Here is a 112,028-nt window from a genome sequence, read left to right on the forward strand (position 1 = left end):
CACTGAAGAGCGGTGACGAGGAGGCGTACCTCGCCCCCTTTGCTGGCCAGGCCAAGGAGGAACAGCGCAAGGTCTTCCGGAACCTGCGCAAGGTGCCCTTCGCCGAATCCAAGTACATGGTCCTCAAGCAGACCGGCGGCTCGGACGAGTACGGCTCCGACGTGAAGGTCGCCCTCGACATCGCCTTCGTGCATCAGATCAAGGGGGTCGACGTACGCCCGGTGTCCGAGTGGTACCGGTGGACGGTGGAGCGGGAGTCAGCGTCCGCCGAGCCGCGCATCACCGGCGTGGGCGGTTCACCCTCCGCATACGGACTGGCATCCGCCGTCTACTACCCGGCGCCCTGGGACCTCTACGAGGACATGTTCGTCAAGCGGGACGCGCACACCGTGACCATCGCGGCGAAGAAGAACGCCGCCGCCGCCGGTCGCTACGCGCCGGTCATCGAGCAGGCGGCCAAGGCCGACGTGGACCTGTGGAAGTCGAAGGCTCCCGAGGTTCCCGACATACCCTCCGGCTTCCTCGTCGTGATCGAGCCGGACCGCAAGACGTACACCAAGCTCTACAACAACGGCGGCCGGGACGTCGGCTGGGACGCCGGGCAGAGCGTGCCGATGCCGGCCTTCAACGCGGGGTACGCGGGAGGAACGGGGAGCACGCTGGAGTACGGCGGTGCGCGCATCAAGCTGGACGCCTCCACAAGCCGCTTCACCTCCTCCGCCTGGCAGCGGGGCGTGGCCGAGATATCGCGCCACGAGATCGCGCATGCGCTCGTGCAACCCCTGGACGACGGGTCGTACGGCTACGACGAGAAGACGAGCATCCGGGCGTGGGTCGTCGAGGGGTTCGCGGAGTACGTCGCGTACCGCTTCGACCGAGGACTCGGGAAGGACCGGGTCCGCCGCGACCTGTCGGGTCAGGACTTCGACGGCAAGCTGCCGGAGCAGGACTTCGAGGGTTCCCTCAACTCCATCGGCATGAACTACGCGCTCAGCTATCTCGCGGTGCAGTTCATCGCCGACAAGGGCGGCGAAGAGGCGGCTTTCGAGTTCGTCGTGTCCCACTACAGGAAGCCCACCGAGTTCGAGCAGCAGCTGCGGAAGGCCGTGGGCATGGACGAGAGCGAATTCGAGGCCGCGTGGGCCCAGTACGTCAGGAGCAACAGCTGATGAGCACCAACGGACCCGTGCCGGGCACCGGCCCCTACGGGCAGCGGCCGCCCATGCCGCCGCAGGCTCCCGTGCCGCCTCAACAGCAGCCGCCCGCACCCCAGCAGGGCTACGGCCAGCAACAGCAGCCGCCCGCACCGCAGCAGGGCTACGGATACCCCCAGCAGGGCTACGGCCATCAGCAACAGCAGCCGATGACGCCCCAGCAGGGCTACGGCCATGGTTATCCGCAGCAGTTCCCGGGGGCTCCCGCTCCGGCGGCACCGCCGCGCAAGAAGAACACCGGGCTGATCGTGCTGCTCGTCCTCGCGCTCGTCGTCCTCGGCGGAGCGGGAGGAGCCGCCTGGTACGTGCTGGTCGGTGCGCCCACCGATCCGCTGTGGAGCGTGTCGGCGAAGTCCGAGTGGGGCGGGAACAGCGAACAGGAGGTGGACGGCACCTGGTTCACCGACAAGGCCGTGGTGCAGACCCTGGCCGGCGGTGTGAAGGCGTACGACCGGGCCACCGGGAAGAAGCTGTGGGCCACACCGCTCCCCGGCGCGGGCAACCAGGCGTGCGTGGCACCCGCCGGTTCCGACGGCGGGATCGGGATCGTCGCCTACGGCGCCTCGGGCGTCGGTGGGGCACACGGCAAGTGCGATCACGTCGCCGCGTACGACCTCGGCACGGGCAAGGAGCTCTGGCACAAGCGCTTCAAGGTGAAGGACGAGTTCGGCTCGGGCACGAAGCTCGCGGTGGCCCGGACCGGCGAGGCGGTGGTCGTCAGGACGGACCTGGAGCAGGTCGCGCTGAAGGCGTCCGACGGCTCCACGGCCTGGGACGTGAAGAAGGCCGCTCCGAAGGGCTGTTACCCCGGCACGTACACCGGTGGTAAGAACCTGATCCGCCTCAACAGGTGCGACGGCGGAGACGCGTTCTCCGGCGAGCCGTGGACCGAGGCGTCACTCATCGACCCCGCCACCGGCAAGGCCCGGTGGACGAAGCGATTCGGCGAGGCCGAGGCGGAGATCGTCCTCTCCAGCTCCCCGATCGTCATCAGCGCCGTGGGGCGGGGGGTCGATGTGTTCGCCCTCGACGAGAAGTCCGGCGAACTGCGCAGCAAGCTCCCGAAGATCACGGAGAAGTACTACGCCCTCACGGACGACAACGGAAGCCCGATGCGTCAGGCGGCGGGCTTCGGAAACATCTTCCTTCTGGGGACGAGCGAGCGAGAGGGCGAGGGCGAGGCGCGCACGCTGGTCGCCTACGACCTGGACACCGGCAAGGAGCTGTGGAAGGCGCCGTCATCGGACCCGATCCAGTACATGCCGCTGAGGGAGACCGGCGGTGAGCGGCTTCTGGTGTACGTCACCGAGGCCACGAAGGAGCCGAAGCTGGTGGAGTTCGATCGAAAGAGCGGTGCGATGACGACGGTCGCCGAGTATCCCGAAGAGGTGGACAAGAACCTGGGCGTCGGCGCGTGGCCGTTCTGGCACAAGGACACGATCTACGTCACCACGGTCGGTGCCAGCATGAGCGACACCTCCTACTCGCTCGTGGCCCTGCCCACGACCAAGTAGGAGGGGACCCGCCGACGGCGAGGCCGGCTGTGAGCCGGCCTCGCCGCACTGCGGAACGGCGTCCGTCAGTCCTCGTCCAACTGGGGCGGCAGCGGCGAGGAGTGAAGAACCGTCAGTCCCGAGACGGCACGGGTCAGCGCCACGTACAGCCGCCGCAGTCCCGTCCGCTCGTCCGGCTCGCCGTCGACCACCGCCGCCGGGTCGTCCAGGACCACGTAGTCGTACTCCAGGCCCTTCGCCAGCGAGGCCGGGACCAGCGTCAGCCGGGACTCGGCCGTCGTCTCCTCACCCGGGGAGAGATACACGAGGCCGGCGGCGGTCAGCGCCTCCGCCAGCGGCGCGATCCGCGCGTCGGCGGCGATCAGGCCGATCGACCCCTCCTGCCCCAGGGACTCCACACAGGCGGCGACGACCGCCGCGTCCAGCTCCTCCGGCCGGAAACGCCGGATCTCCAGCGAGCCCGGGTTCTCACGGACCGACTCCACCGCCGCCAGGCCCGGGGACATGTGCGGCAGCAGCCTGGACGCGTACGCGATGACCTCGCGCGGCACACGGAAACCGGCGGTCAGCTCCTCGACCACGGCCTCCGGTTTCCCCAGATGCCCCAGCGCCTGCGCCCAGCTCTCCGTCGCCCACGGCGTCGTGCCCTGCGCCAGGTCGCCCAGGATCGTCGCCGAGCCGGTCGAGCAGCGGCGCCCCACCGCCCGGTACTGCATCGGCGACAGGTCCTGCGCCTCGTCCAGGACGACGTGCCCCAGCGAGTGCGTGCGCTCCACCAGGTCCTTCGCCTCGTCGATCAGGACCGCGTCCGCCGCCGACCACTTCGCCGACCTCACCGACCGCGCGGGCTTCGCCCACAGCAGCAGCTTCTGCTCGTCCGCCGACAGCACGCCCTCCGCGTGCTCCGCCAGGAACGCGGGATCGCTCAGCAGCCGCAGGACCAGCTTCGCCGGGTCGACGGCCGGCCAGACCGCCTTCACGAACGCCTTCACCGCCGCGTTGCGGGCCACCGCGTCCTGCACGCGGTCGTCCGGCGCCTCACCCGCCTGCTCCATCCGCACCAGGACCGCGTGCGCGACGCGCCGCGGCAGCGCCTCGTGAGCGGCGCCGTAGCGGATGTCCCGGTCGAGCAGTTCCCGGACCATCTCCTCCAGTTCGTACGCCGGCACGCGCCACCGGCGGGAGCCCCGCACCACCATCAGCGGCTCGGTGGGCAGCGTGACGTGCGAGCGGACCGCGCGCCGCAGCACCTCCGCCATCCTCGCGTCGCCCTTGACGACCGCCGTCGCCGCCTCGTCCGTCCCCCGCACCTCGACGTGCGCCACGAGGTCGTCGACGGTCGCCTGCCGCACCTCCAGCTCGCCCAGCGCCGGCAGCACCTGCTCGATGTAGTGCAGGAAGGACCGGTTGGGGCCGATGACCAGCGTGCCCGTACGGGCCAGCCGCTCCCGGTGGGCGTAGAGGAGGAACGCGACCCGGTGCAGACCCACGGCCGTCTTTCCGGTGCCCGGGCCGCCCTGGACGCAGACGGTGCCCGAGAGCCCGGACCGTACGATCTCGTCCTGCTCGGGCTGGATGGTGGCGACGATGTCCCGCATCGGTCCCACGCGGGGGCGCTCGATCTCCGCCTGGAGCAGCCGGCTCGTCCGCTCCAGCTCCCGCGGGTCGGAGAGGTGTTCGTCCTCGTACGCGGTGAGGTCGCCGCCCGTGTAGCCGAAGCGGCGCCGCAGGCCCACGTCCTGCGGGTCCTTCCGCGACGCCCGGTAGAAGGGCTGCGAGACCGGCGCGCGCCAGTCGATCACCATCGGGTCGCCCTGGGCGTCGTGGACGTGGCGCCGGCCGATGTAGAAGCGCTGCCCCTCCTGCGTGGTGTGCAGGTAGTCGAGCCGGCCGAAGAACAGCGGGGTGTGGGAGAGGTCGGCCAGCGCCTTGATCCGCTCTTCGACCTGGCCCCGCAGGACGACGGCGTTGACCCAGTTCGCGGTGACGTCCTTGATGTCGAGCGCTTCGGCGTCCTCGCGCATCGCGCGCAGCGCGGCACGGGAGTCGGCGAGATGGGCGCGCTCGCGCGCGAGCGGGTCGTCCTGAGCGGACATGGCGGTGCCTCCGAGTACGCGTGCATGACGGGGGCCGCCGGTTTCCGACCGGACGGCGACTCTCCACGAAAGGGAGGCGGGGAAGTCGGAGAGTGTAGCTTCCGCCCGCGGTGGCGGGCGAATGGTTTTCGCCTCGGCGGACCGTGCAACTATCCGCGGGCCCGGGAGGTCTCCTCTTCGCACCGCCGTCTCCCCACGGAGCACAGAGGAACAGAGGAGATCATGAGAAAGCCTTCCGCCGGCCGCGTCGCGCGGCTCGGTGCGAGCGTCACCGCAGCGGGTCTGTTCACGGTGGGGCTGGCCGCCACCCCGGCCGCCGCCGACAGTGACCAGCTGTGGATCGCGGCGCCGTACGAACTCGTGCTGCCCAAGGCCGCCGACAACGGCACGCAGGTCCCGGCCACCACCGTGGCCCTGGGCCTCTCCCATGACAACGACACCTACCGCGTCACCGACGGCCGGCTCACCGTCGACGTCTCCGGCCTGGCCGGCGTGGCCGAGGTCACCTGGCCGGAGAACTGCGCGCCGGCCGGTACGACCGCCGTGTGCTCCTTCCCCGAGGTCCCGCTGACGGGCTTCCCCCAGGTCCACCTGAAGGTCCGCGCGGCAGCCGGGGCGGACGCCGGCGCCGGCGGCCGGATCTCCTACACGGCGACGGCCACGACGACAGGCGAGGGCGGCCTGCTCACGGCGTACGAGAACACCACCACGGTCAGGGTCGCCTCCGGCCCCGACCTCATCCTGACCCCGCCGGCGCCGGTCTCGGACGTCGCGCCGGGCAGCACCGTGCCCGTGCCGTTCTCCGTCGTCAACAACGGCAACGAGCGGGCCGACGGGGTCGAGGTCACCTTCTACGTCTCTCGCGGACTCGACATCGGCGCCGTCGCCCCGCAGTGCACCAGTACGCCGATCGGCGAGGGCACGATCAAGCCGATCACCAGGACGGACTGCGTCTTCGACGACGTCGTCGAGCCGGGCGGCACCTTCACCCTGCCGTCACCGCTGCTGGCGAAGGTGGCTTCGTACGCGCTCGCCGAGCGCATCGACATGGGCGTCAGGCCCGGCGGCGGCGTCGAGAACCTGTCGCCGGAGGGCCACGGCGGGATCGCCTCCATCACCGCCACCAACACGGCGGACTTCGCGGTCCGCGGCGCGAAGGTGAGCGGCGCCGCCGGCGAGACGGTGAAGGCGGAGCTGACGTTCCGCAACCGCGGCCCTGCCTGGATCGCCAACCTCGGCTCCGGCGAACCGGTCGGCGCCGTCGACGTGACCGTCCCCCGTGGCGCCACCGTCACGGCCGTCCCGGACAACTGCGAACCGCGCACCCTGGACGGCGGCTGGTACGACAGCGAGGTCCGTACCGGTGCCCCGCGCTACCTGTGCCAGTTGCCGATCTGGGTGGCCGAGAAGCAGACCGTGACCTTCCCCTTCGAGCTGCGGATCGACACCGTCGTCACCGGCGCCAAGGGAGCGGTCACGCTGAAGCCCCCGTACGGCGACGCGCCCCTGGCGTTCGACCCGAACGTCCGGAACAACCAGGCGAAGCTGGTTCTCAACCCCGCCGTCTGACCGCCGCACGCCTAGGCCGTGTCCGGAAAGTCCCGCCTGGCCCGCGACGCCTGGCACGTACCCTCGCTGCGTTGTCGGATCGCCCAAGTACACCCAGTACGAGGGCGGCCCTCCGCCTTGCGATCGCACGCACCAGACGCCGCGGACCCTGCCCTGCGGGCAGACGGCGCTACTTTCCGGACACGGCCTAGGGGCCCCGTCCGGACAGGACGGGGCCCCTTGGCGTGTGGGGAGGAGCTACGCGGGCGGTGCCTCGCCCGCCATCAGCTCGTCCGCGTCGACGATCCGGTACGCGTACCCCTGCTCGGCCAGGAACCGCTGGCGGTGCGCCGCGAAGTCCTGGTCGATCGTGTCCCGTGCGACCACCGAGTAGAAGTGCGCCTGGTGGCCGTCGGCCTTCGGCCGCAGCACCCGGCCGAGGCGCTGGGCCTCCTCCTGGCGCGAGCCGAACGTGCCCGACACCTGGATCGCGACCGTCGCCTCGGGCAGGTCGATCGAGAAGTTCGCGACCTTCGAGACGACCAGCACACTGATCTCGCCCTGCCGGAACGCCTCGAAGAGCTTCTCGCGCTGCGCGTTCGACGTCTCGCCCTTGATGACCGGCGCGTCCAGGTGCTCGCCGAGCTCGTCCAGCTGGTCGATGTACTGGCCGATGACGAGGATCTGCTGCCCGGCGAACTTCTTCACCAGGGCCTCCGTCACCTTCCGCTTCGTCGCCGTCGTCGCGCAGAAGCGGTACTTCTCCTCCGCCTCCGCCGTCGCGTACGCGAGCCGCTCGGCGTCGGTGAGATTGACCCGGACCTCGACGCAGTCGGCGGGCGCGATGTACCCCTGCGCCTCGATCTCCTTCCACGGCGCGTCGAAGCGCTTGGGCCCGATCAGCGAGAACACGTCCGACTCCCGCCCGTCCTCCCGGACGAGTGTCGCCGTCAGGCCGAGGCGCCGCCGGGCCTGGAGGTCGGCGGTGAACTTGAAGACGGGCGCCGGCAGCAGGTGCACCTCGTCGTAGACGATCAGGCCCCAGTCCCGGGAGTCGAAGAGCTCCAGGTGCGGATAGATGCCCTTCCGCTTGGTCGTCAGGACCTGGTACGTGGCGATGGTGACCGGCCGGATCTCCTTCTTCGTACCGGAGTATTCGCCGATCTCGTCCTCGGTCAGCGAGGTCCGCTTCACCAGCTCGTGCTTCCACTGGCGGGCCGAGACGGTGTTCGTCACCAGGATCAGCGTGGTGGCCTTCGCCTGCGCCATCGCACCGGCGCCGACCAGCGTCTTGCCCGCGCCGCAGGGCAGCACCACGACGCCGGATCCACCGTGCCAGAAGCCCTCGACGGCCTGCTTCTGGTACGGCCGCAGGGCCCAGCCGTCCTCGGCGAGGTCGATGCGGTGCGCCTCGCCGTCCACGTACCCGGCCAGGTCCTCGGCCGGCCAGCCCAGCTTGAGGAGCGTCTGCTTGATCTGGCCGCGCTCGGAGGGGTGCACGGCGACCGTGTCCGCGTCGATCCGGGCACCGACCAGCGGCTGCACCTTCTTCGAGCGGAGGATCTCCTCCAGGACGGGCCGGTCGGTGGTGGTGAGGACGAGACCGTGGGTGGGGTGCTTGGAGAGCGTGAGCCGGCCGTAGCGGGCCATGGTCTCGGCGACGTCCACGAGGAGGGCGTGCGGCACGGGGTAGCGGGAGAACTCGACCAGCGCGTCGACGACCTGCTCGGCGTCGTGCCCGGCCGCCCGGGCGTTCCACAGCCCGAGCGGGGTCACGCGGTAGGTGTGGATGTGCTCGGGCGCCCGCTCCAGCTCGGCGAAGGGCGCGATGGCTCGCCGGCAGGCGTCGGCCTGCTCGTGGTCGACCTCCAGGAGCAGGGTCTTGTCGCTCTGGACGATGAGTGGTCCGTTCACGCCTTCAGGGTCCTTCCCGCCGTGCCGCTCCCTGGAATCCGGTAGCGGCCAAACATCCAGTGTGCATGACGGGCGGCCGGTGCAGGGGGGAGCGGCGGGTGACCTTCGCCCCGGCGGGACCTGGGCCGTGTCCGGAAAGTCCCGCCTGGCCCGCGACGCCTGGCACGTCCTAGACGTGGTCGTCCGCCAGTTCCGCGACGCCCGTGATGCGGTGCAGGGGGTACGTGCGGACCTCGTCCGCCGTGTGGTCGTAGCCCGTCACGAAGCCGCCCTCCACCCGGACCGGGGCGATGACCCGCTGGCTGGCCGCGCCCTCCGCGTTCACGTAGCCGATCCACACGGCCGAACCCGTCATCGCGGCGGCCTGGACCGTGGCGAGCGTCTCGGCGGCGGAGGTGCGGGGCAGCTCGCCGGGGGCCGGCGGGGCGCCCTCGGGGCGCTCCTTGCGGACGGCCGTGGAGGCGAGGTCCCCGGCCCGGATCGCGCGGACCGCCGCGCCGAGCAGGGTCGTGTCGGGTACGGGCGGGCCTTCGGGGACGGGGGCGGGTGCGGTGCGGGCGCCGGTGCGGTAGGCGTCGGCGCGGGTGATCAGCACATCGCCCTCCGCGGACTCGGCGGCCGGGGCGTACCCCATCGACCGCAGCCCGTCGAGCAGCGACGCCGGGTCGGTCTGCGCGGCGAGCACGGTCGGCGCGAGGCGGCGCAGCCGGAGCGACGCGGACCGCTTGTCCGCCAGGATCTCGCCGAGGAGCGCGTCGTCGTCGCAGCGCACATAGGCGGAGGCGGCGCCGATCCGCAGGTGGCCGTGCTTCCGCGCCACGTCGTCGATGAGGTACGCGAGGGGCTGCGGGACCGGCGTGCGGGAGTGCGCCGTCAGGAAGTCGTGCAGGTCGGAAGCGCTGCGTCCGGCGTCGAGCGCGCGGCGTACGGAGCCGGGCGTGAACCGGTAGACGGTCGCGCCACCCTTCGATTCCACGTCCGCGAGGACGGCGAGCATGTCGGCGAGGGGACGGCGCAGCGGCCCGGGCGCGACCGCGGTGAGGTCGGCCTGGAGCAGCACGTGGTCGACGGCCTCGGGGAGGAGCGGGGCGAGCAGGGTCGCGGCCCGGGAGGCGGCGACGGACAGCTCGACGTCGTGGACGGCCACCGGCTCGGCCGCGGCCTCGGCGAGGGGCAGGTTGAGCAGCGCCCGGGCGGGCGAGGCGAGGGCCCCGCGGCCGGTGATCCCGAGCATCTCGGCCTCGGACAGCGTCCACAGGGCGATCCGGGAGCGGAGGTCGGAGGGGGAGGAGGTGCGGGCGCCGGGGAGCTGCCCGGCATCGGTACCCCGGCCGTACGCGGTGCCGGGGCCGGCGCTCGTGCCCCGGCCGTACGCGGTGCCCGCGCCGGTGCCGGTGCCTCGGCCGTACGGCGTGCCCGTACCCGCGCTGGTGCCCGTGCCGGTGCCTTGGTCGGGGGCGCCGGTGCCGGCGCCGAAGGCCGCTCCCGAGGGGGCGCCGCCCGGCGTGCCCGGTCCCGCCGGCCTGGCGGCCGTGCCCCGCAGGGGGCGTTCCCACCTCAGGCGGGCCAGCAGCGACTCCGGGTCCGCCGCCGAGCCCGGCGGCAGCGTGGCCTGAAGGGTGAGCACCCGCCGCCGGATCTCAGGCGCCGCGCCCCGGTCGAGGTCCGGGCCCAGCGCCGACAGCGCGCGGCCCTTCGCGTCCTGGCCGCCGACCAGACCGGCGGTACGCGTCCCCACCAGCCACGCCGTGACGAGCGCGGCCCAGCGCTCGGCCGCCGGCAGGTCGAGCCAGTCGTCGTACGCGGGCGTCGGCGCGTACCGCTCGTCCGCCTCGCCGTCCGAGGCCAGCAGCCCCGCCCCGTAACAGAGTTCCAGCCAGAACGCCGCGACCGGCTCCGTGACGTCCAGCGCCGCGGCCGTCCGCTTGAGGTCCCGTACCGACAGACCGCCCGAGCGCAGGACGGCGGGGCCGCCCTGGTCCCAGCTCTTCAGCAGCTCCTCGACCGTCGCGAGCGCCGTGTACGCCTGGCCGGCCGCCGCGTTGTCCACAGCCTGGGGAGGATAGGTGCGCAGGACGGACAGCGCCGGTGCGTGCGGCTCCGGCGTGCGGTGGGCCCGGCCGCCCCGCAGGTGCAGCGCGGCCTCGCGCGGCAGGACCACCGTGCGCGGGGAGGCGGGCAGCAGCAGGCCGCGGTCGCGCAGCCAGCGCACCGGCGGGGCCGGGTTCGGCGTCACCTCGCCGTACGGCGGCCCCCACACCAGCCGGTCGAGGACCGCCAGCGCGTCGGGCGGCGCCGTGTCGAGCAGCGCGCCCATCCGGTCCCGGTCGGTGAACAGCTCGGTCAGCGCGGCGACCGCCGAGACCGGGTCGTGCGTCGCGGGCAGTCCGGCCGCCGCGAGGATCTCCTGGATCCGGCCCGGTGACATGCCCGCCGTGGCTTCGGCGACGGTCGGGCCCAGGCCGGTCGGGGACGGGTGCTGCGGCGAGGGCGCGAGCAGTTCGCGCGCGGTCCGCACCAGCCGCAGCCGGTCGTCCTCGCCCCAGACGAGCGCCTGTTCGCGCAGCACCTCCAGCGCGCGCGGCAGCGCGGCCTCGATGTCCGGGTCGCCGTCGTCGCCGGTGAGCAGGGCGAGGAGCACGGGGTACGGGGCCGGGTCGGGGGCCACGGCCAGCGCCTCGGCGGTCTGGAGCGTGAACCGGTCGAGCCGTTCGAGCGCGCGGACGACGGAGCCGCGGGTGCCGGCGCGGGTCGCGAGCTGGGTCAGGTCGTTGGGCACGGGGGAGAGGAGGTCGGGGCGTGCGCGCAGCAGCGCGGCGAGCCCCTCGTCGCCCCGCGCGCGCAGCGCCTCCGCAAGCGTGCGTGGCGCAGCGGCGGCGCCAGTTCCTCCGGGCACGTGCGCCTCCCGATCGAGCTCACCGATCCCCATCCGCCCCACGTTAGCCCCTGCGCGGGCGCTAACGTCGGGGCGTACCGGCCGTGGAGGGGCATCGTGGGGATCGAGAGCGACCAGTTGGTCTTCGACTATCTGAGCCGGATCGGCGATCTGGCGCAGCAGCGGCAGCTGTCGTCGGCCACGCGGATGCGGCTCGTGTCGTCGCTGCGGGGCGAGATCGACCGTCGGCGCGCCACGGACGGCCGGGAGAGTCCGACGGCGGTCCGGAGCATCCTCGAGCAGCTGGGCACCCCGGACGAGGTGGTGGACCGGGCGGCGGGGATTCCGCCCGTACCGGCGCTGCCCGAGCAGCAGGGACGCCTGCGGAAGGCGCGGGCGGTGCCGAAGCCGAGTGCGGAGCCGGAAGCCGCACCGGGGCCCGGGCCGGAAGCGTGGGCGACCTCACCGCACCTGGCGGGGACGGACGAGGTCGGGGCGGCCGACACGGAACCGGACTGGTGGAGCACCGAGGCGGAGCCGCTGCCGGGGGACGACCTGGTGCCGGGGTTCCGGGGCGGGGTGGAGATCCCGGAACTCCTCAAGCCGCCGGCGGGGGAGACGGACGAGGCCGAGGAGGGGGGCGAGGCGGTCGAGGAGGACGCGCCGCGCCGGGGGTGGGAGCGCCTGCTGCGGCCTCGCCGTGCTGTCGCGCCCGCATCCGCCGCCGGCCTGGACCCGGACGCGGACCCCGCCACGGAGGGGGTGGCCACACCCGGCCGCCTCCGCCTCGGCAACCCCGTCCTCCTGCTCGCCGCGCTCCTCCTGATCGGCGGCGTCGTCTTCGGCTCCCTCCTGGCCCTCGCCGGGGGCTGGCTCCTCGCCTACGCCTCCCGCCGCCTCTCCCGCGCGGAGAGCCAGTGGGCCGTCGTCGTCCTCCCGGCCCTCGCGGCCACGGCGGGCGCCGTCTGGATCTGGGGCCGGGTCGAACGCCGCTGGGGCGCTCCGGTGGCCGAGGGGGGCGAGGCGATGGGCGCGGCGATCGCGGAGACCTGGCCGTGGGCGCTCAAGGGAGCGGCGGTGGCCTCGGCCCTCTTCCTCCTCTGGCGCGCCCGCAAGCACTGACGGGCGGCAGCTGTCCCTTCCCTCACCCCCGTCGCCCCAGCGGGAGGATCCCCGCACGCGGGTGGGGGTGTGGGCGCCCGCGACGAAGGAGGCCCCCGTCAGCCCTTCGTCGCAGCCGTCTCCGGCGCGCCCCACGGCGCCCCCGGGATCACCAGCGGCGACCCCGTCACCGGGTCCGGGATCACCACCGAGGTCAGGCCGAAGACGTCCCGCACGAGCTCCGCCGTCACCACGTCCTTCGGGTGGCCCTCCGCCACCACGCGGCCCGACTTCATGGCCACCAGGTGGTCGGCGTACCGCGCCGCCTGGTTCAGGTCGTGCAGCACCAGGACGATCGTCCGTCCCCGGGCCACGTTCAGGCGGCGTACCAGGTCCAGCACCTCGACCTGGTGCGAGATGTCCAGGTACGTCGTCGGCTCGTCGAGCAGCAGCAGGTCCGTCTCCTGCGCGAGCGCCATCGCGATCCAGACGCGCTGCCGCTGCCCGCCCGACAGCTCGTCCACCGACCGCTCGGCGAGCGCGGCGACGTCCGTGCGCTCCATCGCGTCGGCGACGGCCCGCTCGTCCTCCCGCGACCACTGCTTCCACCACGCCTGGTGCGGCTGGCGTCCACGCGACACGAGGTCCGCGACCGTGATCGCCTCCGGGGCGACCGGGGTCTGCGGCAGCAGGCCGATCTGCTGCGCGATCCGCTTGGTCGGGAGCTTCGCGAGCGACTCCCCGTCCAGCAGCACCGCGCCGCCCGCGGGCTTGAGCAGCCGGCCGAGCGCCCGCAGCGTCGTCGACTTCCCGCACGCGTTGGGGCCGACGATCACGGTCACCTTGCCGTCGGGGACGGCCAGGTCCAGGTCCCGCACGACCGTACGGTTCTCGTACGCGAGCGTCAGCTCGCGCGTGGTCAGCCGGCTCCGGCTCACGACGTTCCTCCCACGCTTCGGCTCCGGACGATGAGCCAGATCAGGTACGGGGCGCCGACCGCCGCCGTCAGAACACCCACGGGCAGCTCGGTCGGCGAGAACAGCCGCCGCCCCAGCAAGTCCGCCAGGACCACGACGAACGCCCCCGTCAAGGCCGAGCACAGCAGCGGGATCTGCGCCGTACGGGTCATACGGCGGGCGATCTGCGGCGCGAGCAGCGCCACGAAGTCGACCGGACCGGCCACCCCCGTGGCCACCGAGGCGAGCACGACACCGACACCCACGAGTCCGAGACGGACCCGCCCGAGCCGTACGCCCAGCGCCGTCGCCGTGTCGTCGTCCAGGGAGACCGTCCGCTGCGCGCGGGCGGCCCACAGGATCGCCGGCAGCAGCGCGAGCAGCGTCCAGCGGATCGGCGCGGCCTCGTCCCAGCCGCGCCCGTTGAGCGAGCCCGTCATCCAGATCTGGGCCTGCTGGGCGACCAGGTAGTCGCCCTTGGTCATGAAGAGGGTGATGAGCGAGCGCAGGGCGATCGCGAAGCCGATGCCGATGAGCACGAACCGGGTCGCGTGCAGCCCGCCGCGCCAGGCGAAGACGTACACGAGCGCCGCCGCGGCGATGCCGCCCGCGATCGACAGGTAGGGCAGGACGGTGTACGAGGTGAGGCCGAAGGTCATCGCGCCGACCGTGAGGGCGCCCGCGCCCTGGCTGATGCCGATGATGTCGGGGCTGGCGAGCGGATTGCGCGCGACGGTCTGGATGAGCGCGCCCGCGATGCCGAACGCGGCGCCGACCATCAGCCCGACGGCGAGCCGCGGCATCCGCAGTTCCTCGACGACGAAGGCGGCCCGCGAGTCCTGCCCGACGAGCACCTTCAGGACCTCGGACGGTTCGACGAACCTCTCGCCGACACAGAGGTAGGCGACGCCGGCCGCGGCCAGGACCAGAACCAGGCCCACGGCCACCGCGGCCGAGCGGCGGTGGAGCAGGAACGATCCGCCGCCGAAGCGCACGATCCCGTGACCCACGGGGCGTACAGCGGTCATGCCGGCACCGCCTTCCGGCGGACCAGCGTCACCAGGAACGGCACGCCGATGAGGGCCGTCATCACACCCGCCGGGACCTCGCCCGGGGGGAAGAGCACCCGCCCGATCACATCCGACACCAGCAGCATCACCGGCCCCACGAGCGCCGCCATCGGCAGCACCCAGCGGTGGTCGCCGCCCACGATGGCGCGGGCGATGTGCGGGACCGCGAGACCGACGAACGCGATCGGACCGGCCGCCGCCACCCCCGCGCCGGTCAGCACGGTCGCTCCGACGCCGCCCACGACCCGTACGGTCGCGACCCGCTGGCCGAGCCCCTTCGCCACGTCCTCGCCCAGCGCCAGCGCGTCGAGTCCGCGCGCCACGGACACCACGAGGACCGCGCCGATCAGCAGGAACGGCCAGATCTGGCCGACGACCTCGGCGTCCCGCCCGTCGAGCGAGCCGATCTGCCAGAACCGGAACTCGTCCAGCGCCGCCGCCCTCGTCGTCAGGATCCCGGTCGTCACGGAGAGCAGCAGGGCGTTGATCGCGGCGCCGCCGAGCGCGAGCTTCACCGGCGTCGCCCCGCCCCGCCCGGCGGCGGCGACCGCGTACACCGCGACCGACGCGAGGGCCGCGCCCGCGAAGGCGAACCACACGTACCCCGTCAGCGTGTGCACCCCGGCGAAGGCGATGGCGAAGACCACCCCCACCGAGGCCCCTTGGCTGATGCCGAGGATGCCGGGGTCGGCGATGGGGTTACGGGTGATGCCCTGGAGGGCCGTGCCCGCGAGGGCCAGTGCCGCGCCGACCATCAGCCCGATCAGGGTCCTGGGCACCCGCATCTCCCGGACGACCTGCGCGTCGTCGCTCGTCCCGCCGTGCAGCAGCGCGTCGAGCACCGTCGACGGGGCGATGGCCCGCGCGCCCACGGCGAGGCTCAGCAGGACCGCGAGGAGGAGGGCGATGACGGCGGCGACGGTGGCGAGGACGCGTCTGGAGGGGAAAGCGGCTGTCATCGGGGCCCATCAGGAGGTGCGGGTTCGGCTGCGGTGCGCGGACGCGGGTTCGAGTTCGGTAAGGCTTGGCTCAGTCTAAGCAGCCGCCGGATTCGAACACCTGGGCACAATGTCCCCCATGACTTCACTCACCGTCGGCTTCGACCTCGACATGACGCTGATCGACTCCCGCCCGGGCATCAAGGCCACCTACGAGGCCTTCTCCGCCCAGGTCGGCGTACCGATCGACGCCGACCTGGCCGTCTCCCGGCTCGGGCCGCCGCTGGAGCACGAGCTGGCGCACTGGTTCCCGGAGGCGGAGATCGAGCGGCGCGTGGCCGAGTACCGCGCCCTCTACCCGACGTACGCGATCGTGCCGTCGCTCGCGATGACCGGCGCGCGGGACGCGATTCAAGCCGTTCGTGAGCGGGGCGGCCGGACGATCGTCGTCACCGCGAAGAACGAGCCGCACGCCAAGCTGCACCTCGCCCACCTCGGCATCGACCCCGACGCCGTCATCGGCGGCCTGTGGGCCGAGGGCAAGGCGGAGGCCCTGCGCGAGCACGGCGCGGGCGTGTACGTCGGCGACCACACGGGGGACGTGCGGGGCGCGACGACCGCGGGCGCCGTGTCGGTGGCCGTGGCCACCGGACCGTGCGACGCGGAGGAGCTGCGTGCGGCGGGCGCCGATGTCGTCCTGGCCGACCTGACAGAGTTCCGCCCCTGGTGGGAGGCGTATCAGGCCTGACGGGCCGGAGCCGTGGCGGCTTTCGCCTCGCGGCGCTGCGCCGCGATCGAGCGCAGCACGCCGGCGCCCGCGACCAGGAATCCGACGCCCATCAGCATGCACACGGCGTACGCCACGGGCGGGAACGGCTCGGTGCCCAGGAACAGCGGGGCGACCGTGACCAGTGTGGCCACCGCGCCGATGATGAAGACGATCGCACCGGCCCGGACGAGACCGTCACCCGGCGCGGAGTCGTCCGAGGGGGCCGAAGGGGTTTCACTACGCATTCGGCCAGGGTAGTTCCCAGGCCGGAGGAACAAACCGGCGACGTCTTGTCACCAGCCCGAAGCCCATTAGCCTTGGTGGCGGCGGGTCGGGCGACCCGCTGTATTGCTATCCAGAGCCGGATTCCCGGCGCATCCATCGAGTACGAGGACAAGGACAGACGTGCCTACCGGCAAGGTCAAATGGTTCAACAGTGAGAAGGGCTTCGGCTTTCTCTCCCGGGACGACGGCGGCGACGTGTTCGTCCACTCGTCGGTGCTCCCTGCCGGAGTCGACGCCCTCAAGCCGGGGCAGCGCGTGGAGTTCGGGGTGGTGGCGGGCCAGCGCGGTGACCAGGCGCTCTCCGTCACGGTCCTCGACCCGACCCCGTCCGTCGCCGCGGCGCAGCGCCGTAAGCCCGACGAACTGGCGTCCATCGTGCAGGACCTGACGACGCTCCTGGAGAACATCACGCCGAGCCTTGAGCGGGGCCGCTACCCCGACAAGGTGCACGGCAAGAAGATCGCGGGTCTGCTGCGGGCGGTCGCCGACCAGCTCGACGTCTGAGCCGCCCGTCCCGTCCGGTCACGGGAACGCCAGCGCGTCCGGGCCGAGGGGCGGCACGAGCCCCTCGGCCGCGGCGCGGGTGAGCAGCCCGCGGACCGCCGCGTAGCCGGCCTCGCCCAGGTCGGCCGTGAACTCGTTGACGTAGAGCCCGATGTGCTGATCGGCCACCTTCGGGTCCATCTCCTGCGCGTGCTCGAGGACGTACGGCCGCGAGGCGGTCGGGTCCTCCCAGCCCATCCGGACCGAGGCGCGCGCCGCCTCGGCGAGGCGCAGCAGCATGTCCGTGCCGAGCGAGCGCCGGGCGATGATCGCGCCCAGCGGGATCGGCAGGCCGGTGGTGTCCTCCCAGTGGGAGCCCATGTCGGCGAGGGCGTGCAGACCGTAGTTCTGATAGGTGAAACGGGCCTCGTGGATGACGAGCCCCGCGTCGACCTTTCCGTCGCGGACGGCGGGCATGATCTCGTGGAACGGCATCACGACGACGTTCCCGACGCCTCCGGGGACGACGTCCGCGGCCCACAGCCGGAAGAGCAGGTACGCGGTCGAGCGCTCGCTGGGCACGGCGACGGTTCTGCCCGTCAGGTCCACGCCGGGCTCCCGCGTGAGCACCAGCGGGCCGCAGCCGCGGCCCAGGGCGCCGCCGCAGGGCAGCAGGGCGTACTCGTCGAGGACCCAGGGCAGCACGGCGTACGAGACCTTCAGGACGTCGTACGCGGAGGTGCCGCTCTCGGCCCAGCCGTTGGTGAGATCGATGTCCGCGAACGTCACATCGAGGCGCGGGGCGCCGGGGATGCGGCCGTGGGCCCAGGCGTCGAAGACGAAGGTGTCGTTCGGGCAGGGCGAGTACGCGATCTTGAGCTTGCGCGTCATGGGGCGGGCTCCACGAAGAGGGAGTGGCTGAGCAGCTGGAAGGTGTGGCGCAGCGCGTCCATCGCCTGGCCGATCCGCCACGCGCCTCGGTCGCGCGGGCCGACCGCGTTGGAGACGGCCCGGATCTCGACGACGGGCACGCCGTACGCGGCGGCCGCCTCGGCCACCCCGAACCCCTCCATCGCCTCGGCGGCGGCGCCCGGGTGACGCCGCGCCAGCTCGGCGGCGCGCTCGGCGGTGCCGGTCACGGTGGAGACGGTGAGGACGGGCGCGACGGTGTGGTGCTGCCCGCCGCGGGTGAGGGCGGCGGAGATCCGGCGGACGAGCGTGCGGTCCACCGCGTGCGCGGAACGCCCGAAGCCGAGTTCCTCGACCGTCAGATAGCCGTCGGGCGTCTGCGCCCCGAGGTCGGCCGAGACGATCGCCTCGGAGACGACGACGGAACCGAGGGGTGCGAGGGGCTGGAACCCGCCGGCGATCCCGGCGGACACGACGAGGTCGTAGGGCGCGGGCGCGGGTTCGGACGCCTGGGCCGAGGCGGCGTGGGCGAGCGCGGTGGCGGTGGCGGCCGCGACGGCGGCCGGCCCGACGCCCCCGACGAGGACGTCGACGACGACCCCCACGGCCGGCGTCGCCCCGGGGCGGGGCCTGCCCACGTCGGGGCGGGGCCCGGGAGCCGGTTCAGGAGACGGGCGCGTGCCCGGCGTCGACGCGTCGGGGGGTGGCGGGAGCGTGGAGGTGTGGCGGTGGAGGCGGTAGCCGCCCGGGAGGGGGCAGTCGCCCGAGCCCGGGCCACCGAGCGTGAGGCCCCGGGCGACGGAGTCCGCCTCCGCCGCCACGGCCGTCACGATCAGGATCCGGAGGGCCACCGGAGGATCAGGCGTCCTTCTTCAGCTCGAAGTGCCAGATGCCGGTCAGCTTCTTGCCGTCGGTCTCCACGATGGTGACCTGGGTCTTGTTGGTGGTCTCGCCGGTCTGGCTGGAGAAGAAGGCGCTGGCCGGAATGGTCCGGTACGTCTTCTTGTACGGCTCCGGCTCGGCCTGCTGGCCACCGAGGAAGATGGTCCAGCCCTTGTCGGCGATCTCGGGATCGACGCCGAAACGGACCTTGTCGTCCGCGGAGACCGTGAGGGTCTTCTCGGCCTTCTTGTTGAGGCACTGCTGGACCTGCGACTCCTTGATGGCGTCGCCGTCGTTGTAGCAGGCGGCCTCGGAGTGCACCGAGTCGGTCCCGACCGTCAGGGTCGCGAGCGGAGTCGGCTTGTCGCAGGCGGAGAGTACGAGGAGCCCGGCGGAGACGGCCCCGAGGGCGACGGCGGCCCGGCGGCGCGAGCCGGTGAAGAACGCAACGGTCATGGCCCGAAGGCTATCGGGCGTGTCGAGCTGCGCCACGCGGGGGTGCGGCGCGCCGCCATTTCCGCCCGGTGTGGCCCTGGCCCGACCGTCACGCACCCGCAGTGAGGCGGGGCGCCCGCCTCACTGCGGGTGCGTGACGGGCAGGGGTTTGCGCGCCGCCCGCAGCAGACCCCTGACCGACAGCAGCGCGCCCAGGCCGAGGATGGCGGCCGCCACGGACATGCCCACCCGGCCGCTCAGCGGCAGCGAGATGCCGATCGCGCCGCCCACCACCCAGGACATCTGCAGCAGCGTCTCCGAGCGGGCGAACGCCGACGTGCGCACCACCTCCGGCACGTCCCGCTGGATCAGCGCGTCCAGCGACAGCTTCGCCAGTGCCTGCGTCAGGCCCGCCACCGCCCCCAGCACGGCGACCATCACCCCGCTGAAGAACACCGCCGCGAGGACCGCCGCCGTGCACACGCTCATGATCATCGTGGCGATGATCACTTCCGGCGCGTGGCCGCGGTCCTTCAGGAGCGAGCCGACCGCCGTGCCGCACGCGTTCCCCACGCCCGCCGCCACCGCCACCATCGCCAGCGACACCGCCGCGCTCTGTCCGGAGAGCGGATGCTCGCGCAGCAGGAAGGCCAGGAAGAAGATCAGGAAGCCCGACAGCACCCGCTGCGCGGCGTTCGCCTGCAGCCCGTGCAGCACCGAGGGGCCCACCGTGCGCAGGCTCGGCTTCTCCTCACCGTGCGTCAGCAGGTGCGCCCGGCGCTCGCCCTTCGCCGAGTCGACCTTGTGCGGCATCCGGAAGGCCCAGTACCCGCCGAGCAGGAACAGCGCACACGCCCCGTACAGCGGATACGGCGGGCCGATCTGCTGCAGCCCCGCTCCGATCGGCGCGGCGATGCCGGTGGCGAGCAGGCCCGCCAGGGTGACCCGGGAGTTCGCCTTCACCAGGGAGAAGCCGTGCGGCAGCAGGCGTGGCACGACCGCGCTGCGGACCACGCCGTACGCCTTCGACGCCACCAGCACGCCCAGCGCCGCCGGATACAGCTCCAGGCCGCCGGTGGCCACCGCCCCCGACATGGTGAGCGCCAGGACCGCCCGGGTCAGCATCGCCCCGGCCATCGCCGCGCGACGGCCGTGCGGGATGCGGTCCAGGAGCGGACCGATCACGGGCGCCAGGAGCGTGAACGGGAGCATCGTGATCGCCAGGTAGAGCGCGACCCGGCCGCGTGCCTCGTCCGTCGGTACGGAGAAGAAGACCGTGGAGGCGAGCGCGACGGTGATCATGACGTCGCCGGCGCCGTTCACGGCGTGCAGCTCGATCAGCTTTCCCAGGCCGGACTCGCCCGCGCCGTGCGCGTGCGTCGCCTTCCGGATGCCCTTCGCCGTACCGGTGAACGGCAGGTGGAGGGCGCGCCCGACCGCCCGGCCCGCTCGGCTGAGCGGCCCGGCATGATCGTCGGATCGTTCGGACGACCGTGCGGCTGCCACTCCGTCATAGTGCCCCACACCCGTCCCGTACGAACCGTGGCACGGCGGGTGGCCGGTCCACGATCCGGGCCACTTGGGGCGGGCAGGTGGGCGGCGGGCGGCGGAGGGGGTAGCGTGCGTAGCGCGCCACCGGCGGAAGTTCTCGGCCGCGCGCCTCTTCGGCATCCCGCAGAATGGATGACGAGAGGTGTGCCCGAGACACGCGAGACATGTCGGGTGCGGACGTCGATGCGGCCCCCTGGTCCGCTCCGCCCGCCGCCCGTAGCTTCGCTCCCGCTCCTCGGCCCGGCGCACCCGTGAGACGGCGTAGGAGAGAAGCGAGACCTGTGAGTGCTGCGACGACGCGAAGCCGTACCCCGCGTACCCCGCGTACCCCCGACCGCCTGTGCGCCGAGGCGGTAGACCTGGCGCGGGCGGCCGCCGAGGAGGCGGCCGCACCCGGGATCGTCGGGCCGCACGTGGAGGCCGTCGCCGAGGGTGACCGGGTGGTCACGCACTTCTTCGAGTGCGAGGAGCCCGGCTACCGCGGCTGGCGCTGGGCCGTGACGGTCACGCGCGCCTCCCGGGCCAAGAACATCACCCTCGACGAAACCGTCCTGCTGCCCGGCGCGGACGCCCTCCTCGCCCCGGAGTGGGTGCCGTGGAGCGAGCGGCTGCGGCCGGGCGACATGGGGCCGGGGGACCTGCTGCCGACCGAGCAGGACGACCTTCGGCTGGAGCCGGGCTACACCGGTGAGGACGCGCCGCCGCCGAACTCCGTGGTCTCGGAGGAGATGGCGGACCACCTCGACGCCGAGGACGCCGAGATCGTCTCCCGTACGCCGTCCCGGGGCGCGATCGCCTCGGTGGCCGAGGAACTCGGCATGCGGCGCGCGCGGGTGCTCTCGCGGTACGGGCTGCATGTGGCGGCGGACCGCTGGGAAGAGTCGTTCGGCGCGAAGACCCCCATGGCGCAGGCCGCCCCGGCGTCGTGCGATTCCTGCGCGTTCCTGGTGCCGCTGGCCGGCTCGCTGAAGCAGGCGTTCGGCGTGTGCGCGAACGAGTTCTCCCCGGCGGACGGGCGGGTCGTCTCGCTCGCGTACGGCTGCGGTGGGCACTCGGAGGCGGCGGTGATGCCGAAGCCCCCGAGGCCGGCGCCGCCGGTGCTGGACTCGGTGGGCGCGGACGTGTTCCCGCTGCGCCCCCCGAAGGACTCGGGCTCCACGACGGACCCGGACACCACGTCGGAGGACCTGGGCCACTCCTAGCCCGCAGGGCCGGCCGACGCCGACGGGTCGGTCGCCGTCCCCCTGGGCGGTGCCGAGCCCCAGCGGGGTGGTGCCCCGGTCCCACCGGGCGGTGCCCACCTTGTTGTGGGCAGGCGTTCCGCAGGGCGGAACGGGTGGGCGCAACCCACGACGGCGCCGCACCTGTGGGCACCGCAGGCACGGGGAGCCTGGGGCCCGGCGAGGGCGCCGTCCCGCGCCCACCCGTCCCTCCCCCGGGGGCTTCGCCCTGGGGGCCCCCACGAGGGACGATTGCCCACACGGGGGAGGGGTGGGTGACCGCCTGCCGGGCGATAGTCCACACGGGCGGGTGGCGGAGGGGCGGGGCGGGGCAGCGTCCCAGCGGGGCCATCGCCCACACGGGCGGCGTGGCCCGGCGCCGTGAGGGCGGGCCCCGCGCCAACGGGGCCGTTGCCCCAGGGGCCGCCGCCCGCACGGGGCAGAGCCGGCGTCACCTCAGGCCCACGGAGGGGCCCCGCACCTCCCGCCCACCCCAACCCCAAGGGTGAAGGCCACTCACGTGGGCAGGCGACGCAAGAGGCCCGCAGGTCGCGGTACCTTCGGGCCCCGGCACAATCCCGCCCCGCAGAGTGGAGTCAGACGTGAGCGTCAGCGTCAGGACGTCGACCGACGGAGCCGACCCCTTCGGTACCGCACGGCTGCGCAGAGGCGTCCTCGATGCCTGGGGCGCCGGGCCCGCCCGGTTCCGGGAGGACGCCAACGCCGAGGAGGACCTCGCCCTCGGCGGCTACCGCGACCGCCTCGTCGTCGAGCTCGCCCAGAACGCCGCGGACGCCGCCCGCCGGGCCGGCGTCACCGGCCGCCTCCGGCTCACACTCCACCCCGCCGGTCCCGACGCCCCCGCCGTCCTGGCCGCCGCCAACACCGGCGCGCCCCTGGACGCGACCGGCGTCGAGTCGCTCTCCACCCTCCGCGCCTCCGCCAAGCGCGGCGAGCACGACAACTCCACCGCCGTCGGCCGCTTCGGCGTCGGCTTCGCCGCCGTCCTCGCCGTCTCCGACGAGCCCGCCGTCCTGGGCCGCCACGGCGGTGTCCGCTGGTCCCTCGCCGAGGCCCGCGAACTGGCCGCCGAGGCCGCCCGGCACAGCCCCGGCCTCGGGGACGAACTGCGCCGCCGCGACGGCCACGTACCGCTGCTGCGCCTCCCGCTGCCCGCCGAGGGCACCGCCCCCGAGGGCTACGACACCGTCGTGGTGCTCCCGCTGCGCGACTCCGCCGCCGTCGACCTCGCCGAGCGGCTCCTCGACTCCATCGACGACGCCCTGCTCCTCACCCTCCCCGGCCTCGCCGAGATCGTGATCGAGACCTCGGAGGGCGTACGGACGATGCGCCGCTCGGAGGACGACGGGTACATCCACATCGCCGACTCCGCCACCGGCACCCACCGCTGGCGGACCGTCAGCCACGGCGGCCCCCTCGACCCCGACCTCCTCAAGGGCCGGCCGGTCGAGGAGCGGATGCGCCCGCACTGGTCGGTGACCTGGGCCGTACCGGTCGACGGCCAGGGCGCCCCGCTGTACCCCCGTACCGCCCCCGTCGTGCACGCCCCCACCCCCACCGACGAACCGCTCGGCATGCCCGCCCTGCTGATCGCCTCGCTGCCGCTCGACACCGCGCGCCGCCACCCGGCGCCCGGACCGCTCACGGACTTCCTGGTCGAGCGGGCGGCCGACGCGTACGCCGAACTCCTCGCGGACTGGCAGCCGGTGACGGTCGCCACGATCGACCTGGTGCCCGGACCGCTCGGCAAGGGCGCCCTGGACGGGGCGCTGCGCGCGGCGATCCTGCGGCGCCTGCCGCGCGTGGCGTTCCTGGCGCCCGAGGCGCCGTCCGAGGACGTGCCCGCGCTGCGGCCCGTGGAGGCCGAGGTGGTGGAGGGCGCCGGCGCCGAGACCGTCGCCGTCCTGGCGGAGGTCTTCCCGGCCCTGCTGCCCGCGGGGCAGGAGCGGCGGACCGAGCTGCGCACGCTGGGCGTCGGGCGCGTGCCGCTGACGGAGGCGATCGACCGGCTCGCCGGGGTGGACCGGTCGCCGTCGTGGTGGTGGCGTCTGTACGACTCGCTGGCCGGGGTGGACCCGGACCGGCTGACGGGCCTGCCCGTCCCGCTGGCCACGGGGGCGGAGGCGCCCGAGGAGGCCCGGATCCGGACCACCATCGGACCCCGGCACGTCCTGCTGCCCCAGGACCGCACCCCGGCCGATCTGACCCGGCTCGGCCTGAAGGTCGCCCACCCGGACGCCGCCCATCCGCTCCTGGAGAAGCTGGGCGCCCTGCCCGCCACGCCCCGCGCCGTGCTGACCACACCGCAGGTCAGGGCGGCGGTCGCCGGTTCCCTCGACGCGGGGGAGATCTGGGACGAGGACGCGGACACGCTGGACGCCGACGAACTCGCCGAGACCGTCCTCGCGCTCGTCCGGGACGCGGAGCTGGAGCCGGGCGAGGAGCCGTGGCTGGGCGCGCTGGCCCTGCCCGACGAGGACGGTGAGCTGGCGCCCGCCGGTGAACTGGTCCTGCCCGGCAGCTCGTTCGCCGCCGTGATGCGCCAGGACGAGCTGGCGCTGTGCGACGCCGACCTGGCCGACCGCTGGGGCGAGCAGCCGCTCGCCGCCTGCGGGGTGCTGGCCGACTTCGCGCTGGTCCGTGCCACCGACCTCGTGCTCGACCCGGACGAACTGGAGCCGCGCGAAGGGGACTTCGCCGAGCCCGACGACGCCGGCCTGCTCGACGCTGTCGACGTGTGGTGCGAGGACGTCCTGGACCGGCTGCCGGAGGCCCCGGTTCCGCCGGTGGCGACCGAGATCGTCGCCGTACGGGACCTGGACCTGGTCGACGACGACGCCTGGCCGCAGGCGCTCGCCCTGCTCGCGCGGCCGCCGCTGCGGGACGCGATCACCCAGCCCGTACGGGTGCTGATGCCGGACGGGACCACCGAGACCGTACGGTCGTACACCGCCTGGTGGCTGCGCGACCACCCGGTCCTCGACGGCCGCCGCCCCGCCGGTCTGCGGGCCGCCGGGACGGACCCGCTGCTCATCGGCCTGTACGACTCCGCCGACGCGACCGGCTTCGAGGACGAGCAGGTCCTGCGGGCCCTGGGCGTCCGCACCTCGGTCGCCGCGCTCCTGGACGAGCCGGGTGGCGCGGCCGAACTCCTGACCCGCCTCGCCCACCCGGAGCGCGAGGTGACCGGCGCCCAGCTGCACGCCCTGTACACGGCGCTCGCGGACCTGGACCCGGAGCACGTCACGCTGCCGGACGAGCTGCGCGCGGTCGTGGACGGCGAACTCGTCGTGGTGGACGCCGCGGAGGCGCTGGTCGCGGACGCCCCCGACCTGCTGCCGCTGGCCGGCGGGCTGCCGCTGCTGCCGGTCGCCCCGTCGCGGGCGGCCGATCTGGCGGAGCTGTTCCAGGTGCGGCGGCTGAGCGAGACGGTCGAGGCCGGGGTCACCACGGTCGGCGAGGAGCACGAGGTGCCGCCCGCGGTCCACGCCCTCCTCGGGCCGGCGACCCCGGACACGTACGTCGAACACGAGGAACTGCGCGCCGCCGGAGTCGAACTCGACTGGCGCCGCACCCCCGACGGCACGATCCACGCCGCCACCCTGGAGGGCGTCGCCGCGGGCCTCGCCTGGGCGGCGGGCCAGTGGCCCCGCCGCTTCGAGGTCGCGGCCCTGCTCGAAGACCCGTCGCGCACGGCGGAACTGGCCCGGGACCGCTGGTTCGACTAGCCCGTTTCGCGGCGGCGGGCGAAGAGGCTGCGGCCGTGTCGAGGACGACATGTCTGGCGGTGGGCGGAGCCCGTGTGTCAGGCGGGGAACCTGTGGTCCACCCACCGCCAGGCGAACTCCAGGATCACCGCACCCGCCGCCGCGATCGCCACCGCCGTCCAGGGCATCGTCACGCCCACCAGCTTCAGGGCGAAGAAGTCCTGGAGCCAGGGGACGACCAGGACGAGGAGGAAGGCTCCGCCCATCGTCGCCACCAGGGCGATGCGCCACCAGGTGTAAGGGCGGGCGACGATCGCCAGGACCCACATGGAGACCAGGAAGAGCGTCAGCGTGGCGGCGCTCGTCTCCGCGTCGAGCGCGCCCGGGCCGCTGTAGTGGGAGCGGGCGACGAGGTACGTGGTGAAGGTGGCCGCCGCCGCGACGATGCCGCCCGGGATCGCGTACCGCATCACCCGTTTCACGAAGTGCGGCCGGGCGCGCTCCTTGTTGGGGGCGAGGGCGAGGAAGAAGGCCGGGACGCCGATGGTGAGCGTCGACAGCAGGGTCAGGTGCCTCGGCAGGAAGGGGTACTCCACCTGCGAGCAGACCACCAGGATCGCCAGGAGCACCGAGTACACGGTCTTCGTCAGGAACAGTGTCGCCACGCGCGTGATGTTGCCGATCACCCGGCGGCCCTCGGCGACCACCGACGGCAGGGTGGCGAAGGAGTTGTTCAGGAGCACGATCTGGGCGACGGCCCGGGTCGCCTCGGATCCCGAGCCCATCGAGACGCCGATGTCGGCGTCCTTGAGCGCCAGGACGTCGTTGACGCCGTCGCCGGTCATGGCGACCGTGTGGCCGTGGGACTGGAGCGCGCCGACCATGTCCCGCTTCTGCTGCGGCGAGACCCGGCCGAAGACCGCGTTGTCGTCGAGCGCCTGGGCCATCTCCGCCCGGTCGGTGGGCAGTCCGCGGGCGTCGACGGTGTTCTCCGCCCCCGGCAGGCCGAGCTTCCCCGCCACCGCCCCGACCGAGACCGCGTTGTCGCCGGAGATGACCTTGGCGGCCACGTTCTGGTCCGCGAAGTAGGCGAGGGTGTCGGCCGCGTCCGGCCGCAGCCGCTGTTCGAGGACGACGAGGGCGCTGGGGACGGCGTCGTCGGCGACGTCGGGGGCGTCCAGTTCGCGGGTGGTACGGGCGAGGAGGAGGACGCGGAGCCCCTGCTCGTTGAGGTGGTCGATCTCGGCGAGCGTCGGGTCTTCGGCCTTCAGCAGGACGTCGGGGGCGCCGAGGAGCCAGGCCGAGGTCTCGCCGTCGCCCTCGCTGAAGGCCGCTCCGCTGTACTTGCGGGCGGAGGAGAAGGGCAGGGCCTTGGTGCAGCGCCATTCGTCGGCGTCGGGGTAGGCGTCGATGATGGCCTGGAGGGAGGCGTTGGGGCGCGGATCGGACTCGCCGAGGGCGCCGAGGACCTTCCGTACGTACTCCTCGCCGTTGTCGTTGAGGGTGCGCAGTTCGGTGACGTCCATGCCGCCCTCGGTCAGCGTGCCCGTCTTGTCGAGGCAGACGACGTCGACGCGGGCCAGGCCCTCGATGGCCGGCAGCTCCTGCACGAGGCACTGCTTGCGGCCGAGCCGGATCACGCCGATCGCGAAGGCGACGGAGGTGAGCAGGACGAGCCCTTCGGGGATCATCGGGACGATGCCGCCGACGGTCCGGGCCAGGGAGTCCTTGAGGTTGGTGTCCTTGACGACGAGCTGGCTGATGATGAGGCCGATCGCGGTCGGGACCATCATCCACGTCACGTACTTGAGGATCGTGGAGATGCCGGAGCGCAGCTCGGAGTGGACGAGGGTGAAGCGGGACGCCTCCTCGGCGAGCTGGGCGGCGTACGCCTCGCGCCCGACCTTGGTGGCGGTGAACGCGCCGCCGCCGGCGACCACGAACGAGCCCGACATCATCGTGTCGCCGGGTTTCTTCACCACCGGGTCGGCCTCGCCGGTCAGCAGCGACTCGTCGACCTCCAGGTTGTCGACCTCCGCGACCTCGCCGTCGACGACGACCTTGTCGCCGGGGCCGAGCTCGATGAGGTCGCCGAGGACGATCTCGGAGGTGGAGACCTCGGTGGAGACGCCGTTCCGGCGGACGGTCGGTTTCGCCTCGCCGATGACGGCGAGTCCGTCGAGGGTCTTCTTGGCGCGCAGCTCCTGGATGATGCCGATGCCGGTGTTGGCGACGATCACGAAGCCGAAGAGGCTGTCCTGGATCGGTGCGACGAAGAGCATGATCACCCACAGGACGCCGATGATCGCGTTGAAGCGGGTGAAGACGTTGCCGCGGACGATGTCGGCGGCGGAGCGCGAGCTGCGGACGGGTACGTCGTTGACCTCGCCGCGGGCGACGCGCTCGGCGACCTCGGCGGAGGTCAGTCCGGCGACGTGGTGGACGACGCGGGGTTCGTCCGCCGTGCTCTCCCTGTCGCCGGTGTCGATCTTCGCCCGCTGAGTCATGTTCTCGACGGTACGACCGGAAGGGCGCGTTCACCCGCCGAGGACGCGGAAGATCCGACCGGGGGAGGACGCAAATGGTCCCCCGGTACTACGGGCCCGGTCTACGGGACGTGGGGCGTGGCGCTCCCGGCGGCCTCGTGCCGCTTGATCGCCGCGTCACGCTTGCGGACGTACCAGATGCCGATCAGACCGAGGCCCGCTCCCGCCAGGCAGGTCCACACCCACCACGTCAGGTCGCGGTCGTCGAACCAGCCGTAGAAGGGGAGCTGGACGAGGAAGAGGACGAACCAGAGGATCGTGCCGCCGGTGATGGTGGCGACGACGGGCCCCTCGAGGGGCTCGGGTGCCTCGTGCTTCGGTGTCCACTTCGCCATGGGGTCAGTGTAGGTGGCGGGAATGCGTATCTACGCGCGGAGATGGACGCTCGCTCGTTCATGTGTTCATACTGAAACGGTTTGCCTCTGGCGGGTTTCCCTCGTATGAACCGCCAAAAGGACTTTCTCCGAAGAGGAACCCCCCATGAGCACCACGGCCACCGCCAAGGCCACGTCCCCCGAGGGCCCCGACGTTCCCGTCTCGGGCCTCGACCGCTTCTTCAAGATCTCCGAGCGCGGCTCGACCGTCGCCCGCGAGGTCCGCGGCGGCTTCGCCACCTTCTTCGCGATGGCCTACATCATCGTGCTGAACCCGATCATCCTCGGCAGTGCCAAGGACATGTACGGGCACCAGCTCGACGGTGGCCAGCTCGTCACCGCGACCGTCCTCACCGCCGCCTTCTCGACGCTCCTCATGGGCGTCATCGGCAACGTTCCGATCGCCCTCGCGGCCGGCCTCGGTGTGAACACCGTCGTCGCCCTCCAGCTCGCCCCGAAGATGTCCTGGGCGGACGCCATGGGCATGGTCGTCCTCGCCGGCATCGTCGTGATGCTGCTCGTCGCGACGGGCCTGCGCGAGCGCGTGATGAACGCCGTCCCGGTCGGCCTGCGCAAGGGCATCGCGATCGGTATCGGGCTGTTCATCATGCTCATCGGCCTCGTCGACTCGGGCTTCGTCTCCCGTATCCCCGACGCCGCGCACACCACCGTCCCGCTCCAGCTCGGCGGCGACGGTCACCTCACCGGCTGGCCGGTCCTGGTCTTCGTGCTCGGCACGCTGCTCACCCTCGCGCTGATCATCCGCAAGGTGCCGGGCGCCATCCTCATCTCCATCGTGGTGATGACGATCGTCGCGATGGTGATCAACGCCGTCGCCACCGTGCCGTCCTGGGGCCTGACCACCCCGACCTGGCCCGGGAACCCGGTGGCCTCGCCCGACTTCGGGCTGGTCGGCGAGGTGAGCCTGTTCGGCGGCTTCGGGAAGGTCGGGATGCTGACCGGCGTCCTGTTCGTCTTCACCGTGCTGCTGTCCTGCTTCTTCGACGCGATGGGCACCATCCTGGGCGTCGGTGACGAGGCGAAGCTGATCGACAAGGACGGCGACTTCCCCGGCATCAACAAGGTGCTGCTGGTGGACGGCCTGGCCGTCGCGTCCGGCGGCGCCACCTCCTCCTCGGCCACCACCTGCTTCGTGGAGTCCACGGCGGGCGTCGGCGAAGGGGCGCGCACCGGCCTCGCGTCGGTGGTCACCGGTGGTCTGTTCTCGGTGGCGCTGTTCCTCACGCCGCTCGCCACGATGGTCCCGTCCCAGGCGGCCACTCCCGCGCTGCTCGCGGTGGGCTTCCTGATCCTGGCCGGTTCCGTGAAGGACATCGACTGGAGCGACTTCACCATCGCCGTGCCGGCGTTCCTGGCGATGGTGATGATGCCGTTCACGTACTCGATCACGAACGGCATCGGCATCGGCTTCATCGCCTTCAGCGTGCTGCGGCTCGCCGCGGGCCGGGGCCGCGAGGTCCCGGTGGCCATGTACGTCGTGTCGGCGGTGTTCGTCTTCTACTACGCGATGCCGGCTCTCGGCCTCACGTGACCCCTCACGGAGCGTTCGTGGGCTTGAGCCCGTAGAACTTCTCCGTCTCGTCGACGGCGGAACTGAACCGTTCGTCGAAGTCATCGCGGATGAGCGTCCGGACCACATAGTCCTGGACGCTCATTCCGCGTTTGGCGGCGTGTCCCTTGAGACGGTCGAGCAGCTCACCGTCGATGCGCAGGCTGAGCACGGTCGATCCCATGCCCGTCAGGGTCGCGGCAGGAACGGTGCTCTTGCGTCACTTTCCGCATCCATCTCACTCGTTCGGGTGACAGATTCGGTCACGGGCATTCCGGATGGTATTTAGACTGGGTAATGAGTTATGCTAACGAACATGCCTGACCTGTCCCATGGCACCGCCGACGCGGCCGCCGTGAACGAGCTCCGCTCCGCCGTCATGCGACTGGGCCGACGCCTCAAGCACCAGCGTGTCGACGAGTCGCTGAGCCCGACCGAGATGTCGGTGCTCGGCACCCTCGCTCTCTGCGGCTCCGCCACCCCCGGCGAGCTGGCCCGCAAGGAGCACGTCCAGCCGCCCTCGATGACCCGCATCGTCGCGCTGCTCGAAGCCAAGGGACTGGTCCGGCTGGAGCCGCACCCCGACGACCGCAGGCAGAAGGTCGTCACCCAGACCGAGCGGGCCGAGGCCATGCTGGAGGAGTCCCGCCGCAAGCGGAACGCCTGGCTGGCCTCCCTCGCCGAGGGCCTGGACGAGGACGAGTGGGCCAAGCTGCGCGCGGCCGCCCCCGTCCTGGAGAAGCTCGCCCACCTGTAGACATCCCCGACGCCGAGGAGGCGACGCACTTTGAGTACGGGACCCGGAGCAGACTCCGCACCCGTCCACAAACCCGATACCCACACCCGCGGGCGGGGGGAAACCTTCTCCTCACTCCGCATACGCAACTACCGGCTGTTCTTCACCGGTGCCATCGTCTCGAACACCGGCACCTGGATGGCCAGGATCACCCAGGACTGGCTGGTCCTGAGCCTCACCGGATCAGCCGCCGCCGTCGGCATCACCACGGCGTTGCAGTTCCTTCCGATGCTGCTGTTCGGTCTGTACGGCGGTGTCCTCGCCGACCGCTACCCGAAGCGGCGCATCCTGCTGATCAGCCAGGCCGCGCTCGGCCTCTGCGGGCTCGCGCTCGCCGCCCTGACGCTCTCCGGCCACATCCAGGTCTGGCACGTCTACCTGGTCGCCTTCCTGCTCGGCATGGTCACCGTCGTCGACAACCCGACCCGGCAGTCCTTCGTCTCCGAGATGGTCGGCCCCGACCAGCTGCGCAACGCCGTCTCCCTGAACTCCGCGAACTTCCAGTCCGCCCGGCTCGTCGGCCCGGCCGTCGCGGGCCTGCTCATCGCCACCGTCGGCAGCGGCTGGTCGTTCCTGCTCAACGGCCTGTTCTTCCTCGCCCCGCTCGCCGGTCTGCTCCTGATGCGCCCCGCCGAGTTCCACAAGGTGGAGCGCGCGCCGCGGGGCAAGGGCCAGCTGCGGGAGGGCCTGCGGTACGTCGCCGGGCGGCCCGACCTGATCTGGCCCATCGTCCTCGTGGGCTTCGTCGGCACCTTCGGGTTCAACTTCCCGATCTGGCTCACGGCCTTCGCCGACGACATCTTCCACGTGGGCGCGGGGACGTACGGCTTCCTGAACACGCTCATGGCGGCCGGCTCGCTCGCCGGCGCCCTGTTCGCCGCCCGGCGCGGCAGCACGCGGCTGCGGATGCTGGTCGTCGCGGCGGTGGTCTTCGGCCTCCTGGAGATCGCGGCCGCCTTCTCCCCGTCCTTCTGGCTCTTCGCGTTGCTGCTGATCCCGATCGGCATGTTCGGCCTCACGGTCAACATCACCGCCAACTCGGCCGTCCAGCTGGCGACCGACCCGGTCATGCGGGGGCGCGTCATGAGCCTCTACATGATGGTCTTCGCCGGAGGCACCCCGATCGGGGCGCCTCTCCTCGGCTGGATCACCGACACGTACGGGCCGCGGATCGGCTTCGCGACGGGCGGCCTGGTCTCGCTCACGGCGGCCTGCGTCATCGGCCTGGTCCTGGCGCGGGTCGGCGGTCTGAGGATGTCCTTCGGCTGGCACCACGGCCACCCCCAGGTCCGCTTCGTCGCCCGCGACCGCCTGACGACGGCGGCGTAGCCGGGTACCCCGGGGGACGGGCGTGTCCGCCCGTCCCCGGGGCCGAGCCGTCAGACCCGGCGCTCCAGCACCTGGCCCGGCCAGTCGCCCACCGTGAACGGCTCCGTCCTCGTGAAGCCCTGGCGCTCGTAGTACGCCACCAGGCGGCCCTCGCTGCCCGCGAAGCAGTCCACCCGCAGCAGCGAGATCCCCTGGCGGCGGGTCTCCTCGACCGAGTGGGCCAGCAGGGCCGCGCCCACGCCCCGGCCGTGGAACCGCGCGTCCGTCGCCAGGAGGTGGACGTAGACCTCCGGCTCGTCCACCGGCGCCACGTACGACGTCGGGTGCGGGGTCAGCGTCACGGTGCCCGCCGGCTCGCCGTCGATCTCGGCGATCCAGGGGGTCCCCGAGGCGACGATCTCCCCGACCTTCCGCACCGCCGCGGGCTTCGACGTCCACGGGTCCGTGCCCCACTGGTCCGTGATGCCCATGCCGTTGAGCCAGACCACGGCGCTGTCCAGCATCGCGAGTATCGCGGGGACGTCGTCCGCCCCGCCCTTCCTGATCGTGATCTCCATCCGGCCCACGGTAGTCACTGCCAGACTCTCCGTATGAGGCTTTTCGCCGCCGTACTGCCACCGCCCGAGCAGCTGACCGAACTCGCCCGGGTCGTCGACCGCCTCGCCCGCCTGCCCGGTGCCGAACGGGTGCGCTGGACCGCGCGGCCCGGCTGGCACTTCACGCTCGCCTTCATGGGGGAGGTCGACGAGGAGCTGCTCCCCGACCTCCACGAGCGGCTCGCCCGCGCCGCCCACCGGACAGCGCCGTTCGGTCTGCGTCTGCACGGCGGCGGGCGCTTCGGCCGGGCGGTGCTGTGGACGGGGGCCGCCGGGGACCTCGACACGATGCGGCTGCTCGCCGAGCGCGCCGACGCGGCCGCCCGCCGGGCCGGGGTGCCGATGGACGAGCACCGCCGCTACCAGGCGCACCTGACGATCGCCCGCTCGCGCGACGGCGTCGACCTGCGCCCCTTCGTCGACGCGCTCGCCCCCTTCGAGGGCGCTCGCTGGCAGGTCTCCGAGCTGGCACTGGTGCGCAGCAACCTTCCCGGCGGCGGCGTACCGGGGGAGCAGCCCCGATACGAGACGGTCGGCGCATGGCCGCTCGGAGGGGCGGGTTAACCTCGAAGGGTGGACCCGAAAACCCGTAACCGGATCATGGCCGGTGTGCTCGTCCTGATGTTCGCGATCATCGCGGTGGCCTCCGTGGTCGGTCAGTAGCCGAACCACCAGGCCCCCGCCGCCGGCCGCCGGCCGCCGCCCCGCTCACGGGGCGACGGCCGTTCTCGCGTACGGCTACGTCCTCACCGGGTGAAGACCCCTCACCAGGCGAACGCCTCGGGGGACGGGCCCGGGCCGGGGAAGATCTCGTCCAGGCCGGACAGCACCTCGTCGCTCAGCTCCAGCTCCAGCGCCCGCAGGGCGGACCGGAGCTGCTCCGCGGTGCGCGGGCCGACGATCGGGCCCGTGACGCCGGGGCGGGTGAGGAGCCAGGCCAGGGCCGCCTCGCCGGGCTCCAGGCCGTGCTTGTCGAGCAGGTCCTCGTACGCCTGCACCTTGGCCCGGACCGCGCTGTCGGTCAGCGCCTCCGCGGTGCGGCCCGAGGCGCGCCGTCCGCCGCTGGTCTCCTTGCGGATGACGCCGCCGAGCAGACCGCCGTGCAGCGGGGACCAGGGGATGACCCCGAGCCCGTAGTCCTGGGCGGCGGGGATGACCTCCATCTCGGCGCGGCGCTCGTAGAGGTTGTAGAGGCACTGCTCGCTGACGAGGCCGACCGCCCCGCGCCGGGCGGCGCTCTCGTTGGCCTGGGCGATCTTGTAGCCGGGGAAGTTGGAGGAGCCCGCGTAGAGGATCTTCCCCTGCTGGATCAGGACGTCGATCGCCTGCCAGATCTCGTCGAAGGGCGTGTGCCGGTCGATGTGGTGGAACTGGTAGATGTCGATGTAGTCGGTGCCGAGCCGCTTGAGGGAGCCCTCGACGGCCCGGCGGATGTTCACCGCGGAGAGCTTGTCGTGGTTGGGCCAGACGTTCTCGCCCTCGGCCGCCATGTTGCCGTAGACCTTGGTGGCCAGGACGGTCTTGTCGCGCCGGCCGCCGCCCTGGGCGAACCAGCTGCCGATGATCTCCTCGGTGCGGCCCTTGTTCTCACCCCACCCGTAGACGTTGGCCGTGTCGAAGTAGTTGATCCCCGCGTCGAGGGCGGAGTCCATGATCGCGTGGCTGTCGGCCTCGTCGGTCTGGGGTCCGAAGTTCATCGTGCCGAGGACGAGTCGGCTGACCTTGAGTCCGGTGCGTCCGAGCTGTGTGTACTTCATGGGGCACAAGCCAACGCCTTGGAGCGCGCTTCAAGCAAGAGGGGCCCGGCGCCCGGTCGTTGGGATCAGTTGCCGCCGAGCCAGCTGGTGGCGTCGAGGCGGTGGGCGGTCCCCGGCGGGACGACCTGGCGCAGGGCGGTCTCCATCTCCCGTACGCGGTCGGCGCCGAGGGTCGCGCACCACTCCGCGCGCAGCTCGTCGAAGACGGCGGCCGAGCGGGCCAGGGCGTCGCGGCCGTGCGCGGTGAGGCGGACGAGTTTGCGGCGTGCGTCGGCCGGGTCGTCGGCGCGCTCGGCGTAGCCGACGGCGAGGAGGCGGTCGACGGTCTTGCCGGCGGCCTGCTTCGACACCCCGAGGTGACGTCCGATCTCGCTCGCGGTGGCTCCCCGGGGGCCGCCCGCGCCGATGGCCTGGAGGGCGAAGCCGTGGGCGGGGCGCAGCTCCGGGTGGCCCTGGCGGGCGAGTTCGGCGTGCAGCCGGTCGATGAGGGTGCGGAAACCGGCGAAGAGGAGCAGGGGCAGCTCGAACCCCGGAGTGGAATCCCCCTTGCCGATATCGACAACCTGGTTTACGTTTCTCTCCTCCGCATGGTCAACCATGTTGTCGATCCTATCTCTCTGTCCCAGGAGCCGCCTTGTTCACCGATCACACCGTAGAGACCGCCCCCGCCGCCTCCCGTCCCCCCATGGAGAAGGTGACCGCCGCCTGGGGGCACCTCCCGCAGGCCGTCGCGCGCATGGCGGAGTCCCCGCACGCGCTGGACGGCTTCCTGAGGATGAGCGCGCTGTTCGAGACCACCACGCTCGACCCGCACTCCCGCGAGACCGTCATCCTGACGGTCGCCGAGCGGAACCAGTGTCATCTGTGCATCGAGCTGCACGAGCGGAAGCTGGCCGCTCTCGGCCCGGCGGAGCAGCCCGGACGACTGCGGGCCGTACGGCAGTTCACACATCAGGTCCTCGCCGCGTCGGGTGCGGTGAGCGACGCGGAACTGGAGCGGTTCTTCGCGCACGGCTACACCCGCCAGAACGCCCTGGAGGTCGTCCTGGGCATCGGCGCGTACACCCTGTCCACCCTGGCGAACCGGCTCACGCGCTCGGCGTGAACGCGCTCAGCGCGCCCGGTAGGGCGCACCCAGGCCCCACGCCTGCTGCATGGCCGCCGCGAAGGCGCCCGCCAGCTTGTGCTCTCCGGTCGGGCCGGGGTGCGTGCCGTCGTACGTGTCGGCGCGGAGGTCGTACGACTCCGGGACCGTCGCGAGCAGCAGCGGCGACGCGGCCGTGTCCAGGTCCGCGACGGCCTTCGCGAGCAGTTCGTTGAAGCGCTCGCACTCGGCGGCGAACGGTGCGTCGGACTCCGCCCGTATGTTGGGGATGACGGGCAGGACCACGGCCCTGAGGTGCGGGTTCGCCGCGCGGGCGGCGGCGACGAAGGCGCGCGTGTTCTCGGCCGTCTGACCGCTGTCGGTGTAGAAGCCGAGGTCGATCAGGCCGAGGGAGACCAGCAGGACGTCCGCCGCGCTCGCGGTGACCGCCTCGCCGATCAGCGGCGCCATGTGCAGCCAGCCCTCGCCCCATCCGGCCAGATGCCGCCGGGCCGGCGCGGGGAAGTCCGGGTCGGCGTAGGCGTGCGAGAGCGGCGCGTCGGCGGCCGTGTCGTACAGCGCGGTGCGCGGCCCGACGATCTCGTACTGCCCGGGCAGGACCGCTTCGAGGTGCTGCCACATGCGGTAGCGCCAGGTGTAGTCGCCGGCGCGTCCGATGGTGCAGCTGTCGCCGACGAACATGAAACGCATGGCGCTCATTCTCGCCGAGGGCGCGGACCCCCGGCGACGTGATCCAGGACACCGGAGGGGCGGGACCGCCTGGCCAGGGACGGGACTCAGTCCATGTACGACTCGAGCGTCCCGCGCCGCCGGACGTCGACCGTCGCGCAGTGGAACGAGCCGCCGAACGGCGCGTAGTGCAGCAGATCGCAGGGGATCGGCTCGAAGCCCCACCGTTCGAGCGCGCGCAGCATGCCGGTGTGGTGCCGCTCCGCGATCACCCGCTTCTCGTCGAGCATCAGGACGTTCATGCTGAGCCACTTGCCGCACATCGAGGTGAGCCTGAGCAGCGGGTCGCGGATCGGGTCCGGCTCGGGCGCGACCAGGACGTCCCACGAGCTCAGGACGTCGGGCAGCCGGTCGACGTCGATGTACTCGGGGTTGACCAGCACCTTGCCGGGCGCGAGCGGGACGAACGTCGTGTCGATGTGCATGGGAGTGCGGCAGCGGCTCTCGATCTCGTGGATGCGGTAGCCGGGTCCGAGGTGGCGGCGCAGCCACTCGATGCCCATGCGGTTGGTGACATTGCTCCGGGTGACGAAGAGGTCGCGTCCGGCGCGCACGAAGTCCGCCGCGTCGAAGACCGGCTCGAACTCGGTGAGGATGTAGCGCATGGGCTCGCCGTCCGCGGGGGCCCGGAAGTCCTCCTCGAAGAGGGCGTCGGTGAGCTGCGGCTTCGGGGCCGCGGTCCAGCGCGCGCCACGCCGGAAGTAGTCCTTGATGAGCGTGCGGTAGGAGTGGGTCTCGAAGTACCGGCTCGGCCATGCTCCCGGCGTCTCGATGATCTCGTCGCCGACCACGAGCAGGGTGTCACGGGGGCAGGAGTTGCAGAAGCCGCGCGCGGACCAGTCGGGGGTGCCGAAGCGCTTCTTGTAGTCCACCGCGTCCGGCCGCCGGACCGTGACACCGAGGGACTGCAGGAGGGTGACGAAGCCGTCGAGCTCCTGCTGCGCCTGACGGAGCAGCAGGCGGGGATACCGGAGGCCCGCGGCCCGAGCCTGCCACCGTGCCGCCCGGGGCGGGATGTTGCAGGTGACGACGGGGTGATCCGACGGGATCGTCGCGCCCTCCAGGCGTCCGACGATGACCTCCTCCAGCGGGTCCCACTCGTTGTGGGAACCGACCGGTGAGACGCGGGACTCCACCGTCGCCTCGGCAGTCGCCGGGATGCCGAGCCGCTCCTCCACCGCCATGTTCCACCACCTTCGATCACAGAAGTCGGCCACTTTCCGTGTTCGACCGTGACCCCACGTGAACACATGGGAGGGGGCAGGTCAACGAACGGCGCCGTCCGCGTCGCCGCCGTCGCGCACGCTCGCGGCGGGGTGGGGAAGCCGCCGGGGGTCGGCCCGTGCTCCCCGTCATGCGCCGCGAATACCCCCGGCGCGCCCCGTTACCCGAGGTCGGCCCCGCATTTTTCGCACGGTGCGGGGTGATGGTCCAGGGAGGTGAGGACCGTACGTCCCGGGCGAACGGCGAACGGCGAACGGCGAACGGGGGACCGGGAACGGTGAAGGAGAACGGAGGAACGGCTCTGATGAGGACCGCTTGCGTGGTGGCGGCCGCGCTGCTGGTGTCGGTGCTGCCGACGTCCGCGGCGCCCGCGAACCCCGAGAAGATCCCCACGGTGTTCCTGGGCGACGCCTCCGTCGGCGGGTACGGCATCGCGCCCGTCGACCAGGGCGCGCTGCTGTGCGTGCGGGCGGCGGAGAACCTGCCGGACGTGATCGAGGACCAGCTCGCCGATCAGTCGATCCTGCTGGACATCACGGCGGACGTGTCGTGCACGGGCGCCGCGCTCCACCATGTGTGGGAGGAGCAGGACCTCGGGGGCGGCGCGGCGGCGCCGCCGCAGAAGCGGGCACTGACGAAGCGGACACGGCTGGTGGTCGCGGGCCTGGGCGCCGGGACGGTGGGCCTCGGACAGATCCTGAAGCAGTGCTCCGCGAAACTGCGCGGGACGGACGGCGCGCATCTGCCGGACCGTCCGGTGGACGCGGCCTCGCCCGCGGCACGGTGCCGTGCGTACTTCTCGAACGGCGCGGGCGCGGCCTGGCTGGCGGCGCGGTTCGAGCGGACCGGCAAGGACCTCGACAAGCTCTTCTCCGAGATCGGCAGCGAGGCGCCGGAGGCGAAGACGGTTCTGGTGGGCTATCCCCGCCTGGTGCCCAAGGACCGGACGCTCTGCCGCGCCCCGCTCCCCGGCGGGGGTGGCTCCCCGCTCGGGGACGTACCGGAGGAGGCGTGGGCGTTCCTCGACGAGAAGGTCCAGGCACCGCTCAACGCGCTGATGGCGGCGGGAGCGAAGCGAGCGGGGGCGCACTTCGTCGACCTGTACGCGGGAACGGGCGCGGCGACGGTGTGCGACGGCACGGACCGGGCGGTGGGCGGCCTGCTCGAACCCTCGCAGGTGACGCTCCTGCACCAGACGCTGCCGTGGTTCCTCAGGTCGAACGAGACCGGCCGGGACGCCAACGGCGACGCGGTCGCCCAGTCGATCGCGGCGATGTACGGCCACGGCCCCGCCTGACGCCCCCCGGCACGTCCAGGAGGGATTCCTAGCCGTTGATGTCGAGCGCCGTGCCGTACAGCCGGTCCACCTTCAGCCGGATGACGACGCGGCGCTCGTCCACCGTCTGCGCCAGGAAGGCGTCCGCGGCCTCACCCTGCGGCCTCGCGGCCTCGGGGACCATCGAGAGCAGCTCCCGCCCCACCGCGTCACCGGGCGTGGTCGTGGTCTCCGAGACCTCGGCCTCGCCCTCGGCCACGGCGAACGACCACACGTCGCCGCCCGGCACGTGCACGGCCGCGCGCGGGTCCCGCCGGAGCTGCTTGACCTTGACGCGGTCCTCGGTGGTGGAGAACCGTACGATGCGCGCCGCGGCGTCCCAGCTGTAGAGCATGGTCGTGAGGTGGGGGTGGCCACTGCGCTTGTTGGTGGCCAGGGTGCCGAACTGCTGCCTGCTCAGCAGCTCGGAGAGCTCGGTGTCGGTCAGGGGGCGGGGAGGCGCGGGCTTCTGAGTCATGTCGGGGCCAACTCCCGTACGGGCAAAAGAATTCCGGGCCGCGTCTCATGGCGCGGCGTGCGGGGCGGCCGGCGGACCGGACCTCCGGCCGGCGTCGGCTTCGCCGCCCTCCGTGGCAGGCTGGAGGGCATGCGATCACTGCTGGGCGTCTCCGGTGCCGCCGTCCTCGTCCTCCTCTCGGGCCCGGCCGTGTACGCCGCCGAGGCCGACGGGGACTTCACGATCAAGGACCTCCGGATCACCGAGTCCAGCGGTCTCGCCGCCAGCCGCGCCCACCCCGGGGTCTACTGGACGCACAACGACCAGGACGCGCCGCTGATCTACGGCATCGACTCCCGTACCGGCGAGACGGTCGCGACGCTCACCATGAAGGGCGTCGGCACCCCCCGGGACATGGAGGCCATCTCGGTCGGTCCGGACGGCGACATCTACGTCGGCGACATCGGCGACAACCGGGACGGCACCTGGGACCACGTCTGGATCTACCGCTTTCCCGAACCGAAGCGGCTGAAGGACCAGACGGTCACGGCGCGGCAGTACGACGTGAAGTACGCGGACGGGCCGCGCAACGCCGAGGCCCTGATGGTGCACCCGAAGACCGGCCGGGTCTACATCGCCAGCAAGAACGAGAAGACCGGCGGGCTGTACGCGGGCCCGGAGCGGCTGTCGACCGCGGGGACGAACGTCTTCCGCCGCGTGGACGACGTGCCGTGGGTGACCGACGGCGCCTTCTCGCCGGACGGCGACCGGCTGCTGCTGCGCGGCTACTTCAGCGCCCAGGAGTACGCGTGGAAGGACGGCCGCCTCGGGGACGACGGCACGTCCGTGGGGGCGCCCTTCCAGGGGCAGGCGGAGTCGGTGACGTACACGAGGGACGGCGCGGCGCTGATGTTCGGCTCGGAGGGCGAGGGGAGCCGGGTCGTGCGGGTGGAGAGGGACCGGCCGAAGCCCTCGGAGAGCGGCGGTACTCCGGCGCCGGCCCCGTCCTCGTCGTCCGGCGCGCGGCAGCCCGGCGCGGAGGCCGACCGGGGCAACTTCACCGTCGGCGTGATCGTGCTCGCCGCCGCCACCGCCCTGGTCATCGGCGGGAAGCGCCTCCTGCGCCGCGGCTGACGAGCACCCCTCCGGCGGGTACGCGGCGCCGGGGCCGATGCCCTCGTGGCCGCCGCCGGTGGCCCCGGACCGTCGCGGGGCGGCACGACGAAGGGCCCGGCATCGACCATGTCCGATGCCGGGCCCTCGTGAGCGGGGAGGTGACGCGGTTACAGCTTCTCGATCACGTAGTCGACGCAGGCCGTCAGCGCCCGCACGTCCGCCGGGTCGATCGCCGGGAACATCGCGATCCGCAGCTGGTTGCGGCCCAGCTTGCGGTACGGCTCGGTGTCCACGATGCCGTTGGCGCGCAGCACCTTGGCGACCGCCGCCGCGTCGATGTCCTCGGAGAAGTCGATCGTGCCGATGACCTGCGAACGCTTCGCCGGGTCGGTCACGAACGGCGTCGCGTACTTGGACTCCTCGGCCCAGCCGTACAGCGCCTGGGAGGACTCCTTCGTCCGGGCCACGGCCCAGTCCAGACCGCCCTGGCCGTTGATCCACTTCAGCTGCTCGTTGAGCAGGAAGAGGGTGGACAGCGCCGGGGTGTTGTACGTCTGGTTCTTCAGCGAGTTGTCGATCGCCGTCGGCAGCGAGAAGAACTCCGGGATGTGCCGGCCCGAGGCGTGGATCCGGGCGGCGCGCTCCAGCGCGGCCGGGGAGAAGGCCGCCAGCCACAGGCCGCCGTCCGCGGCGAAGGACTTCTGCGGGGCGAAGTAGTAGACGTCCGACTCGGTGATGTCGACCGGCAGGCCGCCCGCGCCGGAGGTCGCGTCGACCAGGACCAGCGCGCCCTCGTCGGCACCGGCGACCCGCTTGACGGGGGCGGCGACACCGGTGGAGGTCTCGTTGTGCGTGAACGCGTACACGTCGACGCCCGCCTCGGCCTGCGGCTCCGGGTGGGTGCCCGGGTCGGAGGAGATCACGGTCGGCTCGGCCAGCCAGGGGGCCAGCTTCGCGGCCTTCGCGAACTTGGAGGAGAACTCGCCGAAGTTCAGGTGCTGCGACTTCGAGTCGATGAGCCCGTGGGTCGCGATGTCCCAGAAGGCGGTGGAGCCGCCGTTGCCCAGGATCACCTCGTAGCCCTCGGGCAGCGAGAAGAGGTCACGCACTCCGGCACGTACCTCGCCGACCAGGTTCTTCACCGGGGCCTGGCGGTGGGACGTGCCGAGGAGGGAGGTGCCGGTGGCCGCCAGGGCGTCCAGCGCCTCCGTACGCACCTTGGAGGGGCCCGCGCCGAAACGGCCGTCGGCGGGCTTGATGTCAGCGGGAATCTGGATCTCAGCCACGAGGCGGAGCGTATCCGGTCGGAACGGTCGCGGGCGGCCGATGTCCGCCGGATGAGACGACAGGTGAGACATCCTGACCTCGTGCGAAAACACCACGAGCTGTCCCGGCTGGAGGCGGCACTGCGCGCGGCGGTGGCCGGAGACGTCGACTTCGGCGCCACGGCCAGGGCCCTGACGACGATGGACGCCTCCAACTACCGCCGGGTGCCGGTGGGCGTGGTCGCCCCGCGGGACGCCACCGACGTGGCGGCGGCCCTGGAGGTGTGCCGCTCGTTCGGGGTACCGGTCGTGGCGCGCGGCGCGGGCACGTCGATCGCCGGTCAGGCGACCGGCACGGGCGTGGTGCTCGACTTCACACGCCACATGCGCGCGATCGTGTCCGTGGACCACGAGGCACGGACGGCCGTCGTCCAGCCGGGTGCGGTCCTCGACCGGCTGCGGGACGCCGCACGCCCCTACGGCCTGACCTTCGGCCCCGACCCGTCCACGCACAGCCGCTGCACCCTCGGCGGCATGATCGGGAACAACGCCTGCGGGGCGCACTCGGTGGCCTGGGGCACGACCGCCGACAACGTCCTCGGCCTCGACGTCCTCACCTACCGGGGGACGCGGCTCCGCCTCGGGCGGGACTGGCAGGGCGCGCCGGCCGGACTGCGCGAGCTCGTCGACCGGAACCTCGCCGCCCTGCGGACCGGCTACCCGGCCGGCCTGCCGCGCCGGATCTCCGGGTACGCGCTCGACGCGCTGCTGCCGGAGCGGGGCGCGGACGTGGCCCGTTCGTACTGCGGCAGCGAGGGCACGCTCGGGGTGCTGACGGAGGCGACCGTACGGCTGGTGCCGCTGCCCTCGGAGCCTGTCCTCGCCGTCCTCGGGTACGCGGACGAGAGCGCGGCGGCCGACGCGGCGGCCGGGCTGCTGCCGTACGGGCCGCTGACCGTGGAGGGGATGGCGGACGACCTCGTGCCCGGCCCCGAGCGGAAGCTGCTCCCCCGGGGCGGTGCCTGGCTCTTCGTCGAGACGGACGGGGTGGGCGCGGCGTGGTCACTGGTCCGGGCGGCGGACGCGCTCGACGCGACCGTGGTGACGGAACCGGCCGAGCGCCGGGCGCTCTGGCGGATCCGCGAGGACGCGGCGGGCACGGCGACCCGGATGTCGGGAGGCGGTGAAGCATGGCCGGGCTGGGAGGACTGCGCGGTGCCGCCGGCGCGGCTCGGCGCGTATCTGCGGGAGTTCCGTGCCCTCCTCGCGGAGTACGGGCTGCGCGGGACGCCGTACGGCCACTTCGGGGACGGCTGCATCCACGTCCGTATCGACTTCGATCTGTACACGGGCGCGGGGGTCGGCCGCTTCCGTGAGTTCTCGGAGGCGGTGGCGGACCTGGTGGTCGCGCACGGAGGCTCGCTGTCGGGGGAGCACGGGGACGGGCAGGCGCGGGCGGAGCTGCTGCCGAGGATGTACGGCTCCGGGCTCGTGTCGCTGTTCGGCGCGGTCAAGGACGTGTGGGACCCGGACGGCGGACTGAACCCGGGGATGCTGGTGCGGCCGCGGCCTCTCGACGAGGGCCTGCGGTTCGCGGGGCTGCCCGTCGTCGTGCCCGAGGCCGCCCGCTGCGTCGGCGTCGCGAAGTGCCGGGTGGACGCCCCGGGCTCCGGTGCGGACGTGATGTGCCCGTCGTACCGCGCGACCGGGGAGGAGCGGCACTCGACGCGGGGCAGGGCGCGGTTGCTGCACGAGATGGCGCTGGGGGAGGTGATCACGGACGGCTGGCGCTCGGAGGAGGTCAAGGAGGCCCTCGACCTGTGTCTGTCGTGCAAGGGCTGCCGGAGCGACTGCCCCGTGGGCGTGGACATGGCCGCGTACAAGGCGGAGTTCCTGGACCGGCACTACGCGGGCAGGCGGCGGCCCTGGTCGCACGTGACGATGGGCCGGCTGCCGCAGTGGCTTCGCCTGTTCGGTCCCGCGCTCAACCTCGGCCGGGTGCTGCCCGCCCGTCTGGCGGGTGTCACTCCGGAGCGGGAGCTCCCGCGCGTCGCGTCCCGGACGTTCGTCTCCTGGTTCGGCACGCGCCTGGAGACGGCCTCCGACGTCCTGCTGTGGCCGGACACCTTCACCAACCACCTGTCCCCGCAGGTGGGCCGGTCGGCGGTACGGGTGCTGGAGGCGGCCGGAGTACGGGTGGGGCTGCCGCCGGGCCGGGTGTGCTGCGGACTCACGTACGTCTCCACCGGGCAGCTGGACCGGGCGCGGAAGGTGATGCGCGGGACGCTGGACGTGCTGGACGGGGTCCCGGAGCATCCGGTGGTGGTCCTGGAGCCCTCGTGCGCGGCGACCTTGCGGACCGACCTGCCGGAGCTGCTCGCCGACGACCCGCGGGCGGGGCGTCTGGCCGCCTCGGTCCGCACCTTCGCCCAGGCCCTGGAGGAGTTCGCGCCGACGTGGGAGCCGCCGCGTCTGGACCGCCCGGCCGTCGGGCAGACCCACTGCCACCAGCACGCGGTCCTCGGCGAGGCCGCCGAGCGCCGGCTGCGCGAACGGGCCGGTCTCACGGGTGAGCTGAGCGGTGGCTGCTGCGGTCTGGCGGGCAACTTCGGTTTCGAGCCCGGGCACTACGAGGTGTCGGTGGCCTGCGCGGAGGACCGGCTGCTGCCGGCCGTCCGCGCGGCGGACGAGAACGCGGTCCTGCTGGCGGACGGTTTCTCCTGCCGCACCCAGCTCGACCATCTGACGGGACGGCGGGCCCGTCACCTGGCGGAGGTCCTCGCGGAGGCGCTGGTGGCCACGGACACCCCTTAGGGGCCCACCAGGGACCCGGCCCGGGGACGCACGCCAGCAACCCCCTAGGGGTCCTGGGACGCACGCCAACGTTCTCTAGGGGGCTCGGGTGAACGTGCGGCGGTAGGTCCGGGGCGGTACGCCGCGGCGGCGGACGAACTGTTCGCGCAGGACGGCCGCGCTGCTGTAGCCGACGAGGCGGGCGATCTCCTCGATTGGGAGGTCGGTGGTCTCCAGGAGCTCCTCCGCCCGGCCGAGCCGCAGCCCGAGGACCCAGGCGTGCGGAGTGGTCCCGGTCGCCGCGGCGAAGCGGCGGGCGAAGGAGCGGCGGCTCATCAGGGCGCGGCGGGCCAACTCGGCGACGGGTAGCGGCTCGTGGAGGTGTTCGCGGGCCCAGGCGAGGACGCCGGCGAGCCGTTCGTCCTCGCCGTCCTCGGGGACGGGCGCGACGAGGTACTGGGCCTGTCCGCCGTCGCGGTGCGGCGGCAGGACGAGGTCACGGGCGACCCGGTTCGCGGCGGCCGCCCCGTACTCGCGGCGCAGCAGGTGCAGGCAGAGGTCGAATCCGGCGGCCGCGCCCGCGCCCGTGAGGACCCGGCCCTCGTCGACGTAGAGGGCGTCCGCTTCGACGGTGACGGAGGGGTGGCGGCGCGCGAGCAGGTCGGCGAACCGCCAGTGGGTGGTGGCCCGCAGGCCGTCGAGCAGCCCGGCGGCGGCGAGCGCGAACGCGCCGACGCAGTGGGCCCCGACCAGCGCGCCGCGCGCGTGGGCGGTGCGCAGCGCGTCGAGCACCGGGTCGGGGGGTGGGGTGCGGAAGTCGGCCCAGGGGAGGGCGAGTACGAGGTCGGCGGAGGCGAGCCGGTCCAGCCCGTGGTCGACGGTGAGCGGGACGCCCAGGTCGGTGGGGACCTGGCCGGGGCGGTCGGCGCAGAGGGCGAAGTCGAAGCGCGGGAGGCCCTCGGGGGGAGCGCCGAAGACCTCGGCGACGAGGCCGACGGCGAGCATGCCGACCCGGGGCGGGGTGTAGGCGGCGACGCTCAGGAACGGCGGCATGCGGGGGAGTCTGGCACAAAACCCGCGATGGGTGGCAGGGCGGCCACTCGTCGGCGGTCCGTCCCGCGGCGAGGCTGGGGACATGACAGACCAGCCGCGCGGCAACACCGCCACCTACACCGTCCTGACCACCGGCTACACCCTCTCCACGGGTCCCGGGGTCGCCGCCACCGTCTCGTACGTCACGGACGGCGAGCGGCACGTGATCGTCGATCCCGGCATGGTGGCGAGCCGCGACCGCATCCTCGGCCCGCTCGCCGAACTGGGCCTGGGCCCCGACGACATCACCGATGTCGTGCTGAGCCACCACCACCCGGACAACACCATGAACGTGGGCCTGTTCGGCCGGGCGCGCGTCCACGACCACAAGGCGGAGTACCGCCACGACCAGTGGGACGACCGCGACGCGGAGGGCCATGAACTCACCCCGTCCCTGCGCCTGATCCGCACCCCGGGGCACAGCCCGGAGGACATCACGCTGCTCGCCGGCACCGCCGACGGGGTGGTCGCCTTCGTGGGCGACCTGTGGTGGCGCCCGGACGGTCCGGCCGAGGACCCGGTCGCCCCGGACCGGGACGTCCACCGCGCCTCCCGCCTACGGGTGCTGACGGCGTCGGACGTGATCGTCCCGGGCCATGGGGCTCCGTTCCCGGCGGGGGACGAGGCGCCGCTGTAGGGGCCGGCGTCCGGCCCCCGCACGCTCACGCCTGGACGGGTGCCCGCTCGCCCGACCTCACGACTCCTGGGCGATCTCCCTCGCCAGGGCCACCAGCAGCGCCGTCGCGGGGTGAGGGGACGCGTCGCGCCAGGCCAGGAGGACGTGGACCGGTGGGGCGTCCGGGAGGGGGCGGTAGGTGACGCCCGGGTGCGGGTGCATCGCCGCCGTCGAGGTGGAGGAGACACCGACGCCGCGGCCCGCCGCGATCGCCGTCAGCCAGTCGTCGGTGTTGGCCACCGTGAGGGTGGCCGCCGGGCGGCGGGGCGGGTGCCAGAGGTCGAGGGTCGTCGTGCCGGAGACCGTGTTGAGGACGACCGTCGCGTCCGCGAGGTCCGCCAGGGTCAGGGACGTACGGGCCGCCAGGACGCTGTCCGCCGGGACCGCCGCCACCCGGCTCTCCGTCGCCAGTTCCTCCGTCGCCAGGCCCGGCGCCTCCACCGGCCCCCGCAGCAGCGCCGCGTCCACCTCCCCCCGTACGAGGCCCGCCGTGCGGTCGTCGACGCGCAGGAGTTCCAGCGGGGTGTCCGGGTGCTCGCGCTGCCAGCGCCGGAGCAGGGGCGTGGTGTACGGGCCGAACGCCGACCACGCGTGTCCGAGCCGCAGGGGCCGCCGGCGCAGTCCTTCCGGGTCCAGGGCCGCGTCGAAGGCCGCGACGGCCGCCGCCGCCCGGTCGTGGAAGGCCCGGCCCTCGGCGGTCAGTGCCACGTGGTGGGTGGAGCGGTCGACGAGCCGGGTGCCGAGCTGTCGCTCCAGGGCGGCGAGCGTGCGGGAGACGGCGGGCTGGGTCAGATGGAGCCGGGCCGCGGCCCTCGTCACGCTGCCCTCCTCCGCGATGGCGAGGAAGCAGCGGAGATGGCGCAGCTCGATGCTCGTGCGGCTCATGCGTCCGGAGCATAACCGCAGCCCAATCGGCATTTCCGGCGCCGCGCGCAGCCTCGTACCGTGGAAACCCGGGCCCGGTCCGTGGGTGCACTATCCTGGACCGATAGTCCAGGATGATGAACTGCGCAAGGGAGTGAGCCGGTGGACAGCCCGGTCAAGGACATCGCCGCCGTCTCGGCACCGGAGGCGGCCGCCGCGGCCGCGTCCGCCACCACGCGCGCCGCCCGTCTCGGTCCCGTCGCGCTCGTCGTGGCCGGTGGCCTGTCGGTGCAGTTCGGGTCCGCCGTCGCGGTCCTGCTCATGCCCCGCGCCGGCGCCCTCGGCGTCGTCACCCTGCGGCTCGTCCTCGCCGCCGTCGTCCTGCTGATCGTCTGCCGCCCCACGGTCCGCGGCTACGGCCGCGCCGACTGGGGCACCGTCCTCGCCTTCGGTGCCGCCATGGCGGGCATGAACATCCTCTTCTACCAGGCAGCCGACCGGATCCCGCTCGGCGCCGCCGTGACCCTGGAGGTCCTCGGTCCGCTGCTCCTCTCGGTCATCGCCTCGCGCCGCCTGATGAACCTGCTGTGGGCCGGGCTCGCCCTCGGCGGTGTCGTCCTGCTCAGCGGCGGCGGCTTCGACCGGCTGGATCCCGTCGGCGCGGCCTTCGCGCTCGCCGCCGGCGCCATGTGGGCCGCGTACATCGTCTTCAGTGCCCGCACCGGCCGGCGCTTCCCGCAGGCGGACGGGCTCGCCCTCGCGATGGCGTTCGGCGCCGTGCTCAGCCTGCCGTTCGGCATCGCCGAGGCGGGCGACAAGCTGCTCGTCCCGTCCACGATCGGGCTCGGCCTCGCCGTCGCGCTGATGTCCTCCGTCCTGCCGTACACCCTCGAACTCCTCGCCCTGCGCCGCCTCCCGGCTCCCACCTTCGCCATCCTCATGAGCCTCGAACCGGCCATCGCCGCGACCGCCGGCTTCCTCGTCCTGAGCCAGGCCCTGGCCCTCACGGACGCGCTCGCGATCGCCCTGGTCATCGCGGCGAGCATGGGTGCGGTCCGCACCCAGATGCGCCACACGTCTCCGCAGGGCTGATCCGGGAAGGGCCCTCGCAGGGCTGACCGGGAAGGGCCCTCGTAGGTCCGACCCGGGCAGGCCCCCACAGGTCCGACCCGGGCAGGCCCTCGCAGGTCTGATCCGCCACGATCCCGCCTGTCCCGATCCTGCTGATCTTCGGCCCGGGCGGGGGCTTCCCCGGTCCCGCCCCGCGGGCAGGATCGACGCATGGCCCTGGAGATGCGCACCCTGTGCGAACGCTGCGAGATCACGACCCTGCCCGTCGACGCCCCCGCCCGCATCTGTACGTACGAGTGCACCTTCTGCGTGCCGTGCGGAGAGGCGATGGACGACATCTGTCCCAACTGCGGCGGCGAGTTGGTCGCCCGCCCCCGCCGCGCCGCCCCGAAGGAGGAGACGGCCAGATAATCAAGCAAGCACGCTTGATTGTTTCTACTCCCGCTGCCATGCTCCTCGGCACACGCCCGTGTCCCGAGGGGAGCGCACCGTGTCCGACCCTGCCGTCGTCCTCGACGATCTGCGCAGCGAGAGCGAGGAAGTCGACCTCCTGGTCAGGGAGTTGCGCGACGAGCAGTGGGCCGCCCCCACCCCCGCGGCCGGCTGGACGATCGCCCACCAGATCGCTCATCTCGCCTGGACCGACCGGGCGGCCCTGCTCGCCGCCACCGATCCCGACGCCTTCGCCGCCGAGACCGAGAAGGCCCTCGCCGCGCCCGACCGCTTCGTCGACGAAGGGGCGGAGGAGGGCGCCGCGCTTCCGCCCGCCGAACTGCTGGGACGGTGGCGGGTGGGCCGCGAGCGGCTGCGGACGGCCCTGCGCGCGGCCCCGCCCGGCGCCCGCTTCCCCTGGTACGGGCCACCGATGTCCGCCACCTCGATGGCGACCGCCCGCCTGATGGAGACGTGGGCGCACGGACAGGACATCGCCGACGCCCTGGGGGTCGTCCGCGCGCCGACCGCCCGGCTGCGGCACGTCGCCTTCATCGGCGTCCGCGCCCGTGACTACGCCTATCTCGTCCGGGGGATCACCCCGCCCGCCGAGCCCTTCCGGATCGAGCTGACCGGGCCCGAGGGCGGCGAGTTCGTGTACGGACCCGAGGACGCCACCCAGCGGATCAGCGGCCCCGCGCTCGACTTCTGCCTCCTCGTCACCCAGCGCGTCCACCGCGACGACACCGCCCTGCGCGCCGAGGGCGCGGACGCCGAGCGCTGGCTGTCGATCGCCCAGGCGTTCGCCGGACCGGCCGGCCCGGGACGCCCCGCCCGGGGGGCCTAGTGGACGTGCTCCGTATCGGCAACGCCTCCGGTTTCTACGGCGACCGGTTCGACGCCGTCCGCGAGATGCTGACCGGCGGCGGCCCCGACAGGGGCCCCGAGGGCGCACTCGACGTCCTCACCGGCGACTACCTCGCCGAACTGACCATGCTCATCCTCGGCCGGGACCTGCTGAAGGACCCGAACGCCGGTTACGCCAAGACCTTCCTGCGGCAGATGGAGGAAGGACTCGGTCTCGCCCACGACCGCGGCGTCCGCATCGTCACCAACGCCGGCGGTCTCAACCCCGCCGGTCTCGCCGACGCCCTCCGGGAGCTGGCGGACCGGGTCGGCGTCCCCGCGCGGATCGCCCATGTCGAGGGCGACCGGCTGCCCGCCGAGGACGGAGTCCTCGCCGCCCACGCCTACCTCGGCGGCGCCGGCATCGCCGCCTGTCTCTCGGCCGGCGCCGACATCGTCGTCACCGGCCGCGTCACCGACGCCGCCCTCGTCACCGGCCCGGCACAGTGGTTCTTCGGGTGGGACCCCGCCGACCCCGCCCACCACGACCGCCTCGCGGGCGCCGTCGTCGCCGGGCACGTCCTGGAGTGCGGCACCCAGGCCACCGGCGGCAACTACGCCTTCTTCACGGACCACGACCGGAAGGCGCTGCGCCGCCCCGGCTTCCCGCTCGCCGAGATCCACGCCGACGGCACCTCCGTCATCACCAAGCACCCCGGCACGGGCGGGGTCGTCGACCTCGGCACGGTCACCGCGCAGCTCCTGTACGAGACGTCCGGCGCCCGGTACGCGGGCCCCGACGTCACCGCCCGGCTCGACACCGTACGGCTCACCCAGGAGGGCCCCGACCGGGTGCGCATCGACGGCGTACGGGGCGAGGCCCCGCCGCCCACCCTCAAGGCGGGGCTCAACAGGATCGGCGGCTTCCGCAACGAGGTCGTCTTCGTCCTCACCGGCCTGGACGTCGAGGCCAAGGCCCAGCTCGTCCAGGACCAGATCGAGGACGCCTTCGAGCGCTCCGGATCCCGTCCCGCCGACGTCCGCTGGGAGCTCGCGCGCACCGACCGCCCGGACGCCGCGACCGAGGAGACGGCCAGCGCGCTGCTCCGCCTCGTCGTCCGCGACCACGCCCCCGAGCCCGTGGGCCGCGCCCTCAGCGGCGCCGCGATCGAACTGGCCCTCGCGAGCTACCCCGGTTTCCACGTGACCGCCCCACCCGGCAGAGGCGCGCCGTACGGCCTCTTCGAGGCCCGGTACGTCCCGGCCGCAGACGTCCCGCACACGGCCGTCCTGCCCGACGGCAGCCGCGTCGCCGTCCCCCCGCCCGCCCACACCCGGGACCTGGAGCCGGTCGACGCGCCGCCGCTGCCCGCGCCCCCGCCGGACGGTCCGACGCGACGCGTGCCCCTCGGCCGGGTCGCCGGGGCCCGCAGCGGGGACAAGGGCGGCGACGCGAACATCGGCGTCTGGGTCCGTACGGACCCGGCGTGGCGCTGGCTCGTGCACACCCTCACCGTCGAGCGGATCCGAAGGCTCCTGCCGGAGACGGCCGGCCTGGACGTCGTACGGCACGTCCTGCCGAACCTGGGCGCGGTGAACTTCGTCGTCCACGGCCTCCTCGGCGAGGGCGTCGCCTCCCAGGCCCGCTTCGACCCCCAGGCCAAGGCCCTCGGCGAATGGCTCCGCGCCCGTGAACTCGACGTACCGGAGGAACTGCTGTGACCGTCCCGGAGGAAACGCTGTGACCGTCCTCGCTTCCGCCCTCGACACGGGCGGGCCCGACTACAAGGTCAACCGCTCGGCCATGCTCGACAAGCTCGCCGCCCTCGACGCCGAGCACGCCAAGGCCCTCGCGGGCGGCGGCGAGAAGTACGTCGCGCGGCACCGGAAGCGCGGCAAGCTCCTCGCCCGCGAGCGCGTCGAGCTGCTCGTCGACCCCGACACGCCCTTCCTCGAACTGTCCCCACTCGCCGCCTGGGGCAGTGACTACCCCGTGGGCGCGTCCCTGGTCACCGGCATCGGGGTGGTGGAGGGCGTCGAGTGCCTGATCACGGCCAACGACCCGACCGTCCGGGGCGGCGCCTCCAACCCGTGGACGCTGAAGAAGGCCCTGCGGGCCAACGAGATCGCGTACGCCAACCGGCTCCCGGTGATCTCCCTCGTCGAGTCCGGCGGCGCCGATCTGCCCTCCCAGAAGGAGATCTTCATCCCCGGTGGGGCGCTGTTCCGGGACCTCACCCGGCTGTCGGCCGCCGGCATCCCGACGATCGCGGTCGTCTTCGGCAACTCGACGGCCGGCGGGGCGTACGTCCCCGGGATGTCGGACCACACGGTGATGATCAAGGAGCGGTCCAAGGTCTTCCTCGGCGGTCCGCCGCTGGTCAAGATGGCGACGGGGGAGGAGAGCGACGACGAGTCGCTGGGCGGAGCCGAGATGCACGCCCGGGTCTCCGGTCTCGCCGACCACTACGCCGTGGACGAGGCCGACGCGCTGCGGCAGGCGCGGCGGGTCGTCGCCCGCCTCAACCACCGCAAGGCGCACCCCGATCGCCCCTCCGCCTCCGGCGCCGGGTCCTTCGGGCTCGCGGACCCTCCGAAGTACGACGAGGAGGAGCTGCTCGGGATCGTGCCGGGGGACCTGAAGACCCCCTTCGACCCGCGCGAGGTGATCGCCCGGGTCGTGGACGGCTCGGACTTCGACGAGTTCAAGCCGCTGTACGGGCCGAGCCTCGTGACCGGCTGGGCCACGCTGCACGGCTACCCGGTCGGCATCCTCGCCAACGCGCAGGGCGTGCTGTTCAGCGCGGAGTCGCAGAAGGCCGCGCAGTTCATCCAGCTCGCCAACCAGCGCGACATCCCCCTGGTCTTCCTGCACAACACCACCGGCTACATGGTCGGCAAGGAGTACGAGCAGGGCGGGATCATCAAGCACGGCGCGATGATGATCAACGCGGTCGCCAACTCGAAGGTGCCGCACCTGTCCGTGCTGATGGGCGCCTCCTACGGCGCCGGGCACTACGGCATGTGCGGGCGGGCCTACGACCCGCGCTTCCTCTTCGCCTGGCCGAGCGCCAAGTCGGCCGTCATGGGGCCGCAGCAGCTCGCGGGCGTCCTGTCGATCGTGGCGCGTGCCTCGGCGGCGGCGAAGGGGCAGCCGTACGACGCCGAGGCGGACGCCGGGCTGCGCGCGATGGTCGAGGCGCAGATCGAGTCGGAGTCGCTGCCGATGTTCCTGTCCGGGCGGCTGTACGACGACGGCGTCATCGACCCCCGCGACACGCGCACGGTCCTCGGGCTGTGCCTGTCCGCGATCCACACGGCACCGGTCGAGGGCGCGCGCGGCGGCTTCGGCGTCTTCCGAATGTGAGGCGTGATGATTCAGTCGGTTCTTGTCGCCAACCGGGGCGAGATCGCCTGCCGGGTGTTCCGTACGTGCCGGGAGCTGGGCATCGCGACGGTGGCGGTGTACTCGGACGCGGACGCCGCCGCCCTGCACGTGCGGGAGGCCGACGCGGCGGTACGGCTGCCGGGAGCGATGCCCGCGGAGACGTATCTGCGGGGCGACCTGGTGGTGAAGGCGGCGCTTGCGGCGGGCGCGGACGCCGTGCACCCGGGGTACGGCTTCCTGTCGGAGAACGCGGAGTTCGCGCGGGCGGTGACGGACGCCGGTCTGGTGTGGATCGGACCGCCGCCGGCGGCGATCGAGGCGATGGCCTCCAAGACGCGGGCGAAGGAGCTCCTCGGGATCGCCCCGCTGGTGGACGTCACCGAGGCCGACCTGCCGGTCCTGGTGAAGGCGGCGGCCGGTGGCGGCGGCCGCGGGATGCGGATCGTCCGCGAGCTCGGGGCGCTGGCGGAGGAGCGCGAGGCGGCCTCGGCGGAGGCGGCGAGCGCGTTCGGCGACGGTGAGGTGTTCGTCGAGCCGTACGTGGAGAACGGCCGGCACGTGGAGGTCCAGGTCCTGGCGGACCGCCAGGGCACGGTCTGGGCGCTCGGCACCCGCGACTGCTCGCTCCAGCGCCGCCACCAGAAGGTGATCGAGGAGGCCCCGGCCCCGGGCCTGCCGCCCGAGCTCGTGGAGTCCCTGTACGCGACCGCCGTCGGGGCGGCGAAGGCGGTCGGGTACGTCGGCGCGGGGACGGTCGAATTCCTGGTCGCGGACGGCCGGGCGCACTTCCTGGAGATGAACACGCGGCTTCAGGTGGAGCATCCGGTGACGGAGGAGGTGTACGGGGTGGACCTGGTCGCGCTGCAGATCGCCGTGGCCGAGGGCCGGCCCCTCCCCCCGGAGCGGCCGACGCCCCGGGGCCACGCGATCGAGGCGCGCCTCTACGCGGAGGACCCCGCCTCGGGGTGGACGCCTCAGGCGGGCGAGCTGCACACGCTGAAGATCGAGGAGGCGGTCGGGGCCGGGGCGGCGGGGGGCACGACGGTGCGCGTCGACACCGGTTACGCCTCCGGGGACACCATCGGCGTCCACTACGACTCCATGCTCGCCAAGGTCGTCGTCCACGCGCCCACCCGCGCCCAGGCCGTCCGCAAGCTGGCGCACACGCTCCGGGCCGCCCGGATCCACGGGCCCGTCACCAACCGGGACCTGCTGGTCGCCTCCCTGCGGCATCCCGACTTCCACGACACCGCGCGCCTCGACACCGGGTTCTACGAGCGGAACCTGGACGCCCTCACCGAGCCGCCGCCCGGCGAGGCGCACGCGGCCGTCGCCGCCGCGCTCGCGGAGGCCGAGGGGCGGCGCGGGCGGTTCGGCGGCGGGTGGCGCAACCTGCCCTCCCAGGACCAGGTCGCGGTGTACGGGGACCACGAGGTCCGGTACCGGCTGCGCCGCGGCGGCTACACCGTCACCGCCCCCGAGGGCGTCCGCCCGGTCGGCGTCACGCCCGAGCGGGTACGGCTCGACATCGGTGGTGTCGTACGGGACTTCGAGGTCGCCCGCCACGGCGACACCGTGTACGTCGGACCCCACCGGCTCCCCGTCCGGCCCCGCTTCCCCGACCTCCGCGAGCAGACCGCCCCCGGCTCGCTGCTCGCCCCCATGCCCGGCACCGTCGTCCGTGTCGCCGACGGCCTCGCGCCCGGCGCGCGCGTCACCGCCGGACAGCCGCTCCTCTGGCTGGAGGCCATGAAGATGGAGCACCGCGTCATCGCTCCCGCCTCCGGCACGCTCACCGTGCTCCACGCCGCCCCCGGCCGCCAGGTCGAGGTCGGTGCCCTGCTCGCCGTCGTACGGACCGATGTACAGGAGGACCACGCATGACCACCGAATCCGCCGAGCTGACCGCCCTCCGCGCCGCCGTCTCCGCCCTCGGTCACCGCCACGGGCCCGGCTTCGACCGGGCGGCCCTGTGGGCCGAGGCCGGCAAGCTCGGCTACCTGGGCGTGAACCTCCCCGAGGAGTACGGCGGCGGAGGCGGCGGCATGGCCGAACTCTCCGTCGTCCTGGAGGAGGCGGGCGCGGCCGGGGCCCCGCTGCTCATGATGGTCGTCTCGCCCGCCATCTGCGGCACGGTCATCGCCCGCTTCGGCACGGAGGAGCAGAAGCGCGCCTGGCTGCCCGGTCTCGCGGACGGCTCCCGCACCATGGCCTTCGGCATCACCGAGCCCGACGCCGGCTCCAACTCCCACCGCATCACCACCACCGCCACGAGGACCGAGGAGGGCTGGGTCCTCAACGGGCGCAAGGTCTTCGTCTCCGGGGTGGACATCGCCGACGCCACCCTCATCGTCGGCCGCACCTCGGACGCCCGCACGGGCACCCTCAAACCCTGTCTCTTCATCGTCCCGCGCGACGCCCCCGGCTTCGGGCGCCGGCAGATCGACATGGAACTGGCCGCGGAGGAGAAGCAGTTCGAGCTGACCCTGGACGACGTCCACCTCCCGGCCGACGCCCTCGTCGGCGAGGAGGACGCGGGCCTCCTCCAGCTCTTCGCCGGGCTGAACCCCGAGCGGATCATGACCGCCGCGTTCGCGATCGGCATGGGCCGCTACGCCCTCGCCAAGGCCGTGTCGTACGCCAAGGAGCGCCAGGTCTGGAAGTCCCCGATCGGTGCCCACCAGGCCATCGCCCACCCGCTCGCCCAGGCCCACATCGAGCTGGAGCTGGCCCGGCTGATGATGCAGAAGGCCGCCGCGCTGTACGACGCGGGGGACGACATCGGCGCGGGCGAGGCGGCCAACATGGCGAAGTACGCGGCCGCCGAGGCGTGCGTGCGGGCCGTCGACACCTCCGTCCACACCCTGGGCGGCAACGGCCTCACCCGCGAGTTCGGCCTCGCCCGCCTGATCACGGCGGCCCGGGTGGCGCGGATCGCCCCGGTCAGCAGGGAGATGATCCTCAACTACGTCTCGCACCAGACCCTGGGGCTGCCGAAGTCGTACTGAACCCTGTGCGACGGGGTGCCGACGGGGTCTCCCCAAACCGCACCGGCACCCGCGATCCTGGCGCTCACCTTCCACCTCTCCAGGGGGCCACGCATGGTGTTCCACAGCGAGTACGAGCCCGTCCCGACCGTCTCCCTCCCCATCCACGAGACCGTCCTCGGCCGGGCCGCCGAGTACGGCGACACCCCCGCCCTGATCGACGGGGCCGGTGACCTGGCCCTCACGTACGCGCAGGTCGACACCTTCCACCGGCGGGTCGCCGCCGGGCTCGCCGAGGCCGGGGTGCGCAAGGGCGACGTGCTCGCCCTGCACAGCCCCAACACCGTGCTGTTCCCGATCGCCTTCTACGCCGCCACCCGGGCCGGGGCCTCCGTCACCACCGTCCATCCGCTCTCCACGCCGGAGGAGTTCGCCAAGCAGCTCCGCGACTCCTCCGCCCGCTGGATCGTCACCGTCTCCCCGCTGCTCGCGGCGGCCCGCGCGGCCGCCGAACTCGCCGGCGGCATCGAGGAGATATTCCTCTGCGACACCGGAGAGGACTGCCGCTCCCTCCAGTCCTTCCTGGCGACCACCGCCCCCGAACCGGCCGTGGACATCGACCCGGACGAGGACATCGCCGCCCTGCCGTACTCCTCCGGCACCACCGGTGTCCCCAAGGGCGTGATGCTCACGCACACCTCGATCGCCACGAACCTCGCCCAGCTGGAGCCCTTCATCCCGATGGGCCCGGGCGACCGCATCCTCGCCGTCCTGCCCTTCTTCCACATCTACGGGCTCACCGCCCTGATGAACGCACCGCTGCGGCAGGGCGCCACCGTCGTCGTCCTGCCCCGCTTCGAGCTCGACCAGTTCCTCGCGGCGATCCAGAAGCACCGCATCAACGGCCTGTACGTGGCCCCGCCGATCGTCCTCGCGCTCGCCAAGCACCCGGCGGTCGCCGACTACGACCTGTCCTCCCTGGAGTACATCGTCAGCGCCGCCGCCCCGCTCGACGCCGCTCTCGCCGAGGCGTGCTCGGCGCGGCTGAAGCTGCCGCCGGTCCGCCAGGCGTACGGCATGACCGAGCTGTCTCCCGGCACGCACGTCGTCCCCCTCGACGCCGCCACGCCCCCGCCCGGCACCGTCGGCAGACTCCTGCCCTCCACCGAGATGCGGATCCTGTCCCTCGACGACCCGGCGCGGGACGCCGAGCCGGGCGCCGAGGGCGAGATCGCCATCCGCGGCCCGCAGGTCATGAAGGGCTACCTCGGCCGCCCCGACGCCACCGCCGCCATGATCGACGCCGACGGCTGGGTGCACACCGGCGACATCGGCCGCGTCGACGAGGACGGCTGGCTCTTCGTCGTCGACCGGGTCAAGGAACTCATCAAGTACAAGGGCTTCCAGGTCGCCCCGGCCGAACTGGAGGCGCTGCTCCTCACCCACGAGGGGATCGCCGACGCGGCCGTGATCGGCGTGCGGGACGAGGACGGCGCCGAGATCCCCAAGGCGTTCGTCGTCCGGCAGCCGGGCGCGGCGGACCTGAGCGCCGAGGACGTCATGGCGTACGTGGCCGGCAAGGTCGCCCCGTACAAGAAGATCAGGCGCGTGGAGTTCGTCGACGGGGTGCCGCGGGCAGCGTCGGGGAAGATCCTGCGCCGTGAACTGAGGGACCGCGAATGAACGAGCTGAGGGGCCGCGCATGAAGCTCGACCGTGGCATCGCCACCCTGACCCTGGACTCCCCGGAGACCCGCAACGCCCTCTCGGCGGCCCTGGTCGCCGAGCTGGCGGAGGCGCTGGCCGAGTGTGGACAGGACCCGGCCGTACGGGCGGTGGTCCTCACCCACACCGGCGCGACGTTCAGCGCCGGCGCGGACCTGAAGGCCCCGCCGAGTCCGTACGCCTTCGTCGCGCTGCTCCGGCAGATCGTCGCCCTGCCCAAGCCGGTGGTCGGGGTGGTCCGCGGCCATGTGCGGGCGGGCGGCCTGGGGCTGCTCGGGGCGTGCGACATCGTCGTGGCCTCGGAGGAGTCGGACTTCGCGCTGACGGAGGTACGGATCGGGGTCGCGCCCGCCGTCATCTCGCTCGCGCTGCTGCCGAAGATCGCGCAGCGGGCGGCGGAGCGGTACTACCTGACGGGGGAGCGGTTCGGGCTCGCGGAGGCGCTCGCGATGGGCCTGGTCACCGCGGGCGAGGACGCCCTGGACCCGATCCTCGACGGGCTGCGGGGCGGGTCCCCGCAGGGGCTGGCGGAGTCGAAGCGCCTGGTCACGGCTAAAGTCCTGGAGACCTTCGAGCGCGACGCGGAGGACCTGGTCCAGAGGTCGGCCTCGCTCTTCGCCTCCGCCGAGGCGCGCGAAGGGATGACGGCCTTCCTCGAACGACGGGACCCTGAATGGCGGCTCTGAACGGCCCGAAGGCCCTCCACGGCCCGAAGCAGGACAGGAGCCGCGCCACCCGGCAGCGGCTCCTGGAGGCGGCGGTGTCCTGCCTGGCCGAACACGGCTGGGCGGGATCCACCGTCTCGGTGGTCGCCGAGCGCGCCGGGGTCTCGCGCGGCGCCGCCCAGCACCACTTCCCGACGCGGGAGGACCTGTTCACGGCGGCCGTGGAGTACGTCGCCGAGGAGCGCTCCCAGGCCCTGCGCGCCCTCCCGGCCCGCGACCGCCACGAGGCCGTCGCCGCCCTGGTCGGCCTCTTCACGGGCCCGCTCTTCCGCGCGGCCCTCCACCTGTGGGTGGCCGCGGCCCACCAGCCCCCGCTCCACGCCCGGGTCACCGAACTGGAGGCCCGCGTGGGACGCGAGTCCCACCGGATCGCGGTGGAACTCCTCGCCGCCGACGAGTCCGTCCCGGGTGTACGGGAGACGGTGCAGGGCCTGCTCGACATGGCCCGCGGTCTGGGCCTGGCCACCCTCCTGACGGACGACACGGCGCGCCGGGACCGGGTGGTGGCCCAGTGGTCGAGGCTCCTGGACGAGGCGTTGGGCTGAACCCCGACGTCCGCCGTGCTCAGGCCGGAACGGACAGCGCGGCGAGGTAGCCGGTCAGCGCCGCCGCGGTGGAGGCGAGCGGGAAGCGGGCGCCGAGCTGCCCGTCCGGGCGCACCAGGAATCCGGTCGGCCCGTCGGGGCGGTAGATCCGGGCGAACTCGCCCGCCGCGTCCACGTACCCGGGGACGCTCGCACTCCCTGTGCCGGTGCCGCTGGCGGAGGCCGCCTCGCGGGCGAGCACCGCCACCGTCCGCAGACTGCTCGCGGGTGCCTGCCCGTCGGGTCCGGGCCCGGGGAGTCCGGTGAAGCCCGCCGGCTCCGCGCCGGGCGACTTCCGTCCGCCGACCGCGGTGGCGACCACGGCGCCCGCCTCGGCGGCCCTGGCGAGGTCGGCGGGGTCGGTCGCGTACAGCAGGAGCACGTGGCCCGTGCGGTCGCGCAGGACGTCGAGCAGCCGCAGCGGGTACGCGGCGACGGGGACGGTCAGGCCGCCGCAGTCCGGGGCCCGGTCGCCGGGCTGGGGCGCGTCGTCCGGCCCGTACGCGCTGCCGGTGAGCGGGCCGTCCCGGTAGGCGACGAGCAGTTGGGCCTCCCGGAGCATCAGGGTGCTCGGGTCCTCGGGGTCGGTCTCCACGCCCTGCCGCGCGTGCCGGACGGTCCGGCCCACGACCTCCTCGCCGACCGGGCGGCGCTCGGCGTCGTAACTGGCGAGCAGGGCGGGCCCGGCCTCCCCGTCGAGGACGAGGGCGAGCTTCCAGGCCAGGTTGCAGGCGTCCTGGATGCCGGTGTTCATGCCCTGGGCGCCGGTGGGCGGGTGGATGTGCGCGGCGTCGCCCGCGACGAACACCCGGCCCTCGCCGTAGCGGTCGACGATCCGGTGGCTGATGCGGAAGACGGAGGACCAGCGCAGTGCGGAGACGCGGGTCGGGGTGGGGGCCAGCCGGTCGACCACGGCCTGGATGTGGGACAGCTCCGGCGCCCGGCCGCCCTCCAGCCCGTGCGCCACGCCGTCGCCGCCCGCGTCGCGGCCCCGGGCGGAGAGTTCCGGCGGGACCATCATCGACATGCGGTAGCGGCCGTTGCCGGGCAGCGGGATGGCGACCAGCACGTCGTCGGTCGAGCCGTCCTCGGCGTGGTGCAGGGACCGCAGGCCGTAGCCGTGCGGCAGATCCCAGTCGGCCTCGACGTCGCCCAGCATGTACTCCTCCGGGAAGGCTCCGCCCTCGTAGCCGAGGCCGAGACCCTTGCGGACGGTGCTGTGCGCGCCGTCGCAGCCGATCAGATAGCGGGCGCGCAGCTCCTCCTCGTCGCCGGCGGAGGCCCGCAGCCGAGCGGTCACCCCGTCCTGGTCCTGCGTGAACGACAAGAGTTCGGTGCCGCGTTCGACGGTGGTGCCCAGGCCCGCGACGTACTCCTCCAGGAGGCGCTCCGTCTCGTACTGCGGCAGCGCGGCGAATCCGTACGGCACCTCCGGGGGCAGCGTGAGCTCGATCCGCGCGACCTGCCGGCCGTTGACGTGGACGGTCTGGCCGCGCAGGGGGACGGCGGCCTCCAGGACGGCGCGGGCCAGCCCCAGCCGGTCCCAGAGCTCCAGGGTGCGCGGCTGGATGCCGACGGCCTTGGCGTACGGCAGCCGGGCCGGCAGCCGGTCGACGACCCGGCACCGCACCCGGCGGCGGCGCAGCTCGGCGGCCGCGCTCAGCCCCACGGGGCCGGCGCCCACGATCAGTACGTCGGTGGTACGGGCGTGTGCCACGCGTGCCTCCCGGTACAGAGGGCCCCGGGACCGGGTACGGAAGGCCCCGGACCGGTCCCGTACCCATGGTCGCCCGGCGGCGCGCGGCCGTCGCGTCGAGCGGTGGGGCGGACCGTGACCGGCGCCACATCCCTGGCGGGCGCCCCGCAGTACGCTGGTCGCATGCTTTCGCTCGTACGCCGTCGTCACGTGGACTTCCTCCGCGTCACGACCATGGGCTGTCGGCCCTCCGCCTGACCCCGACGCCCACCCACCCCGGTCGTCCGGCGGAGACCCCGCCGACCGGGCCCCGTACACCCTCACGCGGACGCACACCATGACCTACACGTCACAGCTCCCCATCGTCGACCTCGCCGCCGCCCACCGCGGCCCCCAGGCCCGGCGGCTCCTCCACGCGCAGCTCCACAGCGCCGCCCACGACGTCGGCTTCTTCCAGCTCGTCGGGCACGGCGTCACCGAGGCCGAGACCCGGGCGCTCACCTCCGCCATGCGGGCCTTCTTCGCACTGCCCGAGGCCGACCGGCTCGCCCTCGACACCACCAACTCGCCGCACTTCCGCGGCTACACCCGCACCGGCGACGAACGCACCGGCGGCTCACGGGACTGGCGCGACCAGCTCGACATCGGCGCCGAACGCCCCGCGCACGTCCCGGGCCCGGGCGAGGCGCCGTACTGGTGGCTCCAGGGACCGAACCAGTGGCCCACGGCCCTTCCCGGGCTGCGTCTGGCCGCGCTGAACTGGATCGAGCGTCTCAGCGGGGTCGCCGAGCGGCTGCTGCACGAGCTGCTGGCCTCGATCGGCGCGCCCGCGGACTTCTACGACGACGCCTTCGGCGACCGGGCCCACCCGCACCTCAAGCTGGTGCGCTACCCGGGGAGCGCCGGTGACGGTGCCGACCAGGGCGTCGGAGCCCACAAGGACTACGGCTTCCTGACCCTGCTGCTGCAGGACCACGTCGGCGGGCTGCAGGTCCAGCGCGAGGACGGCGCCTTCCACGACGTACCGCCGCTGCCCGGCGCGTTCGTCGTCAACCTGGGAGAGCTCCTCGAAGTGGCGACGAACGGCTATCTGCTCGCCACGAACCACCGGGTGGTCTCCCCGGCGGGAGCGACGGAGCGCTACTCCGTCCCGTTCTTCTACAACCCGCGGCTCGACGCCCGGATCGCCCCGCTGCCCTTCCCGTACGCCTCCACGGCGCCCGGGATCACGGCCGACCCGGCGAACCCGCTGTTCGCCGAGTACGGCCGCAACGAACTCAAGGGCAAGCTGCGCGCCCACCCGCTGGCCGCGGCCCGCCACCACGCGGACCTGCTGCTCGCGGAGGGGCGCCAGCTCACCACGGCGGGCTGAGGCCGGGCGGCGTACGCCGGCCGAGCCGGCCCGCGTACGCCGCCCGGGGGGCGGGCCGGGTCAGCCCGCGTACGACGCCATGTCGGCGTAGCCCGCGATCTCCTGCGGGTCGCGCCGGCCGGGGCCGGTGTACCGCGCCGAGGGCCGCACCAGGCGTCCCGTGCGCTTCTGCTCCAGGATGTGCGCCGACCAGCCGGCCGTACGGGCACAGCTGAACATCGACGTGAACATGTGCGCCGGGACCTCGGCGAAGTCCAGCACGATCGCCGCCCAGAACTCCACGTTCGTCGCCAGGACGCGGTCCGGGCGGCGGTTGTGCAGCTCCTCCAGGGCCGCCTTCTCCAGCGCCTCCGCGACCTCGAAGCGCGGCGCCGCCAGCTCGCGCGCCGTACGGCGCAGGACGCGGGCGCGCGGGTCCTCGGCGCGGTAGACGCGGTGGCCGAAGCCCATCAGGCGCTCGCCCTGGTCCAGGGCCTTCTTCACGTAGCCCACGGCGTCGCCGGTCCGCTCGATCTCCTCGATCATGCCGAGGACGCGGGACGGGGCGCCGCCGTGCAGCGGGCCGGACATGGCGCCCACGGCGCCGGACAGGGCCGCGGCCACGTCCGCGCCGGTCGAGGCGATGACGCGCGCGGTGAACGTGGAGGCGTTCATGCCGTGCTCGGCGGCCGAGGTCCAGTACGCGTCGACGGCCTTGACGTGCTTCGGGTCCGGCTCGCCGCGCCAGCGGATCATGAACCGCTCGACGACGGACTTCGCCTTGTCGATCTCGCTCTGCGGCACCATCGGCAGGCCCTGGCCGCGCGCCGACTGGGCGACGTACGACAGCGCCATGACGGCGGCCCGGGCGAGGTCGTCGCGGGCCTGCTCGGCGTCGATGTCCAGAAGCGGTTTGAGGCCCCACACCGGGGCGAGCATGGCGAGCGCGGACTGGACGTCGACGCGGATGTCGCCGGAGTGCACCGGGATCGGGAACGGCTCGGCGGGCGGCAGACCGGGGTCGAACGCGCCGTCGACGAGCAGGCCCCACACGTTGCCGAACGAGACCTGACCGACCAGATCCTCGATGTCGACGCCGCGGTACCGAAGAGCGCCGCCCTCCTTGTCCGGTTCGGCGATCTCCGTTTCGAACGCGACGACTCCCTCGAGTCCGGGTACGAAGTCGGACATCAGGCGGCTCCTCTATCGATGATCAATCATCCGGTTGTTGGTCGGGAAGTAACAGTCATCCAGCGGAAGAGTCTGTACGGTTCCGATGATGCGGGGAAGCGTGACATCCGGCACACTGCGCCGATCCGGCGAGGAAGGGTTGGCGGCACGCTGTGCCGGGCACACTAGGTCACTGCGGCAGGATGGCCCTGTGACCGACGCTCTCGATCCCGCTCTCGATCCCGCCGACATGCGCGAGCAGTACCGCACCAGGGAGCTGGTGGTGGCCGATCTCGCCCCCGAACCGATCGAACAGTTCACGCGCTGGTTCAAGGAGACCGCCACCAACCCGGCGATCCACGAGCCGAACGCGATGGTCGTCTCGACCGCGACCCCCGAGGGCCGCCCGTCCTCCCGCACGGTGCTCCTGAAGCACTACGACGAGGCCGGCTTCGTCTTCTACACGAACTACGGCTCCCGCAAGGGCGCCGAGCTGGCGGCCAATCCGTACGTCGCGCTGCTCTTCCCCTGGCACCCGCTGGCCCGTCAGGTCATCGTCACGGGCCGGGCGACCCGCACGGGCCGGGACGAGACGGTCGCCTACTTCCGCACTCGCCCGCACGGCTCCCAGCTGGGCGCGTGGGCCAGTCACCAGTCCTCGGTGATCGAGTCGCGGGAGGAGCTCCTCGCCCGCTACGAGGAACTGGCCGCGCGCTACCCGGAGAACGAGGGCCAGGTGCCGGTGCCTCCGGAGTGGGGCGGCTTCCGGGTCGTGCCGGAGTCGGTGGAGTTCTGGCAGGGCCACGAGAACCGGCTGCACGACCGGCTGCGGTACGTCCGGGTGGGGGACGGCGACGCCTGGCGGGTGGAGCGGCTGTCACCGTGAGCGGCGAGTGCTCGCGGGCCCCACGCGCCGGCGGGGCGCCGGAAAACGCAGACGACCCGCGGGCCTGGTCCCGTCCGCTCGAGTTCGGACGGAAGCCGGCCGGACTTACCGGCGGCCCACGGGTCGGGTGACTGCTTGGGTTTCGGCAGATGGCCTGCCGAGGTGCACAGAGTGCGACGGCAGGCCTTAGCCCGCAGTCACCTCACGAGTCCGAAAAGAAACCATGTTTTCGGATCACCTCCTTTCAGCGTGTACTCACACCCTAGGAAGCCCGGGCCGCAGGCTCAAGCTATTTTCCGGGGATCCTTTCCGGGGCGCCGTGAGCGGGGCGGAAGGTGCCTCCTGCCGGTGGCTGCCCAGGAGCCGTTCGGCGAGCTCCGTGCGGAGGTAGAACACGCTCCGGCCCGCCCGGTGCGAGACGGCCAGGCCGGCCGCGCGCAGAGCCGTGAGGTGGTGGGAGACGGTCGCCGTCGGCATACCCGTGCGTTCGGCGAGCTCCGTGGTGGAGGCCGGGGTGCCCAGCTCCGTCAGCAGCAGGGCCCGGGAGCGGCCCAGGACGCCGGCGACCGCCTCCGGCACCGGGACGCGGCCGCGCTCCCAGAGGGTGCCGATGCCCCGGGCCGGATAGACCAGGCCCGGCTGGTTGGGCGGGGTGCTCTGGGAGAAGACGCCCGGCCACACGAAGACCGACGGGATCAGCACCAGGCCCTGCCCGCCGTTGAGGGCGCGGCTGGCCTCGTACCCGGGGTGGGCCACCCGCAGGATGCCGTTGTCCCAGCCGACCGACGGATGCAGGTCGGCGAAGAGCGCCTCGGTGCCGCCGCGGGCGATCAGACGCCCGCGGCGCAGGATCTCGCCGTCCAGGAGGCGGACGATGCGCGGCCAGTGCGGCGCCAGCGCGGTCTCCCAGTAGGCGCGGATCTCGTCCGCGAGCCGGGCCAGACCCCGGGCCGGGGCCTCGTACAGCTCCGCGACCTCGGGTGGGAACGGGGCGGAGATGCGGTCGAGGTCGGCCCGGACCGCCTCCGGGCCCGTCCGCAGCAGCCGGTCGATCTCGTCGTCCAGCGTCGGCTCGCCGGACTCCGGGACCGGCGTGAGGAAGTCCGGTACGTACGCGGCCGGTACGGGCACCAGTGCGGCGAGCAGCGGGAACCGGATCCGGTCCGCGGCGAGCCGGTCGCCGACGTCCCGGGCCCACGCCAGATGCAGGGCGTGCCGGCCGGGGTCCTTCAGCGACTCGATGCTGGTGACGACCTCCCACAGCGGTGACCGGGCGAACCGCGAGCGGGCGAGGTCGCCGGCGGAGAACTCGAGCGTCAGCAAAGCCCCTCCCCGCCTTCCGTGGCCCGCGCATGGATTCGACCCAGATGAAATCTATTGGCCTGCGTTCGGGACACCCACAGGCTGGTCGGCAGATCGCCACCGCGCCCCGTCGGTCCACGCCTCATGCGACCGCGCCCCTCCCGTCCTGTGCGCCGCCCCGCGCGGCTCCGCCCGAAAGGCTTCCACACCCATGTCCGAAACAGCTGCCCCGGAACGCGAGGGCTTCCTGCAGCGCAGGCTCGCCCTGCCCGACATGCGCGGCAACCGGAAGATGGTCAACGCCGCCGTCATCGACAGCATCGGCTCCGGCCTCATCCTCGCCTTCATCCTCGTCTACTTCGCCAAGACCACCGACCTCTCGCTGCCCGCGATCGGCGGCGCGCTCACCCTGGCCCGGTTCCTGGCCGTGCCCACCGCGATGGTGGTGGGGCCGCTGATCGACCGGTGGGGGGCGCGGGTCGTCGCTCTGGTGGGCAACCTGATCTCGGCCGTCGGCTACGCCGGGTTCCTGCTCGCCGAGAACCTCTGGCAGATCGTCGTGGTGGCCTTCCTGACGCAGATGGGCGGGGCGGCCTACTGGACGTCCAGCAGCGGCCTGGTGGTGCTCGCCTCGACGCCGGAGCGGCGGCCGCGCTGGTTCGCGCTGCTGCACATGCTGCGGAACAGCGGCCTGGGGCTCGGCGGCGCGCTCGGCGCCCTGCTGGTCGGCTTCGACGGAACCACCGGGCTGAAGCTCCTGGTCGTCGCGAACGCGGCCAGCTATCTGGTCGCCGCGCTCCTGCTCGGCCTGTGGCGGCCGCCGCTCGCCGCCGTCCAGGCCGCGGCGCGCCAGAAGGAGGAGCAGGAGCAGGAGCGGAAGAAGCAGCGGCAGGAGGGTGTGGAGGACGACGCGGCGAAGCCCGGGGCCAAGGGCGGTTACGGGACCGTGCTGCGTGACAAGCGGTACATGCTGCTCGTCGGCATCAACATCAACTTCGTGTTCGCGGCGCTGGTGCTGAGTCTGCTCATCGCGGTGTTCGTGACCGAGGGCCTGGGGCAGGCGGCGTGGATCGGCGGTGTCCTGCTCGTCCTCAACAGCGTGCAGGTCGCGGCGACCCAGACGCTCGTGAACCGGCGCCTCGAGCGGTACCGGCCGATCCGGGTGATCGCCGCCGGCAGCCTGATCAACGCCGTCGCGTTCGGGATCTTCGCGGCCCTCGGCCTCGCCCCCGCCTGGGCTGCGGTGGTCGGCCTGTTCGTCGCCATGGTCCTCTACAACTTCGCCGAGACCGCCGCGACCCCGTTCTCCGAGGACCTGTCGGTGTCCCTCGCCCCCGAGCACCTGCGCGGCCGCTACCTGGCGGTCTACCAGCTGTCCTGGACCTTCGGGCAGACGGTCGCCCCCTTGCTGCTGACCCTGCTGCTCGATCTGGGCGCCGCGTGGCCCTGGGTGTTCCTGATGACGCTCGGTCTGCTGGCGGTGCCCGCGCTGCTGCTGCTCGAGCGGATGGTGGAGGCGGCCAGGCCGAAGCAGGACGAGGGGGACGCGGGCCAGGGAAGGGACGGGGCGGACGTGCTCCAGCCCGCGCCGGCGGTCTGACGCAACGCACACGGGAAGGGGCGGGCCGGACACCAGGTGTCCGGCCCGCCCCTCCGTCGTACGGCCGCGCCTCCCGTCGTACGCCGGTCAGGACGCGGTCGGCAGGGCGCCCTGGGCGGTACCGGGCAGGGCGCCCTGGGCCCCGGCCGCGGCCCCCAGGCTGTCGTACTGCTCGGCGGTGTGCCGGAGCATGGTCAGCAGCTGGGCGGCGGTGACGCTCCGCTCCCCGGTCCGCGCCCGGCGGGGCAGCGGCAGCGCCCCCTGGTCGGCCCAGACCAGCCGCCCGTCGGCGTCGATCGCGCTGCGGGTGGCGGCCCGGTTGTCGCGGTGCAGGCAGAACGGGACGTCCAGGAGGCCCCGGCGGAACGCTTGCAGCAGCGCGCTGCCCACGTCGTCGGAGAGCTCGAGGACCGCCTCGATCAGCGCGGTCGCCTCGGCCAGCACCTCGCTGTGGTCCGTCTGGTGCGCCCAGGGCAGATCGTGGGCGGTGCGCGCCCGGGCGGCGGCCTCGGAGGCGCGGCGCAGCGAGCGGATGTTCTCCGGCACCGTGGGAATCCGGTGGGCCTCGGCGGGAGTCTTCACGATCAGGCGCTCCACCCCGGCCCGCGCGGCCAGTTCGGCGCTGCGGTCCGTCAGCAGCTCGGCGCCGGCCCGGGTGGCGGGGAAGACACCCATGTACGTGTAGAGGACCAGGTGGCGGTCGACACGTTCGGGCAGATAGGTGTCGGCCAGCCGGCGCAGCGCGGCGAGCGCCTCCAGGTCCTGCACCGGGTGGGTCTGCTGCGCGTAGCTGAGGGAGACGCTGCGGATGCCCTGCTGGACGAAGAACAGGGACTCCAGCAGGCTGACGGCGATGAGCAGCGAGGGCGGGCACAACTGCCCCAGCAGACAGCCGCCGAAGGTCTCCAGGTGGGCCCGGCGGCCGAGCGCCGCGCATTCGTCCGCCAGCTGCTGGGTCGCCTCCCGCCAGTGCGCCACCGACTCGGCCAGTGGGGTGCGCCCGTAGGGCAGGCAGTACGAGACCGGGCCGCCCTCGCTGGCGGAGAGCCCGGCGCGGACCAGGGTGCGGAAGATGGCGCCGGGACTGGCCGAGCCGTGCCGGACCTGGACGGGCCGGTCGCCCGCCGCGCCGGCGAGGGCGGCGGTCAGCTCCGGGCCGTGCACGGTGATGGGGTATCCGTTGAGAAGGCCCTGGCGGGCGAGGGCGGCTCGGGCGCCGGCCTCGTCGCCGACACGGGTGTAACTGTCGATGGTGAGGGTGGCGACGGTCCGGGCCCGGGTGCCCGCCACCGCGCGCAGCCCGGCGGCCATCGCCCCCGGGTCGGACATGCCCATGCGGGGCTGGACGATCAGGGCGCTGTCGGCGTACCGGCGGACGTACTCGCCGAGGTCCTGGGAACCGGGAGCGGGGGCCGGGGTGGGTGCGGTTGTGCCGCCGCTGAGGACGACCGGTGTGTTCATCGGGCGGTCCCGGCGGCCAGATCGCGGACGGGAGCGGCGCCGGGCAGGCCGGCGGGCGGGGCGGCGAGGAAGGACCGCAGGGCGGTCTCGGGGGCGCCGTCCACGCAGACGGCGTCGAATCCGGCCTCCGCGAGTTCCCGGACGTACGAGGTGTCGTCGCCGCCCTGGACGCCGAGTTTGCCGCCGATCAGGGCGCGGATCGCGCGGGTCCGTGGGTCGGCGCGCACGGCGCGGATCAGCCGGGCGCCGTCGAGGTGGCCGTGGCCGTTGACCGAGCTGATGACGATCGCGTCCGGCTGCTCGGCGGCCGCCGTCTCGATGAGCAACGCGTCGGGCACGCACGGGCCGAGGTTGATGACCTCGTGGCCGAGTTCCTCCAGCAGGAGCTGGAGGAAGACGAGGTTCCAGGTGTGGGAGTCCGAGGAGACCGTGGACAGCAGGATGCGTCGGCCTGCCTGGGAGAGCTGCGCCCTCATGGTGTGCTGTTCCTCTCGCGGGAGCTGGCAGGGGTCCGTGTCCGGAGGCGGGGGTGCCGGACAGCCCGCTGCCGCCGCCACTCCGGGGGCCGGTGTGGCGGCGGCAGCGGACGGCGGGCCGGGTTCAGATGCAGCAGCCGGTGGTGGCGGCAGGGACGGCGGCGGCAGCGGTGCGGGTCCCGGCGGCCGCGTCGGTACCGACCCGCGCCCCGGCCCCGAGCCCACTGCCGTCGCCGGACGCCGCGCCCGACCCGGTACCGGGCGCGGTGCCCGGCTCGGCGTCGGACGCCGTGCCGGAACCGGCCGTGGGATAGCCGCCCTTCTGCCAGTACTCCAGGCCGCCGATCATCTCCTTGGCGCGCAGTCCGGCCGCGGCCAGCTTGGCGGCCCCGCGGGTGCCCCCGTTGCATCCGGGGCCCCAGCCGTAGGTGATGTAGACCAGGGCGGGGTCGAGCGCGGCGAGCGTCTGCGGGGTCATGTCGTGGTGCGAGAGGTGCACCGCGCCTTCGATGTGTTCGGCGTCGTAGGCGGGCCGTCGGCGTACGTCGAGGACGACGAATCCGGTCAGGCCGGCCGCCAGGTCGGCGTTCACGTCGTACGGGTCGGTCTCGAACCGCAGCCGGCCGACGAAGTGCGCGAGCGCCTCCTCCGGTTCGGCCGCGCGGAATCCGAGGACCCGGTGCTTCTCGTCGGACATCTCGGTCCAGGGGTCCTGGCTCATACCGCGACCACCTCTCCACGGGCTCCGGCGCCTGCCGTGGCCCCTTCACGTGCCCCGCCGAGCTGGTCCACGGCCCATACGACGGTCTCGAGCCCGCGCCGCAGGTTCTCGTCCGTGACGGTCAGTGGGGGCAGGAGCTTCAGGACCTCGTCGGCGCGCCCGCAGGTCTCCACGATCAGCCCCCGGTCGAAGCAGAGCTGGGACACCTTGGCGGCCGACATGTCACCGGTCCGGGAGAAGTCCAGACCCAGCATCAGGCCCAGACCGCGCAGGGCGACCGGGTACCGGGAGGTGAGGGCGGTGGTGAGGAACTCCTCGGCCGCCCGTCCCTTGGCCCGGACCTCCTGGACGAACGCCCCGTCCGTGCCGTCCGCCCAGTAGTGCCGGATCACCGACTCGGCTGCGATGAAGGCGAGTTGGTTGCCGCGGAAGGTCCCGTTGTGCTGGCCCGGCAGCCAGATGTCGTACTCCGGCTTGATCAGGACCACGGACATGGGCAGGCCGTAGCCGCCGATGGCCTTGGAGAGGGTGACGATGTCCGGGACGATGCCCGCCCGCTCGAAGGAGAAGAAGGCGCCGGTACGGCCGCAGCCCGCCTGGATGTCGTCGACGATCAGCAGGATGCCGTGCCGGTCGCAGATCTCCCGCAGCCCCCGGAGGAACTCCACCGGAGCGACGTAGACGCCGCCCTCGCCCTGCACGGTCTCGATCAGCACGGCTGCCGGCTTCTCGAGGCCCGCGGAGGGGTCCTCCAGCAGACGCCGCAGCAGGTCGAGGGAGTCGAACTCGCCGAGAGGGGAGTCCGGGTAGGGCAGGTGGACGGTGTTCGGCAGGGTCGCGTAGAGGCCCTGCTTGTAGTGCGCGGAACCGGTCGCCGCGAGCGCGCCGGTGCTCACACCGTGGAAGCCGCCGCTGAAGGCCACCACCGGCCCGCGGCCGGTGACCAGCCGGGCCAGTTTGAGGGCCGCCTCGACCGCGTTCGTGCCGGAGGGGCTGGAGAACTGGATCCGGTAGTCGAGGCCGCGGGGGGCGAGGATGTGCCGGCCGAAGGCGTCGAGGAAGCCGGCCTTGGCCGTGGTGACGAGGTCGAGGCCGTGGGTGAGGCCGTCGTTGCTCAGGTAGTCGATGAGCCTCTGCTTGACCGGCTCCGGGTTGTGTCCGTAGTTGAGGGTGCCGGCGCCGGCGAGGAAGTCGAGGTACTCGGTGCCGTCCTCGGAACGCAGCAGCTCGTTCTTGGCCGTGGTGAAGACACCCGGGAACGCCCGCGAGTAGGACCGGACGCCGGACTCGTGCATCTCCACCGTCAGGCCGGCCGTCATGCCGGCCGTCATGCCGGCTGTCATGCCGGCTGTCGTCACGGCCGTGGTGTCGGCCGTCGTGCCGACTGTCGTTGCCGTCATTGCTGTTACCGCCTTACCGCCTGGGGTTCCAGGGCTCGTGACAGAGGTCAGTGGGGGACGACGACGGCGGGTTCGGCCCCGATGTCGTCCCGGTAGCGCATGCCGCGGAAGGAGACGTGGGCGAGCTGCCGGTAGGCGCCTCGCCTCGCCTCGTCCGCCGTCGTGCCGCGGCCCACCACGTGCAGCACCCGGCCGCCCGAGGTGACGGGCGTGCCCGTGGCGTCGCGGCGCAGGTTGGCGTAGAAGACGTCGGCCTCGGCGGGGTCTATCCCGGCCAGGCCGTGGACCTCCTGGCCGGTCTCGTACGCGCCGAACGGCCAGCCCGGCAGCGCCTGCGGGTCGCTCGGGTCCAGGCAGCCCTGGGTGAGCGCGACCGAGCAGCGGGCGAGGCCGTCGGAGGTGAGCTCCTCCAGGTGCAGCCGGCGCTCCAGCACGGCTTCGCACAGGGCGGTGAAGGAGCTCTGCACGCTGGGCAGGACCACCTCGGCCTCGGAGTCGCCGAACCGGGCGTTGATCTCGATGACCCGCAGCCCGGTGTCGGTGATCATGGTGCCGAGGTAGACGAACCCGGTGAAGTCCAGGCCGTCGGCGGCGATGCCCCGCATCAGGGGCTCCAGGAGGACCGTGCGGATCTCCTGCCGCAGCGCCTCGTCGTCGGCGGGGTGGGGCGCGATGGAGCCCATGCCGTCGCAGTTGCCGCCGGCGTCCTGCTCCAGGGTGCGCTTGAAGTCCATCGCGGTCGGGAAGAGCAGGGCGCTCTCCCCGTCGAGCAGCGCGAACACCGACAGCTCCTGGCCGGTCAGCCGCTGCTCGACGACGACCTTGAACTGCTCGCCGTACGTCCGGGCGAAGGCGTCCACCGCGTCCGTCGCCTCGGCCGCGGTGTCGCAGACCACCGCGCCGTCCCCGTCGGGGGTCAGCACGTCGATCTTGACCACGCAGGCGTAGGAGAGCGAGCGGATGTACTCCTTGGCGGCCTCCGGGTCGGTGAAGGACTGGTACGCGGCCGTCGGGATGCCGTGGTCCAGGCAGAAGCGCTTGCCGCGCTCCTTGCTGGACTCCAGCTCCGCGGCCTCGGCGGTCGGGCCGATGACCCGGTGCCCGAAGGCGCGCAGGATCTCGACGTAACCGCGCGACAGCGCGTCGATGTTGGAGATGAAGACGAAGTCGACCGGGTGCTCGGCCAGGAACTCCAGCGTCGGCCGGGGGTTGGTGAGCGTCACCGTGCCGACCGGGATGATCCGGTCGTGCTCGATGACGTCGCAGCCGGGGCCGTAGTAGACGACGACGTCGGGGTCGGTACGGGTGAACAGCTCGCAGACCGCGTGGCCACGGCCCGTGCCGTCCACCACCAGGACGCGGTGCTTCCGCGGGGCGCGCTCTTCCGCGCGCTCCTCCATGTGCTTCATCGTCCGTCACCCGCGCGCTCGGGGGTCAGCAGCCGGTCGAGCGGCTGGCCGACCATGCCGGCCTCGTGCAGGTGGTCCACCAGCGAGCCCCACACGTCGCTGTAGCGGTCGGAGCCCTCGGCGATGTCGTGGCTGCGGACATAGGCGGAGTTCGCCCAGTCGCAGTTGGGGTGGATGTGGTGCAGGTCGTGCTGCACGGTGTCGCCGACGAGGACGAACATCCGGTACGAGGAGTGCACGACGAGGATCCGGAACCACCAGGTGGTCCAGGCCGCGGCACGCTTGGCCGCGCCGCGGACCTCGGGGCCGGGCACCGCCTCGCCGCACATGCGGCCGAAGGTCAGGTGGTCCCGCTCCTTCTTGGTGAGCTTCTCCGCGTTGGAGAAGATCCACCACCGGTGCTCGGTGTGCGTGTAGAGGAACGTCGCGGCCTGGAAGCACACGGACAGCGGCAGGATCCACAGCACGAGGTACTCCATCCACCACCCGGTCAGCGCCACGAAGGCGATGGTCGCGGCGAGCCACACCAGCGACATGACCAGGCGGTATCGGGGTATCGGACCGCTGAAGTTGGACACGATCCGGCCGGAGGAGAAGCCCCAGTGGTGCTTGGGGGAGACCAGCGTCCACCACAGGTAGCGCCGGTACTCGGCGCGTGACATGCCCGGTCGCATGCCGGTGCTCAGGAGGTACCGGGTGTCGGCGTCCTTCATCGAGCAGGGGAACTGGTGGTGGAGCAGGTGCTCGCGCCGGTTCTCGTCGTACGGGCTGCGCCAGAAGACGGTGGTGATGATCTCGCCGACCACCCGGTTGACCGTGTGGGACTTGGCGAACATCCGGTGCAGCGTCTGGTGGACGATCACGACGTCCAGGCGGCGCATACCGCCGGTGGTCAGCAGCGTGGCCAGTACCAGCAGGGGAACGGACCAGCCGGTGAAGGGGTGCAGGGCCCACGCGCCCAGGGCGATGCCGCCGGCCATCTGGACCAGGCCCAGCACCCCCGCCTTGTTGGGGCTCCAGCTGATGAGCTGTCTGCCCCCTTCGAGCGGGGTTCCGGTCACCCAGGTGAGGTAGGGCTGGAAGATCGCCGGGAGACTCCTCATCGTCTCGCGGGGTGTGGTCGTCTGAGGCTCTGTCTGCGTCGTCATGTTCTCGGTCTCCCTTCTCGCCGCGGTCACTTCTGGGTGACGGGGTCGGCCCCGGCGCCGCCGAAGAGGATGTCGTTGGTCTCGTGGGTGCGGGGCGTGGTGAGGTCGTCGGCCGAGACCCAGGTCATGTTCACGATCGTGCGGCGGGCCTCGCCGCGGATCGGGTGCACGCGGTGCATCGTGGTGTCCGTCTTGACGATGTACGCGTCACCCGCGTTCATGTGGTACGAGTGCACCTGGCTCTTCAGCAGCGCCCCGTACACATCGGGGTTCTCCTTGTCCCAGGACGTGTGCGGCACGCCCTGGATGAAGCCGCCGTCGCGGTATTCGGGGGCCTCCAGGACGAGGATGAAGCCGTAGGTGTAGTCGTCCCAGTGCCAGCCGTGGGTGTCGCCGGACCGGTCGAGCCGGCTGATCACGTAGTGCTCGCCGGCGTAGGGGCAGGTGAACACCTCCTCGCCGACGATCCCGGACATGAAGTCCTTGGTGTGGGGCGAGAAGTAGAAGTTGTGGATCAGCGGCCCGTGCTCCTTGATGACCGGCTGGCCCACGGTCCGCATGTGACGCGGGGTGCCGTCGGTGATCTCCAGGACGAGGTCGCGCTGCACACCGTGCCCGTCCATGATCCCGAACGCCTCGGCGCGCATGGCCTCGAGCAGCTGGGGGGAGAGGAAGTTGCGGAGCGGCACCAGATGCTGGGTGCGGAACTGCTCGTGAAGCTCCTCGCGGTCGGCGTCGGAGAACTGCCGGCGCAGGTGCGCGTCGAGGAGGGTTCCCAGCGTGTCCGCGGTCACCTGCTCCGCGGTCGCGGACTGATCCGTGGTGAGGGAGGTCATTCCTAACTCCTGATGTCAGTGCGTCGGGTGGGGCGTAAGGGAATGGGAAGTGGGGACGAACATCGGCTGCGGCAGCCAGAGGTCCTCGGTCGACAGGTCGCCGGGGCGGTACTTGCCGAGGGCGCTGATGAGCAGGCGCAGTTCCAGGCGGAGCGCGTCCACGAGGCGGACCAGGCCCTCCTCGGGGTCCGTGTCCGCGGCCAGCAGGGCCGCCCGGCCCAGGCCCACGGCGCTGGCGCCCAGCGCCAGGCACTTGGCGGCCCGGCCGCCCTCCCAGATGCGCCCGGAGGCGAGGAGGCCGCGGCCACGGGCCGGGATCCGCGACAGGCACTCGCCCAGCGGCAGACCCACCTGGTCGAAGAAGGCCGACGGCGCCCAGCCGGACCCGCCCTCCGCTCCGTCGACGGTGACCGCGTCCGCGCCCGCCTCCCAGGCGATCTCGGCGGCCGCCGCCACGTCCCGGCCGGGCGGCAGCTTCACCCACACGCGGGCGCGCGGGTAGTTGTTGCGCATCAGCCGGATCTGCTGGCGCAGGATCTCCTCGGTGAAGGTGCCGGGCGTGCCGTACCGCAGTACGGCATCGGCCCCCGGCCCGTAGACGTCCTCGGTCCGGTACTGGTCGGCCAGCCGGGCGGCGGCCTCCCGGTCGAGGACGGTGAGTCCGCCGAGGCCGGGCTTGGCGCCCTGGCCGACCTTCAGCTCGAAGGCCAGCCGGCCCTCCGCGAGGAGGCGGGAGGCCGCCGGGTCGCTGTAGACGAGGTTCCACACCTCGGCGTCGGCGTCCTGGGTGGACTGCTGGACGACCACCCCGCCGTTCGAGCCGCCCGCCTCGTGGTAGGCGGCGATGCGGGACAGCAGCGAGCCGCGCACGGTGTCGCCGTCCAGCCGCCCGTATCCGCCGACCGGCACCACGTTCTCGCCGATGACCATCGGGATGCCGAGCCGGCCGGCCTGCCGGCTGACCGCGACCCCGAGGTCGGAGGCGGCCACCTGAGTGGAGCCGAAGGCGCTCACGTACACCGGGAGCGGGGCCCGGAAGCCGCCGAACTCGCACTCCAGTTCCACATGCTGGGGCAGCGGTTCCTCGCCGAGTTCCAGCATCCGCTCCATCCGGTGCGGGACGAAGACCGGCGGCACCAGCCGCAGGGCGTCGAGCTGGTCCTCCGCGGCGGGCGGGGCGCCCAGGCCGGCGCCCGCGCCGAACAGCACGCTGCCGTAGCCCGCGCGGTCCGGGAACACCCCCGCCGCGCCGGTGCGGGCGCGGGCCCGGATCAGGTCCTCGGGACAGCCGGGCGCGGACAGGCCGGTCACGGCGAGACCACCCCGGGCAGTTTCGGGAAGGCGGTGGCCTGCCAGACGGCGTCCAGACCGGCGATGTAGCGCGTCAGGCGCTCCAGGCCGATACCGAAGCCGGCGCTGGCGGGCAGCCCCTCGCGGGCGAGGTCGAGGTACCACTTGTACTTCGACGGGTTCTCGCCGGTCTCGCGGATCCGGGTGAGCAGCTGCGTGTAGTCGGACTCGCGCTCGCTGCCGCTGATGACCTCGCCGAACCCCTCGGGGAGCACCAGGTCGAAGTTGCGGAGCAGGCCGGGCCGCTCGGGGTCCTCCCGGTCGTAGAAGCCGCGCGAGCCCTTGGGGTAGTCGAGGACGAAGAATCCCCGCTCCGCCTTCCGGGAGAGCAGTTCCTCGCCGACCCAGTCGAGTTCGGCGTGGTCGTCCTGGGGGTGGCCGAGCCCGTGCAGCGCGGCGGCCGCCTCGTCGTGGCCGATCCGGTCGAAGGCGCCCTCGGCGGTCCGGCGCAGCGCGTCGGTGTCCCGGCCAAGCAGCTCGAGTTCGGCGGGCAGGTGCTCCAGTACGGCCGCGGCCGCGCCGGAGACGATCTTCTCGGCGACCGCCATGGCCTGGTCGCGGTCGGCTCCGGCGATCTCGACGTCGATCTGGTGGAACTCCACCAGGTGGCGGTGGGTGGTGGCGGTCTCCAGCGGCTCCAGGCGCACGTTCGGCGCCACGTTGAAGATCTTGTCGAAGGTGAGCAGGGATGCCTGCTTGTAGAGGATGCCGCTGGTCATCAGCTTCCAGCGGTGGCCGTAGAAGTCGATGTCGACCTGCTTGGCGCCGCGGGCGCCGGGGTCGGTGACCGGGCCGATGACGGGAGGCAGCAGCTCGGCGAAGCCGTCGCCGGTGAGCAGCTCGCGGGTCGACGCGAGGATGCGCTGCTGGATGCGCAGCACGGCTCGGGTGGCGTCCGAGGTGAGGTGTTCCCTCGTGGAGGACGGGCGCAGGTGCACGTCCTGGCCGGGTGCGGTCAGGGCAGTGGTCACGCGGATTCCTTGTCTTCCTGCGAGCGGTAGGTGATCGGCTGGTAGTCGGCCAGCGCGTAGAAGTCGCGGTAGAGGACGTCGTAGTCCTGGTTCCAGATCAGGAAGGTGCCGCCGGCGGTGAACAGGGAGTCGGTCGGCGCGAGCTCCTCGCCCTCCCGGACCTTCCAGGTGATCTCGAAGGGGCTCTCGACCTCGGGCTCGTTGAGCTTCTCGACGTACCCGGCCCGCTTGGGGATCACGGCGTCGAAGCAGAACTCCGGCGGGTGCGGGTAGGGGCGGCTGACGATCCCGGACTCGGCCTGGAGGGTCATGTTGACGATCGCCGCCGCGTAGTTGCGCTGCATCGCGGCGAGCCCGGCCAGGCCCTTGAACCGGGCGCCGACCTCCAGGAAGACCATCTCGTCGCGCGGGGTGAGGAAGAGCTCCAGGTGGGTGGAGCCGTCCAGCCGGCCGAGGGCGTTCAGGGCCTTCTCGGCGAAGGCGACCATGCGGGGGACCCTGGGGTCGTCGTCGCGCAGGTTGATGTCGGCGTTGACCCGGCCCTGGACCACCTCGAGCGTGTTGACCAGGTACTCGGTCACGCCGGCGAAGACGGTCTCGCCGCCCTCGGTCACCAGGTTGACGCTGTACATGGTGCCGGTGACGAACTCCTCGACCTCGTACTCGCCCTCGAAGGAGTCGGGCAGCGCGTTGAAGTCGGCGAGCGAGTCGATCTGGCGGACGCCCTCACTGCCAGCCGAGTCGACCGGCTTGAGGACGAACGGCAGCCCGACCTCGGCCACGATCCAGGTGAAGTAGCCCGACCGGTCCCGCCCGTACCGCTCGTGGTCGAAGCGGCGGAAGCGCGGGAAGCGCACCCCGGTGCCGACCAGCCGGTCCTTCATCACGCACTTGTCGCGGTACGGGAGCATGTCCTGCGGAAGCGGGCCGCCGAGGCCGAACTCGGCCCGCAGCTCGGCCGCGAACATCATGAACAGCTCGTCGTAGCAGTGCAGGGTGACGGTGCCGGATCCGGCCGCCCCGGTGATCTCCTTCAGCGCCCGGCGGGCGGCGTCGGGCTCGACGGCGGAGTTGAGCAGCGGGGACGGGTCGTCGTACGCGCAGGGGAGGACGTGCACCTGGTCGAAGTGGGTCTTCACCTTCTCGGGGGTGGCCGCCCACTCGGGCTCGGACACGATCAGGACGAGCCGCTTCGCGGCCGGGTCCTCGATCAGGTCGGGGCGGAACATCGGCATGCCGCGGGCGGACAGGAAAACGGCGGTCTTCACGGTGGTGGCTCCAGGGGTGGTCACGTCAGGTCCCGGCCGATGTACGGGGAGGCGGCGAGCACGTTGTTCTCGTTGTCGCCGAGCGGTTCGCCGTTGACCTTGGTCTCGCGGCGCGCCCGCAGGGCCGCGGTGTGGAGTTCGGCGGCCGTGTCGGCGGTGATGGCGAACATGCCGATGCCGTCGAGCTGGTCGGCGCGCCCGGAGAGTTCGTCACCGGGCTTGCGGGGGCGGCGGTGACAGAAGGTCGGTTCGGGGAACTCGACGGACTCGAAGCGGGTCAGTCCGGGCGGCGGCAGCAGGATCATCTCGGAGCCGTAGCGGACGGTGTTCCCGATGAAGCCGAAGTCGACCTCCTCGCCCATGCCGAGGGCGGCCAGGAGCTCGGCGTACTCCAGCCCGTACGCCTCGCCGAACAGCACCATCGAGGCGGTGCCGGCCAGCCGGGGGTTGAAGTCGATCAGCTCGATGGGGCCTTCCTCCGGGACCATCACCTCGATCTGGGTGGCGCCGTTGTGGAAGCCCATCACCCGGTGGATGTCCTTGGCCTTCGCGAAGATCTCGGCGATCCGCGGGTGGTGGTACGGGAACTGGAAGCCCATCTCCACGACCGGGTCCTTGGCCAGGACGTAACGGCCCATCAGGCCGATCGGGTGCACCTCGCCCCGGCAGACCAGGGACTCCACCGACAGCAGCTCTCCCTTGGCCTCCTCCTCCAGGACGAAGCCGCGCGTGTTCTCGATGTACTCGCGCATCAGCGGGTTGGCGATGGAGATGTCGTCGAAGGTGGCGACGGCCGCCTTCAGCTCGTCGAGGTCCTTGACGATGAAGCACAGGGCGCTGCCGGTGCCGTTGGCGGGCTTGAGGACGGCCCGGCCGGCGTAGGGCCAGCGGTCCCAGGTGAGGGCTTCCTCCAGGGTGGACGAGCCGAGGGTGGTCAGGCCGTGCTCGCGCAGCCGGTCACGGACCTGGTTCTTGTCGAGGATGGTGCGCAGGTTCTCGGCGCCGGAGTGGGGCAGGCCGGCCATCTCGCGCAGCATCGCGTCGTACGGCAGGACCGGCTCGAACCCGGCGTAGGTGCCGACCACCTGGTGGCGGTCGTGGACGTCCAGCAGGATCTTCTCGATCTGCAGCGGATCGGCCCAGGAGTCGACCGTGATCAGCTCGTCGACGAAGCCCTCGGGAACCGCGTACGGGCCCTCGGTCTGCAACGGGGTGTTGTTGATCGCGACGATCCGCAGGCCCCGGGCCTTGGCCGCGCGGGCGACCTGGAGCATCGGGTTGAGCATTTCGAGCATGACGAACGTGGGTGTCATGGATCTTCCTCTTCGGTACCGGGCGCTTCAGGCGGAGTACGCGTCCGCGGCGGCGGCGACGGTGAAGGCGATGGACTGGGCGGCGGCCTCGGCGCGCTCCAGGGCGGCCGTACTGGTCGGGCCCACCGCGATGACGTGCCCGAACCGGTCGGTGTTGTCGCCGTGGGCACCGGTCTCGGTGCCGGTCTCGACGTACAGCTGGACGTCGACGACGCCCTCGTGCGCGCGGGCCTGGACGGTGCCGGTGATCTCGTCGACGCGTCCGGCGGTGCTGGGCAGGAAGACGATGGCGGCGCCGCGGTCGGTGCGGCCCGTGAGTTCGGGCCGGCGGCCGAGGTGCATCCCGATCTGCTCGGCGACCATGTCGATGCCGGTGGCCAGGGTGACGAGCCGGGTGATGCGGTCGCCGCCGGGGCGGCAGTTGACCTCGATCAGCTTGGGTCCGGCGGCGGTCACCCGGAGTTCGATGTGGGCCGAGCCGAAGGTGTACCCGATCGCCGCGAGCGCGGCGGCGGCGACCTCCTCGCAGGCCGCCCGGACGTCCGGGTCCAGCGGGGCCGGGACGGCGTGCCCGGTCTCCACGAAGGCCGGCGGCGGCGACAGCAGCTTGCGGGTGACGGACAGCACCGAGGTGACGCCCTCGTAGGTGAGGGTCTCGACGCTGTACTCCGGCCCGTCGAGGTACTCCTCGATCAGGACGGCGGGCGTGCGCGGCCGGCCCCGGTAGCCGATCTGGGAGCGTTCCTCCAGCAGGTGCCGTACGTGCGCGCGGGCCTCGGCGGTGCTCGCGCACAGCTTGACCCCGATGCTGAGGAGCTCGTCGACCGGCTTGACGATGCACGGCACGGGGATGTCGGCGTCGTCGAGGGTGTCGGTGCGCTCCACCCGGCGGAACGCCGGGATCGGCACCCCGGTGGCCTGGCAGAGCGTGCGGGTACGGGACTTGTCGCGGGCCGCGGCGACGGCGTCGGGTTCGGAGCCGGCCAGGCCGAGCCGCTGCGCGGCCGCGGCGGTCACGGCGACGTGCCATTCGCTCATCGTCAGGACCGCGTCGACCGGGTGGTCACGGCCCACCTCGCGGATGGCGGCCAGGACGGCCTCGACGTCGTCGGTGTCGCAACGCGCCACCCGGTCGATCAGGGCGGTGTCGAGGGTCTCGCCGACCCCGCCGACGTAGTAGGACAGGTCGCAGGTCAGGAAGGAGACCCGGTGCCCCATGCGCTTGGCGGCGGCGAGCGCCTCGAATCCCGAGCCGCTCATGTTGCTCTCGACGAAGACCAGATGGGAGCTCACGGGCGCGGCTCCGGGACGGTCTCGACGGTGATGAGGGCGGCCAGCCGGTCGGCGGTCGCGGCGGCGGCCGCGGTGTCGGTTCCGGTGACGATCACCTGTCCGCTGCGGTCGAAGTTGTCGACGACCTCGACCACCCGGTCGCCGGGCCGCACGAAGAAGTCCAGCTCGATGAGGTCGGGGTCCTCGAGGACCTTTTCGGCGCCCTGGAATCCGGTGACCACACCGGGCTCACCGCGGAAGAAGGTGGTGGCCGCGGCGCGGGTGGCGACGGGGCGCTCGGGAAGGACCGGCAGCATTCCGAAGGGCGCGGCGCAGGCGTACTGCTCGAGGTCGATCCCGTACGCGTTGATCACCAGGTCGGGGATGCGCTCGCCGGGGAGGCGGTCGTGGGACTCGATGACCCGCGGGCCCTTCGAGGTGATCTTGATCTCGGTGTGGGCGACGCCGTCGCGCAGGCCCATGGCGGTGTGGAAGGAGCGGACGTAGTCGGCGACTTCGGCGTCCATCTCGGGGGTGAGGCGGGCCGGCAGGGCGTGCGCCGACTCGACCACGCCGATCGTGTACTTCTCGGTGATGGCGACGATGGAGTGCATGCCGTCGAAGGAGAAGGACTCCACGCTGTACTCCGGGCCGTCCAGGTACTCCTCGGCCAGGTAGCGGCCGACGGGGAAGAACTGGCCGAGGACGAGGTCGTCGCGCTCGCGCAGACCGACCGCCTCCGCCCACACCGCCTCGACGTCCTCGGCCCGCTCGATGACGACGACGCCGCGGCTGGCGGTGTTGTCGATGGGCTTGAGCACGATGGGGTAGCCGTGCCGCCGGCCGAACTCCTCGATGTCGGCGGCGCTGGAGATCTCGGCGGCCGCCGCGCTCGGGACGCCCTGCTCCGCCAGGTGGCGCCGCATGAGCAGCTTGTCCTTGTAGAGGGTGGACACGGCTTCCGGGGTGCCGCCCAGGCCGAACCGGTCGTTGATGCGGCCGACGGTCTCCATCGCCTGCTCGCCCAGCGACATCACCGCGGTGAACCGGTAGACGGAGTGGATGGCGTCGACGATCGGGCGCGTGAGCTCCCAGTCGGTGTAGTCGACCATGAACAGCGCGTCGGACGCCTCGACATGGCCGGGCATCATGCGGTCGCGGTGCTGCAGGAAGACGACACGCAGGCCGAGCGCCTTGGCCTTGACCAGTGTCTCGGGACGTCCACCGACGATCAGAATGGTTTCCACTGCACTCAACTCTCTCGCTACGGGGCATACAGGGGCATACGGGGCGCGCGGGGGCGTGCGGGCGCGGCCAACGGGCGTCTGGGCAGCCGAAGGCGTGACGCGACGCAAGGTCGCGGAGGGGGTGGGGGTGGGGGTGGGGGATGGCCGACGGGGGCGGTCGGTGGGGACGGTCGGTGGGTGACCGCGAGTCGGCGGCACGGCTGAACCGCGGCGCGCGGGAGGGGGGCGCGTCCGGGCGTCCGGCGGAATGCCCTGTCCGGTGGCCGCTGGGGGTCGGGGGTCAGTGCGACACACCAGCGGTGGAGGGCGAGAGGAGGCCGCCGGGCCGGCAGGCCGACCCGGCGGAGTGCTCCGGGCCGGTCAGACGCCGACCGACGTCGGGCCGGTGCGCGGCGGCGGAACCGGGCCCCAGCCGTGGTCCGCGGAAATCACCGTCTCGGTGGCCGTGGCGGTGGTGGTCTGCACCGTGGCGGTCACCAGTGCGGCAACGAGGAGTACGGCACCGGCGCCCATCCGGCGGAGTCGGGACATCGAACGCGTCTTCATCACATTCTCCGTTGGTTCATGCAAAGTTTCGCGAATTGGCTCGAGGTCGACATCCACAGGAATGTCGAGGGAAGCGGAAACCTCTTTCGGATTTCCGGTGGGATTGGTTCCTGTCCGATCCGATCCCGAATCCCGCGGCTCCTCGTGCTTCGGCATCGAAAGTCTGCACAGCCGTCTGGAAACAACGCAACCGAGTGACCTAGCATGACTGCGCAGTGCACACTTACGCGGGGGGATATTCTGTGTCGGGTACGTGCGAATCAGACAAATGTGACAGACCGAAGCCGTGCGAGAAGGGGCTCGCGCACTACCACGCCGCGGTGACCGCCGGGCAGGTCGGCGCGCCGGACGTTCCCGGCTGTCTCCTGCGTCTTGGCCTGTTCGCCCCAGTGGCTGAAGGAGGCCGGCTGGCCCCGGTCCCGGCCTCGGTGGCTTCGTCGAGAGCTCTCCAGCCGTACCGCCAGGAGATCATCGCCACCTCGCGCGTTCTGGAGGAGCTGACCTCCGTATTCGATGTAATCGAGCGGGTGTACAGCGACGCGACGGAGTCGCGGCTTCCCGGCTTTACGCTGCTGCGCGGCGTCGACGTGATTTCCGGAGCGATCGACACGGCGGTCGCCCGGTGCGCGAAAGAACTCATGACGGCACAGCCCGGCGGCGGCCGACCTGCGGAAATACTGGAGAGTTCGCTCCAGCGGAATATAGAGATAATTGAACGGGGTGTGCGGCAGCGGACGCTTTATCAGCATTCGGTGAGGGCGCACCAGCCGACCTTCGAATACATCTGCAAGATCGTGGCGGCGGGCGGCGAGGTCCGCACGGTGGACGAGATGTTCGACCGGCTCATCATCTGCGACCGCACGGTCGCCTTCATTCCCACCAGCTCCTCCTACGAGCAGGAGGCTCTGGAGGTCCGGGAGCCCGCCGTGGTGCGCTTCCTGTCCAACATCTTCGACAACGCCTGGTCGCGCGGCATCCCGGCGACCCTCGCCCGTGAACGGCGCCCCAAGCTCGTGGCGTCCGACCTCGAGCGCGCCCTCGCCCGGATGCTCGTCGCCGGCTACACGGAGGAGAAGATCGCGCGGGACCTCGGCATGAGCCGCCGCACGATCGCCGACCACACCAGCCGCCTCTCCCGCCGCCTCGGCAGCACCAGCCGGGCCCAGTTGGGCTACCTCATCGCCAGCCGGGGCCTCCTCGAGGACACCGTCGAGGACGTGGAGGCGGTCGGGGCCTCCCAGCTCATCTGCTGACACCCGGGGTTCGTTTCCGGGACGCAACGATTTGGTTGAACCGGGTGTGTCCTGCGTCACGTTCGAGTTGAATGATCGGGGGCGTGCGGATGCACGCGCGTACACCGTCCTGCAGGGGGTTCCGGGATGAGTGCTGCCAGGAGTGACACCACGTCAGTGCCGGGGGCCGATCTGCTGGCCGCGCTGCTCGACGGGATGGACGCGGCGCTGTGCGCCTTCGACGCCGACGGGACGGTCACGCACTGGAACAAGGAGGCCGAGCGGATCCTCGGCTGGTCCGCGGGGGAGGCCGTCGGGCGGCGGGGGTTCGAGGGCTGGGCCGCGCGGCGGGCCGACGCCGCCCAGGCGCTGGCGTGGCTGATGGCGGCGATGGAGGCGCCGGGGCGGCTGGTGCACGAGTTCGCGCTGGTACGGAAGGACGGCGGACGGGTCCTCGTACGGACCCAGTCGGCCGGAGTACGGGGCGCGGACGGGAAGCCCGCCGGGGTGTACTGCGCGTTCAGCGAGGTGCACGCCCAGATCGACCTGGAGCGTTCGATCGCGCTCAGTGAGGCGCTCTTCGAGGACGCGCCCTGGGGTGTCGTCCTCGTCGACGTGGACCTTCGGCCGACCGTCCTCAACGGGCATGCCGCCCGGGCGATGGGCGCGGGCCGCACCGCCCCGCTCGGCCGGCCGCTCGGTGAGCTGATCGGGCAGGGCGTGCAGGAGTTGGAGGGGGCGCTCCAGCACGTGCTCGCGGAGGGCGCGCCGCGGGCGCCCGCGGAGGTGTGGGTGACGCTGCGCACCGCGGAGGGCGAGCGGCGCCGGTGCTGGCGCAGCGGTTTCGTACGGCTGTCCTCGCCGCTCGCGGAGGAGCCCGTGCCGCTGGGCGTGGGGTGGCTGTTCCAGGACGTCACGGAGGAGCGGCTCGCGGAGCAGGAGGCGGACCGACTGCGGTTCCGGTACAGCCAGTTGCACCGGGCGGGAACGGCGGCGGCCGAGTGCGAGGACCCGCGCGAGGCGGCGACCGTCCTGCTGGACTTCGCGCTGGCCGGGTTCGCCGATCACGCGCTCGTCGACGTGGCGGCGGGGGAGCGGCGGCTGGTCCGGGTGGCCGCCACCCCGGGCGGCGAGCCCGGCCCGGTCGTGCCGGTCGCGGGCGGCGGCATCCCGGTGCGGTACTCCGCGGGGCACCCGGTCCTCCAGGCGGTCGCCCGCAAGGGCCCGGTCCGCGCGTCGGCCGTCGCGGCGACCCCGCAGGGGGCCGAGGGCTGGGCCGCGGAACGCCACTGGCCGCGCGACGCCGTCCACGCGCTGTGCCTCCCGCTGCGCAGCCGGGGCCGGACGGTGGGCGCCGTGACCTTCCTGCGGGCGGCCTCCCGTACGGCCTTCGAGCGCCCGGACGCGGTGTACGCGGAGGCGGTGGCCGTACGGGTGGCGGCGTCGCTGGACCTGGCGGGCGCGGCGCCTCCGGGGGATCCGTCGGATCGCGCGGACGCGCCGTAGTGGCGTCAGTGGTGTCAGTGGCGGTAGAAGATCCGGTCGCCGTACTCCCGCATGACGCGGCCGTTCCAGTCGTGGCCGCCGTCCACGTTCCCCGAGCGCAGCAACGGCGGCTCGATGCCCAGGCGGACCATCTCCTCGGCCGCCGCGGCCATCATGGCCTGCATCAGGGCGCTCGTGACGACCGTCGAGGCGGGCGCGAAGGGCGCCTCGATGCTCTCGTGGGTGAGTTCCGCGTCGCCGACGGCGATGTGGGAGTCGAGGACGATGTCGCAGTGGTCCTTCAGATACGTCCCCGAGACGTGCCGGGACTTCGTCTCGCTCGCGTAGGCGACCGAGGTGACGCCGATCACCGTCAGGCCCAGGGCGCGGGCGTTCATCGCCATCTCGACGGGCAGGGCGTTGCGGCCCGAGAGCGAGATGATGATCAGGACGTCGCCGGCCTTGGCGGGCGAGGAGTCGAGCACCGCGCCGGCGAGGCCGTCGACGCGCTCCAGGGCCGAGCCGAGCGTCGCCGGCATGACGTCGACGCCGACGACACCGGGGACGGCGAGCAGGTTCATGAGGGCGAGGCCGCCCGCGCGGTAGACGACGTCCTGGGCGGCGAGGGAGGAGTGCCCCGCGCCGAAGGCGAAGAGCCGGCCGCCGGCGGCGACGGCCTCGGCGATCGCGGTGCCGGCCGCGGCGATCTCCCCGGCGTCCTCGTCGCGCACCTGCCGGAGCAGGCTGATCGCGGCGTCGAAGAACTGCCCGGCCAGCTTGGACTCGCGCGCGCTCTCGCCCATTCCGAAGCTCCTTCTCGTCGTGTCGCGGATCACGGTGCGGTCTGGACCATTGCCCTGTCAATACCGCCCTTCGGTCAGCACGGCACGGTTGCCGGTGGGATGCGTCAGAATTGGGGCAGGGCCAGCGCACGACTCATCGAGGGGCACGTATGTCCGGACTGATCGACACAACGGAGATGTATCTCCGCACCATCCTCGAGCTGGAAGAGGAAGGTGTGGTCCCCATGCGCGCCCGGATCGCGGAGCGGCTCGACCAGAGCGGCCCCACCGTGAGCCAGACGGTCGCCCGTATGGAGCGGGACGGTCTGGTGACCGTCGCCGGTGACCGGCACCTGGAGCTGACGGACGAGGGCAGGCGTCTGGCGACGCGCGTGATGCGCAAGCACCGGCTCGCCGAGTGCCTGCTGGTCGACGTGATCGGCCTGGAGTGGGAGCAGGTGCACGCCGAGGCATGCCGCTGGGAGCACGTGATGAGCGAGGCCGTCGAGCGGCGCGTTCTCGAGCTGCTGCGGCACCCGACCGAGTCGCCGTACGGCAACCCGATCCCGGGCCTGGAGGAGCTGGGCGAGAAGGCCGAGGCGGAGTCCTTCCTGGACGACTCCATGGTGTCGCTGGCCGACCTGGAGCCGGGCGTGGAGGGCAAGACGGTGATCGTCCGCCGGATCGGCGAGCCGATCCAGACGGACGCCCAGCTGATGTACACGCTCCGGCGGGCGGGCGTGCAGCCCGGTTCCGTGGTGAGCGTGACGGAGTCGGCCGGGGGTGTCCTCGTCGGCAGCAGCGGTGAGGCGGCCGAGCTGGACGCCGACGTGGCCGCGCACGTCTTCGTGGCGAAGCGCTAGTCGCGGTCCCGGTCGTGGTCGCGTCCGAGGTGGCGTAGCGCCCGTCGCGGTCGTGGTCGCGTCCGAGGTGGCGTAGCGCCCGTCGGGTCGTGGTCGCGTACGGGGTGGCGTAGCGCCCGTCGCGGTCGCCTCCGAGGTGGGGTGGTGCTCGGCGCGCCTCGTGGGCGAAGCGGTCGGCCCCCCCGGCGCACCCCGGCGCATTCTCGGGCCCGTTTTACGGCGGAATCGCCACGCTCTCCCGCTCGGCGTGCCACGCTGGGGGGAGCCGTACGGCCGGGGAGGGGTGTGCGATGGCGCAGGCGTCGAAGGCGGTGCGTGGAGAGACAGAGGGCCCCGGCGCCCATGGGCGCCGGGGCCTGTCCTCCCCTGTGCTGACCCGGAGCCCCGAGCTCCCAGGGTCATTCCCTTCGGACCGTTTTCCCCGAGCGGTCCGCCTCCCGTTGAAGATCTCCCCTCGGCGGCGCGCGTCAATCCTTGAGCCCTGTCACTCGAACGAGGGGTGTTACGCGGCAGAGCCGCATTTTCGAATATAGGTTCGATAGTCTGGCGGTGCTCGACACGCTCGATGGAAAGAGGGGGTGCCAGGGAACATGGTGCGACGTCTCGACGTCACCGGGGCCGGCGGCGTACGCCTGGCTGCCTGGGAGTTCACGGAAGAGCAGGCGCAGACGGCCGGGTCCGGCGTCTTACTCCTGCACGGCCTCATGGGGCGCGCCTCCCACTGGGCGCCCACCGCCCGCTGGCTCGCCGCCCGGCACAGGACCGTCGCGCTCGATCAGCGCGGTCACGGCAGCAGCGCCAAGCCCGCCGCCGGGCCCTTCACGCGCGAGGCGTACGTCGCGGACGCGGCCGCCGCCGTCGAGCGGCTCGGGCTCGGTCCTGTCACCCTCATCGGCCACTCCATGGGCGCCCTCACCGCCTGGCAGCTCGCCGCCGAGCGCCCCGACCTCGTCCGCGCCCTGGTCATCTGCGACATGCGGGCCTCGGCCCTCGGCGCCGCCTCGCAGCGGGAGTGGCAGGACTGGTTCCGCCGCTGGCCCGTCCCCTTCCCCTCGCTCGACGCCGTGCGGAAGTGGTTCGGCGAGGACGACCCCTGGGTCGAGCGGCCCCAGCCCGCCCGCGGCGAGTTCTTCGCGGAGGTGATGACCCGACGCCCCGACGGCTGGTATCCGGTCTTCGACCCGGCGCAGATGCTGATCTCTCGTCAGACCTGGGTCCACGAAGCCCATTGGGACTCGCTCGCCCAGGTCCGCTGCCCGACCCTGGTCGTCCGCGGCCTCGACGGCGAGCTGGGCCGGGCGGAGGCACAGGAGATGGTCCGCGTGCTGCCCCGCGGTGCGTACGCCGAGATCCCCGACGCGGGCCACCTCCTGCACTACGACCAGCCGGAGGCGTGGCGCACGGCGATCGAGCCGTTCCTGAACGGCGCGCTGACCTCGTAGTCCCGCTCTTCTTCCCTCACATCGGTCACATCAGTTGCTGTGCATGATCTGGATCAGATTGCCGCAGGTGTCGTCGAAGACCGCGGTGGTGACCGGGCCCGTTTCCGTCGGCTCCTGCGTGAACCGCACCCCGAGCCCGCGCAGCCGGTCGAACTCCGCGGCGACGTCGTCGACGGCGAAGGAGGTGGCCGGGATGCCGTCCCGCACCAGTGCCGTCTTGTACGGCTGCACCGCGGGATGCCCGGAGGGCTCCAGCAGCAGCTCGGTCCCTTCGGGGTCCTCGGGCGAGACGACGGTCAGCCACCGGTCCTCGCCCACCGGGACGTCGTGCTTCTTCACGAAGCCCAGCACGTCCGTGTAGAAGCGCGCGGCCCTTTCCTGGTCGTCGACGAAGACGCTGGACAGGTGGATCCTCATGGTGTGCTCTCTCCGATCGGTCGGGCTGAGTCATCGGTCGACTCACTCATGGTTCGGTCCCGTGACGTCCGGCGGCGGGACCGGGCGGTCGTAGACGTTGTTCGGCGTCACGATCTGGGTGATCGCCCGGGCGACGAGCGAGCTCGGCTCCTGGCCCTGCGACTCGATGTCGGTGTTGAGCATCAGCACCAGGGTGGCCTTCTGCGACGGGAGGTAGACGGTCACCGTCTCGTACCCGGGGATGGAGCCGTTGTGGCCGATCCAGCCGCTGCTCTCGAAGATGCCGAGGCCGTAGCTCGTGCCGGGGTGGCCCGTGGGCAGCATCGTGAGGCGCTCGGCCTGCGTCTTGGGGCTGAGCAGCGTGCCGGTGGCGACGATCTTCGCCCAGCGGCGCAGGTCGTGCAGGTCAGAGATCATCGCCCCCGCCGCCCAGGCCCAACTCGGTTTCCAGTCGGTGGAGTCGGTGACCGCGCCGCTCAGCGTCTGGTTGGTGTACCCGCGCGGGTGCGGCTCGGGGAACTCGTCGCCCTTCGGGAAGAGCGTGTGGCGCAGGTCCGCCGGGCGGAGCACCCGCTTCTCGATGACGTCGGCGAGACGGTGACCGGTGACCTTCTCGATCACCAGCCCGAGCAGGATGAGGTTGCTGTTGGAGTACTGGAACTGCGTCCCCGGGTCGAAGGTGTTCGGGTGCTTGAAGCCGTACGCGAGCAGCTCGGGCGGGGTGAACGTGCGCTGCGGGTCGCTCAGGAGATCATGCTGGAAGCCCGGGTCGTCGGTGTACGGGAACAGGCCGCTGCGCATCTCGGCGAGGTGCCGCAGCGTGATCCGGTCGCCGTCGGGCACGCCGTGGACGTAGGTGGAGATCGGGTCGTCCAGCCGGATCTTGCCGTCGTCGACGAGCTTCAGGAGCGCGGTGACCGTGAAGGTCTTGGTCTCGCTGCCGATCCGTACGAAGACGTCGGGGGTCATCGGCTTGCCGGTGACCTTGTCGGCGACACCGGTCGCGCGGACGTAGCTTCCCTTGCCCGGCATCCACAGCCCGGCGACCAGGCCGGGGATACCGGCCTGCTTGCGGACGTCCTCGATGGCCTTGTCCAGCCGCGCGGTCAGCTCGGGCCCCAGCCCGCCGGGCGGGCAGTCGTCCTCGTGGTACCGGTGGGCCGCGCCGGCCTGTTCGGCTCCGGCCCGTCCGGCGGTGAGGTGTTCGGCGGTGGCGGGGGACGCCGCCACCGGGGCCAGCACGGACGCCACGAGGAGCGCCGCGGCGAACAGGCGGCGGGCGTGGGCGGGGGTGCGTCTCATCGGGGGTGCCTCTTCCGGTCGGGGTCTGGGAGGGTTACGTCACCATCCGACCCGCGGGTAAGGACCCCCGCCCGGTACACCGTCCGACGAGTCCACTCGTTCGGGCCCGCGCCCCGTACGCCGGGCGGCGCCCTCCCTACGGCCTCTCGGGAACCTCCGTGCGCCCGGTGAGCCCGTGGCGCAGACAGGCGACCAGCCGGGCCGCGATCGTCCCCCCGGGATCGAGGCGCGGATTGAAGATCGTCACGTCGCATCCGACGGCTCGCTCGTCCGCCAGGGCCGTCCGCAGCACGTCCTCCAGCTCCGGCCAGGTCAGCCCCCCGGCGATCCGGTGGTCGACGGCGGGCATGACCGCGTCGTCCAGGACGTCCACATCGAGGTGAACCCAGTAGCCGGCGCGATCCGGGCCGCCCAGGCGGTGAACCGCCCGGCGCGCCGCCTCGGCGGCGCCGACCGCGCGCACGCCGTCGAGGTCGACCGCGTGCAGCCGGGGCGGAAGCGGCTGCATCCCGGCCGCGGAGGACTCGGCGGAGTCGCGGAAGCCGAGCGCGACGACGTCCTCGTCACGGACCAGCGGCCCACGGCCTTCGAGGTCGGTGAGCGGCTGGGGGCCGCGACCGGTGGCCAGGGCCAGCTCCATCGACGCCGCCTCCCCGGCCGGCTCCGCCGACGGCTGGTAGAAGTCGGTGTGGCCGTCGAGGAAGAGCAGCCCGAAGCGCCCGCGGCGGCGCAGGGCGAGAAGGTTGCCCAGGAGGATGCTGCAGTCGCCCCCGAGGACGAGGGGGAAGCGCCCGGCGTCGAGAGCGGAGCCGACCGCGTCGGCGAGCTGTACGGAGTACCGCGCGATGCCCCCGGGATTGAGGACCCCGGTCGAGGCGTCCCGCCGCGCGTCGTACTCCGGAGGTTCGACCCGCCCCGCCCGCACCGCCCCGGGATGGTCGGCGAGACCGGCCGCGAGCAGAGCCGCCGGCGCCTCCTCCACACCGGACGGCCGCAGCCCGAGCACGGACGGAGCCTCGATGATCGCCAGTTCCCGCACGCCCGGCCCTTTCGCCCACCGCGCCGCCTGATCCGCGGCATGTGCCCCATCGTGCCGCCGGCATGCGGCGCGAGGCACGCGCCCCGCGTCCGAATGGCCGCTCCGGCGTGCCCGGGCCCCCGTGACCTGCTTAGCGTCGTCCTGCTGTGCCGCACAGGCCGCGGCGCGCACCCGAGGCGATCGAGAGGAACCCCATGGCAGTCGCGATGCACCTGGTCTGGCCGGAGCTCACCCCCGAGTTGTACGACGCGGCGCGCGCCCAGGTGGGGTGGGAGGAGGACGTCCCCGACGGGCTGGTGCTGCACGCGGGCTGGTTCGCCGAGGACGGCTTCCACGCGCTGGACCTCTGGGACTCGGAGGACCAGTTCCGGCGGTTCATCGCCGACCGGATCGGACCCGTGATCAAGGGACAGATGGGTGTGACGAGCGACCCTCAGGTGTCCCTCTCCCCCCTGCACCGCCGCTTCGTCGCCCCGGGCGTCAGCGGCGCCGCCTGATCGGGGTCACGGCGTCGGGCCACCGGCCGCGGCGTCCAGCAGCAGCCTCGCGGACACCGTCGCCCCGTCCGTACGGATCGTCCCGGCCAGGGCGGCCGCTCGGGCACCGGCCTCGGCGCTCAGCGCCGTCCTGAGCGCGGCGGAGAGCGACTCCACGGTCGGGGCAGGACCGTCATGTGCCGCGCCGATGCCCAGATCGGCGACCCGCCCGGCCCAGTACGGCTGGTCCGCCCCCTGAGGGATCACCACCTGAGGCGTACCGGCGCAGCTCGCGGTCGTCGTGATCCCGGAGCCGCCGTGGTGCACGACGGCGGCCACCCGGCCGAAGAGCGCCTGGTGGTTGACCTCGCCGACCACGAAGCAGTCGCCCCGGTCGTCGGCCGGCGCCAGCTCCGCCCAGCCGCGGGAGATCACGGTGCGCAGCCCCTGGGCCCGTACCGCCTCGACGGCCACCCGCGCGACCTCCCTCAGCGACTCCATGGGCATGCTGCCGAAGCCCACGTACACCGGAGGGGCACCGGCCTCCAGGAACGCCTCCAACGCGGCGGGCAGCGGCCGCTCGTCCTGCCGGATCCACCGGCCGGTCTGTACGACGTCGAGGTCCGCCGTCTCCTGCCAGGGGTCCAGGGTCGGGTCGGTCGCCAGCCACGGCCGGTCGGTGAAGGCGAAGTCACGGACGTTGTCCACCGGCGGCAGTCCGGCCGCCGCCCGCTGGGCGTTGACCATCTCGCCGAACATCTTCTGCGCGATCTCGGCGTCCAGCTCCCAGAGCTTCCGGTTGTCGGTCACGTCCGGCGGCAGCGGGTGACCCCGCCGCGCGGGCGGCCGGCGGTACGGCGTCGGCAGGGCGATCGGCGAGTGCACCACGTGGACGAAGCGGATGCCCGCCTTCTCCGCCACGGACCGCGCCCCGGCCACCGCCGGCACAGGGCCGGTCGCCACCAGCGCGTCACATCCCTCGGCCGTCGCGGCGACCACCTCGAACTGCGCGGCCATCAGATCGGCCGCACGCTGGGCCAGCCCCACCGCCGACCCCGGCGCCACCGAGGACACCACCGGACGCACCGGCGCGCCGGCCGGCACGACCGCCACCCCGACCCCGGCCAGCAGCTCCGCGAACTCCTCGTCCGGGGGCGCGCACACGCGCACCTCGGCGCCCAGTTCCCGCAGGGCCACCGCCAGCCCCGCCATCGGCTCGACGTTTCCCCGCGTTCCATAGGTGGACAACACGACACGCACGTTGATGACTCCCCGTCCCCGCTGATCTTCAGATGGTCCGGTGATTCTCCGTCAGGGCAGGGGTGTCGCCGCAAGCCTGGAGGAAGGCGGACCAGGCGGTCGGGGTGAGGCTGAGGGAGGGGAGGGAGATGTCCTTGGAGTCACGGACGTGGACGGTGTGGGTGCAGGTGGCGACCTCGACGCAGTCGCCGCCCTGGCTGCCGCTGTAGCTGCTCTTGAACCAGTTGAGGTCGGTGCTCATAGCTCTCGTGCCACCTGTTCGATGAGTCGTGCGGAGTCCTCTGGTGTGAGGGCCTGGGCCCGCAGCATGCTGTAGCGAGCGAAGACGTCTCCCACGTCCGGCTGTTCGCTGAGAAAGTACCTTCCGCCTTGTCCTTCGACATAGACCAGTTGGTTGCGGCGCTCTTCGGTCTCCAGCAACGTGAAGGGCCCGTCCAGACCGGCATGGATCTCACGGTCCTCTGGCATCACCTGGACCGTGACGTTGCGTAGGTCCGCACACTCCCGCACGTGCAGCAGGTTCTTTCGGAGCACATCCTTTCCGCCGAGTTGCTTGGTGAGCGCGGACTTCTCCACGACGAAGCTGATCAACGGTGCGGGGGTACGGAAGAAGACGTGTTGCCGTGCCAGCCGAGCCGCGACATGGGCTTCGATCTCGTCCTCCTCCAGCGCGGGAACTGCGCTGTCGAAGACGGCTCGCGCGTACTCCGCGGTCTGAAGCAGGCCGGGGATCACGTGATTGTCGTACTTGTGGATGCCCGCCGCCTTGGCCTCCTCCAGCAAGTAGTCCTCGAACCACGCCGCCACCCCACTCGCCGTCACCTCCTTCGCGACCTCCAAAAGTGCACCTTGTGCACTCAGCAGCTCGTCCACGATGACGACGAAACGGCCCTTCGCCCGACGCTCCCCGCGCTCGATCATCGCCACCTGGGACTTGGAATATCCGGTCTCTCTGCCCAGCAGGTCCTGTGAGACCTTCGCCCGCTCCCGGTAGAACCGCAGCAGTCTTCCGAACGCCTTCGCCGCCCCCGGGCTCCCGGTGTTTCCGATGTTCACAACTTGCCTCCCCGAGTGCACAGTCCGACACAAACTCCCTGTGGCCCTGGTCACAGTAGAGTTGCGCCGGGAAGCTGGCGTCATGAATTCGCGCAAGTCACTTGACAGGGTGCCCTCTTGGGTTCCCGCGACTGGGCATGCCCTCCGCCACGCGGGCGTGCACTTCGACGCCGTACGCATCGGCGGGTTCCTCGGGGAGGACGTGGCGTACCGGCTCATGGAGTTCACCGACTTCCACGCCGGGCCGATCGTCCGCGAGGCGACAGGGGAGCGGAACCTGTACTTCCTGCTGCCGCCGCAGACCGCCGCCGCACACTCCTGGCCGGCCCCGGTGCGCGCCCTGAGCCGTAACGGCCGGAGCGAGGCATTCGTCGGCGTCCCGGCGTTCGGCGGGGCCACCTGGCCCCTGGACTGGCGCTCGCTGCCGACTCTCGAAGACCCGTTCGTGGACGGCGACTTGTTGTACGAGATGGTCACCCGTGCTGTACGGTAACCGCGACATTACGCTCCGTGAGAAGCGGAGCGGCCCTCGGTGGTGCGCCAACACCGGGTCCGAGGGCCTTCACTCCTAGTGGAACAGGACTCCACCAGAAATGCTTCGGCATGTTATCGCGCCGACTCGGTGCTTCACCAAGGTTCCGAACCTCGTCGTTCGGCATCCGCGTCTGACCAGCGACGCGAAGGTTCTGGTCATCTACGTCGACGGTCTCCCCGAGAGCGCCGTCGCCAAGCCCCTCAGTGCGCACGCCGCCGACCTGGGCATGAAGCCCCGGGCGTATCAGAAGGCGAAGGAGTCCCTCACCGCCGCCGGCTTCTACTTCGAGTGGAAGTGGCAGGGCAAGCGGGGGCGTTGGGTCACCGAGCAGATGCTCTCCAACGTCACCCTCACGCGTGAGGAGGCGAACGCCGTCCGGGGTGCGGGGTCACCGACTCTCGGGGAACCGGCCGTCGGTGCTCCGAGGACTCCAAAAGTCGGCCGCTCTAAACCGGAAGACAAAGACCGGGAGAAGACTCTTCCCCACCCACCCCCCGAAGCGGCGGCGGCCGACGTCGAACCGGACCAGGGACCGAACCGAGCCCCGGACACGGCATCGGGCTCGCAACCCGACCCCGAACCCGACCCGGAACCCCGGCCCGACCCCGACCCGGCCCCTGACCCCGACCCGGCCCCTGACCCCGACCCGGCCCCTGACCCCGACTCGCCGCCCGAAGTCGTCGAGGCCGAGCGGGTCCTGCTGTCGCTGCGCCATGTGAACCCCGGGCTGTGGCTCGGGGTCCGCGAGGCGCGGGGTCTGGCCGAGACGGCGGCGGAGTGGCTTCGGCGGGGTGTGTCCGCCGCCGACATGCGGCGTGCCCTGACCTCAGGTCTGCCGCGTGAGGGCATTCGCTCGGCGGTGGGCTTCCTGCGCCACCGCCTGGCCCTGAAGCTGCCCGCACCGCCCGCACCGCCCATGCCACCCGCCACTTCGGCGGCCCCCGCGGCCTCCGCGCCCGCCGAGCTCGTTCTCTGCGACGGGCCCGGTGACGACCACGTCTTCCGGCCCGTCGCCGACGAGACCCGCTGCCGCCCTTGCCGTACGCACGAAGCCGCTCAGCGGCGGAACGCGCATCAGCCGCCCGGCCGCCCGCCCCGCGCCCCCTGGCGCACGCTCGTCGAGGAGGTGGCGGCCGGGAGGGTCTGACGCCGGCCCCCAGGGCGTGGCGCGGCCGGGGCGTGGCGCGGCAGATCTCGACGCCGTGCTGCGGTGCCGCTCACGTCCCCGACGGCCGCGGCTGCTCCGGCGGGACCGAGCTCTCGGCCATGTCCATCCAGTGGTCGAGGTCGGTCTGGGTGAACTCTTCCCACGGGGGGACGTCGGGGAGCCCGCGCAGGAGGTCGTAGGCCTCGGGGATCTGGGCTCCGCGGAGGACCGGACAGTGGCAGCCGGCGATGACCTCGGCGTCCAGGTGCTGGAAGTCGTTGACGACCGCCCCGAACTTATGGGGGTCCAGCAGGGCGACCCAGGGGGAGACCAGGCGTCCGCCGAAGAGCTGGCCGTCGCGGAACTCGTCCGGCGACAGCGCCGCCGTTTCGGGCATGGGGGTCGGCACGTTCGTGGCGAAGGTGTCCACGGCCCACAGGACGTTGGCCTTCGGGTCGAAGAGGGCGCGGGTCGTGGGATTGTCGTACAGGGGTGGTCGCTTGGCGACCAGGGTGCGATCCCCCACGTCGATCGTGTCGCCGTCGGTCATGAAGCGGCACCGGTTGACGGGCGTCTCCCACTCCTCGGCCATGCGGCCGATGGAGAACCATGTCGTCAGCAGGGTCGCGTTCGGGCATTGCGCCATGACCGACAGGAGGTTGCCGGCGTGGTCGCGGTCGTCGTGCGTGAGGAAGATCCACCGTACGTCCAGGGGATCCACGATGGACCAGGCCGCCTCCAGCCACTGGGAGCGCACCGCCGGCGCCCCGGTGTCCACGAGGACCGGTTCGGCTCCCCGGATCACCATCGAGTTCATCGGGAAGTGGCCGACCGGCGGGGCCTCGAGGGCCCATGGGATGACGAACGTCTCCTCGGCGATCTTGTAGGGCTGCAGAAGGTTGAAACTCTCCACGGTTACCATCGCTGCTCTCCCTAGGACGGAGTCATCGCAGCGTCCATGAATCCAGTGCAGCCCCGTGCCGGACGGTCGTCAAACGCAGAGCGCGTGACGGCCGGTTCCGGTGACGCGGGGGCGCGCGCGGCGCTCGGCCGCGAGGGCTCTACCCGAGGCCGGCGAGCACGGCGAGAACGGCGAGCATGCCGACGGTGACGACGGCGATGGAGCCGTGCAGACACAGCCATCCGAACATCGCGCCGCCGGAAAGGTGCGGGCGGTCGGGGAGCAGCAACCTGCGGGCGACCAGTGCCGGGACGGTGAGAGCCGCCGTGGACGCGATCCATCCGCCGAGGCCCACGAGGAGGATGCCGGTCGGGCCGGCCTCCACGAACGTCGCGGCGGCGACGGCCGGCAGGGTGCTCGTGGCGGCGGCCAGCACCGGGATCCACCACCAGACCTCGCGTCCCGAGACGCGCCGGCCGAGCCATCCGGCCGCGACCATCAGCGGCATCACCACGGCGGCCGACAGCACGGCGCCGAGGGCCGCCCCGACGATCGCCGCGACCGGCACCATCACCAGCATGAGGATGATCGTCCCCGGGGTGTAGCTGATGCTGGGCGACCACACCCAGCCCACGATGGCGCCGAGCGCGGCCTCGGTGCCCAGCACCGTCATCGACGCCAACAGCACCGCGCCGTACCGGTCCGTCATCCGCCTGAGCGGCTGCCCCGGCGCCCGTTCCCGTATTTCTGAACGCATTCAGATCCCCTCCCGCCCCGCATCATCCTTCATGCGGGGCGGGCCCGCTCGCGCGGGGTCCGGGGGATCAGAAGGCGAAGACGGAGGTCCTGGCCATGCCGACGTTCATCTCGCACGCGTTGCCGTACGTCGCCGACCAACTGACCCGCTTGCCCTCCCAGATGCCGTCGCCGGTGACCGTGACCGGGTCCCAGACGTGGAGGCAGGGGCTGCTGTTGCCCATCATGGTCAGCTGGCCGAACTCCCCTTGCACCATGGCCAGTTCGGTGCAGGCCGACTCGGGCGAGGGGTGGGTGCCGCTGGGCGTGGGGGCGCAGCTCAGGGTCACGGCCCTCTGGATCGCCGCCGTCGTCACGGACTCGCCCTGGCCGATCGTCAGGACGAGCGCCGAGGCCGGGTAGAGGCCGGCGGGCTTCGCCTGGGCGAGGTCGGGGGTCGCCGCGACCCCGACGAGGGCGAGACCGGTGGCGAGGGCGGTGGTGAAGGCGGTGTTACGGAGGACGTAACGCACGAAGGTGTCCTTTCGAGGCGGGTGCGATCTGACTGCGGGCCGGAGTCTTGTCGACGCGGAGCGTGATCGCACATCCCCCGTACCTTTCCGGCCGCATGCCCCGCCCGGCCCCGACCGATCGCTCGTTCGGGCAGCTGAGCGGGCTGCGCCGCCCCCTCGCAAGCCGTCGGGTGCCCCGGATTTCAGGGGTGGTGCAAGCCTGAACGACCCTCTGACCTGCGAGGATGCAAAAAATGTTCGGTGTTGGAGTAATTCTGCGGGCACGTGTTCGACCGGAAGACCCCCGTTCCGGCAGCCCATCCCGGGGCCTCGGCGAAAACGCCAGGTCAGTGGACCGTCGGCCTCAGAGGGCCGTCTCCCTCTCGTACTCCTCCGACGGGCACGCCAGTTCGGGACGCTCCGCCGCGTACCGGACGCCGAAGACGCCGCCCATCGCCCAGTGCCACGCCGTGTCGTGGAAGACCAGCCCCCGGCAGGGCGCGTCCGGAGGCTCGTAGGGATAGAACTCCACGGCCTCCTCCCCGGCCCGGAGAGGTGACCGGCCGCCGTACCGCCGCAGCACCCAGGCGTAGCCCCGGCGCTCGGCCGCCAGGTACCGGAGGTACTCCTCCTCGTCCGCGCTCCAGCCGGTCGTCACCCCTTGCTCACCGCCGCCAGGATCTCCGGCAGCCGGGCCGAGGTCCGGGGCGCCGCCAGCTTCAGGCCCGCCCAGGTGATCAGCGCGCCGTACGCGGCGCCGACCGGAAGCAGGAGCCAGAGAAGGGACTCCTGGTCCGCGAGGTGGAGGTAGATCGTCGCCCCGATCAGCGGGGCGCACAGCAGCGCCGCCCCGATCATCCCGCCGAAGATCGAGATCCAGGCGAGACCGCCCTGCCCCGGCGCCACGTTCTTGTACGCGCTGTCCTGCGGGATCGAGTACGGGAACGAGGCCGAGGCCAGCGCGCCGACCGCGATCATCGCGCCGAGCAGCGCGAGGGCCAGGCCCAGCGCCTCCGGCAGCGCCGACCAGTCGCCGCTCACCGCCGCCGTGCCCGCCGTCACCAGGACCGTGAACGGGAGGGTGATCAGCAGCAGCGCCAGGGCGCGCGCCCGCAGCTCGGCGTAGGCGTCCGCCGGCGTCGAGATCGTCTGCGCGACCATCCAGAACGCCGAGGTGTCCTGCCCGAACTGGTTGTACATCTGCATGCCGAGCATGCCCGAGGCGAAGCAGGCCCAGTAGACGGACCCCGTGCCCTGGAGCACGTTGACGATCGGCACGATGGCGCCGATCGCCAGCGAGGTGATCCACGCCGCCTTCGTCTTCGGATCACGCCAGATGTAGCGCAGGCTGCGCTCCATCACCGTGCCCGTACGCCCGCCCGGCAGCAGCCGCCCGAGGAGGCCCGTACCGGCTCGGTCCCGGCCCGACGCGGACGCGGCGCCGATCGTCGAGCCGTCCGGCGTCGTCATCAGCTTGACCAGGCTCCGCCGCCACCACACCAGCAGCGCCCCCAGGGTCAGCACCGTCAGGAGCAGTTGGCCCGCCGCCACCGCGTAGTCGCCCTCGCTCGCCGAGTCCACCGCGGCGATCGCCGAGGCGGGCGGCAGCCAGCCCGTGACCGCGGCCGCCGGTTCGAGGGAGGACAGACCACCGGCCCGACTGAGCCGCTGCGCGCCGAAGTTGACCACCTGGAATCCCACCGCGATCACCAGACCGCTCAGGACGGCCAGGTCGCGGCCCTTGCGCGAGGTCAGCAGCCGTACGTTGGCGGCGGCCACCGCCCGCGACAGCGCCACGCACACGACGACGACCAGCGGCACGGCGACCACCGCGGCCACCACGCCCGCCGCGCCGCGTGCCAGGGCGAGGGAGGCGCCCAGCGCTATGCACAGCGTGAACAGGGGCCCGATGCCCACCAGCGAGGCCACGAGCAGCGCCCGCACCAGGGGCTGGGGCCGCAGCGGCAGCATCACGAGCCGGGAGGGGTCGAGCGTCTCGTCCCCGCTCGGCACGAACAGCGGCATCACGGTCCACGCCAGCGCGAGCACCGCGGTCAGCAGGACCACGACCGAGTCGGCGTCCGCGTGGCCCCGCAGCAGGACGAAGGCGAGCAGCATCAGTGCCGCGAACAGGGCCGTGACGACGACGGAGGTGATGTACGCGGCGGTCCGGCCCGCGGACTGGCGCAGCCCGTTGCGCAGCAGCGACAGCTTGAGCCGTACGAAGACCGAGGTCAGGGAAGAGGGAGCCGGGGCGGCGGACGTGGTCATCGGGTCGGACCTCCGAGCCAGTCCAGGGAATCGCCCGCCGCGTCCCGGCCGTTCGCGCCGACGAGTTCCAGGAACGCGGCCTGCAGCGAGGGTGCCTCGCCCCGTACCTCCGCCAGCGGTCCCTGGGCGCGGATCTGGCCGGCGGCCATCACCGCGACCCAGTCGCACAGCGACTCCACCAGCTCCATCACATGGCTGGAGAAGACGACCGTCGCGCCAGAGCCGGTGTACCGCTCAAGGACGCCCCGGATGGTCTGCGCGGACACCGGGTCCACGCCCTCGAACGGCTCGTCCAGGAACAGCACCTCGGGGTTGTGCAGCAGCGCCGCGGCAAGCCCGATCTTCTTGCGCATACCGGTCGAGTAGTCCACGACCAGCTTGTGCTGCGCGCCGGCGAGGTCCAGGACGTCGAGCAGCTGGGTGGCCCGCTTGTCGACCTCGGCACCGGGCAGCCCCCGCAGCCGCCCGCTGTACGCGAGGAGTTCACGGCCCGAGAGCCGCTCGAAGAGGCGCAGCCCCTCGGGCAGGATCCCGATTCGGGCCTTGACCTCGGCCACCGACTCCGGATCGCGCCAGACGTCGTGACCGGCCACGAGGATCCGCCCGTGGTCGGGGCGCAGCAGGCCGGTGATCATGGAGAGCGTGGTGGTCTTGCCGGCGCCGTTGGGCCCGACGAGACCGATGAACTTCCCCGCGGGCAGGACGAGATCGATGCCGTTCACCGCGATCTGCTGCCCGAAGCGCTTCCACAGCCCCTCGACGCGAACGGCGGGCACCGCACCCGACTCCGGTGCGTTGCCCGCCTGTTCGAACACTCCGTCATATGCCTGGTCAGGCATGTTCCGTCAACCCTTCGGTTGTCCCCGTAACTCGTACGAGCACACCCTAAGGGCCTGGTGAGCCCCCTCTCAGGGGCGACGGGCCCTGGCCGCGGCCGCCTCCCGCCCGCACGCGTACGCGAGCGGGCTGATCAGCTCCTCGGCGTCCGGCAGCCAGCGGTTCGCCGCGGTGGGCCGCCGCGCCCACTGCACGGCTCCGTGCCCGCCGACGCGTGTGGGCGGCGCCGCGACGTAGTGGCCCTCGCCGCGGGTGATCAGGTCGATCGAGGTGGGGGCCCAGCCGAGCTTGCGGACCAGGTCGGGCACCTTGGTGGCGGCGCCCGGCAGGACGAAGAAGAGCATCCGGCGGTCGGGGGTGCAGGTCACCGGGCCGAGCGTGAGCTCCATGCGCTCCATCCGGGCCAGCGCCAGGAAGCCCGCCGACTCGGGCACGTCGATCGCGTCGAAGGTGCGGCCGGTGGGCAGCAGGATCGACGCCTTGGGCTGCTTCGACCACATGCGCCGCGCGCCGACGGCGCTGCCCGTGGCCTGGGTCGACCAGTCGGGCCTGGCCGGGTGCGCGCCGGGGGTGGCGCAGCTCTCGACGCCGCAGGAGCAGCGCTCCCTACCCTCCACGGCTTCCAGCCAGGTCCCGGGGAACACGTCCCAGTGCCGCTCTTCCGCGTACCGCACGGCGCAGTCCAGCAGCAGCTCGCCTCGCTGCTGGGGGATGTGTGCGGCTTCCGTGACTCCGATGGTCTCTTCCACGGTGAACACAACTCCCGCCGTCACCTGGGGTTACGGGCGCGGTGAAGAGCGGTGTGGAGCATCGATCCTGCATGCGGGGCGCATGGGTGCACGGGTGGGGGCGCGCGTGGGGCCGGGAAGCGGCCGGTGGGTAGCCACAGTCGGGGGGTGTCGTCCCGGGCCCGCGTTCCGGGGTCCGCACGGCTGGGCGATGCGTCCGGTTTCGCGTGTTCACATCGGCATTGACCGGATATTTGCCGGGCAGTGATCAGTTCTCCATCGAACGCACACCGGCCTCAGGGGGTAGTTGTAGTGATGGCAGCCAGGCCACTCGTCGCACGTCAGCCGAACGAACGGCTGCAGGCGCTGATCCAGGAGGCCGGGTGTTCCAACGCCGGCCTCGCCCGCAGAGTGAACATGGTCGGGGCCGAGCGCGGCCTCGATCTGCGCTACGACAAGACGTCGGTGGCGCGCTGGCTGCGCGGGCAGCAGCCGCGCGGCCGGGCGCCGGGGATCATCGCGGAGGCGCTGGGCCGCAAGCTGGGCCGCACGGTCACGATCGACGAGATCGGCATGGCGAACGGGAAGAACCTCGCCTCCGGTGTCGGGCTGCAGTTCGCGCCCACCGTGCTCGGAGCGATCGAGCAGGTCTGCGAGCTGTGGCGCAGCGACGTGGGGCGCCGGGACTTCCTGTCGGGTTCGACGGTGGCGGCCTCCGCGCTGGTGGAGCCGAGCAGGGACTGGCTGATCACGGGCGCGGACGCGCAGGTGGCCCGGTCGGCCGGGGCGCGGGTGGGGGTCTCCGACGTGGAGGCGGTCCGGTCGATGACGAGCGCGCTGGTCGAGCTCGACCGGCGGTTCGGCAGCGGGCACGTCCGGCCGGTGGTGGTGCACTACCTGAACAGCGTGGTCGGCGGGATGCTGTCGGGTTCGTACCGGGAGGCGGTGGGGCGGCAGCTGTTCGCGGCGGTCGCGCGGCTCACGGAGCTGGCCGGGTACATGGCGGTGGACACCGGTCAGCCGGGGCTCGCCCAGCGGTACTACATCCAGGCGCTCAGGCTGGCTCAGGCGGCGGGCGACCGGGGTTACGGCGGCTATGTGCTGGCGGCGTCCATGAGTCATCTGGCCGCGCAGCTCGGGAACCCGCGGGAGATCGCCCAGCTGGCGCGGGCGGCTCAGGAGGGCGCGCGGGGGCGGGTGACGCCGAGGGCGGAGGCGATGTTCTACGCGGCGGAGGCCCGGGGGCACGCGCTGCTCGGGGACGCCCACTCCTTCGAGGCGGTCGCGGGACGGGCCGTACGGGCTCTGGAGCGGGCCGATCCGGAGTCGGGGGACGACCCGGACTGGATCGCGCACTTCGACCACGCGTATCTCGCGGACGAACTGGCCCACTGCCACCGGGACCTGGGCCGCCCGGAGGCGGCGGCGCGGGCGGCGGAGGAGTCGCTGAGCGGCCACCCGAAGACGCGGGCCCGCCGCCGGGCGATCGGTCTGGTGCTGCTCGCGACGGCGCAGGCGCAGCGGCGCGAGGTGGAGCAGGCATGCCACACGGGCACGCAGGCGCTGGAGCTCCTGGCCACGCTGCGCTCCTCACGCGGGGCGGAGTACCTGGACGACCTCAAGGAGCGACTGGAGCCGTACGCGGCGGAGCCGGCGGTGCGGGAGTTCGGGGCGCGGGTGGATCTGCTCGCGGCCTGACACCGTGTGACCGGGGTCACCGGGCGACGCGGCGCCGGGTCGATCGGCCTTCTCAACACGGCAGTTGCCGAGGGAGTTGTCGTAGGTCTGTTACCGGTCTCACACGTGTGTGCGCGGCGCCGGACGTACCCGGTAGCGTGAACCGACGATTCCGTAGGTCCATCAGTAGGAGTCCCGGTGACGCAAAGCGGACAGGGTCCGGAGCCGCAGTATCCGGCGGTACGGCCCACGCACGAAGGTGTCGTGCTGCCCGCCGAGGGCGGCGAGCAGACCGGCCCGGGCGCAGGCCCGGCCGGGGGGCAGCCGTGGGGCGGCGCCTGGGGCCCCGGCGGGGCGCCGCAGGGGCAGCCGCTCCCGCCGGCCCAGCCGCTGCCGCCCGAGGCCGTGCCGGGCGGAGCCGCGGACATGCAGGCGACGCAGTACATCGCGCCGGTGCCGCAGCAGGGCGCGCCGGGCGCCGGGCCGGGACCCATGCCGGGCCCGATGCCGGGGGCGCCCGGGAACATACCGGGCGCGCACCCCGCGCAGCAGAGCCCGGGGGGCTACGGCTTCCCGCCGCCGGCCGCCGCCCAGGGCGGTTACGGATACCCGCCGCCGGCCGCCGCCCAGGGGGGCTACGGCTTTCCGCCGCCCGCCGCCGGGCAAAGCGCCGCGGACCTGCAGGCGACCCAGCACATCCCGCCGGTCGCGGCCCAGGGCGACGGGGGCGCGAGCACCCAGTTCCTCGGCACCGGCCCGCTGCACCAGCAGCCGGGCGGGCCCGGACAGCCGGCCGGCGCGTCCGACGCGACCCAGTACATCGCTCCCGTGCCGTCGCAGGCGCCCGGCGAGCGGCAGCCTCCCGCCGAGTTCGACAACCTCTTCCGCAGTGACGCGACGCAGCACCTGCCGCAGCCACCGCAGCCGCACGCGCAGGCGCCCCGGGGGCAGCAGCCGTACAGCCCGCAGCCGCCGCAGCAGCAGTTCCACCAGCCGCCGCCGTCCCCCTTCCAGGGCGCCTACCAGCAGGACGGGTACCAGGACGGGTACGACGACGAGCCCGAGCCGCGCCGCAAGTCGCCCGTCGCCCTCATCGCCGCCGTCGTGGTCGGCTGCGCGGTCGTCGGCCTCGGCGCGGGCGCGCTGCTCAGCGGCGGGGACGAGGACAAGGGCAAGGACAAGAACCCCGGCCAGAGCGTGGTCGCCACTTCCGGGGCCCCGTCCACCGATACGACGGAGAAGCCCGCCGACCCCGCCGAGCCGCAGGCCAAGGCGCTCGACAAGCTGCTCGCGGACAGCAACAACAGCCGCGACGCGGTGATCCGTTCGGTCGAGGCCATCAAGCAGTGCAAGAACCTCGACCAGGCCGCGACCGATCTGCGGGGCGCCGCGCAGCAGCGCCGGGATCTGGTGACCCGGCTGCAGACGCTGACGGTCGACAAGCTGCCGAGCAACGCCGCCCTGACCGCCGCCCTCACCAAGGCGTGGCAGGCCTCGGCGTCCGCCGACGACCACTACGCCGCCTGGGCCGACCAGATGAAGGGCAAGAAGGCGTGCAAGGGCGGCAAGGCGCGCAGCACGAACCACACGGTCGAGGCGAGCAAGAAGAGCAGCGAGGCCACGATCGCCAAGCGCGAGGCGGCCGGGCTGTGGAACCCGACCGCCAAGACGTACGGACTGCCGCAGCGGGCCGCCACCCAGCTCTGAGCGGCCCGGTCCGGCCGCGGGCGGGGCTTACGGGGCGCTGAGCACGGTCTCGCCGACATCGACGAATCCGGGCTTCTGCGCCACGAGCCGCCCCTCGCGGACCACTTGGAACGTCACCTCGTGGTTGACGATCCGGGGGAAGCGGGGAGCGCCCAGCATGTCCTCGTAGCGCCAGCGCAGTTGGGGAGTGAGGCCGCCGGTGTCGATCTGGACCCCGCGGTCGAGCGCGTGCGAGACGGCCCCCGCCGTGATCGTGTCGCGGTCGAGCGACTCGATCACCTGCCGCAGCACGGTGTACGCGATCCAGGTCGTCTGGACGCCCGCGTCGGCCGGGTCGACGCGGTTGTCCGCGAACGCGTGCTCCTGGATCACCTTGCGCATCGGCGCCCAGCGCGTGTCGTTGGCCTCGGGGTACCAGCCGGTGACGTACGCGCCCTCGAAGGGGCTGCGCGCCCCGCCCGTCCGGTCGATGACGGGCTGGCTGACGCTGCCGAGCACCGAGGAGATGCGTACGGCCTTGCCGTTCTCGCCGTCGTCGCTCCCGGCTTCGCTCGTGGCGGAGTCCTCGTCCTCGGGCAGGCGCCGGAACGAGTCGAAGAACGTCTGGGTGCGCTCGCCCAGGACGGCGGCGACACAGCCGTCCTCGCGGCCGGCCCTGGCGCGGGCCCGGCCGGCCGGCTGGGTGTACTCGGCGGCGTCCTCGAGCGCCGGGATGTCGCTGGCGCCGAGGTGGCGGCTCTTGCGCAGACCGGAGTTGAGGAGGTCGGGCAGCTTGTCGCCGGCGAGGGTGTCGGGCCGGACGAGGGAGACCTTGCGGCAGGACTCGGCCAGCTGCATGCCGTGGCCGGCCATGAGGGACGCCTGGCCGCCGTTCACGGGGTAGGAGAGCGGGCTGGTGAACTCGTCCTCGGAGATGCCGTAGCCGCCGATGTACGGGATGCCCGCGGCCTCCAGGGGGGCCATGAACGCCCGCCCGTTCTGGCTGTAGGAGCCGACGACGGCCACGACCTTCTCGCGGACGGCCCGGCGGGCGCAGGTCGCGGCGCCGGCGGAGGTGTTCTGCTCGTTGCAGGTGAGGATGCGCAGTTCGTGGCCGTCGATGCCGCCGTGGGCGTTGGCCCAGCGGGCGTAGGCCTGGGCCATGGCGGGCATGCCGGGCTGGTTGGTGGCGCGGGTGCCGTCAGGGGCCCAGGTCATCACTGTGACGGGCTCCCTGGATCCCCCCGTGGTTCCAGGGAGCACACCACATCCGGTGAGCAGCGACGCCCCGGCCGCCGCTGTCGTGACATACGCGAGGAGTGAGGTCAGTCGCCTACCGGTCATGGACACGCACAATTCCGCCTCACGGGTAACGCGGGAGTGTGCGTGGTTCAACGCTGGGTGACGTGAAGGTGAATTACCGGGGTGATCATGGGCCGGGAAGGGGCCCGGTCCGCCGATCTTGAAGGGGAACGTACGATCGAACGGTGTCCAGTCCAGTCTCCAGTGCGGTGAACTCTTCCCGTCGCGGCCGTCGCTCCTCCACCATGGGCGGCATGCCGCTCAACGACATGCCGTGGTGGCGCTGGCGCAGCAACGTGCGCTCGGCGCTGCACATGCTTTCCGATCCCGGGTTCCACGAGACGACCTGGCTGGCCGGTCACGACGGGTACGGCGACGTCACCGACGCCGTCTACCGCCTGGTCGAGGACACCTGGCTGGACAACTGGTCCGCCGAGAAGTACGTCGGAACGATCTTCCGCGACTCCGGCGAGGCCGCACTGGTGGACGTGGCCGTGCTCCGGGTGCTGCGGATCATGCACCAGGTCGGGCCCGACGCGCCGTTCTCCGCGTACATGGAGCACCACGGGTGGCCGGAGGCCGTGCGGGCCGCCCGGGAGGCGCACGTACGGATGGCGTCGGCGGACGGAGAGGATCCGGATACGCCCCCGCGCTCCCTGGACGTGCTCCGTATCATGACGCGGTCCGCCTGACGGACGGGGGCCCTGCCGGTCCGGCGGGGTGTGGCACCCTACGGGGATGACCGACCAGTACGTCCTCACGCTCTCCTGCCCGGACAAACAGGGCATCGTGCACGCCGTGTCGAGCTATCTCTTCATCACGGGATGCAACATCGAGGACAGCCAGCAGTTCAAGGACCGGGACACCGGCCTCTTCTTCATGCGGGTCCACTTCTCGGCGGAGGCTCCGGTGACCGTGGAGAAGCTCCGGGCGAGCTTCGCGGCGGTGGGTGACTCCTTCGCGATGGACTGGCACATCGACCGGGCCGACGAGCGCATGCGCGTCGTGCTGATGGTGTCGAAGTTCGGCCACTGCCTGAACGATCTGCTCTTCCGTTCGCGGATCGGGGCCCTGCCGGTCGAGATCGTCGCGGTCGTCTCCAACCACACGGACTTCGAGGAGCTGGTGGGCTCGTACGGCCTTCCGTTCCGGCACATTCCGGTCACGAAGGACACCAAGGCGGAGGCGGAGGCGGAGCTCCTGGAGCTCGTCCGTGCGGAGAACGTCGAGCTGGTCGTCCTCGCCCGCTACATGCAGGTGCTCTCCGACGACCTGTGCAAGCAGCTGTCGGGCCGGATCATCAACATCCACCACTCCTTCCTGCCGAGCTTCAAGGGCGCCAAGCCCTACCACCAGGCGCACGCGCGCGGTGTGAAGCTGATCGGCGCGACGGCCCACTACGTGACGGCGGACCTCGACGAGGGCCCGATCATCGAGCAGGAGGTCGAGCGGGTGGGCCACGAGGTCACCCCCGACCAGCTCGTGGCGATCGGCCGCGACGTGGAGTGCCAGGCCCTGGCCCGCGCGGTGAAGTGGCACGCCGAGCGCAGGATCCTGCTGAACGGCCGCCGGACCGTCGTCTTCACGTAGGCGCGTCTCACAGCCTGCTGAGGGACGCCGCCGCGAAGAGGACGTCCCTGATCGCCTCGCGGTCGCCGTCCTGGCCGGCCGCGGCCTCCTCGGGCGGGACGTGCCCCGCCACGAGCTGGCAGAACTCGACGCCGTCCATCGCCACCTGGGCCACCGCGTGGTCCGGGGAGCCGACGGCCGCGGGGGAGTCCAGCGCGATGTACCAGTGGCCGCCGCCCGAGCCCTCGACCTCCAGATGGAGCGAGCGGCCGGGGGCGCCCGCCGCGACCAGATGGCGCGGCGGGGCCGCGAGGCCCGCGCGACGGCGGTCGGCCAGCGCCGCCGGAAGCAGCCGGGCCGCCAGGTCGATCATGCCGTGCAGATGCGCCCCGCTCGGCGGGTCGTAGGGATACGCCACCGCGTTCGCGATGTCGTCCGCGTGCAGCCAGCACTCGAAGGCCCGCTCCAGGAGCGAGTCCCGCATCGGCAGCGCGAAGTCGCCGTACGTCACCGTCAGGTCCGCGACGCCCCGCCCGGCGAACGACACGGTGCGGATCAGGGTGTGGCTCTGGTCGCGCCAGGGCTCACGTACCCCGCGGGTCGGTGGATGGTACGACCCCTGCCAGTACGCGTCGGTCCGCTCCGCGGGCGACATGTCCCGGCCCGCCGGCCCCAGCGGATCGTCCAGGCCGAGCGCCGTCGCCACCAGGCCGTCCACGCTCAGGAGGTGCCCGATGACTCCGGCGACGGTCGTCTTGCGGCTCACCGCCTGCTCGCCCTCGAACCACTTCAGCCGCACCGGCGCGTGCCACTCCGACTCGCCGATGTCCCGCAGCAGCGCGTCGAGCCGGGCGGTCTCCGCGTCGTACGGAGATGCCCAGGCGGGCACCGGGATACGGGCGGGGCGCCGGCCCAGACAGTTCTCCAGGACCCGGGAGCGCAGCAGCGGATCGAGGTCCAGGTCCCGCTCGGAGTGCAGCAGCGCGACCGCGTCCCGCAGCCGCAGCGCCTCGTCCGCGCAGGGCGCGCACACGGTGAGGTGGTCCTCGACCGCCTGGGTCTCCTCGGCCGAGCACGCGGACAGCGCCCAGGCCCCGAGGAGGGACTTGAGCACGGCGTGCGTCGGCGGCGGGGGAGGCAAAGGCGGGGGCGGCGGTGGTGGGGATTCCACGGGTGGCAGCGCGGGAGAGCCCGTGGCCGTGAGGTCCGCGTGGTCGTCCGCGGCCGCACGCGGCCCCGGTATCCACGGAGCGCGCGCGACCTCGTCCGGGTCGCCGTTCGCCTCGTTCACCGCGAGGGCCCGTCCAGCGGACGCGTGTTCGCCGTGGAGAGCAGCTGCAGTCCGAGCCGCAGCCGGCGCCGCGCCTCGTCCTCCGTCACACCGAGGTCGGCGGCGGTCTGGCGGTAGTCGCGCCGCTGGAAGTACGCCAGCTCCAGCGCGGCGCGCAGGGGCGTCGGCATCGCGGTCACGATGTAGTCGGCGCGGGCGGCGACCTGGGCCCGGCGCACCTTCTGCTCCAGCTCCTCCGCCGAACCCTCGCCCGTCTCCGCGTACGCCACGGCCTCCGACTGCCGCAGCCGCAGCACCGCCTGTCGCTGCGTCAGTCCGGCGACCCACGCCCGCATGTTCCCCTGCTTCGGGTCGTACGCGTCGGGGTTCTCCCAGATGTAGCCGAAGACCTCGCGGGTGACCTGGTCGGCGGCGGCGTCGTCGTCGAGCACGCGGTGGGCGAGGTTGTGGACCAGGGAGGCGAACCGGTCGTAGAGCTCACCGAGCGCGGCGGCCTCACCGCGTGCCAGCCGCTGCTGCATTCTGCGGTCCCAGCGCGGTGGTGTGTCCTTCGCCATCCGAAGCCCTCCCAACCCGGTTCGTCGTCCACGGTAATGCGCCGGGTCGACAGCGCACCCGCCTTTGTGACAAGTGCGCCCCCATGAGGAGTGGGCATGGTAGAGAAAGCGTCACCTTTCACACGGGGAGTTTCGTTCCGCCGTGGTGGGGCAGCGGGAGGGGACAGGAAGCACTGCCTCCGTTTTGAAGGGCACTAGCCGTGACGCTCCAAGTCGAGGAAGACGAGCGGGACCCCTGGACCGTGCTGCACATCCAGGGCGAAATGGATCTGGTGACCTCACCTCTGGTCCGCAGACGAGTCCACGACGCCGTCGCCGGCGGCCGCCACGATGTGGTGCTCGACCTGTCGGGCGTGCTGTTCTGCGACTCCAGCGGGGTGGGCGTACTGATCGCCTCGCGCCGCCTGATGCGCTCCTGCGGCGGACGGCTGCGGGTCGTGCTGCCCGCGCGCGGCGCGCTGGAGGGCTCCCACGTCAACCGCGTCCTCGCCGCGCTCGGCGTCCGCCGGCTCTTCGAGGTGTACGCGGACGCCACCGACGCGGTCGACGAACGGGCACGGCCGCTTCCCGTGGACTCCCTCGTCGGGCAGACCACGTCCGTTCCCGCCCAGCCGCTCCGCTCGCGGAGGGAGACACCGCGGCCCCTCTCGGCATAAGCCCCTTCCTCGTCGTACTCTCCGCACATGGAGCCCATGGAAGCCGAGCAGGATCGTGACCAGGACGAGGTCCAGGATCAGGACCCAGGACAGCTCTACCAGCGCCGGATCGCCTCCCGGTTCGCCGCGTTCGACCAGGACGGCGACGGGACGATCTCGCGCGAGGACTTCACCACGGCGGCGAAGCGACTCCTGACGGAGTTCCGGGTCCCGTACCGCTCCGACGAGGGGCAGGCGCTGTGCCACGGCGCCGAGGCGTTCTGGCAGGGCATGGCCGGGATCGCCGATGTCGACGGCGACCAGCGGGTCAGCCGCGAGGAGTTCGTCGGGGGAGCGGTGAAGCGGCTGCACGACCACCCCGACCGCTTCGCCGAGATCGCCCGGCCCTTCCTGCGCGCCGCCCTCGCCATCGCCGCGACCCCCGCCGAGATCGAGCGCGCCCTGCTCGCGCTCGGCATCGCCCCCGTTCCGGCCGCGCTCGGCGCCCGCACCCTGCCGACCGCCTCCTCGGGCCGGGTCTCCGAGGACGCGGCCGTGGCGGCCTTCGCCCGGCTCTGGGACTGACCCCGAGGGCCCGCGCCCTCAGGGGGTGTCCGAAGCGTTCGAGGTGTCCGGGGTGTCCGCGCCGTACCGCTCCCGGAGCTTGTACTTCAGGACCTTCCGCAGGGTCTCGTTGCGCGGCAGGGCCTCCACGACCTCCAGCTGCTCGGGCAGCTTGTGGACGGAGAGGCCCGCGGCCCGCAGGAAGTCGGTGACCGTGCGGAGGGTCAGGGGCACGGCGCCCGGCGGCTGCTCGATCACCGCGCAGACGCGTTCGCCGCGCTCGGCGTCGGGAAGGCCGATGACCGCCGCGTCGCCGACCGCGGGGTGCTGGTGCAGGAGGTCCTCGATCTCCTTGGCCGAGATGTTCTCGCCCTTGCGGATGATGACGTCCTTGATCCGGCCGGTGAGGACGAGATGGCCGCTCGGAGTCAGCCGCCCCACGTCGCCGGTGAGGAGAAAGCCGTCCGCGTCGAAGGCCGCGGCCGTCTGCGCCGGGTCGAGATAGCCCTGGCAGACCGCCTCGCCCCTGAGCCGCACCTCGCCGCTCCCGGAACCGTCGTCGGCGATCCGTATCTCCATGCCCCCGGGCGGCCGGCCCTCCGTCGTCGCCAGGTTCTCGTCGGAGTCGTCCGGTGAACCCATCGTGATCATGGGCACCTCGGTCATCCCGTAGCCGTGGGTGAGCCGGCAGCCCAGCTCCCGCACCACCGCGTGGTAGATCTCCGGCGGCTTCGGGGCTCCGCCGCCCGCGAGCAGCCGCAGGCTCGGTATCAGCTTCCGGCCGGGCGGGAGCTTGCGCTGCTCGGCCAGGAACATCGAGTAGAAGGCGGTGGATCCGCCGGCGACCGTCACGCCGTGACGGCGGTACTCCGCCAGCGCGTCGGGCAGTGCGAACTGCTCGAACATCACCGCGGGGAATCCGTACAGCAGGAGCATCACCGTGTAGTCGGGTCCCGCGATGTGCGCGTAGGGGAAGGCCATCGAGCCGATGTCGTCCTCGGTCGGACGCAGCGCGTGGGCGAGGCAGGAGCCGCCCGCGATGAGGGAGCGGTCGGTGTGCAGGACGCCCTTGGGGTCGGAGGTGGTCCCGGAGGTCCAGTAGATCCACCGCACGTCGGTGCCGGAGGCGGGCGGCGGCGGCAGGACGGCCGGGTCGCCGTCGGGCAGGGAGTCGTACGCCTCGAAGATTCCGCGCGCCCCGAGCCGCCGCGCCATCTCCGTGTGGTCGAAGCCGCGCCACGTGCCGGGCACGGCGAAGAAGTCGGCCTTGGACTCGCGCAGCGCGAAGCCGACCTCGCGGTCCCGGTAGAAGGGGATGACGGGGGACTGCACGGCGCCGATGCGGGCGAGGGCGAAGGAGAGGACGGCGGTCTCGATCCGGGTGGGCAGCTGCCACGCCACCACGGTGCCGGGCCGCACCCCCCTCCCGTACAGGCCGGCGGCGCACCGCTCGGC

At 72.6% G+C, this 112,028-nt stretch carries 100 protein-coding genes and 1 pseudogene (2 of these 101 cut by a window edge); 43 read left to right on the forward strand and 58 right to left on the reverse strand.

Going from position 1 to position 112,028, the window contains the following annotated elements:
* Positions 1-1,169, forward strand: partial view of a hypothetical protein gene (locus ACZ4VW_RS22620; protein ID WP_467965120.1) — the 3' portion only. It extends 340 nt beyond the left edge of the window; the window shows 1,169 of its 1,509 coding nt (coding positions 341-1,509); its start codon lies beyond the left edge, outside the window; its stop codon occupies positions 1,167-1,169.
* Positions 1,169-2,728, forward strand: a complete 1,560-nt coding sequence (locus tag ACZ4VW_RS22625; protein ID WP_467965122.1) for an outer membrane protein assembly factor BamB family protein — start codon at positions 1,169-1,171, stop codon at positions 2,726-2,728. The genes ACZ4VW_RS22620 and ACZ4VW_RS22625 overlap by 1 nt, the downstream gene beginning before the upstream one ends.
* A 65-nt stretch (positions 2,729-2,793) precedes the next feature.
* Here ACZ4VW_RS22625 and ACZ4VW_RS22630 read toward each other — a convergent pair whose 3' ends face one another.
* Positions 2,794-4,824 (reverse strand): HelD family protein, encoded by a 2,031-nt coding sequence (locus ACZ4VW_RS22630; RefSeq protein WP_467965124.1) that lies wholly within the window; start codon positions 4,822-4,824, stop codon positions 2,794-2,796.
* Positions 4,825-5,046: 222 nt separating this feature from the next.
* Here ACZ4VW_RS22630 and ACZ4VW_RS22635 point away from each other — a divergent pair, with 222 nt between their 5' ends.
* Complete coding sequence (locus tag ACZ4VW_RS22635) at positions 5,047-6,393, forward strand: COG1361 family protein (RefSeq protein WP_467965126.1); 1,347 nt, start codon at positions 5,047-5,049, stop codon at positions 6,391-6,393.
* A gap of 237 nt (positions 6,394-6,630) precedes the next feature.
* Here ACZ4VW_RS22635 and ACZ4VW_RS22640 read toward each other — a convergent pair whose 3' ends face one another.
* Positions 6,631-8,286, reverse strand: a complete 1,656-nt coding sequence (locus tag ACZ4VW_RS22640) for a DNA repair helicase XPB (RefSeq protein ID WP_467965128.1) — start codon at positions 8,284-8,286, stop codon at positions 6,631-6,633.
* Between the two features lie 169 nt (positions 8,287-8,455).
* Positions 8,456-11,215 carry a helicase-associated domain-containing protein gene (locus tag ACZ4VW_RS22645; protein ID WP_467965130.1) on the reverse strand — a complete coding sequence of 920 codons (2,760 nt, stop codon included), beginning with the start codon at positions 11,213-11,215 and terminating at the stop codon, positions 8,456-8,458.
* 63 nt (positions 11,216-11,278) lie between these two features.
* On the opposite strand from ACZ4VW_RS22645, the gene ACZ4VW_RS22650 reads away from it, so the two are divergent.
* A complete protein-coding gene (locus ACZ4VW_RS22650) occupies positions 11,279-12,283 on the forward strand; it encodes a hypothetical protein (protein ID WP_467965132.1) in 1,005 nt (334 codons plus the stop codon).
* Positions 12,284-12,381: 98 nt separating this feature from the next.
* Here the strand turns inward: ACZ4VW_RS22650 and ACZ4VW_RS22655 are convergent, their stop codons facing one another.
* From ACZ4VW_RS22655 to ACZ4VW_RS22665, 3 genes are read right to left on the reverse strand one after another with little or no spacing between them, the layout of a single operon-like run.
* A complete protein-coding gene (locus ACZ4VW_RS22655; protein WP_467965134.1) occupies positions 12,382-13,200 on the reverse strand; it encodes an ABC transporter ATP-binding protein in 819 nt (272 codons plus the stop codon).
* On the reverse strand, positions 13,197-14,246 hold the full coding sequence (locus ACZ4VW_RS22660; protein WP_467965136.1) for a FecCD family ABC transporter permease: 1,050 nt from the start codon (positions 14,244-14,246) through the stop codon (positions 13,197-13,199). Before ACZ4VW_RS22660 ends, ACZ4VW_RS22655 begins: the two co-directional genes overlap by 4 nt.
* Positions 14,243-15,247 carry a FecCD family ABC transporter permease gene (locus ACZ4VW_RS22665; RefSeq protein WP_467965138.1) on the reverse strand — a complete coding sequence of 335 codons (1,005 nt, stop codon included), beginning with the start codon at positions 15,245-15,247 and terminating at the stop codon, positions 14,243-14,245. Before ACZ4VW_RS22665 ends, ACZ4VW_RS22660 begins: the two co-directional genes overlap by 4 nt.
* 109 nt (positions 15,248-15,356) lie before the next feature.
* Here ACZ4VW_RS22665 and ACZ4VW_RS22670 point away from each other — a divergent pair, with 109 nt between their 5' ends.
* Positions 15,357-15,974, forward strand: a complete 618-nt coding sequence (locus tag ACZ4VW_RS22670) for an HAD family hydrolase (RefSeq protein ID WP_467965140.1) — start codon at positions 15,357-15,359, stop codon at positions 15,972-15,974.
* On the opposite strand, the gene ACZ4VW_RS22675 is transcribed toward ACZ4VW_RS22670, so the two are convergent.
* Positions 15,965-16,240 carry a hypothetical protein gene (locus tag ACZ4VW_RS22675; protein ID WP_467965142.1) on the reverse strand — a complete coding sequence of 92 codons (276 nt, stop codon included), beginning with the start codon at positions 16,238-16,240 and terminating at the stop codon, positions 15,965-15,967. The two genes, ACZ4VW_RS22670 and ACZ4VW_RS22675, sit on opposite strands and share 10 nt — an antisense overlap.
* Before the next feature lie 160 nt (positions 16,241-16,400).
* Here ACZ4VW_RS22675 and ACZ4VW_RS22680 point away from each other — a divergent pair, with 160 nt between their 5' ends.
* On the forward strand, positions 16,401-16,784 hold the full coding sequence (locus tag ACZ4VW_RS22680) for a cold-shock protein (protein WP_361861263.1): 384 nt from the start codon (positions 16,401-16,403) through the stop codon (positions 16,782-16,784).
* Between the two features lie 18 nt (positions 16,785-16,802).
* On the opposite strand, the gene ACZ4VW_RS22685 is transcribed toward ACZ4VW_RS22680, so the two are convergent.
* From ACZ4VW_RS22685 to ACZ4VW_RS22700, 4 genes are all read right to left on the reverse strand, one after another.
* Positions 16,803-17,654: a 1,4-dihydroxy-6-naphthoate synthase gene (locus ACZ4VW_RS22685; protein ID WP_467965144.1), complete on the reverse strand. Its 852-nt coding sequence runs from the start codon at positions 17,652-17,654 to the stop codon at positions 16,803-16,805.
* On the reverse strand, positions 17,651-18,523 hold the full coding sequence (locus ACZ4VW_RS22690) for a futalosine hydrolase (protein ID WP_467965146.1): 873 nt from the start codon (positions 18,521-18,523) through the stop codon (positions 17,651-17,653). Before ACZ4VW_RS22690 ends, ACZ4VW_RS22685 begins: the two co-directional genes overlap by 4 nt.
* A gap of 7 nt (positions 18,524-18,530) precedes the next feature.
* Positions 18,531-19,010 carry a DUF2771 domain-containing protein gene (locus ACZ4VW_RS22695; protein ID WP_467965148.1) on the reverse strand — a complete coding sequence of 160 codons (480 nt, stop codon included), beginning with the start codon at positions 19,008-19,010 and terminating at the stop codon, positions 18,531-18,533.
* A 120-nt stretch (positions 19,011-19,130) separates the two neighbouring features.
* Positions 19,131-20,495: an MFS transporter gene (locus tag ACZ4VW_RS22700; RefSeq protein WP_467965150.1), complete on the reverse strand. Its 1,365-nt coding sequence runs from the start codon at positions 20,493-20,495 to the stop codon at positions 19,131-19,133.
* A gap of 326 nt (positions 20,496-20,821) precedes the next feature.
* On the opposite strand from ACZ4VW_RS22700, the gene ACZ4VW_RS22705 reads away from it, so the two are divergent.
* The gene (locus tag ACZ4VW_RS22705; protein WP_467965152.1) at positions 20,822-21,742 is read left to right on the forward strand and encodes a DUF3027 domain-containing protein; all 921 of its coding nucleotides are present in this window, start codon (positions 20,822-20,824) and stop codon (positions 21,740-21,742) included.
* A gap of 608 nt (positions 21,743-22,350) precedes the next feature.
* Positions 22,351-25,509 (forward strand): sacsin N-terminal ATP-binding-like domain-containing protein, encoded by a 3,159-nt coding sequence (locus ACZ4VW_RS22710; RefSeq protein ID WP_467965154.1) that lies wholly within the window; start codon positions 22,351-22,353, stop codon positions 25,507-25,509.
* A 77-nt stretch (positions 25,510-25,586) separates the two neighbouring features.
* Here the strand turns inward: ACZ4VW_RS22710 and ACZ4VW_RS22715 are convergent, their stop codons facing one another.
* Both ACZ4VW_RS22715 and ACZ4VW_RS22720 read right to left on the reverse strand, forming a co-directional pair.
* A complete protein-coding gene (locus ACZ4VW_RS22715; RefSeq protein WP_467965156.1) occupies positions 25,587-27,995 on the reverse strand; it encodes a cation-translocating P-type ATPase in 2,409 nt (802 codons plus the stop codon).
* 101 nt (positions 27,996-28,096) lie between these two features.
* Complete coding sequence (locus ACZ4VW_RS22720) at positions 28,097-28,369, reverse strand: DUF2530 domain-containing protein (RefSeq protein ID WP_467965158.1); 273 nt, start codon at positions 28,367-28,369, stop codon at positions 28,097-28,099.
* A 145-nt stretch (positions 28,370-28,514) separates the two neighbouring features.
* Between ACZ4VW_RS22720 and ACZ4VW_RS22725 the strand changes: the two genes are divergently transcribed.
* The gene (locus tag ACZ4VW_RS22725; protein ID WP_467965160.1) at positions 28,515-29,960 is read left to right on the forward strand and encodes an NCS2 family permease; all 1,446 of its coding nucleotides are present in this window, start codon (positions 28,515-28,517) and stop codon (positions 29,958-29,960) included.
* 4 nt (positions 29,961-29,964) lie between these two features.
* Here the strand turns inward: ACZ4VW_RS22725 and ACZ4VW_RS22730 are convergent, their stop codons facing one another.
* On the reverse strand, positions 29,965-30,162 hold the full coding sequence (locus tag ACZ4VW_RS22730; protein WP_467965162.1) for a ribbon-helix-helix protein, CopG family: 198 nt from the start codon (positions 30,160-30,162) through the stop codon (positions 29,965-29,967).
* Between the two features lie 132 nt (positions 30,163-30,294).
* On the opposite strand from ACZ4VW_RS22730, the gene ACZ4VW_RS22735 reads away from it, so the two are divergent.
* Positions 30,295-30,735 carry a MarR family winged helix-turn-helix transcriptional regulator gene (locus tag ACZ4VW_RS22735; protein WP_467965164.1) on the forward strand — a complete coding sequence of 147 codons (441 nt, stop codon included), beginning with the start codon at positions 30,295-30,297 and terminating at the stop codon, positions 30,733-30,735.
* Positions 30,736-30,765: 30 nt separating this feature from the next.
* A complete protein-coding gene (locus ACZ4VW_RS22740; protein WP_467965166.1) occupies positions 30,766-32,103 on the forward strand; it encodes an MFS transporter in 1,338 nt (445 codons plus the stop codon).
* 50 nt (positions 32,104-32,153) lie between these two features.
* On the opposite strand, the gene ACZ4VW_RS22745 is transcribed toward ACZ4VW_RS22740, so the two are convergent.
* Positions 32,154-32,660, reverse strand: a complete 507-nt coding sequence (locus tag ACZ4VW_RS22745; protein ID WP_467965168.1) for a GNAT family N-acetyltransferase — start codon at positions 32,658-32,660, stop codon at positions 32,154-32,156.
* A gap of 33 nt (positions 32,661-32,693) precedes the next feature.
* Between ACZ4VW_RS22745 and thpR the strand changes: the two genes are divergently transcribed.
* On the forward strand, positions 32,694-33,263 hold the full coding sequence (thpR, locus tag ACZ4VW_RS22750; protein WP_467965170.1) for an RNA 2',3'-cyclic phosphodiesterase: 570 nt from the start codon (positions 32,694-32,696) through the stop codon (positions 33,261-33,263).
* Positions 33,264-33,463: 200 nt separating this feature from the next.
* On the opposite strand, the gene ACZ4VW_RS22755 is transcribed toward thpR, so the two are convergent.
* Both ACZ4VW_RS22755 and ACZ4VW_RS22760 read right to left on the reverse strand, forming a co-directional pair.
* On the reverse strand, positions 33,464-34,456 hold the full coding sequence (locus ACZ4VW_RS22755; RefSeq protein WP_467965172.1) for an aldo/keto reductase: 993 nt from the start codon (positions 34,454-34,456) through the stop codon (positions 33,464-33,466).
* Between the two features lie 65 nt (positions 34,457-34,521).
* Positions 34,522-35,055, reverse strand: coding sequence for a MarR family winged helix-turn-helix transcriptional regulator (locus tag ACZ4VW_RS22760; RefSeq protein ID WP_467965174.1), 534 nt, complete (start codon positions 35,053-35,055; stop codon positions 34,522-34,524).
* An 86-nt stretch (positions 35,056-35,141) separates the two neighbouring features.
* On the opposite strand from ACZ4VW_RS22760, the gene ACZ4VW_RS22765 reads away from it, so the two are divergent.
* Positions 35,142-35,561, forward strand: a complete 420-nt coding sequence (locus ACZ4VW_RS22765; RefSeq protein WP_467965176.1) for a carboxymuconolactone decarboxylase family protein — start codon at positions 35,142-35,144, stop codon at positions 35,559-35,561.
* A 6-nt stretch (positions 35,562-35,567) separates the two neighbouring features.
* On the opposite strand, the gene ACZ4VW_RS22770 is transcribed toward ACZ4VW_RS22765, so the two are convergent.
* Positions 35,568-36,251: a GDSL-type esterase/lipase family protein gene (locus ACZ4VW_RS22770; RefSeq protein ID WP_467965178.1), complete on the reverse strand. Its 684-nt coding sequence runs from the start codon at positions 36,249-36,251 to the stop codon at positions 35,568-35,570.
* A gap of 86 nt (positions 36,252-36,337) precedes the next feature.
* Complete coding sequence (locus tag ACZ4VW_RS22775; RefSeq protein WP_467965180.1) at positions 36,338-37,474, reverse strand: amidinotransferase; 1,137 nt, start codon at positions 37,472-37,474, stop codon at positions 36,338-36,340.
* Between the two features lie 344 nt (positions 37,475-37,818).
* On the opposite strand from ACZ4VW_RS22775, the gene ACZ4VW_RS22780 reads away from it, so the two are divergent.
* The gene (locus ACZ4VW_RS22780) at positions 37,819-38,811 is read left to right on the forward strand and encodes an SGNH/GDSL hydrolase family protein (protein WP_467965182.1); all 993 of its coding nucleotides are present in this window, start codon (positions 37,819-37,821) and stop codon (positions 38,809-38,811) included.
* Positions 38,812-38,839: 28 nt separating this feature from the next.
* Here the strand turns inward: ACZ4VW_RS22780 and ACZ4VW_RS22785 are convergent, their stop codons facing one another.
* Positions 38,840-39,307: a pyridoxamine 5'-phosphate oxidase family protein gene (locus tag ACZ4VW_RS22785; RefSeq protein ID WP_467965184.1), complete on the reverse strand. Its 468-nt coding sequence runs from the start codon at positions 39,305-39,307 to the stop codon at positions 38,840-38,842.
* Positions 39,308-39,436: 129 nt separating this feature from the next.
* Here ACZ4VW_RS22785 and ACZ4VW_RS22790 point away from each other — a divergent pair, with 129 nt between their 5' ends.
* A complete protein-coding gene (locus ACZ4VW_RS22790; protein ID WP_467965186.1) occupies positions 39,437-40,420 on the forward strand; it encodes a WD40 repeat domain-containing protein in 984 nt (327 codons plus the stop codon).
* Between the two features lie 149 nt (positions 40,421-40,569).
* Here the strand turns inward: ACZ4VW_RS22790 and serC are convergent, their stop codons facing one another.
* Entirely contained in the window at positions 40,570-41,688 is a 1,119-nt protein-coding gene (gene serC / locus ACZ4VW_RS22795) for a phosphoserine transaminase (RefSeq protein WP_467965188.1), read from the reverse strand.
* 51 nt (positions 41,689-41,739) lie between these two features.
* Between serC and ACZ4VW_RS22800 the strand changes: the two genes are divergently transcribed.
* Positions 41,740-44,481, forward strand: a complete 2,742-nt coding sequence (locus tag ACZ4VW_RS22800; protein ID WP_467965190.1) for an FAD-binding and (Fe-S)-binding domain-containing protein — start codon at positions 41,740-41,742, stop codon at positions 44,479-44,481.
* Positions 44,482-44,556: 75 nt separating this feature from the next.
* On the opposite strand, the gene ACZ4VW_RS22805 is transcribed toward ACZ4VW_RS22800, so the two are convergent.
* The gene (locus ACZ4VW_RS22805) at positions 44,557-45,513 is read right to left on the reverse strand and encodes a GlxA family transcriptional regulator (RefSeq protein ID WP_467965191.1); all 957 of its coding nucleotides are present in this window, start codon (positions 45,511-45,513) and stop codon (positions 44,557-44,559) included.
* A gap of 82 nt (positions 45,514-45,595) precedes the next feature.
* On the opposite strand from ACZ4VW_RS22805, the gene ACZ4VW_RS22810 reads away from it, so the two are divergent.
* Positions 45,596-46,189 carry an MBL fold metallo-hydrolase gene (locus ACZ4VW_RS22810; RefSeq protein WP_467965192.1) on the forward strand — a complete coding sequence of 198 codons (594 nt, stop codon included), beginning with the start codon at positions 45,596-45,598 and terminating at the stop codon, positions 46,187-46,189.
* 57 nt (positions 46,190-46,246) lie between these two features.
* Here ACZ4VW_RS22810 and ACZ4VW_RS22815 read toward each other — a convergent pair whose 3' ends face one another.
* Positions 46,247-47,146: a LysR family transcriptional regulator gene (locus ACZ4VW_RS22815; protein WP_467965194.1), complete on the reverse strand. Its 900-nt coding sequence runs from the start codon at positions 47,144-47,146 to the stop codon at positions 46,247-46,249.
* Positions 47,147-47,254: 108 nt separating this feature from the next.
* Here ACZ4VW_RS22815 and ACZ4VW_RS22820 point away from each other — a divergent pair, with 108 nt between their 5' ends.
* The 10 genes from ACZ4VW_RS22820 (at position 47,255) to ACZ4VW_RS22865 (ending at position 58,810) form a co-directional block, all read left to right on the forward strand.
* On the forward strand, positions 47,255-48,184 hold the full coding sequence (locus ACZ4VW_RS22820) for an EamA family transporter (protein ID WP_467965196.1): 930 nt from the start codon (positions 47,255-47,257) through the stop codon (positions 48,182-48,184).
* Positions 48,185-48,373: 189 nt separating this feature from the next.
* On the forward strand, positions 48,374-48,574 hold the full coding sequence (locus ACZ4VW_RS22825) for a DUF1272 domain-containing protein (protein ID WP_467965198.1): 201 nt from the start codon (positions 48,374-48,376) through the stop codon (positions 48,572-48,574).
* Between the two features lie 79 nt (positions 48,575-48,653).
* Complete coding sequence (locus tag ACZ4VW_RS22830) at positions 48,654-49,442, forward strand: TIGR03084 family metal-binding protein (RefSeq protein WP_467965200.1); 789 nt, start codon at positions 48,654-48,656, stop codon at positions 49,440-49,442.
* Positions 49,442-51,163 (forward strand): acyclic terpene utilization AtuA family protein, encoded by a 1,722-nt coding sequence (locus ACZ4VW_RS22835; RefSeq protein WP_467965201.1) that lies wholly within the window; start codon positions 49,442-49,444, stop codon positions 51,161-51,163. Before ACZ4VW_RS22830 ends, ACZ4VW_RS22835 begins: the two co-directional genes overlap by 1 nt.
* 19 nt (positions 51,164-51,182) lie before the next feature.
* Positions 51,183-52,808 carry an acyl-CoA carboxylase subunit beta gene (locus tag ACZ4VW_RS22840; protein WP_467965203.1) on the forward strand — a complete coding sequence of 542 codons (1,626 nt, stop codon included), beginning with the start codon at positions 51,183-51,185 and terminating at the stop codon, positions 52,806-52,808.
* A gap of 6 nt (positions 52,809-52,814) precedes the next feature.
* Complete coding sequence (locus ACZ4VW_RS22845; protein WP_467965205.1) at positions 52,815-54,713, forward strand: acetyl/propionyl/methylcrotonyl-CoA carboxylase subunit alpha; 1,899 nt, start codon at positions 52,815-52,817, stop codon at positions 54,711-54,713.
* On the forward strand, positions 54,710-55,837 hold the full coding sequence (locus ACZ4VW_RS22850) for an acyl-CoA dehydrogenase family protein (RefSeq protein WP_467965207.1): 1,128 nt from the start codon (positions 54,710-54,712) through the stop codon (positions 55,835-55,837). Before ACZ4VW_RS22845 ends, ACZ4VW_RS22850 begins: the two co-directional genes overlap by 4 nt.
* Before the next feature lie 93 nt (positions 55,838-55,930).
* The gene (locus ACZ4VW_RS22855; protein ID WP_467965209.1) at positions 55,931-57,499 is read left to right on the forward strand and encodes a 4-coumarate--CoA ligase family protein; all 1,569 of its coding nucleotides are present in this window, start codon (positions 55,931-55,933) and stop codon (positions 57,497-57,499) included.
* 19 nt (positions 57,500-57,518) lie between these two features.
* Positions 57,519-58,226: an enoyl-CoA hydratase family protein gene (locus ACZ4VW_RS22860; protein ID WP_467965211.1), complete on the forward strand. Its 708-nt coding sequence runs from the start codon at positions 57,519-57,521 to the stop codon at positions 58,224-58,226.
* Entirely contained in the window at positions 58,214-58,810 is a 597-nt protein-coding gene (locus ACZ4VW_RS22865; protein ID WP_467965213.1) for a TetR/AcrR family transcriptional regulator, read from the forward strand. The genes ACZ4VW_RS22860 and ACZ4VW_RS22865 overlap by 13 nt, the downstream gene beginning before the upstream one ends.
* 19 nt (positions 58,811-58,829) lie before the next feature.
* On the opposite strand, the gene ACZ4VW_RS22870 is transcribed toward ACZ4VW_RS22865, so the two are convergent.
* Positions 58,830-60,566 carry an FAD-dependent monooxygenase gene (locus ACZ4VW_RS22870; protein ID WP_467965215.1) on the reverse strand — a complete coding sequence of 579 codons (1,737 nt, stop codon included), beginning with the start codon at positions 60,564-60,566 and terminating at the stop codon, positions 58,830-58,832.
* A 316-nt stretch (positions 60,567-60,882) separates the two neighbouring features.
* On the opposite strand from ACZ4VW_RS22870, the gene ACZ4VW_RS22875 reads away from it, so the two are divergent.
* Complete coding sequence (locus ACZ4VW_RS22875; RefSeq protein ID WP_467965217.1) at positions 60,883-61,917, forward strand: isopenicillin N synthase family dioxygenase; 1,035 nt, start codon at positions 60,883-60,885, stop codon at positions 61,915-61,917.
* Between the two features lie 60 nt (positions 61,918-61,977).
* On the opposite strand, the gene ACZ4VW_RS22880 is transcribed toward ACZ4VW_RS22875, so the two are convergent.
* Complete coding sequence (locus ACZ4VW_RS22880; RefSeq protein ID WP_467965219.1) at positions 61,978-63,087, reverse strand: citrate synthase 2; 1,110 nt, start codon at positions 63,085-63,087, stop codon at positions 61,978-61,980.
* A gap of 229 nt (positions 63,088-63,316) precedes the next feature.
* Between ACZ4VW_RS22880 and pdxH the strand changes: the two genes are divergently transcribed.
* On the forward strand, positions 63,317-63,952 hold the full coding sequence (pdxH, locus tag ACZ4VW_RS22885; RefSeq protein ID WP_467965325.1) for a pyridoxamine 5'-phosphate oxidase: 636 nt from the start codon (positions 63,317-63,319) through the stop codon (positions 63,950-63,952).
* A gap of 255 nt (positions 63,953-64,207) precedes the next feature.
* On the opposite strand, the gene ACZ4VW_RS22890 is transcribed toward pdxH, so the two are convergent.
* Positions 64,208-65,275, reverse strand: a complete 1,068-nt coding sequence (locus ACZ4VW_RS22890) for an ArsR/SmtB family transcription factor (protein WP_467965221.1) — start codon at positions 65,273-65,275, stop codon at positions 64,208-64,210.
* 190 nt (positions 65,276-65,465) lie between these two features.
* Here ACZ4VW_RS22890 and ACZ4VW_RS22895 point away from each other — a divergent pair, with 190 nt between their 5' ends.
* Complete coding sequence (locus tag ACZ4VW_RS22895; RefSeq protein ID WP_467965223.1) at positions 65,466-66,854, forward strand: MFS transporter; 1,389 nt, start codon at positions 65,466-65,468, stop codon at positions 66,852-66,854.
* Between the two features lie 87 nt (positions 66,855-66,941).
* Here the strand turns inward: ACZ4VW_RS22895 and ACZ4VW_RS22900 are convergent, their stop codons facing one another.
* The 14 genes from ACZ4VW_RS22900 to ACZ4VW_RS22965 all read right to left on the reverse strand — a co-directional run bounded on the left by ACZ4VW_RS22900 (position 66,942) and on the right by ACZ4VW_RS22965 (position 82,428).
* Complete coding sequence (locus ACZ4VW_RS22900; RefSeq protein ID WP_467965225.1) at positions 66,942-68,315, reverse strand: methylaspartate mutase; 1,374 nt, start codon at positions 68,313-68,315, stop codon at positions 66,942-66,944.
* Complete coding sequence (locus ACZ4VW_RS22905; RefSeq protein ID WP_467965227.1) at positions 68,312-68,791, reverse strand: cobalamin B12-binding domain-containing protein; 480 nt, start codon at positions 68,789-68,791, stop codon at positions 68,312-68,314. The genes ACZ4VW_RS22900 and ACZ4VW_RS22905 overlap by 4 nt, the downstream gene beginning before the upstream one ends.
* Positions 68,792-68,915: 124 nt before the next feature.
* Positions 68,916-69,512: a rhodanese-like domain-containing protein gene (locus tag ACZ4VW_RS22910; RefSeq protein WP_467965229.1), complete on the reverse strand. Its 597-nt coding sequence runs from the start codon at positions 69,510-69,512 to the stop codon at positions 68,916-68,918.
* Positions 69,509-70,843: a diaminobutyrate--2-oxoglutarate transaminase gene (locus ACZ4VW_RS22915; protein ID WP_467965327.1), complete on the reverse strand. Its 1,335-nt coding sequence runs from the start codon at positions 70,841-70,843 to the stop codon at positions 69,509-69,511. The genes ACZ4VW_RS22910 and ACZ4VW_RS22915 overlap by 4 nt, the downstream gene beginning before the upstream one ends.
* A gap of 116 nt (positions 70,844-70,959) precedes the next feature.
* The gene (gene purD, locus ACZ4VW_RS22920) at positions 70,960-72,312 is read right to left on the reverse strand and encodes a phosphoribosylamine--glycine ligase (RefSeq protein WP_467965231.1); all 1,353 of its coding nucleotides are present in this window, start codon (positions 72,310-72,312) and stop codon (positions 70,960-70,962) included.
* Positions 72,313-72,317: 5 nt separating this feature from the next.
* Complete coding sequence (locus ACZ4VW_RS22925; protein ID WP_467965233.1) at positions 72,318-73,469, reverse strand: fatty acid desaturase; 1,152 nt, start codon at positions 73,467-73,469, stop codon at positions 72,318-72,320.
* 26 nt (positions 73,470-73,495) lie between these two features.
* Positions 73,496-74,305 (reverse strand): HalD/BesD family halogenase, encoded by an 810-nt coding sequence (locus ACZ4VW_RS22930; protein WP_467965235.1) that lies wholly within the window; start codon positions 74,303-74,305, stop codon positions 73,496-73,498.
* 15 nt (positions 74,306-74,320) lie between these two features.
* Positions 74,321-75,616, reverse strand: coding sequence for a glutamate synthase-related protein (locus tag ACZ4VW_RS22935; protein WP_467965237.1), 1,296 nt, complete (start codon positions 75,614-75,616; stop codon positions 74,321-74,323).
* The gene (locus ACZ4VW_RS22940; RefSeq protein WP_467965239.1) at positions 75,613-76,626 is read right to left on the reverse strand and encodes an asparagine synthetase A; all 1,014 of its coding nucleotides are present in this window, start codon (positions 76,624-76,626) and stop codon (positions 75,613-75,615) included. Before ACZ4VW_RS22940 ends, ACZ4VW_RS22935 begins: the two co-directional genes overlap by 4 nt.
* The gene (locus ACZ4VW_RS22945; protein ID WP_467965241.1) at positions 76,623-77,894 is read right to left on the reverse strand and encodes an ATP-grasp domain-containing protein; all 1,272 of its coding nucleotides are present in this window, start codon (positions 77,892-77,894) and stop codon (positions 76,623-76,625) included. The genes ACZ4VW_RS22940 and ACZ4VW_RS22945 overlap by 4 nt, the downstream gene beginning before the upstream one ends.
* A 20-nt stretch (positions 77,895-77,914) precedes the next feature.
* On the reverse strand, positions 77,915-79,207 hold the full coding sequence (locus ACZ4VW_RS22950; protein ID WP_467965243.1) for an ATP-grasp domain-containing protein: 1,293 nt from the start codon (positions 79,205-79,207) through the stop codon (positions 77,915-77,917).
* Positions 79,208-79,234: 27 nt separating this feature from the next.
* Positions 79,235-80,500, reverse strand: coding sequence for an ATP-grasp domain-containing protein (locus ACZ4VW_RS22955; RefSeq protein ID WP_467965245.1), 1,266 nt, complete (start codon positions 80,498-80,500; stop codon positions 79,235-79,237).
* A complete protein-coding gene (locus ACZ4VW_RS22960) occupies positions 80,497-81,726 on the reverse strand; it encodes an ATP-grasp domain-containing protein (RefSeq protein WP_467965247.1) in 1,230 nt (409 codons plus the stop codon). The genes ACZ4VW_RS22955 and ACZ4VW_RS22960 overlap by 4 nt, the downstream gene beginning before the upstream one ends.
* Before the next feature lie 360 nt (positions 81,727-82,086).
* Positions 82,087-82,428 carry a hypothetical protein gene (locus tag ACZ4VW_RS22965; RefSeq protein ID WP_467965249.1) on the reverse strand — a complete coding sequence of 114 codons (342 nt, stop codon included), beginning with the start codon at positions 82,426-82,428 and terminating at the stop codon, positions 82,087-82,089.
* A gap of 272 nt (positions 82,429-82,700) precedes the next feature.
* On the opposite strand from ACZ4VW_RS22965, the gene ACZ4VW_RS22970 reads away from it, so the two are divergent.
* Entirely contained in the window at positions 82,701-83,525 is an 825-nt protein-coding gene (locus ACZ4VW_RS22970; RefSeq protein ID WP_467965251.1) for a LuxR C-terminal-related transcriptional regulator, read from the forward strand.
* Between the two features lie 126 nt (positions 83,526-83,651).
* Positions 83,652-85,010, forward strand: coding sequence for a PAS domain-containing protein (locus tag ACZ4VW_RS22975; RefSeq protein WP_467965253.1), 1,359 nt, complete (start codon positions 83,652-83,654; stop codon positions 85,008-85,010).
* Between the two features lie 14 nt (positions 85,011-85,024).
* On the opposite strand, the gene ACZ4VW_RS22980 is transcribed toward ACZ4VW_RS22975, so the two are convergent.
* The gene (locus ACZ4VW_RS22980) at positions 85,025-85,792 is read right to left on the reverse strand and encodes an SIS domain-containing protein (RefSeq protein WP_467965255.1); all 768 of its coding nucleotides are present in this window, start codon (positions 85,790-85,792) and stop codon (positions 85,025-85,027) included.
* Between the two features lie 149 nt (positions 85,793-85,941).
* Between ACZ4VW_RS22980 and ACZ4VW_RS22985 the strand changes: the two genes are divergently transcribed.
* Both ACZ4VW_RS22985 and ACZ4VW_RS22990 read left to right on the forward strand, forming a co-directional pair.
* Positions 85,942-86,634 (forward strand): metal-dependent transcriptional regulator, encoded by a 693-nt coding sequence (locus ACZ4VW_RS22985; protein WP_467965257.1) that lies wholly within the window; start codon positions 85,942-85,944, stop codon positions 86,632-86,634.
* A gap of 590 nt (positions 86,635-87,224) precedes the next feature.
* Complete coding sequence (locus tag ACZ4VW_RS22990) at positions 87,225-88,076, forward strand: alpha/beta fold hydrolase (protein ID WP_467965259.1); 852 nt, start codon at positions 87,225-87,227, stop codon at positions 88,074-88,076.
* Between the two features lie 30 nt (positions 88,077-88,106).
* On the opposite strand, the gene ACZ4VW_RS22995 is transcribed toward ACZ4VW_RS22990, so the two are convergent.
* The 3 genes from ACZ4VW_RS22995 to ACZ4VW_RS23005 all read right to left on the reverse strand — a co-directional run bounded on the left by ACZ4VW_RS22995 (position 88,107) and on the right by ACZ4VW_RS23005 (position 90,834).
* Positions 88,107-88,493, reverse strand: coding sequence for a VOC family protein (locus ACZ4VW_RS22995; protein WP_467965260.1), 387 nt, complete (start codon positions 88,491-88,493; stop codon positions 88,107-88,109).
* Positions 88,494-88,535: 42 nt separating this feature from the next.
* Entirely contained in the window at positions 88,536-89,795 is a 1,260-nt protein-coding gene (locus ACZ4VW_RS23000) for a serine hydrolase domain-containing protein (protein WP_467965262.1), read from the reverse strand.
* 136 nt (positions 89,796-89,931) lie between these two features.
* Positions 89,932-90,834, reverse strand: coding sequence for an arginase family protein (locus ACZ4VW_RS23005; protein WP_467965264.1), 903 nt, complete (start codon positions 90,832-90,834; stop codon positions 89,932-89,934).
* A 194-nt stretch (positions 90,835-91,028) separates the two neighbouring features.
* Between ACZ4VW_RS23005 and ACZ4VW_RS23010 the strand changes: the two genes are divergently transcribed.
* Positions 91,029-91,331, forward strand: coding sequence for a hypothetical protein (locus ACZ4VW_RS23010; RefSeq protein ID WP_467965266.1), 303 nt, complete (start codon positions 91,029-91,031; stop codon positions 91,329-91,331).
* Between the two features lie 6 nt (positions 91,332-91,337).
* Here the strand turns inward: ACZ4VW_RS23010 and ACZ4VW_RS23015 are convergent, their stop codons facing one another.
* Genes ACZ4VW_RS23015 through ACZ4VW_RS23025 form a run of 3 tightly spaced genes read right to left on the reverse strand, consistent with a single transcriptional unit; the run spans position 91,338 to position 93,626 of the window.
* The gene (locus ACZ4VW_RS23015) at positions 91,338-92,570 is read right to left on the reverse strand and encodes a glycosyltransferase (RefSeq protein ID WP_467965268.1); all 1,233 of its coding nucleotides are present in this window, start codon (positions 92,568-92,570) and stop codon (positions 91,338-91,340) included.
* A 28-nt stretch (positions 92,571-92,598) separates the two neighbouring features.
* Positions 92,599-92,811, reverse strand: coding sequence for a DUF397 domain-containing protein (locus ACZ4VW_RS23020; protein WP_467965270.1), 213 nt, complete (start codon positions 92,809-92,811; stop codon positions 92,599-92,601).
* A complete protein-coding gene (locus ACZ4VW_RS23025) occupies positions 92,808-93,626 on the reverse strand; it encodes a helix-turn-helix domain-containing protein (RefSeq protein WP_467965272.1) in 819 nt (272 codons plus the stop codon). The genes ACZ4VW_RS23020 and ACZ4VW_RS23025 overlap by 4 nt, the downstream gene beginning before the upstream one ends.
* A gap of 82 nt (positions 93,627-93,708) precedes the next feature.
* On the opposite strand from ACZ4VW_RS23025, the gene ACZ4VW_RS23030 reads away from it, so the two are divergent.
* Together ACZ4VW_RS23030 and ACZ4VW_RS23035 are read left to right on the forward strand one after the other, a co-directional pair.
* Positions 93,709-94,119 carry a hypothetical protein gene (locus ACZ4VW_RS23030; protein WP_467965274.1) on the forward strand — a complete coding sequence of 137 codons (411 nt, stop codon included), beginning with the start codon at positions 93,709-93,711 and terminating at the stop codon, positions 94,117-94,119.
* Positions 94,120-94,219: 100 nt separating this feature from the next.
* Positions 94,220-95,308, forward strand: coding sequence for a hypothetical protein (locus ACZ4VW_RS23035; protein ID WP_467965276.1), 1,089 nt, complete (start codon positions 94,220-94,222; stop codon positions 95,306-95,308).
* Positions 95,309-95,378: 70 nt separating this feature from the next.
* Here the strand turns inward: ACZ4VW_RS23035 and ACZ4VW_RS23040 are convergent, their stop codons facing one another.
* The 7 genes from ACZ4VW_RS23040 to ACZ4VW_RS23070 all read right to left on the reverse strand — a co-directional run bounded on the left by ACZ4VW_RS23040 (position 95,379) and on the right by ACZ4VW_RS23070 (position 101,322).
* On the reverse strand, positions 95,379-96,230 hold the full coding sequence (locus tag ACZ4VW_RS23040; RefSeq protein WP_467965278.1) for an MBL fold metallo-hydrolase: 852 nt from the start codon (positions 96,228-96,230) through the stop codon (positions 95,379-95,381).
* Positions 96,231-96,369: 139 nt separating this feature from the next.
* Complete coding sequence (locus ACZ4VW_RS23045) at positions 96,370-96,966, reverse strand: hypothetical protein (protein WP_467965280.1); 597 nt, start codon at positions 96,964-96,966, stop codon at positions 96,370-96,372.
* A 67-nt stretch (positions 96,967-97,033) separates the two neighbouring features.
* Positions 97,034-97,477, reverse strand: coding sequence for an SSI family serine proteinase inhibitor (locus ACZ4VW_RS23050; RefSeq protein ID WP_467965282.1), 444 nt, complete (start codon positions 97,475-97,477; stop codon positions 97,034-97,036).
* Positions 97,478-97,820: 343 nt separating this feature from the next.
* Complete coding sequence (locus ACZ4VW_RS23055) at positions 97,821-98,114, reverse strand: hypothetical protein (RefSeq protein ID WP_467965284.1); 294 nt, start codon at positions 98,112-98,114, stop codon at positions 97,821-97,823.
* A complete protein-coding gene (locus tag ACZ4VW_RS23060) occupies positions 98,111-99,727 on the reverse strand; it encodes a transporter (protein WP_467965286.1) in 1,617 nt (538 codons plus the stop codon). Before ACZ4VW_RS23060 ends, ACZ4VW_RS23055 begins: the two co-directional genes overlap by 4 nt.
* A complete protein-coding gene (locus ACZ4VW_RS23065) occupies positions 99,724-100,566 on the reverse strand; it encodes an ABC transporter ATP-binding protein (RefSeq protein ID WP_467965288.1) in 843 nt (280 codons plus the stop codon). Before ACZ4VW_RS23065 ends, ACZ4VW_RS23060 begins: the two co-directional genes overlap by 4 nt.
* Positions 100,567-100,635: 69 nt before the next feature.
* The gene (locus tag ACZ4VW_RS23070) at positions 100,636-101,322 is read right to left on the reverse strand and encodes a bifunctional DNA primase/polymerase (protein WP_467965290.1); all 687 of its coding nucleotides are present in this window, start codon (positions 101,320-101,322) and stop codon (positions 100,636-100,638) included.
* Positions 101,323-101,607: 285 nt separating this feature from the next.
* Between ACZ4VW_RS23070 and ACZ4VW_RS23075 the strand changes: the two genes are divergently transcribed.
* Both ACZ4VW_RS23075 and ACZ4VW_RS23080 read left to right on the forward strand, forming a co-directional pair.
* Positions 101,608-102,990, forward strand: coding sequence for a transcriptional regulator (locus ACZ4VW_RS23075; protein ID WP_467965292.1), 1,383 nt, complete (start codon positions 101,608-101,610; stop codon positions 102,988-102,990).
* A 177-nt stretch (positions 102,991-103,167) separates the two neighbouring features.
* Positions 103,168-104,676: a hypothetical protein gene (locus ACZ4VW_RS23080; RefSeq protein ID WP_467965294.1), complete on the forward strand. Its 1,509-nt coding sequence runs from the start codon at positions 103,168-103,170 to the stop codon at positions 104,674-104,676.
* 27 nt (positions 104,677-104,703) lie between these two features.
* Here ACZ4VW_RS23080 and ACZ4VW_RS23085 read toward each other — a convergent pair whose 3' ends face one another.
* Positions 104,704-105,999 carry an ABC transporter substrate-binding protein gene (locus tag ACZ4VW_RS23085; RefSeq protein WP_467965296.1) on the reverse strand — a complete coding sequence of 432 codons (1,296 nt, stop codon included), beginning with the start codon at positions 105,997-105,999 and terminating at the stop codon, positions 104,704-104,706.
* A 203-nt stretch (positions 106,000-106,202) separates the two neighbouring features.
* On the opposite strand from ACZ4VW_RS23085, the gene ACZ4VW_RS23090 reads away from it, so the two are divergent.
* Positions 106,203-106,649 (forward strand): SCO4402 family protein, encoded by a 447-nt coding sequence (locus tag ACZ4VW_RS23090; RefSeq protein WP_158994551.1) that lies wholly within the window; start codon positions 106,203-106,205, stop codon positions 106,647-106,649.
* Between the two features lie 46 nt (positions 106,650-106,695).
* Positions 106,696-107,547 carry a formyltetrahydrofolate deformylase gene (purU, locus tag ACZ4VW_RS23095; protein ID WP_467965298.1) on the forward strand — a complete coding sequence of 284 codons (852 nt, stop codon included), beginning with the start codon at positions 106,696-106,698 and terminating at the stop codon, positions 107,545-107,547.
* 7 nt (positions 107,548-107,554) lie between these two features.
* On the opposite strand, the gene ACZ4VW_RS23100 is transcribed toward purU, so the two are convergent.
* Both ACZ4VW_RS23100 and ACZ4VW_RS23105 read right to left on the reverse strand, forming a co-directional pair.
* Positions 107,555-108,817 (reverse strand): zf-HC2 domain-containing protein, encoded by a 1,263-nt coding sequence (locus ACZ4VW_RS23100; RefSeq protein WP_467965300.1) that lies wholly within the window; start codon positions 108,815-108,817, stop codon positions 107,555-107,557.
* Positions 108,814-109,374, reverse strand: coding sequence for a sigma-70 family RNA polymerase sigma factor (locus ACZ4VW_RS23105; RefSeq protein WP_355104820.1), 561 nt, complete (start codon positions 109,372-109,374; stop codon positions 108,814-108,816). Before ACZ4VW_RS23105 ends, ACZ4VW_RS23100 begins: the two co-directional genes overlap by 4 nt.
* A 200-nt stretch (positions 109,375-109,574) precedes the next feature.
* Here ACZ4VW_RS23105 and ACZ4VW_RS23110 point away from each other — a divergent pair.
* Together ACZ4VW_RS23110 and ACZ4VW_RS23115 are read left to right on the forward strand one after the other, a co-directional pair.
* Positions 109,575-109,940, forward strand: a pseudogene (locus tag ACZ4VW_RS23110) (STAS domain-containing protein); the annotation flags it as partial.
* Positions 109,941-110,066: 126 nt separating this feature from the next.
* The gene (locus ACZ4VW_RS23115; protein ID WP_467965330.1) at positions 110,067-110,594 is read left to right on the forward strand and encodes an EF-hand domain-containing protein; all 528 of its coding nucleotides are present in this window, start codon (positions 110,067-110,069) and stop codon (positions 110,592-110,594) included.
* 18 nt (positions 110,595-110,612) lie between these two features.
* On the opposite strand, the gene ACZ4VW_RS23120 is transcribed toward ACZ4VW_RS23115, so the two are convergent.
* Positions 110,613-112,028, reverse strand: partial view of a class I adenylate-forming enzyme family protein gene (locus tag ACZ4VW_RS23120; protein ID WP_467965303.1) — the 3' portion only. 138 nt of this gene lie beyond the right edge of the window; 1,416 of the gene's 1,554 nt are visible here — the last part of the coding sequence; its start codon lies off the right edge, out of view; its stop codon occupies positions 110,613-110,615.

It is taken from the genome of Streptomyces sp. NPDC029139 (assembly GCF_055564335.1).

What these genes read in the sequence shown, in the direction of transcription:
- ACZ4VW_RS22665 (WP_467965138.1), bottom strand. Translation starts at nt 15,247, where the DNA reads ATGACAGCCGCTTTCCCCTCCAGACGCGTCCTCGCCACCGTCGCCGCC.
- ACZ4VW_RS22925 (WP_467965233.1), bottom strand. Translation starts at nt 73,469, where the DNA reads ATGACGACGCAGACAGAGCCTCAGACGACCACACCCCGCGAGACGATG.
- ACZ4VW_RS22880 (WP_467965219.1), bottom strand. Translation starts at nt 63,087, where the DNA reads ATGTCCGACTTCGTACCCGGACTCGAGGGAGTCGTCGCGTTCGAAACG.
- ACZ4VW_RS22685 (WP_467965144.1), bottom strand. Translation starts at nt 17,654, where the DNA reads ATGACGCGCAAGCTCAAGATCGCGTACTCGCCCTGCCCGAACGACACC.
- ACZ4VW_RS22980 (WP_467965255.1), bottom strand. Translation starts at nt 85,792, where the DNA reads ATGGGCGAGAGCGCGCGCGAGTCCAAGCTGGCCGGGCAGTTCTTCGAC.
- ACZ4VW_RS23115 (WP_467965330.1), top strand. Translation starts at nt 110,067, where the DNA reads ATGGAAGCCGAGCAGGATCGTGACCAGGACGAGGTCCAGGATCAGGAC.
- ACZ4VW_RS22720 (WP_467965158.1), bottom strand. Translation starts at nt 28,369, where the DNA reads ATGGCGAAGTGGACACCGAAGCACGAGGCACCCGAGCCCCTCGAGGGG.
- ACZ4VW_RS22765 (WP_467965176.1), top strand. Translation starts at nt 35,142, where the DNA reads ATGGAGAAGGTGACCGCCGCCTGGGGGCACCTCCCGCAGGCCGTCGCG.
- ACZ4VW_RS22670 (WP_467965140.1), top strand. Translation starts at nt 15,357, where the DNA reads ATGTCCCCCATGACTTCACTCACCGTCGGCTTCGACCTCGACATGACG.
- thpR (WP_467965170.1), top strand. Translation starts at nt 32,694, where the DNA reads ATGAGGCTTTTCGCCGCCGTACTGCCACCGCCCGAGCAGCTGACCGAA.
- ACZ4VW_RS22845 (WP_467965205.1), top strand. Translation starts at nt 52,815, where the DNA reads ATGATTCAGTCGGTTCTTGTCGCCAACCGGGGCGAGATCGCCTGCCGG.
- ACZ4VW_RS22805 (WP_467965191.1), bottom strand. Translation starts at nt 45,513, where the DNA reads ATGCCGCCGTTCCTGAGCGTCGCCGCCTACACCCCGCCCCGGGTCGGC.
- ACZ4VW_RS23020 (WP_467965270.1), bottom strand. Translation starts at nt 92,811, where the DNA reads ATGAGCACCGACCTCAACTGGTTCAAGAGCAGCTACAGCGGCAGCCAG.
- ACZ4VW_RS22625 (WP_467965122.1), top strand. Translation starts at nt 1,169, where the DNA reads ATGAGCACCAACGGACCCGTGCCGGGCACCGGCCCCTACGGGCAGCGG.
- ACZ4VW_RS23030 (WP_467965274.1), top strand. Translation starts at nt 93,709, where the DNA reads ATGAATTCGCGCAAGTCACTTGACAGGGTGCCCTCTTGGGTTCCCGCG.
- ACZ4VW_RS22735 (WP_467965164.1), top strand. Translation starts at nt 30,295, where the DNA reads ATGCCTGACCTGTCCCATGGCACCGCCGACGCGGCCGCCGTGAACGAG.
- ACZ4VW_RS22775 (WP_467965180.1), bottom strand. Translation starts at nt 37,474, where the DNA reads ATGGCGGTGGAGGAGCGGCTCGGCATCCCGGCGACTGCCGAGGCGACG.
- ACZ4VW_RS23075 (WP_467965292.1), top strand. Translation starts at nt 101,608, where the DNA reads ATGGCAGCCAGGCCACTCGTCGCACGTCAGCCGAACGAACGGCTGCAG.
- ACZ4VW_RS23090 (WP_158994551.1), top strand. Translation starts at nt 106,203, where the DNA reads ATGGGCGGCATGCCGCTCAACGACATGCCGTGGTGGCGCTGGCGCAGC.
- ACZ4VW_RS22770 (WP_467965178.1), bottom strand. Translation starts at nt 36,251, where the DNA reads ATGCGTTTCATGTTCGTCGGCGACAGCTGCACCATCGGACGCGCCGGC.
- ACZ4VW_RS22910 (WP_467965229.1), bottom strand. Translation starts at nt 69,512, where the DNA reads ATGAGCCAGGACCCCTGGACCGAGATGTCCGACGAGAAGCACCGGGTC.
- ACZ4VW_RS22860 (WP_467965211.1), top strand. Translation starts at nt 57,519, where the DNA reads ATGAAGCTCGACCGTGGCATCGCCACCCTGACCCTGGACTCCCCGGAG.
- ACZ4VW_RS22780 (WP_467965182.1), top strand. Translation starts at nt 37,819, where the DNA reads ATGAGGACCGCTTGCGTGGTGGCGGCCGCGCTGCTGGTGTCGGTGCTG.
- ACZ4VW_RS22695 (WP_467965148.1), bottom strand. Translation starts at nt 19,010, where the DNA reads ATGACCGTTGCGTTCTTCACCGGCTCGCGCCGCCGGGCCGCCGTCGCC.
- ACZ4VW_RS22965 (WP_467965249.1), bottom strand. Translation starts at nt 82,428, where the DNA reads ATGCCGAAGCACGAGGAGCCGCGGGATTCGGGATCGGATCGGACAGGA.
- ACZ4VW_RS23105 (WP_355104820.1), bottom strand. Translation starts at nt 109,374, where the DNA reads ATGGCGAAGGACACACCACCGCGCTGGGACCGCAGAATGCAGCAGCGG.
- ACZ4VW_RS22675 (WP_467965142.1), bottom strand. Translation starts at nt 16,240, where the DNA reads ATGCGTAGTGAAACCCCTTCGGCCCCCTCGGACGACTCCGCGCCGGGT.
- ACZ4VW_RS22900 (WP_467965225.1), bottom strand. Translation starts at nt 68,315, where the DNA reads ATGAACACACCGGTCGTCCTCAGCGGCGGCACAACCGCACCCACCCCG.
- ACZ4VW_RS22635 (WP_467965126.1), top strand. Translation starts at nt 5,047, where the DNA reads ATGAGAAAGCCTTCCGCCGGCCGCGTCGCGCGGCTCGGTGCGAGCGTC.
- ACZ4VW_RS22850 (WP_467965207.1), top strand. Translation starts at nt 54,710, where the DNA reads ATGACCACCGAATCCGCCGAGCTGACCGCCCTCCGCGCCGCCGTCTCC.
- ACZ4VW_RS22745 (WP_467965168.1), bottom strand. Translation starts at nt 32,660, where the DNA reads ATGGAGATCACGATCAGGAAGGGCGGGGCGGACGACGTCCCCGCGATA.
- ACZ4VW_RS22715 (WP_467965156.1), bottom strand. Translation starts at nt 27,995, where the DNA reads ATGACTCAGCGGGCGAAGATCGACACCGGCGACAGGGAGAGCACGGCG.
- ACZ4VW_RS22810 (WP_467965192.1), top strand. Translation starts at nt 45,596, where the DNA reads ATGACAGACCAGCCGCGCGGCAACACCGCCACCTACACCGTCCTGACC.
- ACZ4VW_RS22755 (WP_467965172.1), bottom strand. Translation starts at nt 34,456, where the DNA reads ATGAAGTACACACAGCTCGGACGCACCGGACTCAAGGTCAGCCGACTC.
- ACZ4VW_RS22825 (WP_467965198.1), top strand. Translation starts at nt 48,374, where the DNA reads ATGGCCCTGGAGATGCGCACCCTGTGCGAACGCTGCGAGATCACGACC.
- ACZ4VW_RS22725 (WP_467965160.1), top strand. Translation starts at nt 28,515, where the DNA reads ATGAGCACCACGGCCACCGCCAAGGCCACGTCCCCCGAGGGCCCCGAC.
- ACZ4VW_RS22975 (WP_467965253.1), top strand. Translation starts at nt 83,652, where the DNA reads ATGAGTGCTGCCAGGAGTGACACCACGTCAGTGCCGGGGGCCGATCTG.
- purU (WP_467965298.1), top strand. Translation starts at nt 106,696, where the DNA reads ATGACCGACCAGTACGTCCTCACGCTCTCCTGCCCGGACAAACAGGGC.
- ACZ4VW_RS22815 (WP_467965194.1), bottom strand. Translation starts at nt 47,146, where the DNA reads ATGCCGATTGGGCTGCGGTTATGCTCCGGACGCATGAGCCGCACGAGC.
- ACZ4VW_RS22995 (WP_467965260.1), bottom strand. Translation starts at nt 88,493, where the DNA reads ATGAGGATCCACCTGTCCAGCGTCTTCGTCGACGACCAGGAAAGGGCC.
- ACZ4VW_RS22905 (WP_467965227.1), bottom strand. Translation starts at nt 68,791, where the DNA reads ATGAGGGCGCAGCTCTCCCAGGCAGGCCGACGCATCCTGCTGTCCACG.
- ACZ4VW_RS22855 (WP_467965209.1), top strand. Translation starts at nt 55,931, where the DNA reads ATGGTGTTCCACAGCGAGTACGAGCCCGTCCCGACCGTCTCCCTCCCC.
- ACZ4VW_RS22785 (WP_467965184.1), bottom strand. Translation starts at nt 39,307, where the DNA reads ATGACTCAGAAGCCCGCGCCTCCCCGCCCCCTGACCGACACCGAGCTC.
- ACZ4VW_RS22865 (WP_467965213.1), top strand. Translation starts at nt 58,214, where the DNA reads ATGGCGGCTCTGAACGGCCCGAAGGCCCTCCACGGCCCGAAGCAGGAC.
- ACZ4VW_RS23010 (WP_467965266.1), top strand. Translation starts at nt 91,029, where the DNA reads ATGGCAGTCGCGATGCACCTGGTCTGGCCGGAGCTCACCCCCGAGTTG.
- ACZ4VW_RS23060 (WP_467965286.1), bottom strand. Translation starts at nt 99,727, where the DNA reads ATGACCACGTCCGCCGCCCCGGCTCCCTCTTCCCTGACCTCGGTCTTC.
- ACZ4VW_RS23035 (WP_467965276.1), top strand. Translation starts at nt 94,220, where the DNA reads ATGCTTCGGCATGTTATCGCGCCGACTCGGTGCTTCACCAAGGTTCCG.
- ACZ4VW_RS22930 (WP_467965235.1), bottom strand. Translation starts at nt 74,305, where the DNA reads ATGACCTCCCTCACCACGGATCAGTCCGCGACCGCGGAGCAGGTGACC.
- ACZ4VW_RS22645 (WP_467965130.1), bottom strand. Translation starts at nt 11,215, where the DNA reads ATGGGGATCGGTGAGCTCGATCGGGAGGCGCACGTGCCCGGAGGAACT.
- ACZ4VW_RS23045 (WP_467965280.1), bottom strand. Translation starts at nt 96,966, where the DNA reads ATGCGTTCAGAAATACGGGAACGGGCGCCGGGGCAGCCGCTCAGGCGG.
- ACZ4VW_RS22950 (WP_467965243.1), bottom strand. Translation starts at nt 79,207, where the DNA reads ATGACACCCACGTTCGTCATGCTCGAAATGCTCAACCCGATGCTCCAG.
- ACZ4VW_RS23085 (WP_467965296.1), bottom strand. Translation starts at nt 105,999, where the DNA reads ATGACCGGTAGGCGACTGACCTCACTCCTCGCGTATGTCACGACAGCG.
- ACZ4VW_RS22630 (WP_467965124.1), bottom strand. Translation starts at nt 4,824, where the DNA reads ATGTCCGCTCAGGACGACCCGCTCGCGCGCGAGCGCGCCCATCTCGCC.
- ACZ4VW_RS22985 (WP_467965257.1), top strand. Translation starts at nt 85,942, where the DNA reads ATGTCCGGACTGATCGACACAACGGAGATGTATCTCCGCACCATCCTC.
- ACZ4VW_RS22790 (WP_467965186.1), top strand. Translation starts at nt 39,437, where the DNA reads ATGCGATCACTGCTGGGCGTCTCCGGTGCCGCCGTCCTCGTCCTCCTC.
- ACZ4VW_RS22875 (WP_467965217.1), top strand. Translation starts at nt 60,883, where the DNA reads ATGACCTACACGTCACAGCTCCCCATCGTCGACCTCGCCGCCGCCCAC.
- ACZ4VW_RS22915 (WP_467965327.1), bottom strand. Translation starts at nt 70,843, where the DNA reads ATGACGGCCGGCATGACGGCCGGCCTGACGGTGGAGATGCACGAGTCC.
- purD (WP_467965231.1), bottom strand. Translation starts at nt 72,312, where the DNA reads ATGGAGGAGCGCGCGGAAGAGCGCGCCCCGCGGAAGCACCGCGTCCTG.
- ACZ4VW_RS22800 (WP_467965190.1), top strand. Translation starts at nt 41,740, where the DNA reads ATGAGACGACAGGTGAGACATCCTGACCTCGTGCGAAAACACCACGAG.
- ACZ4VW_RS23040 (WP_467965278.1), bottom strand. Translation starts at nt 96,230, where the DNA reads ATGGTAACCGTGGAGAGTTTCAACCTTCTGCAGCCCTACAAGATCGCC.
- ACZ4VW_RS22660 (WP_467965136.1), bottom strand. Translation starts at nt 14,246, where the DNA reads ATGACCGCTGTACGCCCCGTGGGTCACGGGATCGTGCGCTTCGGCGGC.
- ACZ4VW_RS22760 (WP_467965174.1), bottom strand. Translation starts at nt 35,055, where the DNA reads ATGGTTGACCATGCGGAGGAGAGAAACGTAAACCAGGTTGTCGATATC.
- ACZ4VW_RS22895 (WP_467965223.1), top strand. Translation starts at nt 65,466, where the DNA reads ATGTCCGAAACAGCTGCCCCGGAACGCGAGGGCTTCCTGCAGCGCAGG.
- ACZ4VW_RS22730 (WP_467965162.1), bottom strand. Translation starts at nt 30,162, where the DNA reads ATGGGATCGACCGTGCTCAGCCTGCGCATCGACGGTGAGCTGCTCGAC.
- ACZ4VW_RS23000 (WP_467965262.1), bottom strand. Translation starts at nt 89,795, where the DNA reads ATGAGACGCACCCCCGCCCACGCCCGCCGCCTGTTCGCCGCGGCGCTC.
- ACZ4VW_RS23065 (WP_467965288.1), bottom strand. Translation starts at nt 100,566, where the DNA reads ATGCCTGACCAGGCATATGACGGAGTGTTCGAACAGGCGGGCAACGCA.
- pdxH (WP_467965325.1), top strand. Translation starts at nt 63,317, where the DNA reads ATGCGCGAGCAGTACCGCACCAGGGAGCTGGTGGTGGCCGATCTCGCC.
- ACZ4VW_RS22990 (WP_467965259.1), top strand. Translation starts at nt 87,225, where the DNA reads ATGGTGCGACGTCTCGACGTCACCGGGGCCGGCGGCGTACGCCTGGCT.